This window comes from Telluria sp. ZB4P34 (genome assembly GCF_059686055.1).
This window is the reverse complement of the sequence record NZ_JCASIF010000003.1, coordinates 171,960-286,175: the sequence shown is the minus strand read 5'-3', so window position 1 is coordinate 286,175 and position 114,216 is coordinate 171,960. Positions and strand designations below refer to the sequence as shown.

The 114,216-nt window shown below is 65.6% G+C and carries 97 protein-coding genes, 4 tRNA genes and 1 riboswitch (1 of these 102 cut by a window edge); of the genes, 35 read left to right on the top strand and 66 right to left on the bottom strand.

Annotation, left to right across the window (positions count from 1 at the left end; translation table 11 throughout):
* The first annotated feature begins 267 nt into the window (after positions 1-267).
* From AC56KL_RS08195 to AC56KL_RS08185, 3 genes are all read left to right on the top strand, one after another.
* Positions 268-936, top strand: coding sequence for an energy transducer TonB (locus tag AC56KL_RS08195; RefSeq protein WP_497179662.1), 669 nt, complete (start codon positions 268-270; stop codon positions 934-936).
* Between the two features lie 120 nt (positions 937-1,056).
* Positions 1,057-3,366 carry a M28 family peptidase gene (locus tag AC56KL_RS08190; RefSeq protein ID WP_497179661.1) on the top strand — a complete coding sequence of 770 codons (2,310 nt, stop codon included), beginning with the start codon at positions 1,057-1,059 and terminating at the stop codon, positions 3,364-3,366.
* 69 nt (positions 3,367-3,435) lie between these two features.
* Positions 3,436-5,079: a M28 family peptidase gene (locus tag AC56KL_RS08185; RefSeq protein WP_497179808.1), complete on the top strand. Its 1,644-nt coding sequence runs from the start codon at positions 3,436-3,438 to the stop codon at positions 5,077-5,079.
* Between the two features lie 88 nt (positions 5,080-5,167).
* Here the strand turns inward: AC56KL_RS08185 and AC56KL_RS08180 are convergent, their stop codons facing one another.
* From AC56KL_RS08180 to AC56KL_RS08155, 6 genes are all read right to left on the bottom strand, one after another.
* Entirely contained in the window at positions 5,168-5,653 is a 486-nt protein-coding gene (locus AC56KL_RS08180) for a hypothetical protein (RefSeq protein ID WP_497179660.1), read from the bottom strand.
* Between the two features lie 55 nt (positions 5,654-5,708).
* Positions 5,709-6,230 carry a superoxide dismutase [Cu-Zn] SodC gene (gene sodC, locus AC56KL_RS08175; protein WP_497179659.1) on the bottom strand — a complete coding sequence of 174 codons (522 nt, stop codon included), beginning with the start codon at positions 6,228-6,230 and terminating at the stop codon, positions 5,709-5,711.
* Complete coding sequence (locus tag AC56KL_RS08170; RefSeq protein ID WP_497179658.1) at positions 6,227-7,033, bottom strand: LamG-like jellyroll fold domain-containing protein; 807 nt, start codon at positions 7,031-7,033, stop codon at positions 6,227-6,229. Before AC56KL_RS08170 ends, sodC begins: the two co-directional genes overlap by 4 nt.
* 183 nt (positions 7,034-7,216) lie before the next feature.
* On the bottom strand, positions 7,217-7,912 hold the full coding sequence (locus AC56KL_RS08165; RefSeq protein WP_497179657.1) for a LamG-like jellyroll fold domain-containing protein: 696 nt from the start codon (positions 7,910-7,912) through the stop codon (positions 7,217-7,219).
* A gap of 207 nt (positions 7,913-8,119) precedes the next feature.
* Positions 8,120-9,109, bottom strand: a complete 990-nt coding sequence (locus AC56KL_RS08160; RefSeq protein WP_497179656.1) for a helix-turn-helix transcriptional regulator — start codon at positions 9,107-9,109, stop codon at positions 8,120-8,122.
* A gap of 66 nt (positions 9,110-9,175) precedes the next feature.
* Positions 9,176-11,935, bottom strand: a complete 2,760-nt coding sequence (locus AC56KL_RS08155) for an ATP-binding protein (protein ID WP_497179655.1) — start codon at positions 11,933-11,935, stop codon at positions 9,176-9,178.
* A 225-nt stretch (positions 11,936-12,160) separates the two neighbouring features.
* On the opposite strand from AC56KL_RS08155, the gene AC56KL_RS08150 reads away from it, so the two are divergent.
* Positions 12,161-12,631 (top strand): penicillin-insensitive murein endopeptidase, encoded by a 471-nt coding sequence (locus tag AC56KL_RS08150; protein WP_497179654.1) that lies wholly within the window; start codon positions 12,161-12,163, stop codon positions 12,629-12,631.
* A 421-nt stretch (positions 12,632-13,052) separates the two neighbouring features.
* Here the strand turns inward: AC56KL_RS08150 and AC56KL_RS08145 are convergent, their stop codons facing one another.
* The 17 genes from AC56KL_RS08145 to AC56KL_RS08065 all read right to left on the bottom strand — a co-directional run bounded on the left by AC56KL_RS08145 (position 13,053) and on the right by AC56KL_RS08065 (position 36,362).
* Complete coding sequence (locus AC56KL_RS08145) at positions 13,053-16,001, bottom strand: outer membrane beta-barrel protein (protein WP_497179653.1); 2,949 nt, start codon at positions 15,999-16,001, stop codon at positions 13,053-13,055.
* 1,867 nt (positions 16,002-17,868) lie between these two features.
* Positions 17,869-22,116 carry a DNA-directed RNA polymerase subunit beta' gene (gene rpoC / locus AC56KL_RS08140; protein ID WP_497179652.1) on the bottom strand — a complete coding sequence of 1,416 codons (4,248 nt, stop codon included), beginning with the start codon at positions 22,114-22,116 and terminating at the stop codon, positions 17,869-17,871.
* Between the two features lie 224 nt (positions 22,117-22,340).
* Positions 22,341-26,450, bottom strand: coding sequence for a DNA-directed RNA polymerase subunit beta (gene rpoB / locus AC56KL_RS08135; protein ID WP_497179651.1), 4,110 nt, complete (start codon positions 26,448-26,450; stop codon positions 22,341-22,343).
* Positions 26,451-26,745: 295 nt separating this feature from the next.
* Positions 26,746-27,120 carry a 50S ribosomal protein L7/L12 gene (rplL, locus tag AC56KL_RS08130; protein WP_497179650.1) on the bottom strand — a complete coding sequence of 125 codons (375 nt, stop codon included), beginning with the start codon at positions 27,118-27,120 and terminating at the stop codon, positions 26,746-26,748.
* 63 nt (positions 27,121-27,183) lie between these two features.
* Positions 27,184-27,714, bottom strand: a complete 531-nt coding sequence (rplJ, locus tag AC56KL_RS08125; protein WP_497179649.1) for a 50S ribosomal protein L10 — start codon at positions 27,712-27,714, stop codon at positions 27,184-27,186.
* 272 nt (positions 27,715-27,986) lie between these two features.
* Complete coding sequence (rplA, locus tag AC56KL_RS08120) at positions 27,987-28,682, bottom strand: 50S ribosomal protein L1 (protein WP_497179648.1); 696 nt, start codon at positions 28,680-28,682, stop codon at positions 27,987-27,989.
* A complete protein-coding gene (rplK, locus tag AC56KL_RS08115; protein WP_020653552.1) occupies positions 28,682-29,113 on the bottom strand; it encodes a 50S ribosomal protein L11 in 432 nt (143 codons plus the stop codon). Before rplK ends, rplA begins: the two co-directional genes overlap by 1 nt.
* Before the next feature lie 109 nt (positions 29,114-29,222).
* Positions 29,223-29,837 (bottom strand): transcription termination/antitermination protein NusG, encoded by a 615-nt coding sequence (gene nusG / locus AC56KL_RS08110; protein ID WP_227803310.1) that lies wholly within the window; start codon positions 29,835-29,837, stop codon positions 29,223-29,225.
* Complete coding sequence (gene secE, locus AC56KL_RS08105) at positions 29,837-30,226, bottom strand: preprotein translocase subunit SecE (RefSeq protein WP_497179647.1); 390 nt, start codon at positions 30,224-30,226, stop codon at positions 29,837-29,839. Before secE ends, nusG begins: the two co-directional genes overlap by 1 nt.
* A gap of 36 nt (positions 30,227-30,262) precedes the next feature.
* Positions 30,263-30,338 (bottom strand) — tRNA-Trp (locus AC56KL_RS08100).
* 100 nt (positions 30,339-30,438) lie between these two features.
* Positions 30,439-31,629 (bottom strand): elongation factor Tu, encoded by a 1,191-nt coding sequence (tuf, locus tag AC56KL_RS08095; RefSeq protein WP_497179646.1) that lies wholly within the window; start codon positions 31,627-31,629, stop codon positions 30,439-30,441.
* A gap of 85 nt (positions 31,630-31,714) precedes the next feature.
* Positions 31,715-31,789 (bottom strand) — tRNA-Thr (locus AC56KL_RS08090).
* A 35-nt stretch (positions 31,790-31,824) separates the two neighbouring features.
* A tRNA-Gly gene (locus AC56KL_RS08085) sits at positions 31,825-31,898 on the bottom strand.
* A gap of 41 nt (positions 31,899-31,939) precedes the next feature.
* Positions 31,940-32,024 (bottom strand) — tRNA-Tyr (locus tag AC56KL_RS08080).
* Positions 32,025-32,290: 266 nt separating this feature from the next.
* A complete protein-coding gene (locus tag AC56KL_RS08075) occupies positions 32,291-33,967 on the bottom strand; it encodes a response regulator (protein ID WP_497179645.1) in 1,677 nt (558 codons plus the stop codon).
* Between the two features lie 148 nt (positions 33,968-34,115).
* The gene (locus AC56KL_RS08070; protein ID WP_497179644.1) at positions 34,116-35,117 is read right to left on the bottom strand and encodes a J domain-containing protein; all 1,002 of its coding nucleotides are present in this window, start codon (positions 35,115-35,117) and stop codon (positions 34,116-34,118) included.
* A gap of 96 nt (positions 35,118-35,213) precedes the next feature.
* A complete protein-coding gene (locus tag AC56KL_RS08065; RefSeq protein ID WP_497179643.1) occupies positions 35,214-36,362 on the bottom strand; it encodes a class I SAM-dependent methyltransferase in 1,149 nt (382 codons plus the stop codon).
* A 128-nt stretch (positions 36,363-36,490) separates the two neighbouring features.
* Here AC56KL_RS08065 and AC56KL_RS08060 point away from each other — a divergent pair, with 128 nt between their 5' ends.
* The 6 genes from AC56KL_RS08060 (at position 36,491) to AC56KL_RS08035 (ending at position 41,502) form a co-directional block, all read left to right on the top strand.
* Entirely contained in the window at positions 36,491-37,297 is an 807-nt protein-coding gene (locus tag AC56KL_RS08060; RefSeq protein WP_497179642.1) for an SDR family oxidoreductase, read from the top strand.
* 8 nt (positions 37,298-37,305) lie between these two features.
* Positions 37,306-37,704: a dihydroneopterin aldolase gene (locus tag AC56KL_RS08055; protein ID WP_497179641.1), complete on the top strand. Its 399-nt coding sequence runs from the start codon at positions 37,306-37,308 to the stop codon at positions 37,702-37,704.
* Positions 37,701-38,624, top strand: coding sequence for a tRNA 2-thiocytidine(32) synthetase TtcA (gene ttcA / locus AC56KL_RS08050; RefSeq protein ID WP_497179640.1), 924 nt, complete (start codon positions 37,701-37,703; stop codon positions 38,622-38,624). Before AC56KL_RS08055 ends, ttcA begins: the two co-directional genes overlap by 4 nt.
* A 77-nt stretch (positions 38,625-38,701) precedes the next feature.
* A complete protein-coding gene (locus AC56KL_RS08045) occupies positions 38,702-39,211 on the top strand; it encodes a phosphoglycerate mutase family protein (protein ID WP_497179639.1) in 510 nt (169 codons plus the stop codon).
* Between the two features lie 129 nt (positions 39,212-39,340).
* Positions 39,341-40,546 (top strand): helix-turn-helix transcriptional regulator, encoded by a 1,206-nt coding sequence (locus AC56KL_RS08040; protein WP_497179638.1) that lies wholly within the window; start codon positions 39,341-39,343, stop codon positions 40,544-40,546.
* The gene (locus AC56KL_RS08035) at positions 40,543-41,502 is read left to right on the top strand and encodes a GlcNAc-transferase family protein (protein WP_497179637.1); all 960 of its coding nucleotides are present in this window, start codon (positions 40,543-40,545) and stop codon (positions 41,500-41,502) included. Before AC56KL_RS08040 ends, AC56KL_RS08035 begins: the two co-directional genes overlap by 4 nt.
* A gap of 210 nt (positions 41,503-41,712) precedes the next feature.
* On the opposite strand, the gene AC56KL_RS08030 is transcribed toward AC56KL_RS08035, so the two are convergent.
* The 3 genes from AC56KL_RS08030 to AC56KL_RS08020 all read right to left on the bottom strand — a co-directional run bounded on the left by AC56KL_RS08030 (position 41,713) and on the right by AC56KL_RS08020 (position 48,909).
* Positions 41,713-43,509: a M14 family metallopeptidase gene (locus tag AC56KL_RS08030; protein ID WP_497179636.1), complete on the bottom strand. Its 1,797-nt coding sequence runs from the start codon at positions 43,507-43,509 to the stop codon at positions 41,713-41,715.
* A gap of 108 nt (positions 43,510-43,617) precedes the next feature.
* Positions 43,618-45,207: a S41 family peptidase gene (locus tag AC56KL_RS08025; protein WP_497179635.1), complete on the bottom strand. Its 1,590-nt coding sequence runs from the start codon at positions 45,205-45,207 to the stop codon at positions 43,618-43,620.
* 147 nt (positions 45,208-45,354) lie between these two features.
* Positions 45,355-48,909, bottom strand: a complete 3,555-nt coding sequence (locus AC56KL_RS08020) for an indolepyruvate ferredoxin oxidoreductase family protein (protein ID WP_497179634.1) — start codon at positions 48,907-48,909, stop codon at positions 45,355-45,357.
* Between the two features lie 208 nt (positions 48,910-49,117).
* On the opposite strand from AC56KL_RS08020, the gene AC56KL_RS08015 reads away from it, so the two are divergent.
* Positions 49,118-49,633 (top strand): Lrp/AsnC family transcriptional regulator, encoded by a 516-nt coding sequence (locus AC56KL_RS08015; protein WP_258826547.1) that lies wholly within the window; start codon positions 49,118-49,120, stop codon positions 49,631-49,633.
* Between the two features lie 100 nt (positions 49,634-49,733).
* Here AC56KL_RS08015 and AC56KL_RS08010 read toward each other — a convergent pair whose 3' ends face one another.
* From AC56KL_RS08010 to AC56KL_RS07990, 5 genes are all read right to left on the bottom strand, one after another.
* Positions 49,734-50,405 (bottom strand): GNAT family N-acetyltransferase, encoded by a 672-nt coding sequence (locus AC56KL_RS08010; protein WP_497179633.1) that lies wholly within the window; start codon positions 50,403-50,405, stop codon positions 49,734-49,736.
* Positions 50,406-50,455: 50 nt separating this feature from the next.
* The gene (locus tag AC56KL_RS08005) at positions 50,456-52,003 is read right to left on the bottom strand and encodes a DAHL domain-containing protein (RefSeq protein WP_497179632.1); all 1,548 of its coding nucleotides are present in this window, start codon (positions 52,001-52,003) and stop codon (positions 50,456-50,458) included.
* Positions 52,004-52,206: 203 nt separating this feature from the next.
* Positions 52,207-53,439: a multifunctional CCA addition/repair protein gene (locus AC56KL_RS08000; RefSeq protein ID WP_497179631.1), complete on the bottom strand. Its 1,233-nt coding sequence runs from the start codon at positions 53,437-53,439 to the stop codon at positions 52,207-52,209.
* A gap of 2 nt (positions 53,440-53,441) precedes the next feature.
* Positions 53,442-54,161: a glutathione S-transferase family protein gene (locus tag AC56KL_RS07995; RefSeq protein WP_497179630.1), complete on the bottom strand. Its 720-nt coding sequence runs from the start codon at positions 54,159-54,161 to the stop codon at positions 53,442-53,444.
* A 135-nt stretch (positions 54,162-54,296) separates the two neighbouring features.
* Positions 54,297-56,267, bottom strand: a complete 1,971-nt coding sequence (locus AC56KL_RS07990) for a lytic transglycosylase domain-containing protein (RefSeq protein WP_497179629.1) — start codon at positions 56,265-56,267, stop codon at positions 54,297-54,299.
* 98 nt (positions 56,268-56,365) lie between these two features.
* Between AC56KL_RS07990 and AC56KL_RS07985 the strand changes: the two genes are divergently transcribed.
* Complete coding sequence (locus tag AC56KL_RS07985) at positions 56,366-56,974, top strand: 5-formyltetrahydrofolate cyclo-ligase (RefSeq protein WP_497179628.1); 609 nt, start codon at positions 56,366-56,368, stop codon at positions 56,972-56,974.
* A 202-nt stretch (positions 56,975-57,176) separates the two neighbouring features.
* Here AC56KL_RS07985 and metF read toward each other — a convergent pair whose 3' ends face one another.
* The 4 genes from metF to metK all read right to left on the bottom strand — a co-directional run bounded on the left by metF (position 57,177) and on the right by metK (position 61,250).
* Complete coding sequence (metF, locus tag AC56KL_RS07980; protein WP_497179627.1) at positions 57,177-58,007, bottom strand: methylenetetrahydrofolate reductase [NAD(P)H]; 831 nt, start codon at positions 58,005-58,007, stop codon at positions 57,177-57,179.
* Entirely contained in the window at positions 57,994-58,350 is a 357-nt protein-coding gene (locus AC56KL_RS07975) for a phage holin family protein (protein WP_497179626.1), read from the bottom strand. The genes metF and AC56KL_RS07975 overlap by 14 nt, the downstream gene beginning before the upstream one ends.
* Before the next feature lie 109 nt (positions 58,351-58,459).
* Positions 58,460-59,884, bottom strand: coding sequence for an adenosylhomocysteinase (ahcY, locus tag AC56KL_RS07970; RefSeq protein ID WP_497179625.1), 1,425 nt, complete (start codon positions 59,882-59,884; stop codon positions 58,460-58,462).
* A 28-nt stretch (positions 59,885-59,912) separates the two neighbouring features.
* Positions 59,913-59,985: riboswitch (S-adenosyl-L-homocysteine riboswitch) on the bottom strand.
* A 98-nt stretch (positions 59,986-60,083) separates the two neighbouring features.
* The gene (gene metK, locus AC56KL_RS07965) at positions 60,084-61,250 is read right to left on the bottom strand and encodes a methionine adenosyltransferase (RefSeq protein ID WP_497179624.1); all 1,167 of its coding nucleotides are present in this window, start codon (positions 61,248-61,250) and stop codon (positions 60,084-60,086) included.
* 187 nt (positions 61,251-61,437) lie between these two features.
* On the opposite strand from metK, the gene AC56KL_RS07960 reads away from it, so the two are divergent.
* From AC56KL_RS07960 to AC56KL_RS07940, 5 genes are read left to right on the top strand one after another with little or no spacing between them, the layout of a single operon-like run.
* A complete protein-coding gene (locus tag AC56KL_RS07960; protein WP_497179623.1) occupies positions 61,438-62,289 on the top strand; it encodes a lysophospholipid acyltransferase family protein in 852 nt (283 codons plus the stop codon).
* Positions 62,286-63,149, top strand: a complete 864-nt coding sequence (locus AC56KL_RS07955) for an LpxL/LpxP family acyltransferase (protein WP_497179622.1) — start codon at positions 62,286-62,288, stop codon at positions 63,147-63,149. The genes AC56KL_RS07960 and AC56KL_RS07955 overlap by 4 nt, the downstream gene beginning before the upstream one ends.
* A gap of 60 nt (positions 63,150-63,209) precedes the next feature.
* The gene (dapF, locus tag AC56KL_RS07950) at positions 63,210-64,073 is read left to right on the top strand and encodes a diaminopimelate epimerase (RefSeq protein WP_497179621.1); all 864 of its coding nucleotides are present in this window, start codon (positions 63,210-63,212) and stop codon (positions 64,071-64,073) included.
* A gap of 28 nt (positions 64,074-64,101) precedes the next feature.
* A complete protein-coding gene (locus AC56KL_RS07945) occupies positions 64,102-64,629 on the top strand; it encodes a hypothetical protein (RefSeq protein WP_497179620.1) in 528 nt (175 codons plus the stop codon).
* The gene (locus AC56KL_RS07940; RefSeq protein ID WP_497179619.1) at positions 64,630-65,247 is read left to right on the top strand and encodes a nucleotidyltransferase family protein; all 618 of its coding nucleotides are present in this window, start codon (positions 64,630-64,632) and stop codon (positions 65,245-65,247) included. It abuts the gene before it with no gap.
* A 220-nt stretch (positions 65,248-65,467) separates the two neighbouring features.
* Here AC56KL_RS07940 and AC56KL_RS07935 read toward each other — a convergent pair whose 3' ends face one another.
* Entirely contained in the window at positions 65,468-67,105 is a 1,638-nt protein-coding gene (locus AC56KL_RS07935) for a tetratricopeptide repeat protein (RefSeq protein WP_497179618.1), read from the bottom strand.
* 421 nt (positions 67,106-67,526) lie between these two features.
* Here AC56KL_RS07935 and AC56KL_RS07930 point away from each other — a divergent pair, with 421 nt between their 5' ends.
* From AC56KL_RS07930 to dksA, 6 genes are all read left to right on the top strand, one after another.
* Entirely contained in the window at positions 67,527-68,579 is a 1,053-nt protein-coding gene (locus tag AC56KL_RS07930; RefSeq protein ID WP_497179617.1) for a porin, read from the top strand.
* Positions 68,580-68,809: 230 nt separating this feature from the next.
* Entirely contained in the window at positions 68,810-70,090 is a 1,281-nt protein-coding gene (locus AC56KL_RS07925; RefSeq protein WP_497179616.1) for a porin, read from the top strand.
* Positions 70,091-70,211: 121 nt separating this feature from the next.
* Positions 70,212-70,877, top strand: a complete 666-nt coding sequence (locus AC56KL_RS07920; protein ID WP_497179615.1) for a DUF484 family protein — start codon at positions 70,212-70,214, stop codon at positions 70,875-70,877.
* Positions 70,878-70,881: 4 nt separating this feature from the next.
* Positions 70,882-71,832 (top strand): tyrosine recombinase XerC, encoded by a 951-nt coding sequence (gene xerC, locus AC56KL_RS07915; RefSeq protein WP_497179614.1) that lies wholly within the window; start codon positions 70,882-70,884, stop codon positions 71,830-71,832.
* Between the two features lie 242 nt (positions 71,833-72,074).
* Positions 72,075-73,169: a CobW family GTP-binding protein gene (locus AC56KL_RS07910; protein WP_497179613.1), complete on the top strand. Its 1,095-nt coding sequence runs from the start codon at positions 72,075-72,077 to the stop codon at positions 73,167-73,169.
* A 244-nt stretch (positions 73,170-73,413) separates the two neighbouring features.
* A complete protein-coding gene (gene dksA, locus AC56KL_RS07905) occupies positions 73,414-73,866 on the top strand; it encodes an RNA polymerase-binding protein DksA (RefSeq protein WP_497179612.1) in 453 nt (150 codons plus the stop codon).
* A gap of 86 nt (positions 73,867-73,952) precedes the next feature.
* On the opposite strand, the gene AC56KL_RS07900 is transcribed toward dksA, so the two are convergent.
* The 3 genes from AC56KL_RS07900 to AC56KL_RS07890 form a co-directional block, all read right to left on the bottom strand.
* On the bottom strand, positions 73,953-76,961 hold the full coding sequence (locus tag AC56KL_RS07900) for a Calx-beta domain-containing protein (protein WP_497179611.1): 3,009 nt from the start codon (positions 76,959-76,961) through the stop codon (positions 73,953-73,955).
* 47 nt (positions 76,962-77,008) lie between these two features.
* Positions 77,009-77,305 (bottom strand): hypothetical protein, encoded by a 297-nt coding sequence (locus AC56KL_RS07895; protein ID WP_497179610.1) that lies wholly within the window; start codon positions 77,303-77,305, stop codon positions 77,009-77,011.
* A gap of 121 nt (positions 77,306-77,426) precedes the next feature.
* Positions 77,427-78,419: a helix-turn-helix transcriptional regulator gene (locus tag AC56KL_RS07890; RefSeq protein WP_497179609.1), complete on the bottom strand. Its 993-nt coding sequence runs from the start codon at positions 78,417-78,419 to the stop codon at positions 77,427-77,429.
* Positions 78,420-78,660: 241 nt separating this feature from the next.
* On the opposite strand from AC56KL_RS07890, the gene AC56KL_RS07885 reads away from it, so the two are divergent.
* The 7 genes from AC56KL_RS07885 to AC56KL_RS07855 all read left to right on the top strand — a co-directional run bounded on the left by AC56KL_RS07885 (position 78,661) and on the right by AC56KL_RS07855 (position 85,166).
* Complete coding sequence (locus AC56KL_RS07885) at positions 78,661-80,007, top strand: STAS domain-containing protein (RefSeq protein ID WP_497179608.1); 1,347 nt, start codon at positions 78,661-78,663, stop codon at positions 80,005-80,007.
* A gap of 109 nt (positions 80,008-80,116) precedes the next feature.
* Entirely contained in the window at positions 80,117-80,653 is a 537-nt protein-coding gene (hslV, locus tag AC56KL_RS07880; protein ID WP_497179607.1) for an ATP-dependent protease subunit HslV, read from the top strand.
* Between the two features lie 14 nt (positions 80,654-80,667).
* Complete coding sequence (gene hslU / locus AC56KL_RS07875) at positions 80,668-82,002, top strand: ATP-dependent protease ATPase subunit HslU (RefSeq protein WP_497179807.1); 1,335 nt, start codon at positions 80,668-80,670, stop codon at positions 82,000-82,002.
* A 22-nt stretch (positions 82,003-82,024) separates the two neighbouring features.
* Positions 82,025-82,225 (top strand): hypothetical protein, encoded by a 201-nt coding sequence (locus AC56KL_RS07870; protein ID WP_497179606.1) that lies wholly within the window; start codon positions 82,025-82,027, stop codon positions 82,223-82,225.
* Positions 82,226-82,522: 297 nt separating this feature from the next.
* Positions 82,523-83,257 (top strand): helix-turn-helix domain-containing protein, encoded by a 735-nt coding sequence (locus tag AC56KL_RS07865; RefSeq protein ID WP_497179605.1) that lies wholly within the window; start codon positions 82,523-82,525, stop codon positions 83,255-83,257.
* Between the two features lie 66 nt (positions 83,258-83,323).
* Complete coding sequence (locus AC56KL_RS07860) at positions 83,324-84,103, top strand: hypothetical protein (RefSeq protein WP_497179604.1); 780 nt, start codon at positions 83,324-83,326, stop codon at positions 84,101-84,103.
* A 94-nt stretch (positions 84,104-84,197) separates the two neighbouring features.
* Complete coding sequence (locus tag AC56KL_RS07855; RefSeq protein WP_497179603.1) at positions 84,198-85,166, top strand: IS1595 family transposase; 969 nt, start codon at positions 84,198-84,200, stop codon at positions 85,164-85,166.
* Between the two features lie 68 nt (positions 85,167-85,234).
* On the opposite strand, the gene AC56KL_RS07850 is transcribed toward AC56KL_RS07855, so the two are convergent.
* The 25 genes from AC56KL_RS07850 to gpmA form a co-directional block, all read right to left on the bottom strand.
* Complete coding sequence (locus AC56KL_RS07850) at positions 85,235-86,167, bottom strand: IS3 family transposase (protein WP_497179602.1); 933 nt, start codon at positions 86,165-86,167, stop codon at positions 85,235-85,237.
* Positions 86,168-86,247: 80 nt separating this feature from the next.
* Positions 86,248-87,684: a PA domain-containing protein gene (locus AC56KL_RS07845; protein WP_497179601.1), complete on the bottom strand. Its 1,437-nt coding sequence runs from the start codon at positions 87,682-87,684 to the stop codon at positions 86,248-86,250.
* Positions 87,671-88,093 (bottom strand): post-PEP-CTERM-1 domain-containing protein, encoded by a 423-nt coding sequence (locus tag AC56KL_RS07840; protein WP_497179600.1) that lies wholly within the window; start codon positions 88,091-88,093, stop codon positions 87,671-87,673. Before AC56KL_RS07840 ends, AC56KL_RS07845 begins: the two co-directional genes overlap by 14 nt.
* Before the next feature lie 237 nt (positions 88,094-88,330).
* Positions 88,331-88,900, bottom strand: a complete 570-nt coding sequence (locus AC56KL_RS07835; RefSeq protein ID WP_497179599.1) for a TMEM175 family protein — start codon at positions 88,898-88,900, stop codon at positions 88,331-88,333.
* Positions 88,897-89,577 carry a YoaK family protein gene (locus tag AC56KL_RS07830; protein WP_497179598.1) on the bottom strand — a complete coding sequence of 227 codons (681 nt, stop codon included), beginning with the start codon at positions 89,575-89,577 and terminating at the stop codon, positions 88,897-88,899. The genes AC56KL_RS07835 and AC56KL_RS07830 overlap by 4 nt, the downstream gene beginning before the upstream one ends.
* 13 nt (positions 89,578-89,590) lie before the next feature.
* Positions 89,591-91,471 carry an amidohydrolase gene (locus AC56KL_RS07825; RefSeq protein ID WP_497179597.1) on the bottom strand — a complete coding sequence of 627 codons (1,881 nt, stop codon included), beginning with the start codon at positions 91,469-91,471 and terminating at the stop codon, positions 89,591-89,593.
* A gap of 63 nt (positions 91,472-91,534) precedes the next feature.
* Positions 91,535-92,227 carry a hydrolase gene (locus AC56KL_RS07820; RefSeq protein WP_497179596.1) on the bottom strand — a complete coding sequence of 231 codons (693 nt, stop codon included), beginning with the start codon at positions 92,225-92,227 and terminating at the stop codon, positions 91,535-91,537.
* Positions 92,228-92,506: 279 nt separating this feature from the next.
* Positions 92,507-92,785 carry a diguanylate cyclase domain-containing protein gene (locus AC56KL_RS07815; RefSeq protein ID WP_497179806.1) on the bottom strand — a complete coding sequence of 93 codons (279 nt, stop codon included), beginning with the start codon at positions 92,783-92,785 and terminating at the stop codon, positions 92,507-92,509.
* Positions 92,786-92,880: 95 nt separating this feature from the next.
* Positions 92,881-94,167, bottom strand: a complete 1,287-nt coding sequence (locus AC56KL_RS07810) for a Xaa-Pro dipeptidase (protein WP_497179595.1) — start codon at positions 94,165-94,167, stop codon at positions 92,881-92,883.
* Between the two features lie 145 nt (positions 94,168-94,312).
* Positions 94,313-95,017 (bottom strand): hypothetical protein, encoded by a 705-nt coding sequence (locus AC56KL_RS07805; protein ID WP_497179594.1) that lies wholly within the window; start codon positions 95,015-95,017, stop codon positions 94,313-94,315.
* Positions 95,018-95,036: 19 nt separating this feature from the next.
* A complete protein-coding gene (gspF, locus tag AC56KL_RS07800) occupies positions 95,037-96,260 on the bottom strand; it encodes a type II secretion system inner membrane protein GspF (RefSeq protein WP_497179593.1) in 1,224 nt (407 codons plus the stop codon).
* Between the two features lie 16 nt (positions 96,261-96,276).
* The gene (gene gspE, locus AC56KL_RS07795; RefSeq protein ID WP_497179592.1) at positions 96,277-97,698 is read right to left on the bottom strand and encodes a type II secretion system ATPase GspE; all 1,422 of its coding nucleotides are present in this window, start codon (positions 97,696-97,698) and stop codon (positions 96,277-96,279) included.
* A gap of 7 nt (positions 97,699-97,705) precedes the next feature.
* On the bottom strand, positions 97,706-100,054 hold the full coding sequence (gene gspD, locus AC56KL_RS07790) for a type II secretion system secretin GspD (RefSeq protein ID WP_497179591.1): 2,349 nt from the start codon (positions 100,052-100,054) through the stop codon (positions 97,706-97,708).
* Positions 100,054-100,827: a type II secretion system protein N gene (gene gspN / locus AC56KL_RS07785; RefSeq protein WP_497179590.1), complete on the bottom strand. Its 774-nt coding sequence runs from the start codon at positions 100,825-100,827 to the stop codon at positions 100,054-100,056. Before gspN ends, gspD begins: the two co-directional genes overlap by 1 nt.
* Positions 100,824-101,357, bottom strand: a complete 534-nt coding sequence (locus AC56KL_RS07780; RefSeq protein WP_497179589.1) for a type II secretion system protein M — start codon at positions 101,355-101,357, stop codon at positions 100,824-100,826. The genes gspN and AC56KL_RS07780 overlap by 4 nt, the downstream gene beginning before the upstream one ends.
* Positions 101,354-102,598, bottom strand: a complete 1,245-nt coding sequence (gspL, locus tag AC56KL_RS07775; protein WP_497179588.1) for a type II secretion system protein GspL — start codon at positions 102,596-102,598, stop codon at positions 101,354-101,356. Before gspL ends, AC56KL_RS07780 begins: the two co-directional genes overlap by 4 nt.
* Positions 102,599-102,614: 16 nt before the next feature.
* Positions 102,615-103,649: a type II secretion system minor pseudopilin GspK gene (gene gspK / locus AC56KL_RS07770; RefSeq protein ID WP_497179587.1), complete on the bottom strand. Its 1,035-nt coding sequence runs from the start codon at positions 103,647-103,649 to the stop codon at positions 102,615-102,617.
* Positions 103,649-104,293, bottom strand: coding sequence for a PulJ/GspJ family protein (locus tag AC56KL_RS07765; protein WP_497179586.1), 645 nt, complete (start codon positions 104,291-104,293; stop codon positions 103,649-103,651). The genes gspK and AC56KL_RS07765 overlap by 1 nt, the downstream gene beginning before the upstream one ends.
* On the bottom strand, positions 104,290-104,688 hold the full coding sequence (gene gspI, locus AC56KL_RS07760; protein ID WP_497179585.1) for a type II secretion system minor pseudopilin GspI: 399 nt from the start codon (positions 104,686-104,688) through the stop codon (positions 104,290-104,292). Before gspI ends, AC56KL_RS07765 begins: the two co-directional genes overlap by 4 nt.
* Complete coding sequence (locus AC56KL_RS07755) at positions 104,685-105,161, bottom strand: GspH/FimT family pseudopilin (RefSeq protein ID WP_497179805.1); 477 nt, start codon at positions 105,159-105,161, stop codon at positions 104,685-104,687. The genes gspI and AC56KL_RS07755 overlap by 4 nt, the downstream gene beginning before the upstream one ends.
* Before the next feature lie 8 nt (positions 105,162-105,169).
* Positions 105,170-105,613: a type II secretion system major pseudopilin GspG gene (gene gspG / locus AC56KL_RS07750; protein ID WP_497179584.1), complete on the bottom strand. Its 444-nt coding sequence runs from the start codon at positions 105,611-105,613 to the stop codon at positions 105,170-105,172.
* 133 nt (positions 105,614-105,746) lie between these two features.
* Positions 105,747-106,511, bottom strand: a complete 765-nt coding sequence (locus AC56KL_RS07745; protein WP_497179583.1) for a HesA/MoeB/ThiF family protein — start codon at positions 106,509-106,511, stop codon at positions 105,747-105,749.
* A 176-nt stretch (positions 106,512-106,687) separates the two neighbouring features.
* A complete protein-coding gene (locus tag AC56KL_RS07740; RefSeq protein ID WP_497179582.1) occupies positions 106,688-108,163 on the bottom strand; it encodes a S41 family peptidase in 1,476 nt (491 codons plus the stop codon).
* A 17-nt stretch (positions 108,164-108,180) separates the two neighbouring features.
* The gene (locus tag AC56KL_RS07735; RefSeq protein ID WP_497179804.1) at positions 108,181-109,605 is read right to left on the bottom strand and encodes a murein hydrolase activator EnvC family protein; all 1,425 of its coding nucleotides are present in this window, start codon (positions 109,603-109,605) and stop codon (positions 108,181-108,183) included.
* 10 nt (positions 109,606-109,615) lie between these two features.
* Complete coding sequence (gene gpmA / locus AC56KL_RS07730; RefSeq protein ID WP_497179581.1) at positions 109,616-110,362, bottom strand: 2,3-diphosphoglycerate-dependent phosphoglycerate mutase; 747 nt, start codon at positions 110,360-110,362, stop codon at positions 109,616-109,618.
* A gap of 93 nt (positions 110,363-110,455) precedes the next feature.
* Between gpmA and AC56KL_RS07725 the strand changes: the two genes are divergently transcribed.
* From AC56KL_RS07725 to AC56KL_RS07705, 5 genes are all read left to right on the top strand, one after another.
* Entirely contained in the window at positions 110,456-110,857 is a 402-nt protein-coding gene (locus AC56KL_RS07725; RefSeq protein ID WP_497179580.1) for a rhodanese-like domain-containing protein, read from the top strand.
* 30 nt (positions 110,858-110,887) lie between these two features.
* A complete protein-coding gene (grxC, locus tag AC56KL_RS07720; protein ID WP_497179579.1) occupies positions 110,888-111,151 on the top strand; it encodes a glutaredoxin 3 in 264 nt (87 codons plus the stop codon).
* Positions 111,152-111,296: 145 nt separating this feature from the next.
* On the top strand, positions 111,297-111,755 hold the full coding sequence (gene secB / locus AC56KL_RS07715; RefSeq protein ID WP_369091439.1) for a protein-export chaperone SecB: 459 nt from the start codon (positions 111,297-111,299) through the stop codon (positions 111,753-111,755).
* Between the two features lie 73 nt (positions 111,756-111,828).
* The gene (locus AC56KL_RS07710) at positions 111,829-112,269 is read left to right on the top strand and encodes an SH3 domain-containing protein (RefSeq protein ID WP_497179578.1); all 441 of its coding nucleotides are present in this window, start codon (positions 111,829-111,831) and stop codon (positions 112,267-112,269) included.
* A gap of 28 nt (positions 112,270-112,297) precedes the next feature.
* Positions 112,298-113,329: an NAD(P)H-dependent glycerol-3-phosphate dehydrogenase gene (locus AC56KL_RS07705; RefSeq protein WP_497179577.1), complete on the top strand. Its 1,032-nt coding sequence runs from the start codon at positions 112,298-112,300 to the stop codon at positions 113,327-113,329.
* Between the two features lie 177 nt (positions 113,330-113,506).
* Here the strand turns inward: AC56KL_RS07705 and AC56KL_RS07700 are convergent, their stop codons facing one another.
* Together AC56KL_RS07700 and AC56KL_RS07695 are read right to left on the bottom strand one after the other, a co-directional pair.
* Complete coding sequence (locus AC56KL_RS07700; protein WP_497179576.1) at positions 113,507-113,881, bottom strand: cupin domain-containing protein; 375 nt, start codon at positions 113,879-113,881, stop codon at positions 113,507-113,509.
* Between the two features lie 9 nt (positions 113,882-113,890).
* Positions 113,891-114,216 carry the 3' portion of a DUF2461 domain-containing protein gene (locus AC56KL_RS07695; RefSeq protein ID WP_497179575.1) on the bottom strand. The gene runs 385 nt beyond the window's last position, so the window shows 326 of its 711 coding nt (coding positions 386-711); its start codon lies beyond the right edge, outside the window; it ends in the stop codon at positions 113,891-113,893.

Below are 114,216 nucleotides of genomic sequence, written 5' to 3'. Positions count from 1 at the left end.
ATCCGTGGCAGGAAGCTGTGCCAAGCGACGGAAAGAATGCGGGTAGCACGAGGATTATTTCATACAACGCGTTGCGACGCGAGTACCCGTCGATTTCCCCCTTCTGCCCGTCCAGGACGGACAAAGGGAAACAAAATTGCTACGAAAGCGCTTTACAGATTGCTAGGCTCTAGCATATATTCATTCCATCAACTGTCGGATGCATATCTTTCTTGAAGCAAAAAGTTCTGCGATCGGATCGCCGGACATCAATAAAAGGAGATCGCCATGCACTTCACGCAACTCAACGATGGGACCGGCGGCAAGGCCGGGAAGTTCGCCCTCGTCACCGGCCTGCACGTGCTGGCCGCGCTGGGCCTGGTCAACGTGATGAACGCCCGGAGCATCTCCCTGCCCAAGCTGCTGGAAGACGCCACGGTATGGATCCAGCCGACGCTCCCGCCGCCACCGCCGCCGCCCCAACCTCCCCAGCCGCTGACCCGGACCGCGCCGCCGCGCATCGCGGTGCCGCTGCCGGAAATCGAACCGCCGCCGACGCCGCCGCAGGAACAGGTGCAGGCCACCACCGAGCCGGCGCCGGTCGAGGACCAGGCGCTTCCGGTCGCCAGCAAAGCGCCGCCCGCCCAGCCGGCCAGGGCGGGCAGCAACCCGGGCCAACTGCGCAGCGCCGTGCTGGCGAACGCCGACGGCTGCGCCACCCCGCCCTACCCGGCCAGCGCGGCGCGCAACGGCGACAGCGGCACCGTGACCCTGGCGCTGATGGTCGGCGCCGACGGCCGCGTAAAGGATGCGCGGGTGCAGAGCTCCAGCGGCCACCGTGAACTGGACCGCGCCGCGGTGAACGCCCTCAGCCTGTGCCAGTTCAGGCCCGCCATGAACAACGGCGTCGCCGAAGCCGGATGGGCGCAGATCGCCTACGTCTGGACGCTCGAATAAGTCCTTGCTTTCCCTTTTCGCCCGCTGTCACCGCGGGCTTTTTTTTTCGCACAGCCGACCGCAGAGCCGCCGCCGACACCGCAGCACCCCACAACAAGACCAACGAGGAGGAGAAATACGATGTTTACCGCTGAACGATCGGCTGCGCCGCCGCGCGCACCTGGCCTGGCCGCGCTGGCGGCCGGCCTGCTTGCCCTGGCCGCGCTGGCGGCGCTGGCCTGGAGCGCCACCCGGCCCGCCGCTGCGCCGCCGCAGGCCCCGCCCCCCGCCCTGGAACGCATGATGCGGCACCTGGACGTACTGGCCGCGGCGCCGCGCCCGATCGCGACCGGCGCCAACGCCGGGGCGCGCGACTACATCATGGAGCAGCTGCGCGGCATGGGCCTGGAGCCCGCCATCCAGAAGGCCACCGTGCAGAAATCCACCGTCCGTTACTGGGGCGGCATCCACACGACGCTCGGCGTGGTCCACAACATCGTCGTGCGCCTGCCCGGCAGCGCGCCGGACCGCCTGCAGCGCCCGGCCCTGCTGCTGGCCTCCCACCTCGACAGCGGCAAGACCAGCCTGGGCGCGGCGCGTGGGGCGGCGCAGGTGGCGGCCATGCTCGAGACGGCGCGGGCGCTGCGCGCGGGGGCGCGGCCCCGGAACGACATCGTGCTGCTGTTCGCCGACGGCGAGCAGGTCGGCGCACTCGGCACGAAAGGCTTCGCCGAGCAGCACCCGCTGGCTCGGCAGGTCGGGCTCACGCTGAAGTTCGACGGCGCCGGCAGTGCCGGGCCGCTGACCCTGCTCGACGCCGCGGGCGCGGACGGCGCCGTGCTGCGCGGCTGGTTCCGGGCCGCGCCCGGCATCGCGGGATCCTCGCTCGGCGCCCGCCTGTACAAACTGCTGCCGGACATGCCGCGCCTCGGCCCGCTGGCGGCCATCGACGCGCCCATCCTGTTGTTCGCCAATACCGGCCGGCCCTTCGACGCCGAAGGCACGCTCGACAGCGTGGAACGGCTCGACCCGGCCATGCTCGCGCACCTCGGTGAGAGCATGCTGCGCCTGGCCCGCCACTTCGGTGACGCGGCGCTGTCGCGCGGCGTCCACCAGCCGCACGCCTGGTTTTCGCTGCCGCTGATCGGCGGCGTCCAGCATCCGGCGCTCCTGTCCTGGGGCCTGGCGGCGCTGGCCGGCCTGCTCCTGGTACGCGCCTACCGCGCCGCCCTGGACGGGGACGGAGCCGGTGCCACGGTCGCGCCCCTGGTGCAGGGCTTCTTCGGCGTGGCGCTGGTGCTGCTGGCGACGCGCATGCTGCTGTGGGAGCGGCGCGAGGAGCTGGCCGCGTTGACCCGGGCGCAGGACGCCGGAGGGGCGCTGGTGTTCGCCTTTGCCGGCGGCTGCCTGTTCATCGGCGCGCTCTACCTGCTGCGCCGGCTGACCGGAGCGACGGCCGTGTTCCTGGGGGCGATGTCGTGGCTGGCGATTGCCCTGCTGCTGGTCCTCCTGACGGCGCCGGACGCGGCCTGGCTGCTGGCCTGGCCGCTGGCGGCGGCGCTGGGGGCCCATGCGGAGCTGCCGCCGGCGCGCAAGGGGCCGCTGCGCCTGCTGGTGCTGGCGGCCGGCCTGGCGCCGGCCCTGCTGCTGTTCGTGCCGGCGCTGCGCGCTACCTGGACCGCGTTCGCGCCGCATGGGTCCTACCTGCCGGCGCTGGCGATGACGGTCATGCTGCTGTGCTTCTCCAGCCTGCTCCTGCTGCTGCCGGCCTCGCGCGTGCTGGGAAGTGCGCTTGGGTTGGCGCTGGCCGCCAGCCTGGCGCTGCCGGGCCGGGCTTCCGATCCCCGTCCCCCGGCGCCGGAGAGCGCAGCGCTCGCACCCAACCGCCTGGTCTATTTCAAGGACATGAACAGCTGGCGCGCCTACTGGCTGCACCCGGGCGAGCCGCTGGACGCCTGGTCGAAGGGGCTGTTCCCAGGCCTCGAGCGTCCGGCCATCCATGCCGACGTGTTCGGCTGGCACAGCCCGCGCCAGTGGTATGCGATCGCGCCGGTCGATGACCGCATCGCCTTTCCGGAAGCCTTCCTGCTCAGGAACCCGGCGCTGGCCAGGCCCTCGCTCGCGCCGCCCCTGCGGCAGGTGGAATTCACGCTGCGCTCGAGGAACCGCGCGCCGCACATCGAGATGTGGGCGGCCGGCACCAAGCCCTGGCGCTCGACCCTCAACGGGCGCGTGCTGAGCACGAAGGAAAGCGGGTGGTCGCTGTCGCTGTACGGCATGGAGGACGAACTGCTGCGCTTCACGATCGACGCGCCGGCCGACGACGTGCTGGCGGTGGTGGTCGAGGAGCGCATGCCCGGCCTGCCGGAACACCTGCTGCCGCCCGGGGCGCCGCAGCGGATGCCGGGAACAGGGATGACGGTCTCGGCGGACGTATTGCGGTTTTACTGAGCGCTTGGCATACAATGCTTGACGCACACCGTGCGCTACCCGATCAAACCATTCAAGCAGCAGGAAACCATGCACAAGATCGTCTCCTCCGTTGTCCTCACCGCCCTGGCGGCAAGCCTGGCGCTGGCCTATCCGGCCCATGCCGCCGATGCGACCCAGGCGGCGCAAGCCGCCACCGTCAAGGAAGCGCCGCTGCGCGCCCACCTCGCCTTCCTGTCGTCCGACGTCGTCGAAGGCCGCGGCACCGGCCAGCGCGGCGGCGAACTGACCGTCACCTACCTCGAAACCCAGGCGGCCGCGGTCGGCCTGCAGCCGGCCAACAACGGCAGCTTCCGCCAGCCGGTCAAGATCGCCGGCGTGCGCTCGCTGCCGGCCAGGAGCGACATCGGCATCCATGCCGGCGGCAAGAAGCTGCCGCTGCAGTTCGGCGCCGACTGGGTCTGGGGTCCGGGCGACGCGAAGGCCGACCATACGCTCGATGCCGAGCTGGTCTTCGTCGGCTACGGCATCCAGGCCGCGGAAGAAGGCTGGGACGATTTCAAGGGCCAGGACGTCAAGGGCAAGGTGCTGGTGATGATGGTGAACGATCCGAAGCCGACCGCCGCCGAGCCGCGGCGCTTCAACGGCGACGGCCTCACCTACTACGGCCGCTGGACCTACAAGCTGGAAGAAGCGGCGCGCCAGGGCGCGGCCGGCGTCCTGCTGATCCACACCGACGCCTCGGCCTCCTACGGCTGGAGCGTGGTGCAGAACAGCTGGGCCAATGCGGAACGCTTCCAGCTGGCCGAGGGCAAGCTGGGCACCGGCCTGCAGGGCTGGATGACCGACGCCACCGCGCGCAAGCTGTTCGCCGCCGCCGGCCAGGACCTCGACAAGCTGCGCGCCGCGGCCGAGCAGAAGGGTTTCACTCCTGTCGCACTGAAAGCCCGCGTCAAGGGCCAGGCACGCGCCGAAGTGCGTACGCTGAACGAGTTCAACGTGGCCGGCGTGGTGCCGGGAACCGATCCGAAGCTCAAGGACGAAGTGGTGATCTACAGCGCCCACTGGGACCACATGGGCAAGCAGGGTGACAAGGGCGATACGATCTTCAACGGCGCCGTCGACAACGCTTCCGGCATCGCCGCCCTGCTGGCGATGGCCCAGGAAGCCGTGCGCAACCCGGCCAAGCGCAGCCAGATGTTCCTGTGGGTGGCGGCCGAAGAACAGGGCCTGCTGGGCAGCGCCGCCTACGCCGCCAAGCCGCTGTGGCCGATCGAAAAGACGGTGGCCAACCTGAACCTGGACAGCCTGAACTTCGTCGGCCTGGTCAAGGACGTGAGCACCCCGGGCAGCGAGCGCACCGACCTGGGCGCGATGGCCGCGGCCACCGCCCAGAAGATGGGCCTGTCGATCGCGCCGGCCAGGCCCGATCTGGCCGGCGGCTACTTCCGCAGCGACCACTTCAGCTTCGCCAAGGCCGGAGTGCCGGCCTTCTCGGTGGGCGCCGGCCAGAGCTGGGTAAAGGATGTCGAAGCGAGTGCGGCCAAGCAGAAGTCCTACCGCGAGCGCTATCACCAGGCCAGCGACGAGTACGACCCGAGCTGGGACCTGTCGGGCATGGTGCAGCAGGCACAGTTCACGCTGAACCTGGGCCGCATGGTGGCGGATGCGCCGCAGGCGCCGGCATGGAAAGCGGGAGATCCGTTCGGGAAGGCGCGTACGGCCGCCAACTAAGCCGCCGCTTCGATAGCATGGGCGGCGCTGCCGTCCACGCGTTCACGCACGCCTGCGCAAGTATGATGCGCAGGCGTTTTTCATTGTCTCAATCGAGCCAGCACAGTGCCGGCCAAGGAAAGATCTGCTTCCTCACCCAGTTGTCGAACCAGTTGCCCTGGCGCCGGGTCAAGCCCAGCAAGGCAAAGCCGGCGCCCAGCAGGCCCAGCGACAATGGTTCGGGCCGCGGCGCGTTTGCAGGCATGGCCGTCAGCTGCGCCCGTGCCTGGGCAAGCCCGGCCGGAACGGCAGACGCTTCCCTGGGGCCCGCGCTGTCTCGATCGTGGGAAAAATAGGCCAGCAGGCTACCCAGGAGCCCGGCGCCGGCCGACTCCCGGATATCCACCATCAGCTCGCCGTTCTGGTAGTCGATGGCGCCGCTGGTGTCGGCAAGCGCGCCTTCGGCCGGCGTGGCTGCCGGCATGACGACCGCAGCTTGCGGGATGGTCGCGTAGGCCGGGCTGCCCGGCAGGGCAGCGGCCGTATCGAAGGCCAGCAGCAGCACCGCTCCTGCCATCAGGGATTGAAATTTCATTTCTTTTTACCGCCTCTTTTGAAATTTTATTTCACCCCTGATCCATCAGGGATGGCTATTGAATGATGCCGCAGGCCATGCGGCCTCCCCCGCCGCCCAGCGGGGCCGGGTGGTCGGCGTGGTTGTCGCCGCCCACGTGGACCATGAGGGCCTTGCCTTTGACGTCCGCCAGCTTCAGGCGCGGCGCCAGCACCGGATTGGTGGCGGCGCCCTTGTCGCCCACGCTCAGGGCCGGCAGGTCGCCCAGGTGGCCGTCGCCCCAGGGCAGGCCGTGCTTGCCGGTCTTGGCCGGGTCGAGGTGGCCGCCGGCCGCGCCCGCAGGCACCGTCTTGCCGTCCTTCTGGTTCGGCGCGCAGCTGCCGTTCTCGTGCACGTGGAAGCCGTGCAGGCCGGCGCTCAAGCCGCTCAGGGCCGGGGTGAACACGAGTCCATGGCGGGTTTCGCTGATGGTCACGGTGCCGATGTCGGCGCCCTCTCCCTTGTCGGTCGCCATTTTCATGGTGACCTTCACGTCGGCGGCATTGGCCAGGGCGCAGCTTGCGCCCAGTACGGCAGCGCACATCCATCGAATCTTCATGACAAGCTCCTTCGTTTCCGGTTGAGATAATAAAAAACCATGCAAGTGTATTCCATCCCCTTGGAGGGGGGAGGTTCTGCAGAACCGCGCGGGATCGCCGCCTGTACCGCGTTGCGCGCCCTGGGGCGGCGCGACCAGCCGAGCAGCGCCAGGCCGGCGCCGAGCAGGCCGAGCGGGGCCGGCTCCGGCACCTTGGCCGCGTGCAGCGCCAGCACGTCGTCCCTGCTCAGCGCATTGTCGTAGAGGTGGATGAAGTCGACCGAGCCGGTCGCCCATTCGCCGGCGCCGTCGTCCCTGAAGAAGCTGAGCATCCGGTCGCCGGCCAGGCTGGTCTGGCCTGTGCTGTCCTGGAAGCTGAACATCGCATTTCCGTTCTGGTAGAAGGTCACCAGGGAGCCAGCGTCGCGGGTGACGGTCAGGCGGATGTCCTGCTTCGTCCTGAACCTGTCTCCGCTCAGGCAGCTGCCCTGGTAGAAGCAGAAGCGGTCGGTCGAGACGTACAGGCCGTGGTCCGACGGCGTGTACTGGAAATTCAGCAGGCGCTGGTAGTTGGCCTGGTCGCCGTCGAGCCTGAACACCATGTCGATCGTGTACACCGGACCCAGTGCATACTGCAGTTGCAGGCCCCTGTTTTCGGTGAAATCGTAGCCGTTCGCCCCCGGGGTACCCATGAAGGCTTTCAGGTCCGGCCCGCCATTCGCATCGGCCAGGCTTCCGTTGAGTTCGTACTGGTGGATCAGCCCGGCCTGGCTGCTGACGCTCACGGCAAGCAGTCCCGCAGCGATCAGGGAATGCAGTTTCATATCACGCTCGTCTTCATCTTGATCAGGACGATATGATAAAAAATGAAACACCTGCATTCCACCCCCTGGAATGGGGGATGTTAGGAAGCTACTGCGCGCGATCGGCCGTCCGTCGGCTTTGAACATGACCCGGTCATGCCGGGCCATGCGTATCCGTGCTCGCGCCTTACCGCTCTGCGGTGATCATGCCGCGCTGCGCGACTTGCGACGGCGCGTCCAGCCGACCAGCGCAAGTCCTGCGCCGATCAGTCCCATCGAGCCCGGTTCCGGCACGTCGACGGTGCCGCCGTTCAGCACGGTGACTTCGGCCTGGCTCAGCGCGTGGTTGTAGATGTGAATGAAGTCCACGACACCGGTTGGGGCGTCGCCGCCGTCGTCACGGAAAAAATAGGCGGCGCTGCCATCGAACCGTGCGGAGTTGGAAGTGTCTGCCACGTCCAGCACCAGCTGCCCGTCCTGGTAGATCTTGAACTGCTGCTGTGCATCGCGCGTGATCGTTACATGGGTGAACAGTCCGAGATCGAGATCGCCTCCCGGGCTGTTGATGGGGTACAGCACAAATTTATCGTTGACGGCGTACAGCCCGTTATCGCTTGCGCCCATCTTGAAGTCGAGGATACGGTTGTAGCCAGTCAGCTTGTCCAGGCGAAACATCATGTCGATCGAATAAATTCCGCCCAGCGCACTATCCAGACGCAAGCCCTTGTTGGCGGTGAAGGAATAGTCGTTGGCGCCGAGGACGCCCTGAAGCGCCACAATATCCTTGCCGCCCTTTGCGTCAGCCAACGATCCGTTCAACTCATACTGATGAATCAGTGCGGCGTTGCTGTTAGCTGCAAGGAACAGGAGTGTTGCTGCTGCCAGTGTGTGCAATTTCATTTATTTGGTCCTTCCCAAATTGTTTAATCCCGCCAGGCAGGAGGCCGATAACGGCACCAGCCGACAATCTTCTCGATACATGTCAGGGGCTGGCGCGACGCACTTTAACGCTTCAGGAAATTGTAAAAAAAATAACACTACGATTCCACCCCCTTGGATGGGGGAGGTTTCGCAAGATGTGGCAAAAAAGGATCGGCGCGCCTGGCGTTACATGCGCGAGTTCGCGGGACGCAGGATGGCCAGCAGGCCGGCTTCCGAGGTGCAGCCGAATTTTTCGTAGACGGCCTTGACGCAGTCGCGCAGCACGGCGTCGCTCACGTCCATGCGCGACCTGGCCGCATCGCGGCCGCCGCCCACGCCCATCCAGAACGCCACTTCCATCTGCTGCGGCGACAGCTCGACGCTGCCCAGGGCGCGCCAGATCCGCAGCGGCATCGGCACCACGAACTTCAGGAAGATACCCACCGTGCGGCTGTGGATGGCGTCGCAGGAGCCGGCGCTCATCCACTGCGCGCGGGCTTCCAGCACGCCGCCGGCCAGTTCGAGCGTTCCCGCCGGCAGGCGCCAGGGATAGCGCTCGCCGTGCACCACCGACTCCACCAGGCGTAGGCAGAACGGCGGCAGCGTGCGGCGGTCGAACTCCTGCTGCTCCTGCGAGGCCAGCTGGTCGAGCAGCGCCCCGGCCGAATCGCTCAGGAACAGGATGTCGCCGCCGGTGGTGGCCAGCAGCATGGCCTCGTCCTCGACCACCCCGGGATGGCCGTTGCAAGGGTCGGCGACGTTGCGCAATGCATGGTCGAAGTAGTTGGCGACGCGTCCCAGGTCTTCCTCGTCGTCCGCGTCGAAGGGCAGGCCGTCGTCGCGCAGCAGGGTCAGGGCGCCGAGCGGGCTTGCGGCCGGACCGAGGCGGGCTTCGAGCACATGCACCGCGCGCGTGCGCGCTTCGCCAGGCGCCACGCCGAAGTGCACGGAATCGCCATAGAAGTAGCCGTTCGGCGGCGGCAGCACGCCCAGCACGTTCGCTTCGTGCATGTCTTCCGGCGTTTGCTGGGCGAGCAGGAACAACTGGGACGCGCTGCTGGGAATCAGCTCGCGCACCAGTTCCAGTGCATCGGGAATGAGGGTCATCAGGTGCAGGCCGCCGGAACACAGGATTCGCAGGCGCGCCCATTGGCGACTGTTCTTTTTACGGGACACGGGCGTGATACGGATTGTCTTGGATTTAACAATATTGCTGACTTACGGCAACAAAGTCAAACACAATCAACTGACGCCGGCAATATCCGGCTGCTGCGCCACACCTTTCGGCGTCGCTGCAACGGGCTGGCACTGCGGCAGCCGCGCCAGGAGGTCGGCCAGCGCCCGGAATTCCACCGGCTTCACCAGGTGGTGGTCGAAGCCGGCCTGCTTCGACAGGTCGCGGTCGCGCGCCTGGCCGTAGCCGGTAAGCGCGATGAAGCTGGCGTCCGGATGGTCGCGCCGAAGGCGGCGCGCCAGCTCGTAGCCGGTCATGTCGGGCAGGCCGATGTCGAGGATGAAGGCGTGCGTGTCCGCGATCTCGCTGGCGGCGAGCGTGCGCATGGCGCCGTCGAACACGTGCACGGTATGCCCCTGCTCGCGCAGCAGCACGGCCAGCGACTGGGCCGCATCGACGTTGTCGTCGACGATGGTGAGGGTGCACGGCGCCACCGGGCTGGCGCGCATGTCGGCACGCAGCGGCGCCGGCGCCGCTGCGCCTTCGGCCAGCGGCAGCAGCACCGACACCGACGAGCCCAGGTTCGGCCCGTCGCTGTGCGCCTCCACCTGGCCGCCGTGCATCTGCACGATGGTCTTGACCAGCGCCAGGCCGATGCCCAGCCCGCCCTGCGAGCGGTCGGGCGTGCGTTCGGCCTGGGTGAACAGGTCGAACACGTGCGGCAGCAGCTTGGCGTCCATGCCGGCGCCGTTGTCGATCACGGTCAGGCGCGCCTGCTCGGGGCCGGACTCCAGCCGCAGCAGGATGCGTCCGCCCGCCGGCGTGTACTTGGCCGCGTTGTTCAGCAGGTTGACCAGCACCTGCACCAGGCGCGTGCGGTCGCCCGCCACCACCACCGGGCGCGTCGGCGCCTCCACGTTCAGCATATGGTTCTTGGCCTCGATGTGCGGGCGCGCCTGCTCGACGGCGGAGCGCACCACGGCGTTCAGCTCGAGGATCTCGGTGTCGAGCTTGACCAGGCCGCGCGTGACGCGCGAGACGTCCAGCAGGTCGTCCACCAGCTCGGTCATGTGGCGCACCTGGCGCGAGATGATGTTGCTGGCCTTGAGGCGCAGGTTCTCGTCCACCGTGGGCATGCGCAGCAGCTGGGCCGCGTTGGTGATCGGCGCCAGCGGATTGCGCAGCTCGTGCGCCAGCATGGCGAGGAATTCGTCCTTCATCTTGCTGTGGCGCTCGGCCTCGGCGCGTGCCGCCCGTTCGCTGGCCAGGATGCCTTCGCGTTCCCTGGCGGAGCGCTGCGCCAGCTCGTACAGGCGCGCGTTGTCGATCGCCACCGCGGCCTGGGCCACGAAACCGGCGATGAGCTGCTCGGTGCGCTCGTCGAACACCTTCGGCTGCGAATGGCCGAAGAACAGCCCGCCCAGCACCTCGCCCGAGCGCGAGCAGACCGAGGCGGCGAGATAGCTGCGCACCGGCAGGTGCCCTTTCGGCATGCCGTGGTGCGGGCCCATGTTGCCGTAGCGCGGGTCCTTGGTGATGTCGTCGCTGCGGATCGGCGCGCCGCCCTCGAAGGTGGGGCTGAAGATGGCCGTGGGACGCGGATGGCCGAGCTTCTCGAAAGCGTCGCGCGGCGCGCCGCTGAGCGTGTAGAGCAGGTAGGCGTCGCCGTTGGCGTCCTTGCCGTTGTAGAAGAAGGCGCCGAATTCGGCGCCCGTCAGCTCGGTGGCGGCGTCGGTGACCGACTGCAGCAGCGTGTCGATGTCGAGCGTGGAGGCCAGTGCGCCGCCGGCGCGGTTGAGCAGCCCGAGGATGCGCGTCTCGGCCCGCAGCGCCTCCTCGGCGCGGATGCGGCGCAGCGCCTCCCAGGTGCGGCGCGCCAGGTCTTCGGCCAGGGTGCGCTCATCGATGGTCCAGCGGTAGGGATGGTCCTTGTACAGGAAGCCGGCGCCGTGCAGGCGGTCGCCATCCTTGAGCGGAATGACCACCACCGAATGGATGCCGAGCATGAGGCAGGGCTTGGCGACGGCCGCGCATTCCGGGTCGGTGGACACGTCGTCGATGCAGATGGTGGCGCCGGCGTGCAGGGCGTCGAGCTGGCCGGGCGACAGCATGTCGATCGGCAGCGTGCCCTGGGCGCCGCCGGTCTCGAGGCCATCCTTCCACTCTTCCTTGACGGTGAAGGTGCGTTGCTGCTCGTCCAGCTCGACGTAGGCGACGTTCGAATTGGTGAAGTACTCGCTGGTGAGGCGGATGGTGGCCTTGAGCATGGGCCCGAATGCGGTCTCGCGGCGCAGGGTATCGGCCAGCTTGACCTGGTAGTCGCGGCGGCGTTCGCCCATCACGGCCTTGGTGATGTCGGCGAAGGTGACCAGCACGCCCTCGACCTTGCCGCTGTCGCCGTAGATCGGGCTGTACGAATAGCTGAAATAGCAGGTCTCGTAGTAGCCGTAGCGGTTGATCGCAAGCGGCAGCCCCTCGGAGCCGAGCGCCTCGCCCTGGCGCACCTGCGCCCACATCGGGCCGATGGTCGGCCAGATCTCGGACCAGGTCACGCGCGCATCGTTGCCCAGCGCCCTGTCATGCTTGTCGCCCAGGATGGGGACGTAGGCGTCGTTGAAGAACTGGACATAGTCCTCGCCCCAGGCGAGGTAGGCTGGCAGGCGCAGATCGAGCACCGTGCGGACCGCGCTTTTCAGGCCATGCGGCCAGCCGGCGACCGGCCCGACGGTGGTCGTCTCCCAGGGAAAGGCGCGCATCTTGCGCTCCATCTCCGTCATGGGGATGGCGGCGCTCGCAGTGTCCGGGGTCGCGTCAAATGGCCAAGGCATGTTGCTCGGTGGGCAAAAGTGTGAAAAATTCTATAACTCAGCAGTGCATCATAGCAGTCATTTTGCGGGATGGGCGTACGGATGGGTTAACTGGGCAACACAAGGCCCAGCATGCGGGCAGGCCATGTCATGCCAGTAGAGCTTGTCCGAGGTCAGCACTGCGTACTTGAATCTGCCGAACAATCTTGCTTCATGTGCTCGAGGAGCGCTTGATGGGAGCTTGCGATGGCAGAGGTAGCGATTCAGGACAGGCGCGGTTTCTTCATTTTGCCGCAACGGTTCGAAGGGGGCGGATACTACGTCTATGGAACACCCGAGAGAGGGCGGGGGCAGTACGCACATCCAAAGATGATCACACTGATCCAGGCGGTGGCATGTGAATGGTGCCACATCGACAAGCGCAAGTTCGGAGTCGGGAGCATCAGTCTGGCAAATGGACTGCCGTTCGCACCTCACAAATCACACAGGAACGGGCTGCAAGTCGATGTTCGCGCTATTCGGAGGGACGGGCGGGAAGTACCTTGCAGTCGGCTCGATGCAGGGTATGACCAGGCAGCGACAGCCAAGCTCATCCAACTGTTCATGCGGCATCCCTTCGTCGACCGTATCATGTTCAACGACCTGTCGATCACGGGCGTGAAGGCGTTGAAGCGGCACGACGACCGCTTTCACGTAGGGCTTCGCCAAGGGATCTGACATGCGAACACTCCTATGCTTGGTGCTCACGCTATGTGTTGTTTCGCAAGCAAACGCCGTCGATAGCGACCCTGGTCCATACAAGCATGCAACTGCACGCTACCGCATGTATGGCGGAAGCCTTGGCGACCCTACGGCTCCCAAAGCCAGTGACAGAAAAGTCGCGTTTTCCATTGGAGGTGCGGCTGCCAAAGCCCTGTTTGACGCGATCGCACCGGACAAGTACGACGAGTGCACTGCTGGAAGCGGCGACCGGGTACGGCACCGTGATGATGAGAACCTCAGCTGCATGCGAACCAGGGATGGCGAATATAGCTGCAGCTTCGGTTTCGATCTGCAGACCGGGAAAAGTATTGGCGGGAGTATCTGCTGAAAAAAAAACCGGCCCCTTGCGGGGCCGGTTTCATTCACGACGCGTCGATCAGAACGAGTAGCGTGCGCCGACGTACAGGCGGCGTGGCTCGACGAAGGCGTTCGACTCGCCGAACTTGTACACGCCGTTACCAGCCAGCAGCGCCATTGCCGAGGTACCCGACTGCTTGTCCAGCAGGTTGAAGACGTCGAGGAAGAACTCGACCTTCTGGCTGCGCGGCAGCTTGTAGGTGTACTTCAGGCGGACGTCCAGGGTGTAGTACGACGGACCGGTCTCGGCACCGATGACGCCCGGCTTGATCCAGGTGTCGAGGGTGTTGTTGACCACGTAGGCAGGGTCTGCCATTTCCGGCAGGTAGCGACCCTGGATCAGCTGTGCACGGGTGTACAGCAGGCCGCTGTTCCAGTTGAGCACACCGCTCAGCTCCAGGCCGTTGTTGAAGTAGTAGGTGCCGTAGCCCTTGAACTGGTGCTTGATGTTGCCAGGCTGTGGGCCGTAGGCGTTCGGTGCACGCGGATCCAGCGCCAGCCAGTCACCCTGGAAGTCGGCGTTACTATCCGAGTTGGTATTGCCCTTGGCTTCGTTCCAGGTGTACGACGCGGCTGCCTGCCAGTTGTCGCGCTTGGCCTTGGTCAGGCTGATCTCGACGCCCTGGTAGTCGCGCTTGCCGCCAGCCAGCGTGCCCAGCACGTAGTTGGCGTTCGGCGCGCCACTGAAGCCGAAGTACGAGTACGGCAGGTACAGGAAGGTGCCCGGCGCAGCACTGCCTTCGGTGGTGGAGACGTTGGTCGGATCCGAGTACAGGTGCAGGTCGTAGTCTTCCAGGATGTCGCGGGTCCAGCGCTTGGTGTACGACATCGACAGGGTGTAGTCGCGGCCCAGGTTGGTGGCGTAACCCAGCATGAACTCGTCGGTGAACGGGGTCTTGGTCGACGGTGCGAAGATCGCGTCCGGCTGCTTCTCGCCGCCACGGGTACGGAAGGTGATCCAGCGGTCGCCCACGAAGATCTGCTCTTCCTGCACCGGACCGGTCAGGTTACCCGCGAAGTCCGACATGTTGGTGCGGATCGGGTCGTAGTAGCGGCCCAGGAAGCCCCAGAACTTGCTGCGGCCTTCGCCGGTCGGGTCATATACGACGCTCAGGCGCGGCGCGAACTTCCAGTCGAACTTGGCCGACTGGTTGCCCTTCGAATCCTTGTGCACCCACTCTTCGCCGCGGATACCGCCGGTGATGGTCAGCTTGTCCTTGGTCCAGGTGTCCTGGAAGAAGAAAGCCTTGCCGGTGGCTTCCACGCTGTACGGCGCGGCGATGGTCTCGACGGCGCGGTACTGGTTGACCTGGCCGCCCGGGTTGCCGGCGGTGCTGTTGAAGCGCAGCGCACGGAATTCCGGATCCGAGATGGTGCCGTCGCGGTTGGTGTCCAGCAGGTTGTAGAAGTAGGCACGGTCCGCGGCAGGAGCAGCGTTCATTGCGGTGAGGACGCGCGGGATATCGCCGGCGGCGAAGTTCTTGCTGCCGGTCCAGCCGGTGCCGACGAACTCGGTCACGCTCACGCCAGCGTTGGCGGCGGCGATCGAGGTGTAGCGAGCGCGCTCGCTGCCAGTGCCGGTGTACTGCGCATCTTCGTAGTACTCGTTCTTCGAGACCAGGAAGCCCGACTTGAAGGTGTGGGTACCGGCGTTGGCGGTTTCCCAGAAGTACTCGGCGTTGATACCGATTTCGTCGCGGTTACGTTCCGAGATCGTGTCTCCGCCGGCGCCGCCCAGGGCACGCTGTTCCAGCGTCGCGCCCGGGTTGTTGCGGAAGGCAACGTTGTTCAGGGTCGAACGGTTGGCCGCGAAATCCGACACTTCGCCGATGTGACGGAAAGCATACGCGTTCAGGCGCAGGTTTTCCATGTCGCGGGTGTACTGGACGTTGTAGTTGTTACCGCCCTGATTGCGACGGGTGTCGCGGTTGTTCAGGGTGGTGGCGGTGGTGGTGCCGGTGGTTTCGGTCGGGTCGTTGAAGAACGAGGCCACCAGGCGGTCATTCTCGGTCGCCTGCCAGGTCAGCTTCAGGAAGCCCAGGCGGTCGTCGCGGTTGACGGTACGCATTGCGGCGCCGGTGCCGGCGTTGACCACGTCGGTCTCGCGGGCCTTTTTCTGGTACGAACCGAAGAACCACAGCTTATCCTTGATGATCGGACCGCCCAGGGTGACGGCCGCATCGTAGGTGGAGAAGCCGGACGAGGTGTTGTGCTTGTTGTCGGCGACCAGGTTGTCGTTCTGGAAGTAGTAGTTGACCGAGCCGTGGTATTCGTTACCACCCGACTTGGTGATGACCTTCGAGACCAGGCCCGAACCGCCCGCGAATTCGGCAGGGATACCGCCGGTGAGGATCTGCTGTTCCTGGATGATCTCGGAGTTGATGTTCGAGCCGAAGGTACCGGTGCTCGGGTCGGTCACGTCCACGCCGTCCAGGATGTAGACGTTGTCCGAGGAGGAGCCGGTGGCGCCACCGACGTCCGAATAGTTCACGCCCGACTTCGACGACGGGTTGCCGCCGGCCGAAGGCTTGACGCCCGGGACCAGCTGCAGGTAGCTCTGGTAGCTACGACCGGTCGGCAGCGATTCCACCACGCCCAGGTTCAGGACGGTGCCGACGGTTGCCGAGGTGGTGTCCACGCGCACCAGGCGCGAACCGGTCACGACCACCTGCTGTGCGCTGGTGCCGGTATCGCCGAGCGTGTAGCTCAGGGTCGGGTTCTGGTTGGAGACGACTGCGACGTTGGTATCGGTGTACGGCGCCATGCCAGGTGCAATGACTTCCACCTTGTAGTCAGTTGCCGGGTCGAGGCCGGCGATACGGACGGTACCGTCCGCTTCGGTGACAGCGGTCTTGGTGACCAGGCTGCTCGGCGAGCTCACGCGCACCGTTGCGCCAGCCACTGGCTTGCCCTGGGCGGTAATCGCGATACGCAGGCCGCCGGTTTCAGCAGCAAGGGCAGCGCCCATGAAGCACATGCCAATCGCCACCGAAATTGCGGACCGGCGTAACACCGACGCCGTCGACTTTTGTTTTACTGTATGAAACATAAATCTCCCAATCAAAATCTAGAATTTTTTTTAAAAATCAGAGCAAAGCAACACCAAGACAGCTACAACGAATACATCAGTACAGGGAATAACCAAGTGATCAAGACAGTGTTCTAAGCTCGCCCTTCCTTGCAGACGAAAATTCACCCAACCTCAGCTTCCGGCAACTATTCTGTCAGGAAAACTTGAATCTATAAGAACATTCCAAACCGCATTGTGTCAATGTTAAGGAACGGGTGAGTAGCATGTGTGCAACACCCCCTGCGTGGGGTGAAAGCGTCTTGGCCGCTCCTCGTGCAGCCTGATGGTGCATGTGCGAGTGCAGCATTTTAGAGGGCGATGCGAAGCGCTCCCTCGGCCGTCGAGCAGAAGCCAGGTTGGCCGTCCACCCGGTTCGCACCATTTGAGGGCGCGCCCTGCCCTTCTCTGGATGAAGAAAAATCGAATTTTTTAGAGGAAGATTTTTTCTTGGAGGCTCTGAACAAGGAAGGGCACAACCCGGGCGCGCTCCTGACTCCATGCCATACGCATTGGCAACCTATGCAGATTGGGTTGACCGTCCGTCTTGCTGCAGTCGCAAGATCCATGTTGCCCAGCCTTCACTTGCTTTAGGAATTCTTGTCGAGCTTGGCCATGTTAAATAAAAATGTCGAATATGAGACCTTTGGGGTATTTCTTTCCTCACAACGCCCGCTCTCCAAGCGAATTTGAGTGAGCTTCTACTGCGGGGTAAGAGTACGCTGGCTGATCCGCGCGTCTTCATCACGGTTGGTACGCCATGCACCCGGCGTCGCAGACGGCACGGCATGCACGGTGGTGGCGCTCTATGCTCGTGGCGGGCAGACCTGTCTCCGTACCTGCCCATGGTTATTGGTGGGGGCGGAGACGAGCCTAAGGCCTGGTCTCCTCGAGTGCGACATCGGGGCAGCCAGCGTCGCTGTCTACCCAGCCTGCATATGGCGCTGTGCAGCAAATCTGGCGCACGATGGACCGGGTGCTGCGCCGTTGGCGGCAATAGCGAGCCCTGCCCATAAGGATACTGGCGACCTTGCTGAAACATTCGGTCGTCGAGGCTTTTACCCTGGCAGGGTAAATTGAGGCCGTCCGGTGTCGTTTCACCTTATCCGGCAACGAGACAATCTAGAATGTTCCTGCGCGCATGCCACGTCCGGCATTCGGCGCCATGACGCACGCGTCGTGGCCATCACGGCTGCTTTGTCAGCGACAAGGAATCCAGGTGAACCGTTCTATTCTGCTCATTGCCCTGCTAGGCCTCGTGTCGGCTCCCCCGGTCCGTGCCGAAGAATCTTCTGTCTGCACGTCGATGTGCGCTTCCGAACAGGGGCAGTGCACGAACCGGGCGCACAAGCTGACTGCGTTCGACAAATCGCCTTCTGTGACGGAAACGAATCCGTTTGCGCGGACCGCCGCACAAAGCGGCCCGAAATGGTCGGAGTCGGCACGCGCGACCGAGCGTGTTGCTACGCGGGAGCGCTACCGTGAACGCGTCGATGCGTGTGAAGCGACTTACCTGCGTTGTACCCGTGCGTGTGCGCCAGCGGCCGCCGTTGTCGAACAGGCGTCGCGCGCTCAATGAACTGGCAGTTCGTCTTCCCGGCGGTATGTGGCATGCGCAACGACAAAGGCTCCTCCGATTATTCCAGCACCAGGTAGAAAATCCCTTTCCAAGATGCTTTCCTCATCCTATTTGACGCTGCGCGACACCAGCTAAAAAAACGGCACCCCTCAGGGTGCCGTTCTCACATCACGCGCTCAGCTCAGGCGATCACTCGCCCTCACCATGATGCTGCTCAACCGAAGCTGCAGCCTGCTGCTGGTCTTCCATCGCCTGCAGCTCGGCAGCCATGTTGGCCTTCTCCTGCTGCAGCAGTGCCTGGCGCTCTTCCGCCTCCCACACTTCCTTCTCTTTCTTGGCGCGGTGGAATGCCAGGCCGGTACCGCCAGGGATCAGGCGGCCGACGATGACGTTTTCCTTCAGGCCGCGCAGACCGTCGCGCTTGCCCATGATCGCCGCTTCGGTGAGGACGCGGGTGGTTTCCTGGAACGATGCGGCCGAGATGAACGAATCGGTCGACAGCGATGCCTTGGTAATACCCAGCAGCACGTTTTCGTAGGTGGCCGGCAGTTTGCCTGCGGCGTTGATACGATCGTTCTCTTCCAGCAGCTCCGAACGCTCCACCTGCTCGCCGACGATGTAGTCGGTGTCGCCGGCTTCGACGATCACGACACGGCGCAGCATCTGGCGAACGATCACCTCGATGTGCTTGTCGTTGATCTTCACGCCCTGCAGGCGGTACACGTCCTGCACTTCGTCCACGATGTAGCGGGCCAGCGCTTCGATACCCAGCAGGCGCAGGATGTCCTGCGGATCGGCCGGACCGTCGACGATCATCTCGCCCTTGTTCACCACCTGGCCGTCGTGCACCAGCACTTGCTTGTCCTTGGTAATCAGGAACTCGTGCTTGTTGCCGTCCATGTCGGTGATTTCCAGGCGCTGCTTGCCCTTGGTCTCTTTACCGAACGCGACGGTACCGGTGACTTCCGCCAGCATGCCCGCGTCTTTCGGCGAACGTGCTTCGAACAGTTCGGCCACGCGCGGCAGACCACCGGTAATGTCACGGGTCTTCTGCGATTCAGTCGGGATACGTGCCAGCACTTCACCCACCGAGACTTGCTGACCATCCTTGACCATGATCAGCGCGCCGACCTGGAAGCCGATCGCCACGGCGTGTTCGGTGCCGGCGATCTTCACTTCCTGGCCTTCTTCGTTCAGCAGCTTGACCTGCGGACGCAGGACCTTGCCCGAACCGCGGCGCTTCGGATCGATCGCCACCAGGGTCGACAGGCCGGTCACGTCGTCCACCTGGCGAGCGACGGTGACGCCCTCTTCCACGTTTTCGAAGCGGATCGTACCGGCGTACTCGGTAATGATCGGACGGGTCAGCGGATCCCAGGTCGACAGCGCGGTGCCGGCCTTCACGACCTGGCCGTCCTTGACGATCAGGGTCGCGCCGTACGGCACCTTGTGGCGCTCGCGCTCACGGCCGTGGTCGTCGGTGATCAGGACTTCGCCCGAACGCGAGATGACGATCTGCGCGCCCTTGCCGTTGGTGACGTAACGCATCGTGGCGGTGAAGCGCACGGTGCCGTTCGACTTGGCTTCGACCGACGATGCCACTGCTGCACGCGATGCCGCACCACCGATGTGGAAGGTACGCATGGTCAGCTGGGTACCCGGCTCACCGATCGACTGTGCCGCCACGACGCCGACTGCTTCGCCGGCGTTGACCAGCATGCCGCGGCCGAGGTCGCGGCCGTAGCACTTGGCGCACAGGCCGTAGCGGGTGTCGCAGTTCAGCGGGGTGCGGACCTTCACCTCGTCGATACCGAGGCGTTCGATCTCTTCCACCATGTCTTCGTCCAGCAGGGTGCCGGCTTCGAACACGGTTTCCTGGGTTTCCGGGTTGACGACATCGTTGCCGGTCACGCGGCCGAGAATACGGTCACGCAGGGCTTCGATGACTTCACCACCTTCGACCATCGCCTTCATGTGCGTGCCGTTGTTGGTGCCGCAATCGTCCTCGATCACCACCAGGTCCTGGGTCACGTCGACCAGGCGGCGGGTCAGGTAACCCGAGTTCGCGGTCTTCAGTGCCGTATCCGCCAGACCCTTACGGGCGCCGTGGGTCGAGATGAAGTACTGCAGAACGTTCAGGCCTTCGCGGAAGTTCGCGGTAATCGGCGTTTCGATGATCGAACCGTCCGGCTTGGCCATCAGGCCTCGCATACCGGCCAGCTGGCGAATCTGCGCTGCCGAACCACGGGCGCCCGAGTCGGCCATCATGTAGATCGCGTTGAACGATTCCTGGGTGCCTTCGGTGCCGTCACGCCTGGTGACCGGCTCCACTTTCAGCTGGTCCATCATCGCCTTGCCGACTTCGTCCGAGGTCTTGCCCCAGATGTCGACGACCTTGTTGTAACGCTCGCCGGCGGTGACCAGACCCGAGGCGTACTGCTGCTCGATCTGCTTCACTTCCGCTTCGGCGGTCGCGATCATGCCCTTCTTGACGTCCGGGATCAGCATATCGTCGACGGCGATCGAGATGCCGGCGCGGGTCGCCAGGCGGAAGCCCGACTGCATCAGCTTGTCCGCGAAGACGACGGTCGCACGCAGGCCGCACTTGCGGAACGACGTGTTGATCAGCTTCGAGATTTCCTTCTTCTTCAGGGCGCGGTTCAGCACCGAGAACGGCAGGCCTTTCGGCAGGATCTCGGACAGGATGGCGCGGCCGACCGTGGTCTCGTAGCGGGTCACGGTACGGTCGAATTCGCCCTCAAGGTTCTTCGGGTACTCGGTGATACGCACGGTGATGCGGGTCGCCAGTTCGACTTCCTTGTTGTCGTACGCGCGGATCACTTCCGACACGTCCGGGAACATCATGCCTTCGCCCTTGGCGTTGATCGCCTCGCGGGTCGCGTAGTACAGGCCCAGCACGATATCCTGCGACGGCACGATCGACGGTTCGCCGTTCGACGGGAACAGGATGTTGTTCGAGGCCAGCATCAGGGTGCGGGCTTCCATCTGCGCTTCGATCGACAGCGGCACGTGGACTGCCATCTGGTCACCGTCGAAGTCGGCGTTGAACGCCGCGCAGACCAGCGGGTGCAGCTGGATCGCCTTGCCTTCGATCAGGACCGGCTCGAACGCCTGGATACCGAGACGGTGCAGGGTCGGCGCACGGTTCAGCATGACCGGGTGCTCTTTGATGACCTCTTCCAGGATGTCCCAGACCACCGGTTCCTGGATTTCGACCAGCTTCTTCGCCGCCTTGATGGTGGTCGCGAGACCCATCAGTTCCAGCTTGTTGAAGATGAAGGGCTTGAACAGTTCCAGGGCCATCAGCTTCGGCAGGCCGCACTGGTGCAGTTTCAGCTGCGGACCGACCACGATGACCGAACGGCCCGAGTAGTCGACACGCTTGCCCAGCAGGTTCTGACGGAAACGGCCGCCCTTACCCTTGATCATTTCAGCCAGCGACTTCAGCGGACGCTTGTTGGCGCCGGTCATCGCTTTGCCGCGACGGCCGTTGTCCAGCAGCGAGTCCACTGCTTCCTGCAGCATGCGCTTCTCGTTACGCGTAATGATTTCCGGCGCGCGCAGTTCCATCAGGCGCTTCAAACGGTTATTACGGTTGATGACGCGGCGGTACAGGTCGTTCAGGTCGGAGGTCGCGAAGCGGCCGCCGTCCAGCGGGACGAGCGGACGCAGCTCCGGCGGCAGGACCGGGAGCACTTCCATGATCATCCACTCGGGCTTGATGCCCGAGCGCTGGAACGCCTCGAGCACTTTCAGGCGCTTGGCGTATTTCTTGATCTTGGCTTCGGATTTCGATTCCTTCAGCTCCACGCGCAGGGCTTCGGCATCGCGGTGGATGTCGATCGAGCGCAGCAGTTCACGGATGCCTTCGGCGCCCATGAATGCGGTGAAGTCGTCGCCGTACTCTTCGTACTTGGCGGCGTAGTCGTCTTCCGACATGATCTGGCACTTCTTCAGCGGGGTCATGCCAGGATCGGTCACGACGTATGCTTCGAAGTACAGCACGCGTTCGATATCGCGCAGGGTCATGTCCAGGACCATGCCCAGGCGCGACGGCAGCGACTTCAGGAACCAGATGTGCGCGGTCGGCGAGGCCAGCTCGATGTGGCCCATGCGCTCACGGCGCACCTTGGCCAGCGTGACTTCGACGCCGCACTTCTCGCAGATGACGCCGCGGTGTTTCAGGCGCTTGTACTTGCCGCACAGGCATTCGTAGTCCTTGATCGGGCCAAAGATCTTGGCGCAGAACAGGCCGTCGCGCTCAGGCTTGAAGGTGCGGTAGTTGATGGTTTCCGGCTTCTTGACTTCGCCGAACGACCACGAACGGATTTTTTCAGGCGAGGCGAGGCCGATCTTGATGGCGTCGAAACTCTCGTTTTGCTGAACTTGCTTGAATAGATCGAGCAGTGCTTTCATGTATCACTCCAGGTGATTGAATTCTTTACTGAGTACTACTACCGCCGCTTCTCACCGATTTTCGCCGGCGCTTGCTGAGCCGCGTGTCGTAGAAGGCGTCATCCCGGCGCAGGCCGGGATCCAAGTTTGCCGGTGAAATCACCGGGCTTAGGCCCCGGCCTGCGCCGGGGCAACGACTCGAAGGTCGCGGACCAGCCCGAAGGCTGGCGGCCATGCAGGCCTGCTTAGTTGCGCTCGAGATCGATATCGATACCCAGCGAACGGATTTCCTTGACCAGCACGTTGAACGATTCCGGCATGCCGGCATCGATTACGTGATCGCCCTTGACCAGGTTCTCGTAAACCTTGGTACGGCCGTTCACGTCGTCCGACTTCACAGTCAGCATTTCCTGCAGCACGTAGGACGCGCCGTAGGCTTCCAGTGCCCACACCTCCATCTCACCGAAGCGCTGGCCGCCGAACTGGGCTTTACCGCCCAGCGGCTGCTGCGTCACCAGCGAGTACGGGCCGGTCGAACGGGCGTGCATCTTGTCGTCGACCAGGTGATGCAACTTCAGCATGTGCATGAAGCCGACGGTGACCTTGCGCTCGAATGCTTCGCCGGTGCGGCCGTCGTACATCGTGACCTGGTTCTTCGACGGGGTCATGCCGAGGTTGGCGGCGATGTCGTCCGGGAAAGCCAGGTCCAGCATGCGGCGGATGTCGTCTTCGTGGGCGCCGTCGAACACCGGGGTCGCGAACGGCACGCCGTTCTTGAGGTTGCTCGCCAGGCTCAGGATTTCGTCATCGCTGAAGCTGTCCAGGTCTTCCTTGCGGCCGGTGTCGTTGTAGATCTTGTCCAGGAAGCTGCGCAGGTCCTGCGCCTTCGCCTGCGCCGCCAGCATTTCGCCGATGCGCCAGCCCAGGCCCTTGGCCGCCCAACCGAGGTGGGTTTCCAGGATTTGGCCGACGTTCATACGCGACGGAACGCCCAGCGGGTTCAGCACGACGTCCGCAGGACGGCCATCGGCCATGAACGGCATGTCTTCCACCGGCACGATACGCGAGACCACACCCTTGTTACCGTGGCGGCCCGCCATCTTGTCGCCCGACTGCAGGCGGCGCTTGACGGCCAGGTAGACCTTGACCATCTTCTGCACGCCAGGCTGCAGCTCGTCGCCTTGCGTCAGCTTCTTGCGCTTCTCTTCGAAGGCCAGGTCGAACTGGTGACGCTTCTCGTTGATCGATTCCTTGATCGCTTCCAGCGCGTTCGCGGTGTCGTCGTCGGCCGGACGGATGTCGAACCAGTGGAACTTGTCCAGGTCCGCCAGGTAGTCGGCCGTGATCGCAGCGCCCTTCGCCAGCTTCTTCGGACCGCCGTTGACCACTTTACCGATCAGCATGCGCTCCAGACGCTGGAAAGCGTCGCCTTCCACGATACGCATCTGGTCGTTCAGGTCCAGGCGGTAGCGCTTCAGCTCGTCGTCAATGATCTGCTGGGCGCGCTTGTCGCGCTGGATGCCTTCGCGGGTGAACACCTGTACGTCGATGACGGTGCCGACCATGCCGGACGGCACGCGCAGCGAGGTGTCCTTCACGTCCGAGGCCTTTTCGCCGAAGATCGCGCGCAGCAGCTTCTCTTCCGGGGTCAGCTGGGTCTCGCCCTTCGGGGTGACCTTACCGACCAGCACGTCGCCGGCTTGCACTTCGGCGCCGATGTACACGATGCCCGATTCGTCCAGGCGCGCCAGCTGGTTCTCGGCCAGGTTCGAGATGTCGCGGGTGATTTCTTCCGCGCCCAGCTTGGTGTCACGTGCGACGACCGACAGTTCCTCGATGTGGATCGAGGTGTAGCGGTCGTCCTTGACCACGTTTTCCGAGATCAGGATCGAGTCTTCGAAGTTCAGGCCGTTCCACGGCATGAAGGCCACCAGCATGTTCTGGCCCAGTGCCAGTTCGCCCAGGTCGGTCGATGCGCCGTCGGCGATCACGTCGCCACGGGCGACGCGGTCGCCAACCTGCACGATCGGACGCTGGTTGATGTTGGTGTTCTGGTTCGAACGGGTGTACTTGATCAGGTTGTAGATGTCCACGCCGACTTCGCCGGCTTGCGCCTCGTCGTCGTTCACGCGGATCACCACACGGCCTGCGTCGATGTAGTCGACGACGCCGCCGCGCAGGGCCTGAACGGTGGTGCCCGAGTCGACCGCCACGGTGCGCTCGATGCCGGTGCCGACAACGGCTTTCTCCGGACGCAGGCAAGGCACGGCCTGGCGCTGCATGTTGGCGCCCATCAGTGCACGGTTCGCGTCATCGTGTTCGAGGAACGGAATCAGCGACGCCGCCACCGACACGATCTGGCCCGGGGCCACGTCCATGTACTGGATGCGTTCCGGCGAGACCAGGATCGTTTCGCCTGCTTCACGCGCCGACACCAGCTCGTCGACCAGCTGGCCCTGTTCATTGATCGCGGCGTTTGCCTGCGCAATGATGTAGCGGCCTTCTTCGATCGCCGACAGGTATTCGATCTTGTCGGTCACCTTCGAACCTTCGACCTTGCGGTACGGGGTTTCCAGGAAGCCGTATTCGTTCAGGCGGGCGTACAGTGCCAGCGAGTTGATCAGGCCGATGTTCGGGCCTTCAGGCGTTTCGATCGGGCACACGCGGCCGTAGTGGGTCGGGTGCACGTCGCGCACTTCGAAGCCTGCACGTTCGCGGGTCAGGCCGCCCGGGCCAAGGGCCGAGACGCGGCGCTTGTGGGTGACTTCCGACAGCGGGTTGGTCTGGTCCATGAACTGCGACAGCTGCGACGAGCCAAAGAATTCGCGGATCGCGGCCGAGATCGGCTTGCTGTTGATCAGGTCGTGCGGCATCAGGTTGTCCGCTTCGGCCTGGCCGAGGCGTTCCTTGACGGCGCGCTCGACGCGCACCAGGCCGGCGCGGAACTGGTTCTCAGCCAGTTCGCCGACGCAACGCACGCGGCGGTTGCCCAGGTGATCGATGTCGTCGACTTCGCCGCGGCCATTGCGCAGCTCGACCAGGATCTTGATCACGGCCAGGATGTCTTCGTTCGACAGGGTCATGTCGCCCACGAGTTCGTCGCGGCCGATACGGCGGTTGAACTTCATGCGGCCGACAGCCGACAGGTCGTAGCGTTCCGGGCTGTAGAACAGGCCGTTGAACAGGGCTTCCACCGATTCTTCGGTCGGCGGTTCGCCAGGACGCATCATGCGGTAGATCGCCACGCGTGCGGCGGTCTGGTCGGCGGTGTCGTCGGTGCGCAGGGTTTGCGAGATGTAGCCGCCCTGGTCCAGGTCGTTGGTGTACAGCGTCTGGATGTCGGTCACGCTGGCGTCGCGCAGCTTGCCCAGCAGTTCTTCGGTCAGCTCGTCGTTGGCCACGGCGATGACTTCGCCGGTGTCCTGGTCGACGATGTTCTTGGCCAGCACGCGGCCCAGCAGGTAGTCTTCCGGCACCGAGATCGACTTGATGCCGGCGCTCTCGATGTCACGGACGTGCTTGGCGTTGATGCGCTTGTCCTTCTGCACCAGGGTCTTGCCGCTCTTCGGATCGACGATGTCGAAGCGCGCGACTTCGCCGCGCAGGCGTTCGGACACGAACTCCAGCTCGCCGCCTTCCTGGCGGAGGGTGAAATTGTCGAAGACGAAGAAGTTCGCCAGGATCTGCTCCGGCGTCATGCCGATGGCCTTCAGCAGGATCGTGACCGGCATCTTGCGGCGGCGGTCGACGCGGAAGAACAGGATGTCCTTCGGGTCGAATTCAAAGTCGAGCCACGAACCGCGGTAAGGAATGATACGGGCCGAGAACAGCAGCTTGCCCGACGAGTGGGTCTTGCCGCGGTCGTGTTCGAAGAACACGCCCGGCGAGCGATGCAGCTGCGAGACGATGACGCGCTCGGTACCGTTGATGACGAACGAACCGTTCGTGGTCATCAGCGGCAGTTCGCCCATGTACACTTCCTGCTCTTTCATTTCCTTCACGACCGGCTTGGTCGGCGATTCCTTGTCCAGGATCACCAGACGCACCTTGGCGCGCAGCGGCGACGCGAAGGTCAGGCCGCGCTGCTGGCACTCTTTCACGTCGAACGCAGGGTCGCCCAGCACATAGGACAGGAACTCGAGGCGCGCAAAACCATTGTGCGACACGATCGGGAAGATGGAGCTGAAGGCGGACTGCAGGCCTTCGTTCTTGCGGACGGACGGAGTGGCGTCGGCCTGCAAGAAGTTCTCGTAGGATTCGAGCTGGGTAGCCAGAAGATAAGGAACGTTGTGAACGTTGGCGCGCTTCGCGAACGACTTGCGAATGCGCTTCTTCTCAGTAAATGAGTAGTGCATGGACACTCCGTGAGTGACAGAAAGGATGAGAATTCAGGAATTGCCAGTGGTGGTCACACCACACGCAAGGCCTGAAGCCTCTGCTTTCCCGCCAGATGAAAAGGACAAGCGTACTGCTGTGTTACGATATTTCTGAAGCCGGTACTGCGGGTAATGCTTGTTGCCTGCCAGCCCTTGCCACAAACGTTTGACGCAGGGACGACAAAAGAGCCAAAGCCGCATCCCCTCCCTTTCGGCAGGTTTGCAAGCTTTGACTCCCGCGCCGGGCGCTTCGAGAGCGCCCATTGCACATGTATTACTTCAGCTCGGCCTTGGCGCCAGCTTCTTCCAGCTTCTTCTTGGCGGCTTCAGCGTCAGCTTTCGGCAGGGCTTCTTTCACGGTCTTCGGTGCGCCGTCGACGACGTCTTTGGCTTCCTTCAGACCCAGGCCGGTGATTTCGCGGACGGCCTTGATGACGCCGACCTTGTTCGCGCCGACTTCGGTCAGCACGACATTGAATTCGGTCTGCTCTTCAGCCGCCGGAGCTGCTGCGCCGCCGCCAGCTGCCGGTGCTGCCATTGCAGCTGCCGACACGCCGAACTTCTCTTCGAATGCCTTGACCAGTTCGTTCAGGTCCATGACGGACATTTCGCTCACTGCGTTCAGGATATCGTCTTTGCTAATTGCCATTTGAAACTCCAAATATGTTGTGTGTGTAGTTCAGGTTGGTACTTGAGAAAAAAGGCGCGGCTATTAAGCTGCGGCGGTTTCTTCGGCTGCTGGAGCAGCTTCCGAACCTTCGCCTTTTTTCGCTGCCAGGGCAGCCAGACCACGTGCAAAGCCCGAGACCGGAGCCAGCATGACGCCCAACAGCTGCGAGATGAGGACTTCACGGGACGGGATGCTTGCCAACGCGGTAACGCCAGCTTTATCAAGCTGCTTACCTGCGTAGTTACCGGCTTTCACGACCAGCTTGTCGTTGGTTTTGGCGAAGTCATTGATGACTTTCGCTGCTGCAACGGCATCGTCCGAGATCGAATAGATCAGCGGACCGGTCATGGAATCAGCCAGCGGGGCAAACTGCGTGCCTTCGACAGAGCGACGAGCCAGCGTATTCTTCAGAACACGCAGGTACACGCCCTGGGCACGTGCGGATGCACGGAGCTTGGTCAAGTGAGCAACCTGGATGCCACGGTACTCAGCCACGACGATCGTTTGCGCAGTTGCTACTTTCGCGCTCACTTCTTCGACGACGACCTTTTTGTCATTCAGATTAAGACCCACGGTCAATCTCCTTAAATGATGCAGGCAACAGCGCCTGCATCGGTTCGAACACGGCGTCCGAAGTTAAGAAGCCAATCTGACGCGGATACACTCACGCAGCGTGGACTACAAAACTTGTTCGGGTACACCATCTGCGTTGGGTGGTCTATTAACCTCAGGCTCAACTTCTGCCTTCGGCCCAACGGTCTTTGACTGCCTGCCGGAGCGGTGTTCTGCCCGACAGCCCAAAGATGCGCCCCGCGATGTTCCGCGAGGACTTGATGCTTTAAAACTTAAGCGGCGATCGAAGCGTGGTCGACGCGGACGCCGGCGCCCATGGTCGACGACAAGGCGACCTTGCGCAGGTACACGCCCTTCGAGGTTGCCGGCTTGGCCTTGTTCAGGGCTTCGATCAGCGCGACCAGGTTGGTCTTCAGCTGTTCGTCCGAGAACGACTTGCGGCCGATGGTTGCGTGGACGATACCAGCCTTGTCGGTACGGTACTGGACCTGACCGGCCTTGGCGTTCTTGACGGCGTTCGCGACGTCCGGGGTCACGGTGCCGACCTTCGGGTTCGGCATCAGGCCGCGCGGGCCCAGGATCTGGCCCAGGGTACCGACGATACGCATGGTGTCCGGCGAAGCGATCACGATGTCGAACGGCATGTTGCCGGCTTTAACCATCTCAGCCAGGTCTTCCATACCAACGATGTCGGCGCCGGCTGCCTTGGCAGCTTCAGCCTTGTCGCCCGATGCGAAGACAGCGACGCGCACGGTCTTGCCGGTGCCTGCTGGCAGGACGACCGAACCGCGGACGACCTGGTCCGACTTCTTCGGGTCCACGCCCAGTTGCACGGCGACGTCGATCGACTCGTTGAACTTGGCGGTGGCGAATTCCTTGACGATCGACACAGCGTTGTCGAACGCGTAGACCTTGTTACGGTCCACTTTTGCTTTCATTTCTTTGACGCGCTTGGACAGCTTAGCCATTACACACCCTCCACCGTGATGCCCATCGAACGTGCCGAGCCAGCGATGATACGCACTGCGGCGTCCATGTCGGCGGCGGTCAGGTCCGGCTGCTTGGTTTTTGCGATTTCTTCAGCCTGCGCACGGGTCAGCGTGCCAACCTTGTCGGTATGTGGCTTCGGCGAACCCTTGGTGATGCCGGCGGCTTTCTTGATCAGGTAGGTTGCCGGCGGGGTCTTCATCACGAAGGTGAAGGACTTGTCGGCGAACGCGGTGATCACGACAGGGATCGGCATGCCCGGCTCGAAACCCTGGGTCTGGGCGTTGAACGCCTTGCAGAATTCCATGATGTTCAGGCCGCGCTGGCCCAGTGCCGGGCCGATCGGTGGGGAGGGGTTTGCCTTACCGGCTGCGACTTGCAGCTTGATAAAGCCAATAATCTTCTTTGCCATGTCTGGCTCCTAAGTTGGCATTGAGTAGTAGCGCCCCACCGCGACTACTCTTCGGCGGGGCTCCTCTGTCCGGATTCCGCCTACTGCTGCGACGCTCCGATTAAGCGCTTTAGACTTTCTCTACCTGCCCGAACTCCAGTTCCACCGGAGTTGCGCGGCCGAAGATGGTGACAGACACCCGCACCTTCGATTTTTCGTAGTTGACTTCCTCGACGTTGCCGTTGAAGTCGGTGAACGGACCTTCCTTGATGCGCACCTGCTCGCCCACTTCGTACAGCACCTTGGGACGCGGCTTCTCGACGCCTTCCTGGACCTGCTGCATGATCTTGTCGATCTCGCGCGCCGGGATCGGCGTCGGCTTGTTCGACTTGCCGCCGATGAAGCCGGTGACTTTCGAGGTGTTCTTCACAAGGTGCCAGGTCTCGTCGGTCATTTCCATCTCAACCAGGACATAGCCCGGGAAGAAACGACGCTCGGAAACTGCCTTGGTGCCGTTACGCATTTCGACGACTTCCTCGGTGGGAACCAGGATCTGGCCGAACTGCTGCTGCATGCCCGCGCGCTCGATGCGCTCGGTGAGCGCGCGCATCACGCTCTTTTCCATACCGGAGTAGACATGGACGACGTACCAGCGCTTGTTGTTCACCGGGACACTCACCGGAGCCGCACCAGCGTCTTGCGCCGGGTCTTGGCCCGGCGCATTGTCTTGCACGTTTTCGCTCATCAGTTTTTCCATCCCAGGACCAGGTCGTACAATACGAATTCCAACACCTTATCCGTGCCCCACAGGAAAATCGCCGTGACGACCACGAAGGCAAACACGATGCCGGTGATCTGGGTGGCTTCCCTGCGGGTCGGCCAAACAACTTTCTTGGTCTCGCGCACCGACTCCTTGGCGAAGCTCAGGAAATCGCGGCCGGTGGCGGAAGTCCACAAAAGCAGGACAGCAAAAACTAAACCAGCCACGAGGGCGCCGGCGGCGACCAAGGCTGGTTTGTTTTGGCCGGTCAGGTAGAAGAACCCGACCACACCTGCAATCACAGCAACCACCGCCAGGGCGACCTTGAACTTGTCATTCGAGGTGCTGACAGTTTGCACGGATTGATTAGACATCTTCTTTACTTTCGGTGCCTACGCACCAGAATTCGGTGGCAGGGGCGGAGGGAATCGAACCCGCGACCTTCGGTTTTGGAGACCGACGCTCTGCCAATTGAGCTACACCCCTACGAAAACTTCTCGCTGAATCCAGCATTATACATGGCACACGCGTACCAGACAATGCTGTTCGAGGGAAGCGTTGTTCCGCTTCCCTCTCGCATCACCTATCAGGCGATGATCTTGGCAACCACGCCGGCGCCGACGGTACGGCCACCTTCGCGGATTGCGAAGCGCAGGCCTTCTTCCATCGCGATCGGAGCGATCAGCTTGACGGTGATCGACACGTTGTCGCCTGGCATGACCATTTCTTTGTCGGCCGGCAGCTCGATCGAACCGGTCACGTCAGTCGTACGGAAGTAGAACTGCGGACGGTAGTTGTTGAAGAACGGGGTGTGACGGCCGCCTTCGTCTTTCGACAGGACGTAGATCTCACCGGTGAAGTGGTTGTGCGGCTTGATCGAGCCCGGCTTGGCCAGAACCTGGCCACGCTGGACGTCTTCACGCTTGGTGCCGCGCAGCAGCAGGCCGACGTTGTCGCCAGCTTGACCCTGGTCCAGCAGCTTGCGGAACATTTCCACGCCGGTGCAGGTGGTCTTGACGGTGTCGATGATGCCGACGATTTCGATTTCTTCGCCGACCTTGATCACGCCGCGCTCGACACGACCGGTCACCACGGTACCGCGGCCCGAGATCGAGAACACGTCTTCCACCGGCATCAGGAAGGCGCCGTCGACGGCACGTTCCGGGGTCGGGATGTAGGTGTCCAGCGCGTCGGCCAGGGCCATGATCGCGTCTTCGCCCATTTCGCCAGCCTGGCCTTCCAGCGCCATACGTGCCGAACCCTTGATGATTGGCAGGTCGTCGCCTGGGAACTCGTACTTCGACAGGAGCTCACGGACTTCCATTTCGACCAGTTCCAGCAGCTCTGCGTCGTCGACCAGGTCGCACTTGTTCAGGAACACGATGATGTACGGAACGCCAACCTGACGCGCCAGCAGGATGTGCTCGCGGGTCTGCGGCATCGGGCCGTCAGCGGCCGAGCACACCAGGATCGCGCCGTCCATCTGCGCGGCACCGGTAATCATGTTCTTGATGTAGTCGGCGTGGCCTGGGCAGTCGACGTGCGCGTAGTGACGGTTCGCGGTTTCGTATTCGACGTGCGCGGTGTTGATGGTGATGCCGCGTGCTTTTTCTTCCGGAGCCGCGTCGATCTGGTCGTAGGCCTTGGCTTCGCCGCCGAACTTCTTCGACAGGACGGTTGCGATGGCTGCCGTCAGGGTGGTTTTACCGTGGTCAACGTGACCGATGGTGCCGACGTTGACGTGCGGCTTGGTCCGTTCGAATTTACCTTTTGCCATTTGAGACTCCTAAGATCTAACGATTTTTTTGAGAATTACCAGGCACGACTGACGGACAAGCGCTACGGACTGCCGTACAAAATTCTGGTGCCCTTGACGTGGATTGAACACGTGGCCTCTCCCTTACCAAGGGAGTGCTCTACCACTGAGCTACAAGGGCTTATTTGTGCAGTGTTGAAACACACCGCGAATCACTGGAGCGGGTGAAGGGAATCGAACCCTCGTCGTAAGCTTGGAAGGCTTCTGCTCTACCATTGAGCTACACCCGCGAGGTACAACTTCTTTCAATTCACTTCACGACTCTTCTTTTTGGTGGTGGGGGCTGGATTCGAACCAGCGTACTCAGAGAGGGCAGATTTACAGTCTGCTGCCTTTAACCACTCGGCCACCCCACCGCGAAGAACCGCAGAGTATGAAGCAAGCTCAACGTACTGTCAACCAGGTTTCCACGGACTTTGTCCGCTTCGCATAGCAGCGTTGCTTCGGGGCGTGATTGTAACGGGCGGGATGCAAAACCACAAGGGTGATTTCGCGGGAATTGCAGGGAATCGCGAAATGGGGGCTGCAGGGTGGTCGGCTCTGCCGACCGCGCGTTCAATCCACGATCGCGCTGTGGCGACGCGCGATGTAGCTGGACGCGCGGTCGGCGAAGCCGACCACCCTACACGCTATCGGCCGTTTTCCCGACCACAGCCCTGGCAGGCGCCGTTTTCGCCGGGCGCCCCTGCGCGTTGCGCTCGTATTTCTTGAGAATCTGATGATGCAGCGCCGCCAGTGCGGCCAGCTTCGGATTGCCCGGGTCCAGCTTGCGCACATTGGCGATCAGGCCGACCGCCTGCAGGCCGAGCTTGTCGTCCCATCCGTCGTGCTCGAGGCAGCGCAGGGTCGCCAGCGCGGCATTGAAGGCCACCGCCGGGTTGTTCGGCAGCTTGGCGGCCGCTTCCAGCATCATGCCGACCGCCCCCTTGTAGTCGCCGCTGCGGGCGCGGGCGGCGCCATCGGCCACCAAGTCGACCACATGCTGGCGGCTCTCCTGCGCGAGCGTGCGCCCCAGGTCGGGGAAGCCCGCCTTTTCCAGCACGCCCACCGCGCGCGCCATGCCGGCGTCGTTCTGCACGTTGCGCATGACCTCACGCACGATCTCGGCGCCGTCCGCCTCCATGTCGTTCGCCAGGCAAGTACGGGCGAGCTCGAGCTTGATGTCGGGCGACAGCGGCGCATCCTTGCTGGCGGCGAGCGCGGCGGCGAGCGACTCGTTCAGCCGGGTCTCGTTACCGGTATGTTCGTGCAGCAGGCTCGAGGCGATGGCGCTGCACAGCACAGTGTTCGGGCGCCCACCCATCGAGCGGTCGAGGTCGCGGATCACCGAGGCCGCCGCCACCGGGTCGCCCTTCCTGACCAGGGTACGCACCAGCTTGACGTGGTCCTCGGGGTCGCGGAACTCGGAATACTTGGCCTTGGCCACCACCTGCCGCAGCGCCTTCTCGGCGGCCTCGGTGTCGCCCGCCTCGAAGGCGGTCTCGCCCAGCGTGCGCAGGCGGCGCACCGCATGCGGCGACACCGCCACCGCCTCGCCCAGGACCGATTGCGACCTGGCCAGGTCGCCCACGGCCGCATGGGTGCGCGCCAGCCAGTCGTAGGCGTCGACGAAGTTGCGATTGCTGTCGACCAGGTCTTGCAGCATCGCCTTGGCCCCGTCGTACTCCTTGCGCAGGAACAGGGTCTTGGCCAGGCCCAGGCGGGCCCAGGCAATCGCCTTGACTTCGACCAGCTTGCGGTAGATCGGCTCGGCCTGGTCGGCTTCGCCCAGGAACAGGTGCAGCTCGGCGCGCAGGCGCAGGAAGTCGACCGCGTAGCGCGGATGCAGGCGCTCGCCCTCGATGCAGGCCTCGACCGCTTCGCGCTGGTCGCCCGCCTCCATCAGTGCATAGACCGGCATGAAGGCGCTGCGCCGGTCGAGCGCGCGCCCGATACGGTCGAGCAGGCGGTCGGCAGTGAAGGGCTTGAGGATGTAGTCGGTCGGCGCGAGCTCGGCGGCGCTCACCACCTTGCTGTGGTTACCCTCGGCGGTGACCATGAAGAACATGGTCGACAGTGGCATCAGCTTGTGGTGGCGCACGTCCTCGAGCAGCTGCTGGCCGTCCTGGCCGCCCTCGAGATCGTATTCGCACAGGACCATGTCGAAGCTGCGCAGCCCCAGGTGCTTGATCGCCAGGTTGGACGAACTGGCGTGTTCGATGCGCGTCAGGCCGCACATGTTGAGCATGCTGTGGATGTTGGCCCGCATGCCCGCATGGGGCTCGATGATCAGGGCGGTGAGGCCTTCCAGTTCGTTCATGGGGTTCTTGTTAAGCCTGCGTTGGGCATGGTGCGGCCGCTGCATGGGCAGGCCGCATCATCCCAGTATATTACGGCTGAGGAACAAAATAGTTAAATCGGGTGAAGACGCAGCGCAAACGGGATCGTTGCGTTGTAAATACGGCAGCTCAGGGAGCGAACGCGGCTGCCTGGCGCAGCGGCACCCGGCGACCGTTCACGCATTCGCTCTTGCTCTCGCCGACGACGATGTTCTGGTAGCGCACTTCGTATTTGCCGGCGCTCAGCTTGTCGATCAGGAAGGAAGCGCGTGGCTGCACGTAGGCATGGCGCACGTTCGAGCGGCGATCCAGGTCGTAGAGCTTGACGAAGATCGGCGAGGCATTCGCGCTGTTGTCGATCGACACCTGCATCTCGTCGCCGCTGTTGCCGACCGGGTAGCCCGGCAGATAGCCGGACTCGGCCGGCCAAGGGTCGCCGCTGGGAGCGGTGAGGGTTTGCAGGTCGGTGCCGCAGTCCGGCGCGCGGGCCGGCACCACCAGCTGGGTCACGGCGAGCGCCTTGATCTCGGGCGGCGGCTCTTTGCCTTCGCTGCCAAAGCGGCGCGCCCAGCCCTCGGTGCTGGCGTCGGTACCGAGCTCGTCGGGACGGTCGGCGGGCGCCTGGGACGTCGCCTGAGCTGGCGCCGCAGACGGTGCATGATCGGCCTTGCCCACCCAGGCCAGCGCCGCCGGCAACCTGGCGCGCATGGGCTCCGCCAGGAACACGGCGGCCGCCGCGCCGGCCACGAAGCAGGTCGCCAGGCCCAGCCACCAGCGCGGATCGCGCATCAGGCGCGGGCGTGGGCGCGTGGGCGTATCGGGGACGCGCGGCTCCCAGGCATCGGGGCGCGGCGGGCGTCCCGGCGTCTCTTCGGCGCCGGTGCTTTCCAGCCACTCCACCTCCCACTCCTCCGACGCGATCCACTCGTCGTGCTCCTTGCGGCGTACCGGATCGGACAGGGTGTTGTAGGCGGTGTTGACGATCGCCATGATGCGGGCGGCCTTTTCGTCGCCCGGGTTCTTGTCGGGATGGTATTTCTGGCTGAGTGCCTTGTACGCCGCACGAATGACTTCCGCCGGCGCGCCGCGCGCGACCTTCAGGTTGTCATAGTGGGTGTGGATCTTGGCCATGGTATCGAAAGTGCGCGCTTTTCCGTCAGGGGTCCTGCGGACGCCGGTTGTACAGCTTAGCCGGATTTGTGTCCAGAGCGCAAGATGTCAAAAATTCTACAGGCGGTGCGTCCGGTCGGCCCGCACGATAGCAATGGGCAAGTCGACGTCCTGCCCCAGCACCAGCACCTTGAACAGCTCGCCCATCTCGGACGGTGACACCAGTTTCTGGACAGCCTTCGACTGCGGCAGGTAGCGCGCCACATCCTCCGGGCTGGTCTCGAGCAGCAGCTCGCCGATCCCGCAACCCAGCAGGAAGGAGGCCTGGTTCATGTAGGCCAGCACCGGCAGGCCGGCTTCCTGCGCGGCCAGCGCCATCGCGGTGAAGTCCACGTGGGCGGTGATGTCCTGCAGGCCCGGCAGGTAGAACGGGTCCGGGTGGGCGTGGTGGCGGTAGTGGCACATCAGGGTGCCGCCCGTGCGCTGGTCGAGGTAGTACTCGCGCGCCGGGAAGCCGTAGTCGAACAGGAAGGCAGCGCCGCGTCCGCCCTGCATCATGGCGGCGAGCGAAGCCATGAAGCCCGCGGCCACCGGATGGATTTCGGTGACGTAGCCGTCGGAGAAATGTTCCGCGTCCGGGATCTGGCGCGCAAGGTGGAGCGCAAGCTCGTGCGGCAGTTCCTCCTGTACGAATGCGAAGGCGCCGTTCTCCACCGTGACCATCTGGCGCTGCCAGCGGCCGTCGCGGCGGATCACCAGCTCGACCGGCATCGCGTCGAGCACCTCGTTGGCCAGCACCACGCCGCTGAAGGATGCCGGCATGCCGTCCAGCCAGCGCACCTGCGGCAAGTCTTGCAGGGCTTCCTGCTGGCGGACGCGCAGCTCGCCGGACAGTTCGATGATGGTGTACGAGCGCACCTCGACGCCGATCTGCCCCAGGGCCGCGAGCACGTCGCGCGCCAGCTTGCCGGTGCCGGCCCCGAATTCGATGATGTCGGGCGCGCTTTGGGCGATAATAGCGGCTGCCGCGCGCGCCAGGGCCGCTCCGAACAGGGGCGCGATCTCGGGCGCGGTCGTGAAGTCGCCGCTCGCGCCGAGCTTCGATGCGCCGCCGCTGTAGTAGCCGAGCCGCGGCGCATACAGCGCCAGTTCCATGAACCGTGAAAATGCCATCGCTCCGCCGAGCTGTTCGATCTCGGCGGCAATCAGGCGTTGCAGGGAGTGGGACGCGGCGAGGGCGTCGGGAGTGGGTGCGGGCAGGGACATGCCGGCATTGTAGCGAAACGGTGCATGAGCGGCATCACCCGCTTGGCGGCGCATCATCGGCAGCACTTGGCAGCACCAGACAGCACTACCCATTTGGCCAACCCAGCACAGTTTTCAGCACCATAGCGATGACGGATCCTGCCCCTGCTTCCTTGAGAGTCGCCCTCGTGACCGGCGCCGGCCGGCGCCTCGGGCGCGCGATCGCGCTCGGCCTGGCCACCGCCGGCTGGGACCTCGCCGTGCACTACCGCCATTCCGAACGCGAGGCGCTCGAGACGGCCGAGGCCATCCGCGCCCTCGGCCGGCGCGCCGCGCTGTTCCAATGCGACCTGCTCGTGGAAGACGCGGTGCGCGCCCTGCCCGGACGGGTGGCGGCGGAACTGGGCGCGATCGGCTGCGTGGTCAACAACGCATCGTTGTTTGAATACGACAGTGCGACGGATTTTTCGCCGGCCCTGCTCGGCGCCCACATGGGCGCCAACCTGACCGCACCGCTGCTGCTGGCGCAGGCCCTGCACGCCGCCACGCCGGCAGGCAGCCAATCGGTCGTGGTCAACCTGCTGGACCAGAAACTGTACAATCTCAACCCGGATTTTCTGTCGTACACGCTGTCGAAAGCGGCGCTGCATGCGGCCACCACGATGCTGGCCCAGGCGCTGGCGCCAAGGGTGCGCGTGGTCGGCGTGGCGCCCGGCATCACGATGGTGTCGGGCGAGCAGACCGAGGAAGGTTTCCAGCAGGCGCACCAGATGACGCCGCTGGGCCGTTCCTCGACCCCGCAAGACATCGCCGACGCGGTCGTGTATGCCGCCGGTGCGCGCGCCCTGACCGGCACCACCCTGCTTGTCGACGGCGGCCAGCACCTGGCGCCGCTGGCGCGCGACGTGATGTTCCTGACAGAACCCAAGCGCATTCATCAATCAGTTCATCCATAAGGCTTTCCATGTTATCCGCCCTGATCCACCCGAGCTTGCGCAATTGCCGCCGGCTGTTCCTGCGCAATTACGAAGTGATGATCAACATCGGCGTCCACGACTTCGAGAAGCGGGCGGAACAGCGTGTCCTGATCAACGTCGACCTGTACATCCCGCTCGAGCAGTCCACGCCGAAGGCCGACCAGCTGTCGGAAGTGGTCGACTACGACTTCATGCGCGAGACCATCGCCAGGCGCATCTCGAAGGGCCACATCCACCTGCAGGAAACCCTGTGCGACGACGTGGTCAAGGCGATGCTGACCCACCCGCGCGTGCGCGCCGCGCGCGTGTCGACCATGAAGCCGGACGTCTACCCGGATTGCGAGGGCGTGGGCGTGGAAGTGTTCCAGATGAAGGAAGAAGCATGAGCGAAGCGGATCTCGACCAACTGAATGCGGACGCGGACGCGAAAAAGCGCGAGAAGATCGCGTACGAGAACAACAAGCTGCACAAGCGCCTGTGCCGCCTGGTGGGCCAGGCGATCGGCGACTTCAACATGATCGAGGACGGCGACAAGCTGATGGTCTGCCTGTCGGGCGGCAAGGACAGCTATGCCCTGCTGGACATCCTGATGACCCTGCGCGAGCGCGCGCCCATCCATTTCGACATCGTCGCCGTCAACCTCGACCAGAAACAGCCGAACTTCCCAGCCGAGATCCTGCCGGCCTACCTCGAGAAGCTGGGCGTGCCCTATCACATCGAGAACCAGGACACCTACAGCATCGTCAAGCGCCTGGTCCCGGAAGGCAAGACCACCTGTTCACTGTGCTCGCGCCTGCGGCGCGGCATCCTGTACCGCGTGGCGGACGAGCTCGGCTGCAACAAGATCGCCCTCGGCCACCACCGCGACGACATCCTTGAGACCTTCTTCCTGAACATGTTCTTCGGCGGGAAGCTGAAGGGCATGCCGGCCAAGCTGGTCTCGGACGACGGCAAGCACATGGTGATCCGCCCGCTGGCCTACGTGAAGGAAGCCGACACCGAGCGCTACGCGGAGGTGAAGGGATTCCCGATCATCCCGTGCGACCTGTGCGGCTCGCAGGAAAACCTGCAGCGCAAGCAGATCAAGGCGATGCTGCGCGACTGGGAAAAGAAGCACCCGGGCCGCGTCGAGAACGTGTTTTCCTCGCTGAGCACCGTGGTGCCCTCGCACCTGCAGGACCGCGACCTGTTCGGTTTCGTCGACCTGAAGACCGACGGCGTGCCGAATCCGCTGGGTGACATCGCGTTCGACGAGGAGCCGTGCTCGACGCCGGCGGCGAACACGATTTCGCTCACGCAGCTGTAAGCGAATGCGGCAGCGTTAACAGAAAGGCAGGGACATGCTACCCTGCCTTTTTTTCGTCCCTAGCATACGAGGATCCCATGAGCCTGCCCGCCCGCCTGTTCCGCTGCCTGTCGCTGTCCCTGGCCCTGCTTGCACCCGCCGCTGCGCTGGCCGAGCCGAGCGCCATCTACCTGGTGCGCCATGGCGAGAAGGCGACCGTGGGGCAGGACCCCGAGCTGACGCCGCAGGGCCAGGCGCGCGCCCAGGCGATCGCCGCCATCCTGTCCCGCACCGGCATCACGGGCGTGTTCAGCACGCCGACCCAGCGCACGCGCCAGACCGCCCAGCCGCTGGCCCAGCGCGTCGGCCTCGAGGTGCAGCTGTACGACCCGCGCGCGCCCAAGGCGCTGGTGGAGAAGGTCAAGGCGCTGTCGGGCCCGGTGCTGGTGGTGGGTCACTCGAACACCCTGACCGAGCTGGTGCGCCTGTTCGGCGGCGCGCCCGGCGCCGACATCCAGGATGACGAATACGACCGCCTGTACCAGCTGACCCCGGCCGCCGGCGGCGCCGTGCGCACGGTCTTGCTGGCCTCGCCCACGGCGCCCTGAGCGCCGGCTTGCCACGCCGGTCAAGCGTGTCGCCGCGTTGAGCCATTGTCGCGCTGACGTGGCAACCAGCAGTTCCAATGCTACCCTGCATCAGTTACGATGCATAAAAGATATTGAACGGAGTAGAACTTGGATCTGTCGCAGGCGCGCTTCGACCACGCCGTCAACCTCATCTACGACACGCTGGACAACCGGGCCGCCTGGCGCAGCGTGCTCGAATGCCTGCACGGCGCCATCGGCGGGCGCGCCATCCACCTGCTCGCTTTCGACGCCAGGCACGGCGCCCTGTCGTACAGCGAGGGGGCCGACATGGCGCCGCAGATCGACCTCGAATACATCCAGAAGTACCAGTTCATCGACCCGCGTATCGGCCTGATGCGCACCCAGTGGGACGCCGAGTGGCTGCACTGCCACGAGCATTTCGACGAGGCTTTCGTCGCCAGTCATCCCTTCTACCAGGAATTCCTGATCCCGCACGGCGCACGCTACCTGAGCGCCTGCAAGCTGGTCGAGAACGGCGATGCGACCGTGCTGCTGGCCTGCCTGCGCCGCCCGGACGAAGGTCCGATGCCGGCGGACGCGCTGGCCTTCCTCGACCGCCTGCGTCCGCATCTGCAGCGCGCCGTGCGCATGGGGCAGGCCCAGTTCGTGTATTCGGCCCAGGCCCTGGTCGGCCATGCGCTGGTCGACAGGCTGCGCCAGCCGGTGATGCTGCTGACCACGAACGGCGACCTGGTGCTGGCCAACGAGGCGGCGCGCGGCCTGCTCGGCGCGACCAGCCTGGTGCAGCTGGACGGCCAGCGCCTGCTGCTGCCGCGGGCCTACCGCCGCAGCTTCTTCGAACAATGCGCGGAGCTGGAACACCAGGTGCGCGCCGGCGTGGCCGGCGGCGAAGCCGCGGACAAGGCCTTCCGCTCGCTGCACATGACGGGCGAGCCCGGCGCCGCGCAGGATGTCCTATACGGCTTCTTTACCATGCTGGCGCCGGAGCGCACCATGAGCAGCTTCGGCCTGCGCCCGCTGGTGATGCTGTTCTTCTACCACCCGACCTCGGCCCAGGTGATCGATTCGGCCCTGCTCGCCGCCGCCTTCGGCCTGTCGCATGCGGAATGCCGCGTGGCCTCGCTGCTGGCGGACGGCATGCCGCTCAAGAGCATCGCCGACACGCTCGGGGTGCAGTACGACACCGTGCGCAAGCAGCTGATGTCGATCTACCAGAAGACCTCGACCAACCGCCAGCCGGAACTGGTGCGACTCCTGATGAACCTGCCGGCATCGGCCGTACAGCGCGCGCTCAAGGCCCACGGGAGTCCTTTCCAGGGAATCGGCGCGTGAACCAGGCGGCGCCGGCCATCTTCCTCAGCGTCGCGTCCTACCTCGACCCGATGCTGTTTTTCACCCTGAACGACGCGGTGGCCAAGGCCAGGCGCCCCGAACTGCTGTCGCTGGGCGTGGTCGACCAGCACCAGGACGACCAGCGCGGCGCGATCGCCGCCCTGCCCTTCGCGCGCCAGGTGCGCTACGTGCACCTGCACCCGCAGGACACCCTGGGCGTGAGCTGGGCCCGCAGCACCGCCTTCTCGCTGTACGACGGCGAAGCCTTTCTGTTGCAGGTCGACTCGCACACGCTGTTCGAGCCGGGCTGGGACGAGCAGCTGCGCAAGCTGCATGCGGCCTTGTGCGAGCGCTCGGCCAAGCCGATCGTCAGCACCTATCCCTACCGCTTCGACATGGTCGACGGCGCGCCGCGCTACACCCCAGGCGATGGCCGCACCGCGTTGGTGCTGCGTCCGCATCCCGAGAAGCCCCTGACACCAGGCGACGCCGTGCTGCGCTTCATGGCGCGCCACCTGTTCACGAGCGAACCGGTGGCGGGCTGCCACGTCTCGGCCGGCTTCCTGTTCGCGGCCGGCAGCTTTGTCGAGGAAGTGCCCTACGACCCCTACCTGTACTTCCACGGCGAGGAACAGAGCCTGGCGGTGCGCGCCTTTACCCGCGGCTGGGACATCTTCCACCCGCTCACCACGCCGGTCTACCACCTGTACAAGCGCGAAGGCAGCGTCTACGACACCCACCACTGGCACGGCGAGCTCGATGCGCGCCGCGCCTTTTCCTCCAGCCACCTGCTGGAGCGCGCCAGGCTGCGCCTGAACCGGCTCCTGATGGGCGACGGCCTGCCCGGCGCCTATGGCCTCGGCAGCGTGCGCAGCATGGCGCAATTCGCGCAGCTGAGCGGCATCGACTACGCCCGCCAGACCATCAGCGATCCCTTCGACGGCCAGCTCTGCTAGGGTCTATCTGACGCATGCCTGGCATGGCACCGTGATTTTGCGTAGGGTGGTCGGCTCTGCCGACCGCGCGTTCAGCGCTGGCATGCGATACGCCTGCGCGCAGTCCGGCCGGACGCGCGGTCGGCGAAGCCGACCACCCTACGACCATTGCGAGCGTTTCGTCTTGCTGACTGTGTATTGAGGCAGATAGACCCTGGGCGTGGCGCGTCCTCAGGGCGCGACGTCCGTGCGCAGCACCGGGTACAGCTGGTAGCGCTCGTCCCACGAGGCGTGGCGCTGGTAGAAGAAGTCCAGGCGCGCATGCGGGTTCTTCGCGAAGGCCGGATCGCTGTCGATGCGGCGCTTGAACTCCGCCGCCAGCGCCGGATCGGCCGCCAGCTGCTCGCGCGCCACGTCCTCGGCCACGTACTCTTCCATGTACTCCTTGCGCTCGTAGGCATTGTTGAACAAGCCCCAGGCCAGCAGCGAGTCCGGCGCCTGCGGCTCCAGCATCGCCACCACCAGGCGCGCCTTCGGCTGGTTCACCGGCACGAACAGGGATCCCGGCAGGACGGCGCGCGGCTCGGCTTTCCAGCTTCCCTGCACCGTCAGGCGCTGGTGCGATTCGAAGGAGGTAGCGCCGAAGCTGGCCTTGGTGGCGCGGAAGGTCTCCACCGCGGCCTTGGGCAGCGCTTTGTCCAGCCTTCGGAAGGCGATGCCGTGCAGGGACAGCTTGGCCGCCACCATGTCGGCATGGGCGGCCGGCACGATGTAGCCCGCGCGCGGCGCCGTCACCTGCAGCTCCGGCACCACTTCCTCGCGCAGCGGCACGCGCCACACCTGCGGCTTGCTTTCGTCGTAGCGGGTCATCAGCATGCCGGAGATGTCCGACTGGGTGCGGGTGTATTCGTAGCCCTGGAAGTCGACCATCTGCGTCTTGTCGGTGGTGCGGTAGGTCAGGGCCACCGGGGTACCGGCCAGGCGGGTGGCGCGGGCATCCGCGGCCTGGGCCGCCGCCTGCCAGGCCTTGCCGTTGCGGGCGACCTGCTCGAGGACCGAGATCACGGTGTTGTGGGTGACGCGCACACGGGTCGGGTAATCCTTCCACGAGTGGGTCTCGACCAGCACCGCCATGCGGTTACGCAGCGGGAAGTAGCCGGTCGAGAAGCGCGGGTCCGAGACGCTGTCGACGAAACCCGATTGCGGATCGTCGGTCTTGGCGAAGGACATGTAGTAGGACTGCGGCATCGAGCCCTGCCTGGCGATGTCGGCGATCACGCTGGAACGCAGGGCCAGGCCGGCCTTGCGGAATTCCGGGTCGGCCGAATACACCGGCTCGACCTGGATCGAGACGTCGTGCTGGAACTTGGCGCCGTCGGTCACGTGCAGGTCGACGTAGGTCAGCGGGTCCCAGGCGTTCACCAGTTTGAGCATGGCCTGCATCTCGGGCGCGTCGGCCTTCACGTAGTCGCGGTTGAGATTGAAGTTCTGGGCCGTGGTGCGCCAGCCCATCTCGACCGGGCCGCGCTGGTTCGGGCGGTTGTACTTGCCGAAGCGCTCGTGGCCGTCGACGTTGAACACCGGGACGAACAGCAGCACCTGCTTGTCCAGGGCGCCCTTGGCCAGCTTGCCGTCGAGGGTTTCGCGCAGCGCCAGGAAGCCGGCGTCCTTGCCGTCGATCTCGCCGGCGTGGATGCCGCCCTGGATCAGGGTCACCGGCAGGCCCTGCTTCTTCGCGAGCTGTGGGGTGAACGCGCCGGTATTCGACACGACCAGCGCCAGCATCGGACGGTTCTCCGGCGTGCGGCCGAATTCGATGCACTTCACCTGCTTCGGATATGCCTTCTGGAAGTCGCCGCACAGCTTGACGACTTCATCGTAGCGGCCGGTGGCCTGGAAGCCCGAGCGCTCGGCGATGGTGCTCAGGGCGGTGGTGGGCTTGGCGGCGTGCTGAGAAGCGGGCTGAGAAGCGGAATGGGCGAGCGGAACGGCAGCCAGCATGGCCAGCAGCAGGGCGGAACGGATCATCGGAACTCCAGCAATCGACGGGTGGCAAAGCCGAGGATTATAGACCTGTTTCCATAATGAAAAGAGCCCGGCAGCATGCGCTGGCCGGGCCCGTTCGGATACAGCCGCTTATTGACGCGGCCTGGTATAGATCGAGATTTCCTTCACCGGCGAACGCACGATCTCCATCGGTACCTGGCGCGCGCGCAGGGCAGGCGGGCAGCTGCCGGTCTCACGGTAGCTCAGGGCTGCGGCGAGCAGGGCCTCGCTGCGGTCGCCCAGCGGACGCGACAGGTCGTCGGCCACCTGGCAGGTCGCCGCCAGGCCATCGGCGAAGTCGCCGAATCCCTTGTTGTTCACGCCCGCGAAATCGATCGAGAAATACGTGGTGCCGCAGTTCGCCACCGGCGTGAAGCCATAGGGCTTGCCGCAGGTCTGGCTGCCGATCACATCGACCTGGATATCGGCGCCGCGCAGGCCGTTGATCACCGCTTCGCTGGCCGAGCAGGTGCCCGGGGTGGTCAGCACCGTGACCCGCTTCAGGCCCAGGGTGGGCAAGGGCGTACCCGAACGCACCGGGTTTGGCGAACTGAAGCCGTACGCGGTGCTCAGGAACGGGATGCCCGGCTCCGGCGGGATCTTGTCGTTGAACTGCAGGCGCTGGAACACCTTGCCCGCCGTCTGGGTGGGGCCGGCGACCATGTACGACAGCTCGGCGGCAATGTACAGCAGGCCACCGCCGTTGTAGCGCATGTCGAGCACCAGGTCGCTCACGCCGGCGCTCTGGAAAGTCGTGAAGGCGTCCACCAGTTCCTTCTCCGACACAGAATTGTGGGTCTCGAAGCTCAGGTAGCCCACCTTGCCGGTCGGGGTGTCGAGCACCTGCACGTGCTTGACCGGATCGATGCTGACTTCGGCGCCGCTCATCGTCACGTCATAGGTAGCGCCGCCGCTGCGCTGCAGGGTGAACTGGTGCGGCGTGCCGGCCGTGTCGGGAAACAGGCCGGCATTGATCTTCGCGACCGACGCCGCGTCGGATGCGTTGACGAAATCCACGCCGTCGATCCGCATCAGCATGTCGCCGCGGCGCAGGCCGGCGGCGGCCGCAGGCGAGCCCGGCTCGACCAGGGTCACCAGCCAGGTGCGCGGTGCGGTCGAGCTGTTGCGCTTCCAGGTGACCCCGTAGCCCAGGTCGATGCCCGACTGCTGCATCTTTTCCCACTCCTCGGTGGCATAGGTGAAGTGGTACCTGTCCTTCGGCTGGCCGGACGGCGTCAGGGCCGGCGTCTTGAGTACGTTGAAATAGTCGATCGGATTGCTGAAGTCCGCCATCTTGTACGTGTTCGGCACTTCCTTGTACCAGAGATAGGTCTCGTTGATATAGGAGCGCAGGAATTTCAGTTCGTCGAGCAGGGTGCCCTGCCGGTCCGGGAACGGGCGGCCATTGAAGTCGACGCCGGTGCGCGGCGCGCGGCACATATTCTGGTAGGTGGTCGAACTTGCCAGCAGGTTCGGATTGAGGTCTTCCGGCGTCGCGGTGCCGACCGGCGGGGTCGGCGGGGCCGGCTGGACAGGCGTCGGCGGCTGCTGGGAAACCTGGGAGCTGGTCCCGGGCGAACCGCCTCCACCGCCACACCCGGCGAGGATGGCTGCAGCCAGCAGCGAAGTAACGAGGAAAGAGGAGGTCGACGAACGACCATGTGCATATGGCGGTTTCATGCGTTCGATTATAGACGCGGCGATTGGCGCAGAGTGCAACCAACTGTAACAGTGGAAGCTGACGAACAACAAGAAATGCTATAGGGCATTTCAAAATGACAAGGCCGGGTTTCCCCGGCCTTGTTCAACATGCAATCAGCTTGACGTTCAGGCTGCGCGTGGCGCCGCTGCCGGCGCCCCGTGGAAGGACGCGACCAGGGTCGCTTCCTTCTGCTTGGCCGCCTTCAGGTGGCGTTCCTTCACGTGGCCGTAGCCGCGGATGTCTTCCGGGATGCTGGCGATCGCCACCGCCTGGGCCAGATTGTCGGGCGACAGCTTCGGCAGCAGCGCTTCCACGGTCCGGCGGTATTCGCCGATCAAGGCACGCTCGGTGCGGCGCTCGGCGGTGTAGCCGAACACGTCGAATGGGGTGCCGCGCAGGCGTTTCAGTTTTGCCAGCACGCCGAAGGCGCCCATCATCCACCCGCCGTACTCCTTCTTCAGCGCGCGGCCTTCCTTGTCGTGCTTGGCCAGCAGCGGCGGCGCCAGGTGGAACTTGAGCTTGATGTCGCCTTCGAACATGTTCGCGATCTTGGCCTTGAAGGCAGGATCGGTATGCAGGCGGGCGACTTCGTACTCGTCCTTGTAGGCCATCAGCTTGTAGAAGTAGCGCGCTACGGCTTCGGCCAGGCGCGAACCCTTGCCGAGTTTCGCTTCTTCGGCGCGCACCTGGTCGACGAATGCCTTGTACCTGGCCGCATACGCCGCGTCCTGGTAGGCGGTGAGCAGCGCCACGCGGCGCTTGATCACGTCGTCGAGGCTCTCGCTGCGCTTGAACTCGATCACCTGGGCCGGGGTGCTCAGCTTCGTCACCGAGGCCAGGTCGTGCGCGGCCGTGCGGCCCCAGGCGAAGGCGGCCTTGTTGAAAGCGACCGACACGCCGTTCAGTTCGATCGCCTTGAGCAGCGAGGCTTCCTGCAGCGGCACACGGCCCTTCTGGAAAGCATAGCCGAGCATGAACATATTGGTGGCGATCGCGTCGCCCATCAGGGCGGTGGCGATCTTGCCGGCATCGACGAAGTCGACATTGTCCGCGCCGCAGGCCTGCAGGATGGCGCCGCGCGAGCCTTCGGCCGGGAACTGCCAGTCCGGGTTCTTCACGAAGGCCGCGGTGGTGGCGCCGGTGGAATTCACGGCGGCCCAGGTGCGGCCCTCGCCCATGCGGCTCAGCGCATCGCGGGCAGCGGTGACGATCTGGTCGCAGCCGATCACGAGGTCGGCGCTGCCGGTGCCCACGCGGGTCGAGTGCAGGTCGGCCTGGTGCTCGGCAAGGCGCACATGCGACATCACCGGACCACCCTTCTGGGCCAGGCCCGACTGGTCGAGCACGAGCGCGCCCTTGCCTTCCACGTGGGCCGCCACCGCCAGGATCTGGCCGACGGTGACGACACCGGTGCCGCCGACGCCGGCGATCAGGATGCCGAAGGGTTCCGCGACCGACGGGATGTTCGGCATCGGCAGGCCAGGCGGGGTGGCGTCGGCCGTTGCCGCTTTCCTTGGCTTCTTCAGGCCGCCGCCTTCGACGGTGACGAAGCTCGGGCAGAAGCCGGACACGCACGAGAAATCCTTGTTGCACGAGGACTGGTTGATCTGGCGCTTGCGGCCCAATTCGGTTTCCAGCGGCTCGACCGACAGGCAGTTCGACTGCACCGAGCAGTCGCCGCAGCCTTCGCACACGGCTTCGTTGATGACGGCGCGCTTGGCCGGGTCGGGGAACTCGCCTTTCTTGCGGCGGCGACGCTTCTCGGAGGCGCAGGTCTGGTCGTAGATCACGGCAGACACGCCCGGCATGTCGCGCAGTTCCTTCTGCACGTCCATCAGTTCGGAGCGGTGGCGCACGGTGACGCCTTCGGCCCAGGCATAGTCGTCCGGGTATTTTTCCGGCTCGTCGGTGACCACGATGATCGGGCGCACGCCTTCGGCGGCGATCTGGCGCGTGATCATGCCTGGATCGAGCGGACCGTCGACGTTCTGGCCGCCGGTCATCGCGACCGCGTCGTTGTACAGGATCTTGTAGGTGATGTTGACCTTCGCGGCCACGGCCGCGCGGATCGCCAGGATGCCCGAGTGGAAGTAGGTGCCGTCGCCCAGGTTCACGAACACGTGCTTCTCGTCGGTGAACGGCGACTGGCCGATCCAGGTCGTGCCCTCGGCGCCCATGTGGGTGAAGGTCGAGGTCTCGCGGTCCATCCACAGCACCATGTAGTGGCAGCCGATGCCGGCCATGGCGCGCGAGCCTTCCGGCACTTTCGTGGAACTGTTGTGCGGGCAGCCGGAGCAGAAGTAGGGAATGCGGTCGGTTTCCGGATTCGCCTTGGCCGGAATTGACTTCAGCACCAGCTCCTTGTTTTCCAGGTAGGCGATGCGTTCCTTCACGCGCTGCTCGACCGGGTGGCCGGCGCAGTAGTGCGAGATGCGCGAGGCGATGGCGCGGGCGATCTGGGCCGGGTTCAGCTCGTAGGTGGCCGGCAGCAGCCAGTCGCCGTGGCCCATGCGGTCCTTGTTGCTCCATTCGCCGGTGTCGTCGAACTTGCCGACCACGCGCGGACGCTCGCCGTCCGGCAGGTTGTACAGGGCTTCCTTGAGCGCGTATTCCATCACCTGGCGCTTCTCTTCGACCACCAGGATCTCGTCCAGGCCGCGCGCGAACTCGTGCACGCCTTCGGACTCGAGCGGCCAGGTCATGCCGACCTTGTACAGGCGCAGGCCGATGTCGGCCGCCGCTTGCTCGTCGATGCCGAGGTCGGCCAGGGCCTGGCGGGTGTCGACATAGCTCTTGCCGGCGGTGATGATCCCGATCTTCGGCTTCTTGCTGTCCCAGATGATGCGGTTGAGCTTGTTGGCGCGCGCATAGGCCAGCGCGGCATACCACTTGAAGTTGCTCATGCGGACTTCCTGGTCCAGCACGGCGTCCGGCCAGCGAATGTTCAGGCCGCCAGGGGGCAGTTCGAAGTCGGTTGGCAGCGCAATCTGCACGCGGTCCGGGTCCAGGTCGACCACGGCGCCCGACTCGATGATGTCGGTGACGCACTTCATCGACACCCACAGGCCGGTGTAGCGGCTCATCGCCCAGGCGTGCAGGCCGAAATCCAGGTATTCCTGCACCGACGAAGGGTACAGGACCGGGATGCCGCAGTGGGTCAGGATGTGGTCGGACTGGTGCGCGGTGGACGAGGACTTGGCTGCATGGTCGTCGCCGGCCAGCACCAGCACGCCACCGTGCTGCGAGGACCCCGCATTATTGCCGTGCTTGAAAACGTCGCCGCAGCGGTCCACGCCCGGGCCCTTGCCGTACCACATGGCAAAGACGCCGTCGTACTTGGCGTCCTTGTACAGGTTGGTTTGCTGGGTACCCCAGACGGCGGTGGCCGCCAGGTCTTCGTTCATGCCCGGGTGAAACTTGACGTGGTGGGCGTCGAGGTGCTTCTTCGCCTTCATCGCGGTCTGGTCGACGGCAGTGACGGGCGAGCCGCGGTAGCCGGTGATGTAGCCGGCGGTATTCAGGCCAGCCTTCAGGTCGCGCTCGCGCTGGAGCATCGGCAGGCGCACCAGGGCCTGGGTCCCGGTCATGAACGCACGGCCGCGCTCGAGCGTCCACTTGTCGTCGAGGGTGATGTCGTGCTGGGGCAGCGCCAGATTGGCGCGCTCGAGGGGTGCGTTCATGCGGTGTCTCCAATAAATCGCCAGGGATTGCAGGACGCGCAAGGGCTCTTGAAGGCCATCTGGGACGCGCACGGCTGGGCTGGGCCCGCCTACTCCCGCAAGCCGCACAGTATAGTCCTGCCCATCCAGCATTAAATTCCAAACAATTCCCCCTGCCGGACAGTTTGCGCAATAAAATTGCCGTGTTCGCGAATCCACCGAGGAAAACATGTCAAAAATCGAGCTCGACAAGACCGACCGCAAGATCCTGGCAGTGCTGCAAACCGACGGCCGGCTGTCGAACCAGGACGTGGCCGAGCGCGTCAACCTGTCCCCCTCCCCTTGCCTGCGCCGCATCAAGCGGCTGGAAGAAGCGGGCGTGATCCGCCAGTACGTGGCCCTGGTGGACCCGGACAAGATCGGGCTGGGACTGCTGGCCTACGTGAACGTGCGGCTGGAAAAACACAGCGAAGTGGCGGGCGGCGCCCGCGGCGCACCCAGCCTGCCGGCGACCTCCCCGCGCAACGATTTTGCGGTGTCGGTGGGAACCTGGCCGGAGGTGGTGGCCTGCTATGCGATGACGGGCGAGATGGACTTCCTGCTGCGCGTGCATGTGGAAGACATGGACCATTTCTCGCGCTTCATGATGGGGACGCTGCTCAAGCATCCGGCGGTGCTGGATGTGAAGTCGAGTTTTGCGTTGCAGAGGATCAAGGAGACGACGGCCTTGCCCGTCGCCGGGTAGGGTGGTCGGCTCTGCCGACAGCGCGTTCAACGAAAATTGCACGCCATGGAGCAGGCCATTTCCGCATGATTTGAACGCGCGGTCGGCGAAGCCGACCACCCTACTTCCTGGGCGTCAGCCACTTCACCGCCGCCCTGGCATTCGCCTTGACGTTGTAGTCAATCATGGCCCACTGCTCCTCGATCGCCTCCGCCATCACGCTCGCCGGACTCGGTGGCGGCAGCTGGAGGTAGGCGTCGGCCTCGCCGTATTCGCGCTTGATCTCCATGCCGGCTTTCTTGGCAATGTGCATCATGGTCTGGTTCGAGGTCAGGCACTGCATGTACAGGGTGTCCACGTCGGCATTGCGGCAGTGGATCGCCGCGCGCTGGAACAGGCGCGAGCCGACGCCCTGGCCGCGCGCCGACTTCGACACCGATACCCCGAACTCCGCCACCCGCTCCTTGGCGGTCGGCTTGCCATGGTCGGCCTTGGCGAAGGCCAGGTGCCCCACGCCGACCAGCTGGAACACGCGGTTCACCACGCCGAACACGATGTCGTACCGGAAGTCGATGGTGCCCACGTACTTCGTGATGGCCTCGTCCGAGACGATGCTGCCGAAGCGCAGCAGGCGGTCACTGTCGTCGAGCGCCAGGAAGTGGCGCAGGATGCGGCGGCGGTCGCGCTCGCCCAGTTCCTTGACGAGCACGGTCGGACGGCCGGGCCGGCGACGCAGGGCAGCCAGGCGGCCGCCGACACCCCTCAACCAGCGGGTCAGGGAATTGTCCAGCATGGGATCAGCCTCTTGTGCAGTGCAACATAACGCGATTGTAGCGGATTCTCCTAGGGCGTGTCGTCGGTGGCGGGAGGGATCCACTGCGCGGCCGGACTGACCACGAACACGCCCTTGCCCGCCTGCTTGGCTTCGTACATCGCCTTGTCGGCCTCGGCCAGCAATGCGGCCGAGCCGCGCGCCGCGCCCGCGTGTCCGCGTGCGCTCGAGATGCCGATGCTGGCCGAGATCGAGACCGGGTTGCCGTCCGCCTCAGTCACCGAGCGGATCTGGTCGAGCGCGAGCTGGGCCACCCGCAGCGCGCCTTCGCGCGAGGCCACATCTTCGAGCATGATCACGAATTCGTCGCCGCCCAGGCGCGCCAGCGCATCCTCGGCGCGCAGTTTTTCCTGCACCCGGCGCGCCACCAGCTGCAGCACCAGGTCGCCGGTGGCGTGGCCGTAGGTGTCGTTCACGGCCTTGAAGCCGTCGAGGTCGATGAACATGATGACCACCACCGAGTTGCGCCGGTTGGCGCGCGCCAGCGCCCGTTCCAGCAGCCGGGTCAACTGGCGGTAGTTGATCAGGCCCGTCAGGCTGTCGTGCTGGGCCAGGCGCTCGAGCTGCTTCGACTGCGCTTCGAGTTCGCCGGTGCGCTCGGCCACCCGGCGCTCGAGGTTCTCGTTGGCGGCCTGCAGGCGCTGGTTGACGACGCCGATGATGCGGTAGCTGCGCCGCAGCCGCAGGCCGAAATAGGCCAGCAGGACCAGCAGCAGGGCCGAATAGGCGAACAGGTAGCCGCGGTAGCGCTCACGCACCGCCAGCGCGGCGTCGAAGGAGCGGTCGAACGCGCGCCCGAGGCGGTCGAGCGCCGCACCGGTGCCGGTGGCGGCGATCTGCGCTTCCAGCCGGTTTTCCAGCGGCCGCTTGCCGAGGATCACGCGCGAAGACCGGATCAGGGCGTCCATCTTCTCGACCACGGCTGGCGAAAAGGCGATTTCCTGGGCCGCGATGTCGCCCAGGGTTTCCTCGATGCGCGCGGCCAGCGGCGGGCTGGGTGCGACGTTGTAGCGCAGGATGTCGGTCAGCAGCGTATTCAGCGAGGCGTCCAGGCGCACCACCAGGCGCGCCGGCGCCAGCGCGCCCTCGATGCCGCCCAGCTCGGTCTTGAGGTCGGCCACGGCCGGCGGCAGGTAGTTCAGCGCCTCGCGCAGCGGCGGATTCTGGCGGCCGAACTGGATCGCCAGCAGTTCCTTGCGCTGCATGGCGTCGCTCAGCTGCACATGGGCGGTGCGCACCGGCGGGCTGTCGGCCTCGGAAACGGCCTCGCCGAGGCGGTTGACGAGCTCGCGCATGCGCGGCAATTGGGTGGTCAGCGGGGCGCCGGCCGGCGCGCGGCCGATGTGGGCGCGCAGGATGTTGGCATCCCATTCGGCGTCGAGCTTTTCCAGCTCGCGCAGGTTGAGCAACACGTCGTTGCGGATTTCCGGGTCGGCCGCTTCGGACCGGATGTACAGGAAAGCAAGCAGCAGGGCCAGCACCAGCACCAGCACGCCGGCCAGTTGCAGGCGGCGGCGCGGGGTCCAGCTTGCTACGCGCTGCGCCAGCATGGCAACCATCTTTCCTCCGTGACTTCACGTGTTCACATACGTTATCGGAGGAGCATAGCAAAACCGTGCGGATCAGCCGTGCACCGTAGGGGTGATCCAGTCCAGTGGACTGGATCACGCTTCGCCGACCGCGCGTTCAACCAGCGGCAAGATCATCGCGCGTGTTATTACATGCGCTAGCTATCACCGCGCGGTCGGCAGAGCCGACCACCCTACGGCACCCTTAAGGCCGCCTTCACCGCGGATACGCGCGCCGCGTGCACCGCCTCGGGAATCCGCTCGCGCCTGTCGGCGAAGCGCGCCGCGATCTCGCCGGCGTCGACGGCGCGCGCCGCCGCCAGGCCGCGCAGCAGGTAGGGCCGCTGCGGATAGTCCTGGAAGCGCATCGGGTGCTCCTCGTGCCCGCGCCCGCGCGAATCGCACTCGGAGGCCAGCAGCATGTGGGCGAAGCGCTCCGGCTTGCGGAAGGCGTCGCAGCGTTCGAACAAGCTGACAATGGTGTTCGGCCGCAGGTCCAGCGCGCGGCTCACGTTACCGTGCTCGCGCGTCGTCATCAGGGCCAGGTCGCGGCATTCGTTGGGCACCTTGAGGCGCTTGCACACCGCGGTGACCAGCTGCATACCGGTGAATTCGTGGCCGTGGTGGGCCGGCCAGGTCTCGCTCGGGGAGACGCCCTTGCCCAGGTCGTGCACCAGCGCCGCGAAGCGGATCTCGAGCGCATGGCCTTGTGAAGCCGCGTAGTCGATCACCAGCATGATGTGCACGCCGGTGTCGACTTCCGGGTGGTGCAGCGGCGGCTGCGGCACGCCCCACAACACATCGAGTTCCGGCAGGATGCGCGCCAGGGCCCCGCAGTCGCGCAGCACCGCGAACATGCGCGAAGGACGTTCTTCCATCAGCCCGCGCGACAGCTCCTGCCACACGCGCTCCGGCACCAGGGCGTCGACCTCGCCGGCGTCGACCATGTACTTCATGAGCGCCAGGGTGGTCTCGTGCACGCGGAAGTCGGGGAAACGCGCGGCGAAGCGCGCCAGGCGCAGGATGCGCACCGGGTCCTCGGCGAAGGCTGCGGAGACGTGCCGGAAGATGCGGCCCTCCAGGTCGGCCTGGCCGTGATAGGGGTCGACGATGCTGCCGTCCTCGGCGCGCGCCATGGCGTTGATGGTGAGGTCGCGCCGCACCAGGTCGTCCTCGAGGGTGACGTCGGGCGAGGTGTGGAATACGAAGCCGTGGTAACCCGGCGCGGTCTTGCGCTCGGTGCGGGCCAGCGCGTATTCCTCGTGCGTGTCGGGATGCAGGAAGACCGGGAAATCCTTGCCGACCGGGCGGAAGCCGCGCGCCACCATCTCCTCGGGCGTGGCGCCCACCACCACGTGGTCGCGGTCGGTGACGGGCCGGCCAAGCAGCTCGTCGCGTACGGCGCCGCCGACCACGTAGCTGCGCATGGTCATTCCTCGGGCAGTTCCAGGTCGTGCTGCGGGGTCGGATCGTTTTCGCGCATCGCTTCGTCGACCCAGCGCGCCACCGCCGGATGCGCCAGCACGCGCTCGCAATAAGCCTGCAGCGCCGGGGCCAGCGCCACGCCGTAGGTCTTGAAGCGGCACACCACCGGGGCGTAGAAGGCGTCGGCGATCGAGAAGTCGCCGAACAGGAAGCCGTGGTGGCCGAAGCGCGACAGGCAGTCTTCCCAGATCTCGCAGATGCGGCCGATGTCGGCCTGGGCGCCCGGCGTACGGCCACGGCCCGGCAGCCGGGCCTGGATGTTCATCGACATCGCGCTGCGTAGTTCGGCGAAGCCGGAGTGCATTTCGGCCACGATCGAGCGCGCCAGCGCGCGTGCGGCGACGTCCTGCGGCCACATGTGCTTGTCCGGAAACTGCTCGGCCAGGTATTCGGCGATGGCCAGGCTGTCCCAGATCGTCATCTCGCCGGCCAGCAGCACCGGCACCCGGCCCGCGTGCGAATAGCGTGCGATGTTGGCGGAGGTGTCAGGCTTGTCGAGCAGCACGCGGACTTCGGTAAACGGGATCCCGAAGGCCACGGCCGCCACCCACGGCCGCATCGACCACGACGATACGTTCTTGTTGCCGATGACGAGGGTCAAGCCCGGCTGGCGGGCCTGCTCGAGGGTGGAAGACAGGGTCGGGTCGAGTTCGATGGTCTGCATGGGGATCCTGTGGCAAAGCGGTCGTCGAAATGAGGTGAGCCGTGTGCGGCATGGTCGGCGTCAGCTTGATTCCCCGCGCATCCGCTGTCAAGACTTACATTGACAAATCGGCCATGCTGCCGGTCCGGGCAGCCCTCAAGGCAGGATCGACGCCCGCTCGCGCGGCTGCACGGGACGCAGGCGCGTCCGGATCGATTGCGGCTTGTTCTCGAAGACGGCGGCGTAATTGGTGGCATTGGCCATCACGTTGCGCACGTAGCCGCGCGTCTCCGAGAACGGGATGCTCTCGACGAACACGGCGCCTTCCATCGGCTGCGCCAACCGGCCGCGCCAGGCGCGCGCGCGCGACGGGCCGGCGTTGTAGGCGGCCGTCGCCAAAATCTCGTCGCCGTCAAAATTCTCCAGCACCATGTTCATGTAGTTGGCGCCGAGTGTGATGTTGGTCCGCAAATCGTTCAGCATGCCGTGCACGAAGTTGTTCATCCCGATCTTGGCCGCCACCCACTTGCCGGTGGCCGGCATCACCTGCATCAGGCCGGAGGCGCCGACGCCGGAGCGCGCATCGGTGATGAAGCGCGACTCCTGGCGGATCAGGCCGTACACCCAGGCCTTGTCGAGGCCCAGGCTCTGCGCGGTCGGTTGCAGGACTTCCAGGTGCGGCGCCGGGAAGCGCTGTGTGTAGTCGAGCTCGCTACGGGTGCGCAAGGAGGTCTCGACGGTGCGGTCGAGCAGGTCGTTGCGGCGCGCGAGTTCGCCGGCGGCCAGCAGCTGGCGGTCAGACATCCCGCGCAGCCCCCAGGTCCATTCGCGGTTGCCGTCCGCGCGCAGGCGCAAGGCGTAGAACTTCAGGGCGCGCTGCAGGCTCGGGTTGGCGCTCACCGAGGCCAGTTCGTCGGCGCTGATCGGCGCGGCCGGCGGCGGCGCCACCACCTGGCGGCCGAGATCGTCCAGCGCCAGCTGGCCATAGAAATTGTGCTGGCTGGCGATGCGCTCGAAGCCCGCGTGCGCTTCCACCATGCGTCCCTCGTGCTTGTCGGCGCGCGCCATCCAGTACACCCAGGCGCTGTCGGCGCGCAGCTGCGGCGGCATGGCATCGATGGTGGCGCGCACGGTCTTCCAGTCGCCGTAGCGCAGGGCGATGCGGGTTTTCCACTGCGCCTGTTCACTGGTGAGCCCGATGCCGTTGGTGCGCTGCCAATAGGTGGCGGCATCGGGCGACAGGGCGATCGAGGCGGCATGCGCGATGCTGGCCCAGCCGACGGCCCGTTCTTCCGCGCTCAGCTGTGGACTATTCTTTTCCAGCGCGACCGTGGCCAACTTGAGGCTGGTGCGCGCCATGCGCCCCACCGCTACCAGGTAGATGGCGCGCTCGGCGCGGCTCTTGCCGATGCCGCGCGCCATGGCTACCGCAGGCGTGTCCACCGCCTGGGCGGCGCGCGTATCCGACGCGCCGAGCAATGCGGCGGCGCGACGGGCCGGACCGGTGGCGTCGGCTTCGCCGGCGAGGCGCAGCTGCCACAGCAGGTCGTCTTCGCTGAACTGGCGGCTTTGCGCCAGCTGGGCGATGAGGGCGGAGCAGGCCTCGCCGTAGAAGTCGGGATTGAGCAGCGCCCCGCGGGCTTCCTGCGCGACCGCTTCTCCGCGGCTGGCGCGCGCCAGCAGGACATAGCAGCGCAGTTGCAGGTTGCTGCCGGCCAGCTGGCCGACTTCGCGCTCGAACGTGGCCCAGTCGCGCCGGCGGCCCAGTTCGAGCAGCCATTCGCTGCGCATCAGCTCCGCGGCGGCACTGCCTTCGTGACGGCGCAGCGCTTCGCGGATCTCGTCGGCCGTGGCGTCGCGGGCAATTCTGGGTTTCAGACGATAATAGTCGACATAGGATGCCAGCGGATAATTCGGCGGCAGGCGCGAGGCCAGCGCATTGGTGCGCGCCGCGTCGTTCTGGCGCGCCGCTTCGCGCAGCAGCATGAAGGTATCGTCGTCAGCGCGGCTGTCGACGGCGGGTGCGCCCGGCACGGCCGGGGCGCCGGCCGGCACCGCCGGGACGGACTGGGGTGCTTCAGGCGCTCCGGGTGCTTCCCCGGCACGGACGCTCGTGGAAGACAGCACCCACGCTGCACATGCAAGAACAAAGGCGATCGGCATGGCGCCGGTTGTCAATCTCGATTGAAACATCCACAACTCTCACTGTACGCTGCATTGAAACCATGACCGGCGAATCAAGAATACCATGTGCCCCAGGGCTACTGCCAGACGCAGGCGCACGCGCCGCGCTCGAGAAACCACAGTTGCGCCGCGCGCTGAAAGAACGGCGCCGCGCCATCGATCCGGCTACCCGGCGCGCCTGGGACGAGCGCATCGGCGCCCGGGTGCTCGCGTGGTGGGGCCAGGACCCGACCCAGGGGGCAAGCCTGGGCGTGTATTGGCCGCTCGCAGGCGAACCGGACTTGGGTCCAGCCTACGCGGAATTGGCCGAGGCAGGCGTACGGCTGGCCTTGCCTGTCGTGCTGGCGCGCGACACGGCGCTTGGATGGGCCGAATGGGTGCCGGGCGAGCCGACCGTGGCCGACAGCCTGGGCGTGGCGGTGCCGGCCGATCTGCGGATGGTGGACAGGCCGGATGCGCTGCTGGTGCCCTGCCTGGGCTTCGATGATCGGGGCTACCGGCTGGGGTATGGAGGCGGGTTTTATGACAGGACGCTGGCCCCGGCGCCGCGTCCGCGGACGCTGGGCATCGCGTATGCGTGCCAGCAGGCGCAGTTCGAGATCGGGGAATATGACATTCCGCTCGATGGAATTATCACGGAAGTCGGATAAAACCGGTTTAGTTGAATCGTAGGGTCGGCGGCTAAACCCGTGCGGATGAGCAGCCTTCACGTTGATGCCGCCCGCGCGTTCCACCAGCCGATGAGCAGACGCACGGGCAGCACTACCGGTGGTTGAACGCGCGGCCGGCAGACACGCCGGCGTGTCGCATGTTGACGGGTGGAGCCGCCCACCCTACACGGAGCGAGATCGCCTACTTCACCAGCCTTTGCCAGATCGCCGTGGTCGCCGCCGCCTGGTTCATGCTGTAGAAGTGCAGCCCCGGCGCGCCGCCCGCCAGCAGGCGTTCGCACAGGCTCGTCACCACATCCAGGCCGAAGGCCTTGATCGAGGCCGAATCGTCGCCGAAGCTGAGCAGCCTGTTGCGCACCCAGCGCGGGATCTCGGCGCCGCACATGTCCGAAAACCGCATCAGCTGCGTGTAGTTGGTGATCGGCATGATGCCCGCCACCACCGGCACGTCCACCCCCAGCTTGCGCGCATTGTCGACGAAGTCGAAATAGGCGTCCGCATTGTAGAAATACTGGGTGATCGCGGCATTCGCCCCGGCCTGGATCTTGCGCGCGAAGGCCTGCAGGTCATCCTGCGGGGACCTGGCCTGCGGGTGCATTTCCGGATAAGCCGCCACTTCGATGTGGAACCAGTCGCCCGTTTCCTTACGGATGAACTCGACCAGCTCGTTGGCGTAGCGGAATTCCCCGCCGCCGCCATAGCCGCTCGGCAGGTCGCCGCGCAGCGCCACCAGGCGGCGGATGCCATTGTCCTGGAACTGCTGCAGGATCGCGCGCAGCGAGTCGCGGGTGCCGCCGACGCAGGACAGGTGCGGCGCCGCCTCATGGCCCGCAGCCTTGATCTCGAGCACGGTCTGCAAGGTGCCCTGCTGGGTGGTGCCGCCGGCGCCGAAGGTCACCGAGAAATACTTGGGCTGCAATTCAGCCAGTTTCTGGCGCACGACACGCAGCTTCTCCGCACCTTCATCGGTCTTCGGCGGGAAGAACTCGATACTGAAATTAGGAGTTTCCATCTTTGTCTTTGAGGAGCAAGGTAGCGAGTGCCCACGAAATGATGCTGTACAGGATGGCCGCCAGGAAGGCCGCGCCGAACCCCTGCACGTCGAAACCATCGATCCAGCGCGACACCAGCCAGAACAGGAAGGCGTTGATGACGAGGATGAACAGGCCCAGCGAGACCACCGTCACCGGCAGGGTGAGAAGCACCAGGATCGGGCGGATCAGGGTATTGACCAGCCCCAGCACGAGCGCAGCGATCAGCGCGGTCGTGAAATTGGTGACGACGACGGAGGACAGCAGGTACGGCAGGGCCATCAGGGCCACGGCATTGATCAGCCAGGTGATAAGCAGGCGCATCGCATCGACTTTCGTGGGTACGCGGTACTTTCACGCGTGAAAGTACCGGCTGTTGAAAAAACGGGCGCGGGGTTGAATCAACGCCGCGCCCGCATTTAGCTACCGGATATCAATAACGGTAGTGGTCCGGCTTGTACGGACCTTCCTGCTTCACCGAGATATAGGCGGCCTGCTCTTCGGTCAGCGTGGTCAGCTGGGCGTTGAGCTTCTTGAGCTGCAGGCGGGCAACCTTTTCGTCCAGGTGCTTCGGCAGGGTGTACACGCCGACCGGGTACTTGTCGGTATTGGCGAACAGTTCGATCTGGGCGATGGTCTGGTTCGCGAACGAGGAGCTCATCACGTAGGACGGGTGGCCGGTACCGCAGCCGAGGTTCACCAGGCGGCCTTCGGCCAGCAGGATGATGCGCTTGCCGTCCGGGAAGATCACGTGGTCGACTTGCGGCTTGATGTTGTCCCACTCGTACTTCTTGAGCGCCGCGACTTCGATCTCGTTGTCGAAGTGCCCGATGTTGCAGACGATGGCCTGGTCCTTCATCTTGAGCATGTGCTGCTCGGTGATGACATGGTAGTTGCCGGTACAGGTGACGAAAATGTCGCCGTGTTCGGCGGCGTAGTCCATGGTCACGACGCGGTAGCCTTCCATCGCGGCCTGCAGGGCGCAGATCGGATCGATCTCGGTGACCCACACTTGCGCCGACAGCGCGCGCATGGCCTGGGCCGAGCCCTTGCCCACGTCGCCGTAGCCGGCGATCACGGCGATCTTGCCGGCGATCATGACGTCGGTCGCGCGCTTGATGCCGTCCACCAGCGATTCGCGGCAACCGTACAGGTTGTCGAACTTCGACTTGGTGACCGAGTCGTTGACATTGATCGCCGGGAAGGCCAGCTTGCCTTCCTGGTGCATCTGGTACAGGCGATGCACGCCGGTGGTGGTTTCCTCGGTCACGCCAAGAATGCACGGCAGGCGCTTCGAGTACCATGAGGGATCACGCGCCAGGCGGCCCTTGATCGAGTTGAACAGGCAGATTTCTTCTTCCGAACCCGGCTTGTCCAGCACCGAGATGTCCTTCTCCGCGCGCACGCCCAGGTGCAGCAGCAGGGTGGCGTCGCCGCCGTCGTCCAGGATCATGTTGGCGTGGGTCGCAGCCGATCCATCGCCCGGCCATTCGAAGATGCGGTGGGTGTATTCCCAGTACTCGTCCAGGGTCTCGCCCTTGACGGCGAACACCGGGGTGCCGACCGAGGCGATGGCGGCGGCGGCGTGGTCCTGGGTCGAGTAGATGTTGCACGATGCCCAGCGCACTTGCGCGCCGAGGGCTTCCAGGGTGCGGATCAGGACCGCGGTCTGGATGGTCATGTGCAGCGAACCGGCAATGCGCGCGCCCTTGAGCGGCTGGGCGCTAGCGTATTCCTCGCGGATCGCCATCAGGCCCGGCATTTCGGTTTCTGCAATGCGGATTTCCTTCTCGCCCCAGCTTGCCAGGGAGATGTCTGCGACGTGGAAATCGTTGAGGTCTTTGAGTACGGCGTTCATCACGCCCTCCTTTCAATGGTTGAAAAAAGTAACGTGAGCGCAGTGTTGATGATCCGAGCCTGGCGAAGAGGAATCTCTTCGTCGCAACGCTCCTCGGAATCGGCAAGTTTACCACGAGTGGCGGCGCATTGGGCGGCCACTGTTGTTCACCTGCCCCGCCCGCATCCATGAGGCGGGGGCGGGGGCGGGGACGGCAGGCTCAGGACAGGCCGGCTTCGGCGCGCAGCAGCGCCGCCTTGTCGGTACGCTCCCAGGTGAACTCCGGCTCTTCGCGGCCGAAGTGGCCGTAGGCCGCGGTCTTGGCGTAGATCGGGCGCAGCAGGTCGAGCATCTGCACGATGCCTTTCGGGCGCAGGTCGAAGTGTTCCATCACCAGCTGGGCGATCTTCTCGTCGGAGATGACGCCGGTGCCTTCGGTGTACACGGTGATGTTGATCGGGCGGGCCACGCCGATGGCGTAGCTGACCTGCACCTGGCACTGGCGCGCCAGGCCGGCGGCCACGATGTTCTTGGCCACGTAGCGCGCGGCGTAGGCTGCCGAACGGTCGACCTTGGACGGATCCTTGCCCGAGAACGCGCCGCCGCCGTGCGGGGCTGCGCCGCCGTAGGTGTCGACGATGATCTTGCGGCCGGTCAGGCCGCAGTCGCCCTGCGGGCCGCCGATGACGAAGCGGCCGGTCGGGTTGACCAGGAACTTGGTGCCTTCCAGCCATTCGCGCGGCAGGACCGGCTTGATGATCTCTTCGATGACCGCTTCTTCGATCTGCGAGTGCGAGATTTCCGGTGCGTGCTGGGTGGACAGCACGACGGTGTCGACCGCCACCGGGCGGCCGTCGACGTAGCGCAGGGTGACCTGCGACTTGGCGTCCGGGCGCAGCCACGGCAGGCGGCCGTCCTTGCGCAGCTGCGACTGGCGTTCGACCAGGCGGTGCGAATAATAAATGGCGGCCGGCATCAGCTCCGGGGTCTCGTCGCAGGCATAGCCGAACATCAGGCCCTGGTCGCCGGCGCCCTGGTCGAGGTCCAGGCCCGCGCCTTCGTCCACGCCCTGGGCGATGTCCGGCGACTGCTTGTCGTAGCAGACCATCACGGCGCAGCCCTTGTAGTCGATGCCGAAGTCGGTGTTGTCGTAGCCGATGCGCTTGATGGTGTTGCGCGCCACCTGGATGTAGTCGACGTTGGCGTGGGTGGTGATTTCACCCGCCAGCACCACGAGGCCCGTGTTGCACAGGGTTTCGGCAGCGACGCGTGCGCGCGGGTCCTGTTCCAGGATGGCGTCGAGGATGCTGTCGGAAATTTGGTCGGCAACCTTGTCGGGATGGCCTTCGGAAACGGATTCGGACGTGAAGAGATAGTCGTTGGACATGGTGGCTCCATTACTGCTGTGTTTTATACGTGCCGCAGCAACGGATGCCTGCGACGCTTTAGCGACATTTATATTCCGCTTCGCAAGTTGTCTGTTAACTCGGCGGATCCTGCATAAAGTGGTATTTTACGCTTCCTTCGAGAATTTTGCTCTACGGGGCAACGCTCTTTCAACCCTGGTCAATCGCATGTTAGTTTCTTTATTCCGTGCACTATCGGTATTTCCGTTGCCGTTACTGCATGCCCTTGGCGCGGCCCTCGGCTGGCTCGTGTATATCGTTTCCGGCTCCTACCGCCGGCGCCTGCGCGCCAACCTGGCGCAGGCGGGTTATGAAGGGCAGCTGAACGCCGCCGTCGCGGAAGCCGGCAAGGCCATCATCGAGCTGGCCTTCGTCTGGTGCGCCGACCCGAAACGCGTGGCGCGCCATGCCAGCGTGGAGAACTGGGACCTGGTGCAGCAGCGCCTCGACGCCGGTCGCGGCATCGTGTTCCTGACCCCGCACCTGGGCTGCTTCGAGATGACGGCCCAGCAGATCGCCCTGCAGACGGCGCTCACCGTCATGTACCGCCCGCCGAAGAAAAGCGCCCTCAAACCGCTGGTCGAAGGCGCCCGCGCGCGCCACAACCTCAAGCTCGCGCCCGCCACCCTCAGCGGCGTGCGCATCCTGGCCAAGACCCTCAAGGGCGGCGAACCGATCGGCCTGCTGCCCGACCAGGTGCCCCAGGAAGGCGAAGGCGTGTGGGCGCCGTGGTTCGGCCGCAGCGCCTACACCATGACCCTGCCCGCAAAACTGGCGCAGCTGGGCAGGGCCGACATCCTGCTGGTCTATGCCGAGCGCCTGGCGCGCGGGCGCGGCTACGTGGTCCGCTTCGTGCCCTTCGAGGGCAGCCTGGAAGGCAGCGCCGCGGACCAGGCGGCGGCCATCAACCGCGCCATGGAGCAGCTGATCGCGCGCTGCCCGGCGCAGTACTTCTGGAGCTACAACCGCTACAAGCAGCCGGATGGCGTGGCCGGCCCGGAAAGCGGGGCGGCGGCATGAGGCTCCTGCTCGGACTCCTGTGGCTGCTGCACTTCCTGCCGCTGCCGATCCTGGGGCGCCTGGGCGAAGCGGTCGGCAGCCTGATGTTCCGCATCATGGGCAAGCGCCGCCGCATCACCCTGACCAACCTGCGCCTGTGCATGCCCGAGCTGCCGGACAGCGAGCGCCATGCGATCGCGAAGCAGCATTTCCGCGCCTACGCGCGCAGCATTTTCGAGCGCTCGATCCTGTGGTGGGCGCCGGAAGCGCGCGTGCGCAGCTATATGCATGTCGAGCCGGCGGTGCCGCAGGCCGAGATGGAAGCCGGTCCGACCATCCTGCTGTGCCCGCACTTCGTCTGCCTGGACGTGGCCGGCGTCGCTTCGCGCGTGATCCCGATATGCAGCATGTACGTGCCGCAAAAGAACGCGGCTTTCGACAGGCTGCTGCGCCACGGCCGCGAGCGCTACGGTCCGGTGCGCCTGGTGACGCGCAAGGAAGGCATCAAGCCGATCCTGCGCGCGCTGCGCGACGGCCTGCCCTACTTCATGCTGCCCGACATGGATTTCGGCGAGAAGGATGCCGAGTTCGTGCCCTTCTTCGGCATCCCGGCCGCGACGCTGACCGCCCTGGGCCGCATCGCCGCGACCACCGGCGCCAAGGTGATCCCGGTGGTCGCTACCTATTTGCCGAACTACCGGGGCTGGCGTGTGCGTTTCTACCCGGCGTGGGAGAATTACCCGGGCGAGGACATGGTCGAGGCCACCCGCCGCATGAACGCCTTCATCGAAGAGCGCGTGCGCGAAGCGCCGGCGGAATACTTCTGGACCCATAAGCGCTTCAAGACCCGCCCGCCGGGTGAGCCCTCCTTCTATGATTGATTAAGTTGCGCTTATCCATTCGAGATTTGATTAAGCAAAACTGAAACTAGCCGCCAAAGAATGAAACTGAAATTCACCAAGATGCACGGCGCGGGCAATGACTTCATCGTCATCGACGCCATCCACCAGGACGTGAACCTGAGCACGGCGCAATGGCGCCGGCTGGCCGACCGCCGCTTCGGCATCGGCGCCGACCAGATCCTGGTGGTCGAGCGGCCGTCCAGCGCCGGCGTCGACTTCCGCTACCGCATCTTCAACAGCGACGGCGGCGAGGTCGAGCAGTGCGGCAACGGCGCACGCGCCTTCGCCCGCTTCGTCAGCGACAAGGGTTTATCCGATGAGCGCAGCATCCGCGTCGAAACCATGAAAGGCATCATCGCACCGCGTCTCGAAGACGATGGCAGCGTGACGGTGGACATGAGCGCGCCGCGCCTGGATCCGGACGAGGTGCCCTTCGGCAGCGCCGGCCTGGATGGCCGGACCGAAGGGGAAGACACGACCTGGCCCCTGCCGGTGGGCGGCAAGACCGTGTTCGTGTCGGTGGTCTCGATGGGCAACCCGCATGCGGTGCAGGTCGTCGACGACGTCGACACCGCGCCGGTCGACACCATGGGGCCGGCGATCGAGACCCACGCGCGCTTCCCGAACAAGGTGAATGCCGGCTTCATGCAGGTGCTGGACCGCCACCACATCCGCCTGCGCGTGTTCGAACGCGGCGCCGGCGAGACCCTGGCCTGCGGCACCGGCGCCTGCGCCGCCGTGGTGGCCGGCATCCGGCGCGGCCTGCTCGATTCGCCGGTGCGCGTAGCGGCCCGTGGCGGCGAGCTCAGCATTGCGTGGGCGGGCGTGGGTGAACCGGTCTACCTCAGCGGACCGGCGGTGACGGTGTTCGAAGGCGAAGTCGACGTCGACACCGACGTCTGAATCCAGGACAATCGATGGGAGACATGCCATGCGACGCCTGACTGTTTTCTCCAGCATGTTGTTGGGCTTGCTTTGCATGCCAGTGGCGGCGCAAGCCGATGGCGCCAAGACATTTCAGCAGTTGCAAAAGCTGGTCGGCAAATGGGAAGGCGCATCGCCCGGTGGCCAGCCGGTGCGGGTCGAGTACCGTTCCATTTCGGCCGGCACGGCATTGTTGGAAATCTGGCAACCGGGTACAGCGCGCGAAACCATGACCGTGTACCACCTCGACGGCGACACGCTGCTTGCCGATCACTTCTGTGCCCAGGGCAACGTGCCCAGGCTGGCGATGACGTCCGCCAGCGCCGACGGACGCGTGCGCTTCCGTTTCCGCGACGGCGCCAATCTGCGCGTCGCCGGCAAATCGCATCAGCACCTGATGTCCCTCCACCTGCTCGGCCCGGACAAGCTGGCCCTCGACGGGACGTATGCGCCGAATGGTGCAACCGAGGCCGAGCTTGCATCGGCCGCGCCCGACCCGACCCTGCTCCTCTCGCGCACGCCGGCAAGCCGCTGAATGAGCGGCGGCGTGACGGAACGGCTTGCCCGGCTCCAGTCCCTGGTCGCGACCGACGCACGGCGCATGCGGGTCCTCGCCGTAGTCCGGGAGCTCGGCCTGCCGGATTGCTGGGTAGCTGCCGGTTTCGTGCGCAGCCTGGTCTGGGACCATGCGCATGCCCGGGCCGAATCGCCGCTGCCCGCGGATATCGATGTGATCTGGTTCGATCCGGCACGGCGCGCAGCGGAGCAGGACGCGGCGCTGGAACAGGCACTGAGGGCACGCGACGCCACACTCGGCTGGTCGGTGAAGAACCAGGCGCGGATGCACCGGCGCAACGGTGACAGGCCGTACCGGTCGGCGACGGATGCGATGCGGCATTGGCCGGAAACCGCGACCGCCGTGGGCCTCCGGCTGGATGCCCACGGACATCTCGCGATCGCGGCTCCCTACGGCCTGGACGACCTGTTCGAGCTGGTCGTGCGTCCGACCCCAGGTTTCCAGGACCTGAAAGCTGCTGCTTACCTCGAACGGCTACATGCCAAACGATGGCAGGCCCGCTGGCCGCGCCTGAGGCTGCTGGCGCCGGATGGTGATGCTTCCCGGGCGCCGCCCGGCAGCGGACCCGCCGCCTGAAAGGGCAGCTTCGACGTCGTCGACCTGGGCTACCAAGTCGACCATGGCCGCCTCCTTCCATCAGGTTCATCCTTTGCGCACTGGTATGCCAGGCATTCAGGCACTTGCCATCGAATCGATCCGCAGCTCGGAAAGCATACGCACGACCAGTTCGGCATCGGACTGCTGATCGCCTTGCGGAGCACAGGCTTCCCCCAGCGGAGCGCCTTGGACCCGACGATCATGCCGCCAGTCCGATCTCGGCTGTCCCCTCGCCCTCTTCCTCGCCTCTGGCAGGCGCACCCAGCAAAGTGCGCAGCCGGTACAGGCGCTGGCGGTAGTTCCCTTCCGGCCCCGACGGGCCGCAATCGATCCCTTCGAACAGGCGAGCGATGCGGTCGAGCGCATGGCGTTCCTGCGCCGTTTCGACCAGTACCAGGCGGCGCTTGCTGCGCCCGTAGCTGGCGCGGATGTCGATCACCAGGCAGTGGCCATGGTCGGCGGCGGGCACGTCGAGCAGTAGTGCCTCGGCCCGCGACAGCCCGAACAGCGCCGCCAGTTCGATCCGCGCGTGCAGCAGCGGATGCGCATGCAGCAGCTCCTCGCGGCCGGCCAGCAGGCTGCCGGTTTCCACATAGGGCGGCGTGGACAGGCGCGGCGCGATCTTGCGCAGCAGCGCCGCCGCTTCGGCACTGCCCTGGGTGGCCGCCTTCTGCAGCCAGTAAGCCGCCGCCACGTCCTTGCTTTCGCTCTCGCGGCGCGCGCGCCAGGCGTTGTGGCCGCATTCGAGCTGGGCGTCGCGATAGCCCATCTCGGCCGCACGCTCGAGGTAGCGCTGGGCATCGGCAACGTTGCGCTGCGAGAACTCGGGCTTCACGTAGATGCGCGACAGCGCGTACCAGGCCTGGGCCAGGCCCTGCTCGCCGGCCAGCGTCAGCCAGCGGACCGCCTTCTTGAAGTTGGCGGCCCCGCCGCCGCTGGCGATGCGGTGGCCGTCGATGTCCATGCGCGCGCAGCGCAGGCCCATGGCCAGCTGGGCATGGCGGTCGTGCTCGGCCGCGGCCAGCTCCCAGAAGCACCAGGGCTCGTCCGGCGCCGGTACGGCGCCTTGCGGCTCCGCGTCGCGCCCGTCGGCAAGCCGTCCTTCGTCCAGCAGGCGCGCTACGCGCGACAGCAGCGTGATGTCGCCCGGCGCCAGCCGGTGCACCCCGTCCTGGCCGGCCGCGGCGCGCACCATGACGCGCGCCAGCGGCAGCGCGCGCGCCAGGTAGTCGTCCCGGTGTCCGGCTTCCCAGGCCTGCTCGAGCACGGCAGCCTGGGCCTCGGCCACGCCGCTGTCGGCCCCGCGCCGCGGCCACGGATGAGACAAAACCGGGGACATAACCGGGGCCGAGACCGGGACGGCGGCCGGCGCCACGGCCGCCGCCGCGCCCGCCGTGTGCATGGGTGCGGCATCGCGCCGGCGTGCCAGCAGCCACTGGGCATCGGGAAAGCCGGCGCGGGCGGCGTCTTCGAGCGCCCGCAGGGCTTTGGCTGCGACCGGCTCCGCGGCCGGGGCGGCGCCAGGACCGTCGCCCAATACCAGTTGGGCGAACACGAGACCGGCACGGACGCTGCCGTCGTCGTAGGCCCGCTCGTACCAGGGCGCGAGCGTTGCTGCGCTGGCCCGCGCGAGCGCCAGCGGAATATGGTTACCTGTTAGTTGCCACGCCTGCCGGCACTCCTGGCGCGCGGCGCGTTCGAGCCAGTGCAGTGCGGTGGGCAAGCTCTGTGGCAGGCCGGCGCTGCCGAACAGGTAGAGCTTGCCCAGTTCGAGCTGGGCAGCGGCCTGCCCGGCGCGGGCATGTCGGATGATCGCCAGTTCTTCGCGGTTAGCCATGCTTGCTTGTCATGGTGTGGAAAGGCCGGTGCGACTGCGCTAGAGAAGGGGCCAAGCTTGATTTACAAATTTACAATAACTTTCTTCACCGCCGCCGTACACTGCTTGGTGTGACGCAGAGTCTACGGCCTGGCCATCCCCGTTTCGGAGCAATCTCCGGCTTTCTTGAGGCGGCGCAAACCGGTCGCTAAGGCGAACCCGTCCGTATTCGGGAGAAATTTGTTACATGGGATTGACACGCGTTTCAAAAAAACAACAGCACGATTGGATTTATTGGCTTTCCACCAAGTGCGCCCGTCATAATTGACAAAACCAACAATCTTGACGAGTCAAGCATTGAAGGTGCAGTTATCCGGACATTCAGCTGAAGCCTCAATGCCGGGGATACTGAGATTTACATAGAGCAAAAGGAACACGAATAATGAAGCACTCCCTCCTGTCCGTCGCACTGCTTGGCGCACTCGCTGCCGGCACCGTGCACGCACAAACCTCGGTCCAGATCTACGGCACCATCGATGCCGGCATCGTCAAGCGCAGCGGCCAGAGCCTCAACATCGGCAAGCGCGCTTCGAACACCCTGGGTTTCAAAGGGACTGAAGAACTGGGCAACGGCCTCAAGGCCCTGTTCCAGCTGGAAGCACGTTACGAGCCGGACACCGGCACTCCCGAAATCGGCGGCAACGGCGCCCAGCGTCCGATCTTCCAGGGCCAGACCCGCGTCGGCCTGCAGGGCGACTTCGGCATGGTGCGCATCGGCCGCGGCCTGACCCCATACTTCGAAACCGTGGGCGCCTTCGAGCCCTTCCACGCATCGCCGAGCCCGGCCGGCTTCTGGACCGACCTGGCCGTCGCCGGCTACAACGCACAGCCGCTGGACGTGGCTGGCTACTCGAACAACCGCTTCTCGAACGGCGTCTGGTACAACTCGCCGGTCACCAGCGGCTTCCAGGTGAACGCAGCGGTCGCCACCAAGGAAGGCGGCAGCGGCCCGGCAGTCATCGGCCGCGGCACCGCAGCCGCTCCGCAATACCCGGCGGGCGCGGAAGCATCGACCAATCCGTTCTCGATCACCGGCACCTACAACAACGGCCCGGCAGCCTTCATGGCTGGCTACGAGCGCAACGCCATCGAGTCGAAGGTCTGGTCGATCGGCGCGTCCATTGCCGCCACGCCGGAACTGAAGCTGATGGGCCTGTACTCGAAGCAGGACCAGGAACACAACCGCTTCGCCAATGCCAATACCAAGGCATGGGTGCTGGGCGCCAACTACACCATGGGCCCGGGCAAATTCCTGGCAGGTTATGGTCAGAAAGACACCGATGGCCTGCAGAAGGTCAAGCAGCTGTCACTCGGCTATGAATACAGTCTGTCGAAGCGTACCTACCTGTACGTGGACGCATCGCGCAAGAAAGGCCTGACCACCCTCCCGTCGACGGTCAACCACTACGATGTGGGCGTGAATCACTCGTTCTAAACCCGTATTCCGGCTGAGCATGCGGGCGTCTAGCCCGCCGTTCGCCGCCGGGGCGGACATGGGCAACCATGCCCGCCCTTGTCGTTTCAATTCGATAAATGTAGTTTTTAAGCAACGCCAGCCAAGGCGCCTGCCCAACGTGCGTCCAGAATCTGTACAGGGCACTGAAGCAATGGCATATTGGCACGTCGCGTAAAAAAACGCTCGTTCGCAAATTACTTGGAGACGCAATGAAGAAAAGTATCCTGGCCGCGCTGCTCGGCACCTGTTTCGCAACCTCGGCCTTCGCGCAGACCAGCGTGCAAATCTACGGCATCGCCGACGCCGGTGTGATGTGGCAGAAAGGCGGCCCGACCAAGATCTTCAGCGGCGGCGCCGACGGCTCGCGCATCGGTTTCAAGGGCACCGAAGATCTGGGCAATGGCTACAAGGCCATCTTTAACCTGGAAGCCCGCGTCGAACTCGACACCGGCACCCAGCAGCCGACCCTGATGAACGACAATCCCGGCCTCTACCTGCTCAAGGGCATGGACGCCATCCCGGCAGCAATCCGCGGACGCCTGCAGAGCCTGATCCAGCCGCCGGGCGGCCCGGCCGTCAACCAGGAGCGCGCACTGTTCGACCGCACCGCGATGGTCGGCCTGATCACCCCGGTGGGCGCCGTCCTGCTCGGCCGCATGTACACCCCGGGCTATGAAGTCTTCAACATGGCCGACACCTTCGAGTCGGGCACGGCCGGCACCTGGGGCCACATCACCGGCGGCACCGCCGGCTTCACCGCACTGGGCGCGGACATTCGCTCGCAGGAAGCCATCCAGTACCGCATCGCCCTGCCGAACGGCATCGGCGCATCGCTGATGTACGGTCCGAAAGGTTCGGGCTACCTGGGCCGCTACAACAAGTTCCGCGCTGCCGCCGTCACCTACAAGGCCAACGGCTACGACGTGGGCCTGGGCTACAACCACGGCTACGACCAGCAGAACCGTCCGAGCCTGCGCACCCTGACCGTGGGCGGCTCCTACACCCTGAACGACACCTGGAAACTGTTCGCCGGCTTCCACAGCCAGCGCAACCAGAACTCGGCCCTGCTGGCCGACTACATCGGCGGCTGGGACACCGGCGTGACTCCGGTGCTGGCCCAGCAAGGCGTGCCGGCGGCAAACCAGGCTTTCCTGCGCAACGTGTTCGTGACCAACATCACCCGCAACACCCAGCAGGATGCACGCAGCTGGCAAGCCGGCGCCCACTTCAAGCTGGGCAGCGGCCGCATCATGGCGTCGTACGCGCACCAGGATGACCGCCTGGCGTCGAACAGCGATGCCGACCTGTACGCAATCGGCTACGACCACTTCCTGTCGAAGCGCACCGACCTGTACACCGTCGCCGCCATCATCCGCAACCAGAACGACGGCCAGTACGCACCGGGCACCGCCGGCAATCCGGGCGGCTTCACCAAGCGTCCGGGCGAAGACGGCCGCGCGCTGCAAGTCGGCATCCGTCACCGCTTCTAAGCACTGCCCTTCCAGAAGAAGGCAGCAACAGAGACGCCCTGCGGGGCGTCTTTTTTTATACCTCGTCGACATCTGGCCGTCAGGTAAAATGGCGGACGAACTTTTTCACTCCGCACACTTCATGACCACCGAACCGTTCGACGCCAACGCCGTCGCCCAATACCTCATCGACCATCCGCAATTCTTCGAGGAGCACGCCGGCCTGTTGGGCCAGGTGAAGCTGTCGAGCCCGCTGACCGGGCGCGCCGTGTCGCTGCAGGAACGCCAGATGGAGGTGATGCGCGACAAATACCGCATCCTCGAACTGCGGCTGGCCGAGCTGACCCGCCGCGCCGAGGAAAACCACGCGATCGCCAACCGCTTCCACGCCTGGAACCAGGCCCTGCTGGCCTCCGCGGGCGGCGCCGCGATCGCGCGCGACCTGGTCGACGCGCTGCGCACCGAATTCATGGTGCCGCAGGTGACGCTGCGCCTGTGGAACCTGGCGCCGGAATTCGCCGATGCCTGGTTCGCCAGCGGCGTGTCGAGCGACGCCAGGCTGTTCGCCGAGAGCCTGCGCGCGCCCTACTGCGGCCTGAACAACGACTTCGAGGCGGTGCACTGGCTCGACGATCCGGCAGCGGTGCGCTCGACCGTCCTGATGCCGCTGAGCCTGGACGGCAAGGCCTTCGGCCTGCTGGTGCTGGGCGCGCCGAACGACGACCGCTTCACCGCGACCATGGCGACCGACTTCCTGGCCCACATCGCCGCCACCGCCAGCACCGCGCTGGCCTCGCTGCGGGCCTGAAGCCATGGACGCGGCGCCCCGGGACCTGGCCGCACGCTACCTGGGCGAGCTGGCCACCCAGCGCCAGCTGTCGCCGCACACGGTCGCGGCCTATCGCCGCGACTTGCAGGAACTTGCCCAACTGGCCGGCCATGACAACTGGCCGGCGCTGACCCACCACGACATCCGCCGCTTCGCGGCGAAACTGCACGCCGGCGGCCAGTCGGCGCGCTCGATCGCGCGCAAGCTGTCCGGCTGGCGCGGCTTCTACGACTGGCTCTCCAGCCAGGTGGCCTTGCCTGCCAACCCGGCCGAGGGCGTGCGCGCCCCGCGCCGCCCCAAGACCCTGCCCAAGGCCCTGTCGGTCGACGACGCGGTGCAGCTGATGGAGGCGCACGCCCACGGCCACCCGGAACCGGCCGAGCTGTGCGACCGCGCCATGTTCGAACTGCTGTATTCGAGTGGCCTGCGGGTGTCGGAACTCGCCGGCCTCGACATGGTCTATACCGAGGGCGGCAATGGCGCATTGGGCAAACCTGCTTCCGCTTCGCTCGGCTGGCTCGACCTGCAGGCCGGCGAGGTGGTCGTCACCGGCAAGGGCCGGCGCATGCGGCGCGTGCCTGTCGGCGGACCGGCGCGCACGGCGCTCTCGGCCTGGCTGGCCGTGCGTTCCGCCGCGCGCGACGGCAGCGCCGCATTGTTCCTGTCGGCCCGCGGCCTGCGCATCACGCCGCGCGTCGTGCAGAACCGCCTGAAGGCGCATGCGCTGCGCGCAGGCACGCCGGTGCACGTCCACCCGCACGTCTTGCGCCATTCCTTCGCCTCGCACGTGCTGCAGTCGTCAGGCGACTTGCGCGCGGTGCAGGAGCTGCTCGGGCACGCCAGCATCACCTCGACCCAGATTTACACGGCGCTCGATTTCCAGCACCTGGCCGCCGTGTACGACAAGGCGCATCCGCGTGCGAAGGCGAAGTAATACCATAAAAAAGAGCGTCCAACAGAGCTGCCAGGGCAAGGCGCATTGTCGCAGTGGCGGACCACGAAGACAGTACGCCAGTACGGCGAGACGAATGCAACGCAGCCATGGCGGCTCTGTTCGACGCGACCTGAGCATTGTCAAGACGCTGCACGGTTGATCCTTGGTGATGTTGCAAAAAATCCGGCATAATCGCCCGATTCTCCCGCCTTGGCGCGGACCCACGCGACAACGAAGCGAACATGGAACCTATCCCAAGCACGATCCTCACCGGCTTCCTCGGCGCAGGTAAAACCACCCTCCTCAACCGCATCCTGCATGAGGAGCATGGCCTGCGCATCGCGGTCATCGAAAACGAATTCGGCCAGGAAAACATCGACAACGAGATCCTGGTGCGCGATACCGGCGAGCAGATCGTCGAGATGAACAACGGCTGCATCTGCTGCACCGTGCGCGGCGACCTGATCGTGGCGCTCACCAACCTGGCGCAGAAGCGCGCCGCCGGCGAAATCGCCTTCGATCGCGTGGTCATCGAGACCACCGGCCTGGCCAATCCGGGCCCGGTGGCGCAAACCTTCTTCGTGGACGAAGAAGTGGGCGCTAACTACATGCTCGATGCCGTGGTCACCGTGGTCGACGCGCGTCATGCCATGGACCAGCTGGACCGCCATGAGGAGGCCCAGCGCCAGGTCGGCTTCGCCGACAAGATCCTGCTGTCCAAGACGGACCTGGTCGATGGCGCCGCCGTGGAGGCGCTCAAGGCCAGGTTGCACCGGATCAACCCGCGCGCCCCGATCTCGCTGAGCGACTTCGGCCGCGCGCCGATCGCGGACGTGCTCGACCTGCGCGGCTTCAACCTGAACGACAAGCTGGAGCTGGACCCGGACTTCCTGCGCACCGAGGCAGGCCACGACCATGATCATGGTCATGATCACGACCACGATCACGGGCATGGCGACCACTGCGGCCACGAGCATGCCCATGGCGAAACCTGCAATCACCACGACCACGGGCACGATCACCATCGCAGCCACCACACCGACGACATCGCCGCCTTCGTGTTCCGGAGCGAGCGCGCTTTCGATCCGGAGCGCCTCGACCAGTTCCTGGGCAGCATGGTGCAGGTCTTCGGTCCGCAAATGCTGCGCTACAAGGGCGTGCTGTCGATGGCCGGGGCCGACCGCAAGGTCGTGTTCCAGGGCGTGCATCAAATCATGGGCAGCGACCTGGGCGCAAAGTGGGGCGAGACGGAAATCCGTGGCAGCAAAATGGTCTTTATTGGTAAAAATTTACCAAAAGACGTATTTATCCGCGGACTCGAACAGTGTTTGGTATAAACTACATCAGTTTTGCGGGCGTGCCCTAGCCCGCCGACGGCCTGCCCCGACAGTTGGCAGACCGGGCGCCAGCGGCGCCAAGCATCCGGGCATCGTCCACCCCGCCAGCTGGCATGTCGGGCCTGGACAGGCAGTGAAGGACGGCGGTCGCCGTCCGGGCAGCGGCTCTCGCGCACACCTGTTGCAAGGGTGTTAATGCCGAGTTTGCTGCTAAAATGAAAACCTCTGTCGTATCGAAGGCATCATGACTAAAACAACGAAACCGAATACCGCCGCGCAGCTCGAAGAACGCCTTCTGACGGAAGAAGAAATTCGGGCGATGGGCGACGACGACTACATGAATCCGGCACAACTGGCGTTTTTCCGTCATCGCCTGCAGGAGCTCGAGAAGGAACTGCTGAAGAATGCCGGCGAGACCACCGAACACCTGCGCGAAACCGTGCTGGTGCCGGACCCGGCCGACCGCGCCACGATCGAAGAAGAACATGCGCTGGAACTGCGCACCCGTGACCGCGAACGCAAGCTGCTCAAGAAGGTCCAGCAATCGCTGCAGGCCATCGACAACGGCGAGTACGGCTACTGCGACGAAACCGGCGAACCGATCGGCGTGCCGCGCCTCATCGCCCGCCCGACCGCGACCCTGTCCCTGGAAGCCCAGCAGCGCCGCGAGCTGAAGCAGAAGCTGTACGGCGACTGAGGCTTCACCCCACAGACAAAAAGGCATGCACCGCGAGGTGCATGCCTTTTTGCTTTAGAACCGCCTGCCGGCGGCCGTAGGGTGGATCAACCGTAGGGCGTGTAGGCGAAGCCGTTGCCGATCACCTCGAGCAAGGCGGCCTGGTTCTCGGCGCTCTCGCTGATCAGGCTGAGCACGTCGGCGGCATTCACGGCGCCGCTGTCGAGCGCCTTCGACCAGTAGTCCAGGCCGGCCGCCTCGGCCGGACGATGCAGCACGTTGACGTAGATCTTGCTAACCAGGTCGCGGCTACCCGGGTTGGCGCCATAGGCGGCGATGAATTCGGCCGACTTCATGAAGCCGGCCGCGACGTCGGCCAGCGAGCTGCCCTTGTCCATCGCGTTCATCCAGAAGCCCAGGCCGCCGGCGTCCGGCGTGCGGTTGAAGGCGGCCTGGTAGATGCGGTAGGCCTGGCCGCCGATGCCGTCGATGTCGAGCGCGACGGCGCCATCGGCGAACTGGACGCGCTCCACGCCGGCCAGCAGGTCGGCCGGCTTCGCCCCCGACTTGTCGAGCACGAAGAAGCCTTCCCCGGAACGCACCAGGGTGTAGTTGGCCTTGGCGCCCGCATACTTGACCGTGTCGATGCCGGCGCTGCTGGCTGCCCGCACCATGGTGCTGCTGTCGATGATGGTGCCGACCGCGTTCGTGGCCGGCACAGAGGCGTTGACCGCGCCGTATACCCTGAAGCTTACGGTTTCCGTTCCTTCGACCGCACCGTCGTCTAGGATGGGCACGCGCACGGTCTGGGTGGTCACGCCAGGCGCGAACACCAGGCTGCCGCCGACGTCGACGTAGTCGACGTCCAACCGGGCACTACCGTCACGGGCCTCATAACTGACCGTGACGGGATTCTTGCCGGGTGCATCGAGGCTGATCACGAATTCCATGAAGCCGGCTTTCTCGCTGACCGTCGGGCTGCTGACGCGGATCGCCGGCATGGCCAGGGCCGCCTGCCCATGGGCCCCGATGCCAGCCTGGCCGACACCGTCCGTCACGACGACCTTGGCGGCGCCGGCGCCCGACACTGCTCCCAGCACCAGGCTGAAGCTTTCGGCGGTCTCGGCGGCCGCGTCACGCGGCAGGGCGATCGTGATGTTGCGCACCGTCTCGCCTGGGGCGAAGCTGAGGGTTCCGCTGTCGGCGAGGAAGTCGCTGCCGGCACTGGCCCCGCCGCCGGCGGTGCTCCAGGCCACGTTGACATGCTCGCCCAGCGCCTTGTCCAGCACGACGGCGAAGCTTGCGGTATCGGCCGTGGCGTCGAGCACCAGGTCGCTTACCGACAAGCCGGCACGCTGCGCCGTATCACCCAGGATATCGTTGTCGACAATGGTGGCAATCCCACTCGGATTGGCAATCGTGGCGTTTTCCGCACCGTACAGGCGCATCCTGAAAGTCTCGATTTTCTCGGCGCTGCCATCGTCTACGAGCGCCACCCGCACCATCTGCGTGGTCATGCCGGGCGTGAACACCAGGGTGCCGCCGCCTTCGACGTAGTCCGAATCCAGCCTTGCACTTCCGCTTGCGAGATCGAAGCGGACCGTGACATTTTCCTGTACCGGTTCGCTCAGCGTGACGACGAACTCGACATAACCATCTTTTTCGCCTGCAAACGGATTGCTCACGCGCAGCACCGGCGTGACGACGGAAGCCTGGCCATGGGCGCCAATCGTGGCTTGCCCGACGCCGTCCACGACCTGTACCGACCCGGCGGCATTTCCGGACACTGTGCCCAACACCAGCTTGAACATCTCAGCCTGCTCGGCCGCCGTCCCGCGCGGCAAGGCAATCGAGATTGTCTTGACGGTTTCACCGGGACCGAAGGTCTGCGTCCCGGAACGTGCGAGGAAGTCAGTGTCTTCGCTGGCATTGCCAGCCGCGGTAGACCATGCCACGTTGAAGCTGCCGGCGACGGCCCTGTCCAGTACAAGCGAGAAGGTGGCGATGTCGGCCCCTGCGTCCACCACGACGTCGCGCACCGACAGGCTGGCGGGACGTGCTGCCTCGGCAAGCGTGTCATTGTCGATCACAGTAGCGATGCCGGTCTGGTGCGCGATCACGGCATTCAGCGCGCCGGTCAGGCGGATATAAAAAGACTCGAGCTTTTCCACTGCCGTGTCGTCATTGATGGCCATGCGCACGGTCTGGGTCGTGACGCCAGGCGCGAACACCAGGGTGCCGCCGACGTCGACGGCGTCGCTGCCGCCGTCGCCCACCAAAGCGCTGGCGCTGCGGGCGTCGAAGTACACCGTGACCGCTTCCATCGCCGGCGCGCTGAGGCTGATGACGAAATCGGCATAGCCGTCTTTTTCACCGACGATCATTTGATTGACGCTGACCAAGGGAGTGGCAACCGGCGTCTGGCCGTTGCGGCCGATCGTGGCCTGCCCGCTGCCGTCGCCGACGGCGACTGCCGTCGCTGCATTGCCGCGCACGGCGCCCAGTACCAGGTCGAAGAATTCGGCCTGCTCGGGACCGCCGATGGCCGCCAGCGCGACCGACACCGTTTTTACGGTCTCGCCCGCGGCAAAGTTCAGGGTGCCGTTGGCGGCGACGAAGTCGGCGCCGGCAAGTGCGCTGCCGGATGCGGTGGTCCAGTCCACGCTGAACGTGTCGCGCGTCGCGCGGTCCAGGGCCACGGTAAAGGTGGCCATTGCGGCTCCAGCGTCGACCACCACGTCGCGTACAGACAAGACTGCCGGGTTGGTGGTGTCGGCGCGGGTATCGTTGTCGAAGATGATCGCCGTGGCGTCCGCATTCGCGATGACTGCGTTGCTTGGATTGTAGAGGTGCAACGTAAAGGATTCGGATTTCTCCGCGACCGAATCGTCGTTGATGGCCACGCGGACGGTTTTGGTCGTCACGCCCGGGGCGAATACGAGCTTGCCGAGGAGCTGTTCGGCGTCATAGCCGCTTCCGACGAAGGCGCTGCCCATGCGGGTGTCGAAGCTGACCGTGACTTCTTCAGCCGATGCCGCGCTGAGCTGGACAACGAATTCGATGTAGCCGTCCTGCTCGCCGACGACCACATCCTTGGTGCTGATATAAACAGTCATGTTTTTCCTTGTTGTGTGAATTCAGTGCATGCGGCCGTATGCGGCCATCAGTTGGTCAATTGCCACTTGCCGTCCACCTGAACGAAGGAGAAATTCATCACCATGCCTTTGCCTTCCTTGTCGGTAACGCCGCACTTGAAGGTGAGCTCGCCCTGCTTTTCGCAGCCGGCCTTCTTCGCCTCTTTATTCATGGTCTCGAGGCTACCGAACAGGTTGCGGGTCATGCCGTTGGCGGCCAGGGCATCGAACATTTCGCTCTGGCTGGGCTCGCGTGCGCCGCAGGCGACGAGGGCAGCCGCGAGGGCAGCAAAGGACAGGCGGGACAGGGAGTGCTTGAAGATCATGTCGGTCTCGGTAGTGAGGGCGTGGCAAGGCCGCCCGCGCTGGAACGCGAACGGAATATGTTGCCGACATGCTAATTGTGGCACTGCAGGACATCCATGGAACGAATGTCCTATGCCGGGTTCAGGGACGGGGAGCGAGTGCCGCCGCAAGGGCGGTCTTGTTAGCGACACCGAGCTTGCGGTAGGCCGCGTGCAGCTGGTTGCGCACGGTGGCAGGCGCAATGCCCAGCTCGCGCGCGATCTCTTTGTATTGCAGGCCCTGAGCTGCCAGCAGCGCGGTGCGGTGCTCGGCCGCAGTCAGAGCGCCGCTGTCCTCGTGCCGGAGGTCGATGGCCAGGTGCAGCAGGCCGGACCGTTCCTGCGCCTGCACCCTGATCGCCTTGCCGACGAAGACCTGCTGGGCCGAATGCCTCAGCGCCTCGATCATGGGGCGCGGCAGGAATGGCGGCATCCACTGTTTCCACTCGCGCTGCAGCAGTGCCACTACGGCGGGATCGGTGAAATACAGCTGGCCCTCCCGGCTAGCCAGGGCGGTGGCAGCCTGCGCCCTTGCGCTTACCGGCACGCCTTGCTGCAAGCGGCGGTTGATCTCGCGCGCCTGCAGCAGGTGGGGAATCAGCACGGTCGCGTTGCGCACCTGCTGGCGGGTATAGGCGTGCCGGCGGTGCGCGCGCCACAATCCCAGCGCCGGCAACATCGGCCCGAAGGTCTTGCCGGAGACGAAGGCAAGCGAATGCGCGGTGTCGTACTTGCTGCAGTAGGCCAGCATTTCACTAGGGTAGGTTGCTGCGACGTCGGCGGCAATGCCGCTGCCCCGCTGGCGGAATGCCTGGGCCAGCACGGCGTCCTGACTGATCAGGCTGCCGTCCCTGCCGAGCGACTCGTCGCCGATCGTGCGGATGCGGTCGTAGAAGCGTTCGATCGGAACCGACTGCAGGTATAGGGACCGGATTTCCATCCGCCGCTCAGGCGTCACCGACAGGTCGGCAAGCGCGCATGAATCGAAGGCCACCACCTTCTTCAGCTCGTTCAGCGCGTAATCGATGAATGGCAGCGGCGCCGCATGCTGTCCACTGTCGTAGAGATCGATGAGCAGCTTGTTAAACGTATCCATATCGGGCCCTGAGGGAGTTGCAAATGTACCAAGTGCGGATGATAGGGACGAAACATTTTGTTGTCACCATTTAACAACCTTTTGTCCATACTTCATGCATATGGAATGCCGCAGCCGAGCCGGCGCACGCCAGCTACGCCGAATGCATAAACTATTTCCTATGGGATACACTAGGCGCTGTTCCGGCGACAGCATGGGATGGCGTGCGCGCAGCACGCGCGATCCCGGCTGTGCTACCGTCATGACCAAAGTCCATTCGAGCTTGGGGGCCATGGGGCTGTTCTCCTTCCTGAAGAAAAAAAGCGATGCGCCGGGCGGCGATGGCCCTGCGACGCTGGCCACGCCGGACACGCGCCTGCGTGCCGGCGAGCCCTCGCGCCTCGACGGCGCGCAGCTGCAGGCGCAGTTGCACGAAGAGCGCGAGCGCCAGCGCGCCATCGCGCGCGCCACCGCCGCCAAGATCGACGAGATCGAGCTGGAGATGAGCGCCGCCATCTTCGACGACGAACCGGCCTGGGGCGCCCGCCCCCGCCGCCCGGCCGCGGCGCCGGCAAGCGTTCCGGCGCACGATGCACCTGCCGACGAACTGCCTGCCGCCGCCGCCGTGCCGGCCACCGCCCCGGCCGTCGAGGAAAGCGCCATCCTGTACGCCAACGGCCAGGCCGCAGCCGCCGAAGGCCTGCTGCGCGACAGCCTGGCCGGCTTTGGCCAGCACGAACGCCTGCCATGGTGGATGCTGTTCGACCTGTACCAGGCCACCGGGCAGGAAGCGCGCTTCGAGAGCATCGCGATCGACTACGCCAGCCACTTCGAGACGTCGCCCCCGGCCTGGCAACCCCTGGCGCCGGCCCAGGACACGCCGGTGCTGGCCGGCGTTGCCGCCGTCGAGAGCTTCGGACCGGTACTGGACGGCGGTATCGCACCGCGCCTGCAGCGCCTGCTGGCCGCCGAGGCGCCGCTGGTGCGGGTCGACCTCGGCGCCGTGCGGGCTGCCGATGCCGAGGGCTGCGCCCAGCTGCTCAAGGCGCTGCAGGCCCTGCGCAAGGAGGGACGCGAACTGGTGCTGGCCGGCGCCGACACCCTGCTGGCGACCCTGCGGCCAATGCTGGCGGTGGGCGAGCGTGCATCCGGCGAAGCGCCCTGGCTGCTGCTGCTCGAGCTCCTGCTGCTGTCCAGGCGCGAGAAAGATTTCGAGGAGTCGGCGATGGACTACTGCGTCACCTTCGAGGTCTCGCCGCCCTCCTTCGAAACGCCGCGGCACGTGACCACCGCAGCGCCGGCGCCGAGTGCGGGCGACCGTTTCCTGCTGCCGGCGCTGGCGCTGGGCGACTGCGCCGCGCTGCTGGACGCCATCGACGCCTATGCCGCGGAAGGCGCGCCGCTGGTGCTGGACTGCTCGCGCCTGGCGCGCATGGACTATGCCTGCGCCACCGCCCTGCACGGCCGGCTGAGGCTGCATGCGGAACAGGGACGCCGGATCGAACTGCGCGAGCTGAACCACCTGGTTGCCGCTCTGCTGCGCCTGCTCGGCTATGGACAGGACAGCGCTGACCAGGGCGCCATCCGTCTTTACCCACACCGCTACTGAATTCGCGTTTCGGCAAGTTTTGCTTTTGCGACAGTTTTTAGCCGCGCTCGTCTTGCAATTCATTGCGGCCACCCCATCTGCGGCTTGCTAGACAACCACGAGGCTAAAAATGGAACAATTTCACGGCACCACCATCGTCAGTGTGAGGCGCGGCAACCAGGTTGCGCTGGGCGGCGATGGCCAGGTCACGCTGGGCAACGTCGTCATGAAGGGCTCGGCGCGCAAGGTGCGCAAGCTCTACCAGGACAAGGTCCTGTGCGGATTTGCCGGCGCGACCGCCGATGCCTTTACCCTGCTCGACCGCTTCGAAGCCAAGCTCGAGAAGCACCAGGGCAACCTGCTGCGCGCCTCGGTCGAACTGGCCAAGGACTGGCGCACCGACCGCATGCTGAGCAAGCTCGAAGCCATGCTGCTGGTGGCCGACCGGGAGTCGACCCTGATCATCACCGGCAACGGCGACGTGCTCGAACCGGAAGACGGCCTCGGCGCGATCGGCTCGGGCGGCGTGTATGCCCACTCGGCGGCCAAGGCCCTGTACGAGAACACCGACATGACGCCTGCGGAAGTCGTCAAGAAGTCGCTCACCATCGCGGGCGAGCTGTGCATCTATACCAATCTGAACCACATCATCGAGACCCTGGAATGAACCAGTCCCCCATCATGAACATGACGCCCCCCGAGATCGTCTCGGAACTGGACAAGCACGTGGTCGGCCAGGGCAAGGCCAAGCGCGCGGTCGCGATCGCGCTGCGCAACCGCTGGCGCCGCCAGCAGGTCGCCGAACCGCTGCGCCACGAGATCACGCCGAAGAACATCCTCATGATCGGCCCGACCGGCGTCGGCAAGACCGAGATTGCGCGCCGCCTGGCCAAGCTGGCCGACGCGCCTTTCATCAAGATCGAGGCGACCAAGTTCACCGAGGTTGGCTACGTCGGCCGCGACGTCGACACCATCATCCGCGACCTGATCGATATCGGCGTCAAGCAGACCCGTTTCAGCGAGCAGAAGAAGGTGCGCCAGCGCGCCGAGGACGCGGCCGAAGACCGCATCATCGACATCCTGGTGCCGCCGGCGCGCGACTTCGGTTTCAATGCCGCGAACGCCGATGGCAAGGAAGGCGACGCCACCCGCCAGACCTTCCGCAAGCGCTTGCGCGAAGGCTCGCTGGACGAGCGCGAGATCGAGATCGACGTGGCCGACGCGGCGCCGCAAATGGAAATCATGGCGCCGCCGGGCATGGAAGAAATGACCGAGCAGATCAAGTCGATGTTCGCCGGCGTCGGCAACGCGCGCAAGAAGCCGCGCAAGATGAAGATCAAGGAGGCCATGAAGCTGCTGGTCGACGAGGAAGCCGCCAAGCTCGTCAACGAAGACGAGCTGAAGCAGAAGGCGATCGCCAACGTCGAACAGAACGGCATCGTGTTCCTGGACGAGATCGACAAGATCGCCACCCGCTCCGAACATGGCGGCGCCGACGTCTCGCGCGCCGGCGTGCAGCGCGACCTGCTGCCGCTGGTCGAGGGCACGACGGTCAATACCAAGTACGGCATGATCAAGACCGACCACATCCTGTTCATCGCCTCGGGCGCCTTCCACCTGTCGAAACCGTCCGACCTGATCCCGGAGCTGCAGGGCCGCTTCCCGATCCGCGTCGAACTGGAATCGCTGTCGATCGAGGACTTCAAGAGCATCCTGACCTCGACCGACGCCAGCCTGACCAAGCAGTACGAAGCCCTGCTGGCGACCGAAGGCGTGAAGGTGGACTTCACGGATGAGGGCATCCACCGCCTGGCCGAGATCGCCTTCTCGGTCAACGAGCGCACCGAGAACATCGGCGCGCGCCGCCTGTACACGGTGATGGAAAAGCTGCTCGAGGAAGTGTCGTTCACGGCCGGCGTCGGCAATGAGCAGCTCGTGACCATCGACGCGGCTTACGTCAACGGACGGCTGGACGCGCTGGCGGTCAACGAAGACCTGTCGAGGTACGTCTTGTAATTCGCAACGAGGAGGAAGGGCGATGGCAAACAAGGCATTGGCGACGCGGCAGAAGATGCGGCTGCGGGTGGAGCCGTCCCAGAACGTCGGCAAGCCGCGCAATCCGATCGCGGCGCTGGCCAAGGCGAGGAGCGCCGGCGCCCACGCCAAGCCGCTCTCGAGCGAACGGCAGGAAGCCAAGCGCATGCTGAAGAAGGCCAAGCTGGTCGCGGAAGACGACTGACGCTTCCTTTCTCCTGAATGGATTCCCCCTTGGCGGACCGCGCGAGCGTGTCCGCCTTTTTTGTAGGGTGGCGCGGCTCCACCTTGCACGATGCGTACCAATGCCGTGGATGCCGCCCACGCGTTCACACCGTGGTGCTGCCGCCTGTAACGCTTCTCCCCCGCTGGTTGGACGCGTCGGCGGCGTGGAAGCCTCAGGCATGCAGGTCGCCGGGTATAGCCGCGCCAGCCTACGTATTGCTCAACGCCGCGTTCGCAGGTACATTCAGTCGACATTTCACATCGACACAGGAGCGCAATGAGTTCACCGGAACTGGTACTCGACGTGCTGCGCGCGGAACTGCGCAGCGCCAGCATCACCTACAAGGACCTGGCTGGCCGCATCAATGTGAGCGAGTCCAGCGTCAAGCGCATGTTCGGGCAGAAGGACATGGCCCTGTCGCGCCTGGCGCAGATCTGCCAGGTGACCGGCATCGCCCTCGAAGACGTGTTGCGCCGCGCCGCCGACGCCCGGCCCCAGGCCGACGCCCTCACCCTGCCGCAGGAAACCTCGCTGGTAGCCAACCCGCGTCTGCTCCTGATGGCGATCTGCTGCCTCGGGCACTGGAGCCTGGAGCAGGTGACCGAGACCTATCGCCTCACGGAACCGGAATGCATCAAGCTGCTGGCCGAACTCGACCGCCTCGGCCTGATCGAGCTGAAACCCCTGAACCGCTACAGCCTGCGGGTCTCGAACGCCTTCCGCTGGCTGCCTGACGGCCCGGTGCAGCGCTTCTTCCGCGAGCACGTGGTGGAAGATTATTTCGCGGGCGGTTTCGACCGGCCGGGCGAAGCGCTGATGTGCCTGCCGGCGCGGCTGTCCAGCGCCAGCGCGCAGGAACTGGCGCAGAAGATCGAAGGGCTGGCCGGCGAACTGGCGCGCCTGCACCGCAACGACCGGCGCCTGCCGATCCAGGAGCGCGAGGGCTATACGCTGCTGCTGGGTTTCCGGTCCTGGGAATTCGCGGCGTTCACGGCACTGCGGCGCGCCTGAGCAGGCGGGAACTGCTAAGTTATTGTTAAGTGAATAAGCCTTGGCGATCGTTATACTGGGCGCAACATGCTCAGCCACCGCCCTCTCTCCTTTGCACCAGCCCCGGACCGCCGGCTGGCCGGCATCTTCGCCACCGCCCTGCTGCATGCGGCCCTGATCCTTGGCTGGCAGCTGGCACGCACCCTGCCGCCGGCGCGAGTGGACGGCGTGGAAGACGCGATCCAGTGGATCGACCTGCCGCTGCCGGCGCCCCGCAGCACAGCACCGCCGTCCGTCAAGGCGGAGATTCCGCCGGCGCCCCCGCGTCCTGTACCTGAGCGCAGTGCCCCGGGGCGCCCGGCACGGCAGGGTGCGGCCGGCGCGCCGGTACGCGCTCCTTCCGCCGATGCCGCAACGGCGCCGGCAAGCACGCCATCCGCGCCACTTGATGAGAGTGAGCCAGCCCCTGTCCCCGCTCCGGCCGTGCCCGACGCCAAGGCCATCCGGGAGAACGCCCTGCGCAGCGCCGGCAGCATCGACAGCACGCTGCGCAAGTCCGGACGGCCGCTCATCGTCGCGCCGCCCGACAGCGGCGCGATCCGCATGCGCAGCAGCATGGAACGGGCCCGGGCGCTGGCGGCGCCGCGCCTGTGGGAAGCGCCCAAGGTCGAGGAACTGGTGAACAACACGGGAGACGGCGCACGCCGCACGCGCGTGATCACCGGCCGCGGCACCTATTGCGTGACGGAGCGCTCGCCCGTCACCAACGTCGAGATGATCGAGATGCACGGCAAGATCAGGCTCACCAACTGTCCCACGCCCGAGGAACCGCCCAAGCAGCAGGTGTGGCGTACGGCGCGCGACTGACGAAAAAGGCGCTGTCAACCTTATGTATGGATGAGAGAGGAACTGCTGAGCTAAATCGCTGTCGAACACCGGTCACGACAGACTGGAAACGAACATGCGATCGCCTCAGTTCACGAAGTGGTTTGCCAAACTCCCTGCGCTGAATGTCCCCCAGCGCCTCAAGACGCTCGCGGCCCTGCAACCGGCCGCCGGGCTCGACCAGGTAGTCTCGCTCATCACCGAGATCGGCGCCACAGCGCGCCGCTGTCCAAGTTGCGCCTGTGACCGATACCACCGGTATGGCCAGGCCAACGGCCTGCAGCGTTACCGCTGCCGCGCCTGCGGCCGCACGTTCAACGACCTGAGCGGCACACCGCTGGCACGGCTGCGGCTGCGCGGCAAATGGCTGGATTACCTGGGCGCCATGCTCGAATCGAAGTCGGTGCGGGCAAGCGCCCGCCAGGTCGGGGTGCACCGCAACACCGCCTTTCGCTGGCGCCACCGTTTCCTGCAGCGCCCCAGGGACGACCTGCCGCGGCAACTCAGCGGTATCGTCGAGGCCGATGAAATGTTCTTGCTGGAATCACAGAAGGGCTCGCGCAATCTGGACCGGCCGGCGCGCAAACGCGGCGGCAAGGCGGGCAGGCGAGGCATTTCACGCGAGCTCGACTGCATATTGGTGGCAAGAGACCGTAGCGGACAGACCGTCGACGCTGTAACGGGCCGCGGCGCGCTGACGGCGCCGCAACTGGAGCGTCACCTACTGCCCAGGCTGGATCGGCAAGTGCTCCTGGTAAGCGACGCGCATGCGGCGTACCGCAGCTTCGCCCGTAAGCACGGCATCGCGCACGAGGCCGTCAACTTGCGCGCCGGCGTGCGAGTGCGCCGGGGCGCTGCCGGCGCCATCCACGTGCAGAACGTGAACAGCTACCACCAGCGTTTCCGGCAATGGCTGAGCCGGTTTCGCGGCGTCGCGTCGTGCTACCTGCCCAACTACCTGGGCTGGCGCCGCGCGCTAGACGGCAACCGGGTGAGTACCGTGGAGCAATTGCTGCGCGTAGCGATGCGGGTCATCAATAGATAACGCTGACAGCGCCAAAAAAAACCGCCTGTGCGAATGAACTGACCCCATAAAATTGGACGGTTAGTTTGCTAAGCGGCCAAGGCCTGAGTCCTATACTGAACGGGACTCAGGCCTTTTAGTTTGAGCTTGATGCGGTCGTGATTGTAATAGCGAATGTAGTCAGTCAAGCCATCGCGCAACTCATCGACGGTGGAAAACTGGTTCACGTAGAAGAACTCCGACTTGAGGACTGCGAAGAAACTCTTCATGGCTGCGTTGTCGAAACAGTTACCCTTTCGCGACATGCTCTGCACAAGCTGGCGTTCACGCAACTGACGTTGGTAGGCGGGCATCCTGTATTGCCAGCCCTGGTCGGAGTGCACTAATGGCCTGTCACTTGGTCCGAGCTTGGCCAGTGCTTTCTTGAGCATCGAGTCTACAAGTGCGAATGCGGGACGTTTGCTGGTTTCGAAAGCGACGATCTCGCCGTTGTACAGGTCCAGCATTGGCGAGAGATACAGCTTTTCTCCGGCCACGTGAAATTCGGTCACATCGGTTACCCACATGCGCAACTGCTTCACCTCGGCCAGCAATTGCTCGCGACTGAGTTTGTCATCGTCCTGCGCACTATCTGGTGCTGATGTGGGTTCAGGCGTTGTCACTGTTTTGGGTCGTCCACGTGGGCGTGGGATCAATGCCTCAAGGCCTCCATCCCGGTATGCGCGCTCCCAGATGCCAACCATTGCGTGGTGACGAATGTCGAACCTGGCGGCAGTCTGAATCCTTGAAGCTTGATTTTCCCACATGTGCCGCAGTACCGACAGTTTGAACTCGGCGCTGTAGGTACTGGACTTCTTGCTAAGCCCTGCGCTCCCATGCAGGCGATAGGCCATGACCCATCTCTCCAGCATGGCATGGCTCGAAAGCCCGTGCCGCTTCGCCATTGCATGATAGCCAGCTGATCCGTCCGACAGATACTCTTGAACAACCGCGAGCTTGAACTGCTCGTCGTACTTCGCCATAGAAAAACCCCCAAAAGTTGTGTCCAACTTTTGGGGGTCAGTTCACGAACAGGCGGTTTTTCGTCAAGACCGGCGGGTGGTTACCAGCCGATGTCCTTGAACAGTTCCATCGTCAGGTCGACCGGCGCCGTCACCGAATGGCTCAGGTCGGCACTGATGGACGGTTCCATCAGCTGGTTGCGGGTGGTGGTGGTGTTGTAGTGCGAAACCGACGAGCCCGGCTGATACGGACTCGGCGTGAACATCGTGAGGCGGCCCACCGCATCGGCGCCCGAGAGCTGGGTCTTGGAACGCTCGAACTTGGCCACGGTGCCGTTCACGTCGCCGTTCGGCTTGGTGAGGCTGGCGGCGATCCGGGCGCCATCGGCCTGGGTGACGCGCAAGGCCGGAATCGTGATGGACGGGTCGGCGCCGCCCAGGCCCGCCACTGGTCCCGGTGCGTTGTCGGCCACGATCACGCCGATGGCGCCGGCGTCCTGGGCGTTCTTGACCTTGACCGCGAAACCGCAGGTGCCGCGGCTGACCAGGGCGATCTTGCGGCGCACCGCTTCGGCGTTGGCCGCGTTGAACGGCGTGCAGGCCGAACCCGGGCTGTCCGCCTGCAGGGCGACCTGGGCAATCTGGCCGGTCAGCGGCGAGTTGTCCAGCTTGGGGCCGAAGTCGGCTTCGCCGACGGCATACAGGTCACCGGCCGGCGACGTGGCGCCGACACCGATCACGCGCAGCTGCGCCGTGGCGGTGAGCACCGACGGCGCCGCCGCGGTCACGCGCGGGCCGGTCCAGGACAGGCCGGACGGCTTGAGCGAGGATGCGGCGCGCTCGGCATTGTTCATGTCCACCCACAGCTTGCCGGTCGTGTTGTCGAGCAGGTAGTGGTCCCAGACCGATGGGTATCTGGAGAAAATGGCCCCGGTCTGGCCGTTGGTGAAGGTCTGGAAGCCCAGGCCGTGTCCCATTTCGTGCAGCAGGGTGGCGACGAAGTCGATGTTGTTGCCTTCGTTGGCATCCAGGCCCAGGTAGAACGCGCTGCCTGCCAGGCAGTTCGCCTTGCCGAGTTCGGAATTGAAACGCGCATTGATCTGGCCACCCGGGGCGCTCGAGATCTCGGTGCCGAACAGCTTGTTGGCCAGCGCGTACGAGTACCAGGTGTCGCGCTTCGGCGCGCCGGTGAAGTTGGCGAATACCTGGGTGGCGCCGGCGCTGCCGAGCACGGCGCTATTGGCGGTGCAGGACAGCGGAACGAACTGCGCATTGATGACGATCGGCACCGAGCTGGTCAGGGTCTTGCCCCAGATGTTGGCCGCATGGGTGAACGCGATCAGGCGCTGCTGGCCCAGCGTGGTGCCCGTATTGCCGCCGACCGGCGTGGCCGGGGTCGGGTCATTGAAGCCGACGCCCGGTGCGTTCAGGTTGTTGATCACGATCTGCGCGGCTGCCTGGGCGGTGCCCATGGCGCTGCATGCGAGGGCCAGCCCAGCGGCCGCCAGGGTCAGGCGTGGAAGCTTATTCGACTTCATTCTGATGCTCCTTGGCATGCTTGGACACGGGGGCGGACACGGTGGATTCGGCGGCATGCTTGCCATGCACGCATTCGTGCTCGATCTTGCCGTCCGCAGTGCGGCGTACCACGGTGTGCATCATCGACTCTTCGTCGAGGTGAGCGGCGACGACGCCGTTCTGCTGCAGGCGTGCAACGCCCGCTTCGGGAGCCCCGGAGGCTGCGCGTGCGGCCTTCTGCGCGGCGCGCTCGGCGGCGCGCAGTTCGTTCAGCTGTTTCGCTTCAGCGGCAGTGGCGTTGCGGATCTTGCCGGTGCGCGGGTCCTTGGCGACGGTCTGGCCTTCCTGTCCGGCGGCGAGCGCCGAGCCGGCGAGCGTCAGCGCCGCAACGGCGACGATGCTGCGCAGTGTGAATACGCGTTTTTGCATGTTGTGCTGTCTCTCAGAAAAATGTACTTCGATCGGTCCATCTTTTCTTTCCCCGCCTGTTGGGCTGGGTGAGACAACTATATATTCCACAACAATGTTACAGCTCAGTTTTGTTAAAAATTTTCAATCGTTATTGACACAAAGATGCATATATTATTCGGCTTCCTCTCCCAAACGGCATACTTCCTGCTATGGCTCCCATCGTTGTTTTTCCGCGAAAACCTGTTGTTTGAACAGCTATCGACGCACCGTACAGGCTTCGGGCATCACCCATAACAGGGCCAGCAACACGTGCACCACGGCGCCCAGCGGCGCGTAGACCAGCGACAGCCCGATGGCCAGCGCATACAGCACGATCGACACGCGATTCTTGCGGCTGCCCCATGCATGCACGCGGCTGGCATGCCCCTCCGTATCCAGGCGCCACGACAAGAGCATGAAGGAGATCGAACACAGCAGCAGCACCGCACCGTACAGCGCGACCGGCACAGGCGCCAGCGGGTGTTCGCCGGCCCAGGCCGTGACGTAGGGGATCAGCGACATCCAGAACAGCAGGTGCAGGTTGGCCCACAGGGCGGCGCCGTCGACCTTCGCCACGCGCTCGAGCAGCGCATGGTGGTTGACCCAGTAGATGCCGACGTACACAAAGCTCAGCGCATAGCGCAGCCAGCCCGGCAGCACCTGCGCCAGGTCGGCGGCGGAGGTACCGTGCGGGGGCGCCAGTTCCAGCACCATGATCGTGATGATGATCGCGATCACGCCGTCGCTGAAGGCCTCCAGGCGGTTCTTGCCCATGGTGCGGATCATGACGTTACCGGTTCCGGCAGCGCCAGGTGCAGGCACAGGATCGCCACCGGCACGGCCAGGGCCACGAAGCCGAAGGCGAGGTAGGCGAACGCCGCGGCGGCGCAGCCGAGCGCGAATGCCAGCACCGGCCAGAAGAACTTGGCGCAGCGCGCCCTGGTCGCCGCATCGGCGGCGCCGCGCAGGCGGTCGACGGTGTCGATCACGAGCTGGGTGACGTTCCCCGTCATCATCGAGGTCGGCGCCAGATGGGTGAGCAGGAGTTTGCTGGCCGCGCTGTGCGCGCCCATGGCCGCGGCGCCCAGCAAACCGGCGGCCATCGCCAGCGCAGCGGCGTTGCCGCCAAGCGGCTCGGCCAGCATGCCGCAGGCCATGAAGCCCAGCAGCAGCACCAGTTGCAGCACATAGGACGGCTTGACGGCGGAGCTTGCGCGCCGCTCGCAGCGGGCCACCAGCAGCCGCGCCGCGGCCACGCCAAGGATGAAGGCCGGGAAGGCCAGCAGCTTGAGGAGCGAGGGCGTCTGCGCCGGGTCGGCCAGCGACACCGCGATCAGCACGAAGTTGCCGGTGACGTGGGCGGTGAACAGGCCGAACAGGGCGATGAAGCCGAGGGTGTCGACATAGCCGGCCAGGAAGCCCATGCCAATGCCCTGGAAGCGCTGGAAGCGTGCGGTCGTCATGATCGACTCTGGATCAAAATGCGAAGCAGCTGCAGCCGAAGGCGCCCCAGAAGCCGCCGAAGTCCGATACCGGGACGTTCGACTTGCGGGCCCGGTCATGGGTGTGCGCGTGCACGCCGCAGGGACCGCTGCACTGGTGCGGCAAGGCCATGTGCGACTGCTGGGGCTGTGGAGCAGCCTTGCGCCAGTGCCCCGGCGCCTTCGCGACCGGCGACCACGCCGGCAGCACCGGGATCGGGGCCGGTCCCAGCTCGCTGAACTCGGCGGCGCCGTACACTACCTTGCCGCCGACCACGGTCAGCACCGATTCGATCGCCTTGATGTCTTCCGCCTCCACCGTGAAGAAATCGCTCGACAAGGCGACCAGGTCGGCCAGCATGCCTTCCCGGATCCGGCCCTTGCGGCCCTGCTCGTTCGAAAACCAGGCGCTGCCCGAGGTCCACAGTTCGAGGGCGACGCTGCGGTCGAGCAGGCCCTTGTCGCCGTACAGCGGCAGGCCGCCAACGGTGCGGCCGGTGACCAGCCAGTACAGCGCCGTCCACGGGTTGTAGCTGGCCACGCGGGTGGCGTCGGTGCCGGCGCCGACCGGCACGCCCATCTCGAGCATGCGCTTCACCGGCGGCGTGGCTTTCGCCGCATCGGCGCCGTAGCGGTCCACGAAGTACTCGCCCTGGAAGGCCATGCGGTGCTGGATCGCGATGCCGCCGCCCAGCGCTTTTACCCGCTCGATGTTGGCCGGGCTGATGGTCTCGCAATGGTCGAACATCCAGTGCAGGCCATTGAACGGGATCTCGCGGTCGATCTTCTCGAAGACATCGAGCATGCGGGTGATCGATTCGTCGTAGGTGGCGTGCAGGCGGAACGGCCAGCGCTCCGATACCAGGTGGCGCACGACCTTTTCCAGCTCGTCTTCCATGCCCTCGGCCAGCTCGGGACGCGGCTCCAGGAAGTCCTCGAAGTCGGCCGCCGAGAACACCAGCATCTCGCCGGCGCCGTTGTGGCGGTAGTAGTCGCTGCCTTGCCCCGGCGTCACCATGCCGGTCCAGCGCTGGAAGTCTTCCAGTTCCTTGCCCTTGTTCTGGGTGAACAGGTTGTAGGCGATGCGGATGGTGAGCTGTTCGGCGCGGTCGAGTTCCTCGATGACGCTGTAGTCGTCGGGGTAGTTCTGGAAGCCGCCGCCGGCGTCGATGGCGCTGGTGATGCCGAGGCGGTTCAGTTCGCGCATGAACTGGCGGGTCGAGTTCACCTGCAGGTCGTAGGGCAGCTTTGGGCCCTTGGCCAGGGTGGCGTACAGGATCATCGCGTTGGGGCGGGCGATCAGCATGCCGGTGGGGTTGCCGGCCGCGTCGCGCTGGATCTCGCCGCCGGGCGGATTCGGCGTGTCTTTCGTATAGCCGACGGCGCGCAGCGCGGCGCGATTCAGGAGTGCGCGGTCGTACAGGTGCAGGATGAAGACCGGGGTGTCGGGTGCGGCGGCGTTGATTTCGTCGAGGGTCGGCATGCGCTTCTCGGCGAACTGGAATTCGTTCCAGCCGCCCACCACGCGCACCCACTGCGGGTGCGGGGTGCGCAGGGCCTGTTCCTTCAGCATGCGCAACGCGTCGGCAAGCGAGGGCACGCCTTCCCAGCGCAGCTCGAGGTTGTAGTTCAGGCCACCCCGGATCAGGTGCAGGTGCGAGTCGTTCAGGCCGGGGATCACGGTGCGTCCATTCAGGTCGATGACCTGGCTGCCGGCCTGGCGGTGACGCATCACGTGCTCCTGGTCGCCCACGGCGAGGAAGCGGCCGTCCTGGATGGCGACGGCGCTGGCCTGCGGGTTCTCGCGGTCGAGGGTGGCGAACCTGCCGTTGATGAGGATGAGCGGCGCGGCGCTCCGGGTCGACTGTGCTTGCATGCTCTTGCTCCTGGCTGTGGTGGCGTGGCGGTCCGCCCCGACAGGCGGACCAGCTGTCCTTGTTTAACGAACAGGGGCCGGAACCGGCGCCAGCACCTCGTTGCCGCCCCCGTTGCGGGCCGCGGCCTTGTGCACCATCGTGTAGGCGTAGTCCACGCCCATGCCGTAGGCGCCCGAGTGCTCGGTGACGATCCGGATCACGGCGTCGTAGGTGTCGCGGCGCGCCCAGTCGCGCTGCCACTCCAGCATCACCTGCTGCCAGGTCATCGGCACCACGCCGGCCTGCACCATGCGCTGCATGGCGAAGTCGTGGGCGTCCCTGGTGGTGCCGCCGGAAGCGTCGGCCACCATGTAGATTTCGTATTCGCCTTCGAGCATGGCGCACAGGGCGAAGGTGGTGTTGCAGACCTCGGTCCACAGGCCGGCCACGATCACTTTCTTGCGGCCGTTCGCCGCGAGGGCGTCGCGCACCTTCTGGTCGTCCCAGGAGTTCATCGAGGTGCGCTCGAGGATCGGGTGGTCCGGGAACACATCCAGGATTTCCGGGTAGGTGTTGCCGGAGAACGAATCCGTCTCGACGGTGGTGATGATGGTCGGGATGCCGAAGGCCTTGGCCGCCTTGGCCAGCCCGACCACGTTGTTCTTGAGTAGCTGGCGGTCGATCGACTGCACGCCGAAGGCCATCTGCGGCTGGTGGTCGATGATGATCAGCTGCGAGTTTTCCGGGGTCAGGACTTCCAGTTTTGCGTTGCTCATGATGTGCTCCTCTAGTTAAGTGCGTGGACTGGCGCCGGGTGCAAGGCCGGCTGTAAAAACAATCGAACTCTTCGATGCTTCCGGAGCACTGTTCCTCCGCCTCATCTCATTTCGTGTTCGATGCGATGGAGTGATTATGCGTGGCTATGCTGGATATGAAAAACGGATAATTTGCAGATATACAATCGAAATTTTCGATTATTAAATCGTGACCCAGTCGGGCACTCCGGCTACATGGAGCCGCGCTTGGGATGGGGGGAGCACGCCGGCCGACCGCCGTCAGGGGCCGACGATCCGGTTCTTGCCGCCCTGACTGGCGGCGTACATGCGTGCATCGGCCTCGTGGATGATCGCCTCGATGTCGGCGGGCGCCTTCCCGGCGTCGTGGACGATCAGACCGATGCTTGCGCCGATATGGAGGGTACCGCCGCCGATGGCGAAGGGACGCTGCATTTCATGCAGAATCTTGTTGGCGACGGCGGCTGCGGACCGGGCCGGCGGCTTGCACGCTGCGGGTTGGCGACGAAAACATTCGACATCTGTGTTGCTTGGACCCAGAGTGAATCAGGAGCGCCGCTCGTCATGACGCCGTCGACGCCACCGAAACAGACGCGCTCCGGTTCAAGCTCCGGCTTGCCGTGCTGCAGGCCGCTTCAGGGCGTGCTGCGCTTGACCACCGCGCCGCCCTGGATGACCACGGCCGGCGCTTCCAGCAGCCGCACGTCCACAGTCGGGTCGCCCGGTACCGCCACCATGTCGGCGTGGCGGCCGGCTTCGACGATGCCGACATCGTTCCTGCCGAGCGCTTCGGATGCATTGATGGTGGCCGCCTGGATCGCCTGCAGCGGGCTCATGCCGTACTTGACCATGACCGCGAACTGCTTGCCGTTGCCGCCGTGCGGATGGACGCCGGCGTCGGTGCCGAACACCATCTTCACGCCGGCCGCGTGCGCCTTCCTGAAATTCTGGCGCTGGATCTCGGTCACTTCGCGGTCCTTGCGCAGGTTGTCTTCCAGCACGCCGTTCTTCTTGCCCTCGGCGGCCGTGTAGTCGCCATTGTAGATGTCCATCGACAGCCACGCGCCGTGCTTCCTGGCGAGCGCGATGCCCTCGTCGTCGATCAGGCTGGCGTGCTCGATGGTGGTGACGCCGGCCCGGATCGCGTCCTTGATGCCAGCCGCGCCGTGCGCGTGCGCGGCCACCTTCAGGCCCCACTGGGCCGCTTCCTCCACCGCGGCGCGCAGTTCGGCGTAGTTCATCTGCTGCTGGCCGGGCTCGGTGTTGCGCGAGAACACGCCGCCGGTGGCGCATACCTTGATTACCTGGGCGCCGTACTTGCGCAGCGCGCGCACCGACTTGCGCACCTCGTCCGGGCCGTCGGCGTTGTACGGATTCTTTTCTTCCATCGAGGGCGGGAAATAGGTGCTGTCGCAGTGGCTGCCGGTCGGCCCGAAGGACCAGGCGCCGGGGATGATGCGCGGGCCGCGCACCTTGCCGGCAGCGATCGCCTGGCCGAGGCCGACGTCGTTCCAGTCGGCGGCGCCGACGTTGCGCACCGTGGTGAAGCCCGCATCCAGGGTCTTGCCGGCGTGGACGACGGCCAGCGCCGACCAGAAGCGGTCGTTGTACTCCAGGCCGCTGTAGCCGCCGTAGGTGGGATCGGAATCGAGGTGCACGTGCATGTCGATCAGGCCCGGCACCAGCGTCATGCCCGGCAACGCGATGCGCTCGCCGGTGGCCGGCGTCCCCGTGCCGGACTTGACGCTGACGATGCGGTTGTCGCGCACCAGGATTTCGGGGTGCGCGACCATGCGGCCGGTGCGCACGTCCAGCAGGCGGTCGGCGGTAATGGTGAGCTCGGCCGCCTGGACGCTCGTCCAGCTCAGGGCGGCGACGCAGGACAGGACCATCCGCGACATCAGGGTTCGGGTGCGATTCAAGGGCTTCCTCCGGCATTAAGAATTTGTCAGGTGGCAAGCTTATACCGGGAGTTGCCCTGCGCGTCCAGATGGGCAGTACCGGGGCATGCAGCGCTCGTCCTGAACGCGCAGTGAACAACGCCGCATTGCTGCGGCGTCGTTGGTATTACTGCGTTTGATTCGGCTGTCCCACCGGACTGTTCACCGACCTTGGCGGCGGCATCTGCACCTGGTTCGGCGGTGGAGGCTGCTCCGGGCTCATGGTGGGATCGGGCGGCGGATTGTCCTGGACGGGAATCGCGTTCTCCGGGGTGGTCGGGGTGCCGCCCGGCGGACCGCCCGGCGGCGGCACCGACTGCATGTTCGCGGGCACCGCCACCACGCCCGGTGAGGTCTGCGGCTCGATACCCGGGGCCGGCGCGGCGGCCACCGGCTGCGGTCCCTGCACCGGCGGTGCGATGCCGCCCGCCGAGGTCCCGGTATCGGGCGCCAGGTCGACCCGCTTCATGACGCCGCCTTCCGACAGCATCACGTAGCGCGCGTGCACCTCGGCCACCGTCACGCCGGGCACGATCTCGCGCCCGATCCGCACCGCCTTCGGCGGCGAACCGTCGGCCACCAGGATCACGGCGCTGTTCGGGCCGGCCGAGATGACGCCGGTAAGCTGGTAGTTGGAGATCGCCACCGCGGTCGGCTGGCCGCCGAACAGGGCCGCGATGGCGTCCAGGCTCGGCTCGGCCTGGGCCACGGCCGGCGCCGGCGCCAGCGGGCGCTGCTCGGGCTTGTACAGCTGCAGGAACCAGTAGGCGACAGACGCGACCAGCAGGACCAGCGCGAGCAGGGTGAAAAGGAGAGGCAGACGCTTGTTCATGGTTTCCTTGCTTCTATTCTTAGCGCACCAGCTGGTTGATCTCGATGATCGGCATCAGGACCGCCAGCACGATCAGCAGCACCACCAGGCCCATGGCCAGGATCAGCACCGGCTCCAGCAGGCCGGCGATGGTGAGCGTGCGGCGCTCCAGGTCGGCCTGCTGCGAGTTGGCGGCCCGCTCGAGCATGGCTGGCAGCTCGCCGGTGATCTCGCCGGCCCGGATCATGTGCACCAGCATTGGCGGGAAGTGCTTTTGCGCCGACAGGGCGCGCGCCAGGCTCACCCCTTCGCGCACGCTGGCGGTGGCCTGTTCGACCAGCTCGCGCATCGCCACGTTCGACAGGGTGTCGCGGCTGGTCTCGAGCGCGCGGAGGATGGGCACGCCGGAACCGGTGGTGATCGCCAGCGTGCTGGCGAAGCGCGCCGTGTTCAGGCTGCGCTCGAACTTGCCATACACGGGGGCGCTCAGCAGCCAGGTATGCCAGCGCCGCTTGAGGTCTGGATTGCGCAGCGCGCGCCGCCACATCCAGAATGCGCCGATCAGCAGGATGCCGACGTAGATGCCGTAGGCCCGCACGAAGTTGGAGATGGCCAGCATCATCAGGGTGAGGAAAGGCAGCTTCTGCTTGGTGTTGGCGAACACCGAGACGATCTGCGGCACCACGTAGGTGAGCAGGAAGATCACGATGGCAAAGGCCACCACGGTGACGATCGCCGGATAGGTAAACGCCAGCCGCACCTTCTGCACCAGGGCGTTGCGGCGCTCGATGTAGTCGGCCAGGCGCGACAGCACGCGCGAGAGCTGGCCGATCTGCTCGCCCGAGGACACCAGCGCGCGGTAGATTTCGGCGAAGTCGCGCGGATGGCGCGACAGCGCGGTGGAGAAGGCCGAACCGCCGATGACTTCCGAGCGGATCGAGGCGATCAGGTCGCGCACATAGGGACGCTCGGCCTGTTCCAGCAGGGCCGTGAAGGCCTGTTCCAGCGGCAGGCCGGCTTCCAGCAGGCTGGCCAGCTGGCGCGTGAACAGGGCCAGCTCGACCTGCGACAGGCGTTCGCCGAAGCCGCCGCGGGAACGCGCCGCGCCGGACGCGTCCACCTGGGCCGCGATCTGCTCGACGTTCAGCGGCGTCAGGCCCTGGGTGCGCAGGTCGGCGCGCGCGGCGCGCGGGCTGTCGGCGTTGACCACGCCTTTTTTCGTGGCGCCGCCGGCGTCGACGGCCTCGTAACGGAAAGCTGGCATTAGATAACGTCCACCCTTAGTCCTTGGTCACGCGCACCAGCTCGGCGCGCGTGGTAGTGCCGTCAAGGAGCCAGCGCTCGCCATCCTCGCGCATCATCTTCATGCCGGTCTTCTGGGCCGCCACGCGGATCTCGGCTTCGGAGGCCTGGTTGTGGATCTGGGCCCGGATTTCTTCGGTGGTCTCGAGCAGCTCGTAGACGCCGACCCGGCCGTGGTAGCCGGTGTGGCCGCAGCGCTCGCAGCCCACCGCGTGCCAGCCGGCGCCGTCATTGGTCTTGCACTGCGGGCACAGCTTGCGCACCAGGCGCTGCGCCATCACGCCCAGCAGGGACGAGGACAGCAGGAACGGTTCGATGCCCATGTCCAGCAAACGCGTCACGGCCGAGGCCGCATCGTTGGTGTGCAGGGTGGCCAGCACCAGGTGGCCGGTGAGCGAAGCCTGCACCGCGATCTGCGCGGTTTCCAGGTCGCGGATCTCGCCGATCATGATCACGTCCGGGTCCTGGCGCAGGATCGCACGCAGGGCCTTGGCGAAGCTCATGTCGATGCGCGCATTGACCTGGGTCTGGCCGACGCCGTGGAGGTCGTACTCGATCGGGTCTTCCACCGTCATGATGTTGGTGGTGGACGCGTTCAGGCGCGACAGCGCCGCATACAGCGTGGTCGTCTTGCCGGAACCGGTCGGGCCCGTCACCAGCACGATGCCGTGCGGCTGGTTGATCAGGCGGTCGAACTGCGGCAGCATGTCCGGGCTCATGCCCAGGTGGCTCAGGTCGAGCCGGCCCGCTTCCTTGTCGAGCAGACGCAGCACGGCGCGCTCGCCGTGCCCGGTCGGCAGGGTCGAGACGCGCACGTCGACCGGCTTGCCGCCGATGCGCAAGGTGATGCGGCCGTCCTGCGGCAGGCGCTTCTCGGCAATGTCGAGCTGCGACATGATCTTGATACGCGAGATCAGGGAGGCGTGAATCGCCTTCTTCGGGCGCACGATGTCGCGCAGCGCGCCGTCGACGCGGAAGCGCACCACCGAAGTCTGTTCGAAAGGTTCGATGTGGATGTCGGAGGCGCCTTCGCGCAGCGATTGGGTGAGCAGCGCATTGATCATGCGGATGACGGGTGCGTCGTCCGACGATTCCAGCAGGTCTTCGATGGCCGGCACGTCCTGGAGCAGCCTGGTGAGGTCGAGGTCGGCATCGAACTCGTCCACCACCTGTGAAGCGTCGCCGCCGCCGCCGGCATAGGCCTTGGCGATGGCGTCGTCGAGCTCGCCGCGATCGAGGCGGCGCAGGGTGATGCGGCCGAAGCGGCGCGACACTTCCGCGATCGCGCTCGGCGCCGTGGCGCTGGAGACCAGCACCTCGACGGCCTGGCCCGGTTCGTCTCCGCCGCGCGCCAGCACGCCGTGGTCACGGGCGAAGGCGTAAGGCAACAAATTGTTCATGGTCAGCTTATTTCTGGTTCGATGGCGTCACCGGACGGAACTGGGAAGCCGGGCGGTTCTGCTGTCCCTGCTGTCCTTGCCGCACGGGCTGGCCGGCGGCCGCGCCCGGCGCACTGCCGGCGGCCGGGGCGGCCTGAACCGGTGCGGTCGCCATGGTGCCACCGACGGGCGGCTGGCCACCCGTCAGCGGCGGCAGTTGCGGCGCGCCGAGGTTGCGGATCAGGACCGAATCGTCCTGGCCGGCCTGGCCCGAGGCGCCGGCAGCGCGCATGTATTCGTAGCGGTCCATGGCCAGCGAGTGCGAGGCTTCCTTGCTGCGCACCACGACCGGACGCAGGAACACCATCAGGTTGGTCTTGACCCGGGTGCGGCTGCGGTACTTGAACAGGTTGCCCAGCACCGGAATGTCGCCCAGGCCACGTACTTTCTCTTCCCCATCGCCCTCGGTGTCCTCGATCAGGCCGCCGAGCACGATGATCTGGCCGTCGTCGGCCAGCACATTGCTTTCGATCGCGCGCTGGTTGGTCGTCAGGCCCTGCGGCGCATTGCGGGTGGCCGGGTCGACGCTGGAATTCTCGTGCAGGATCGACATCTTGATCGTACCCCCTTCCGAAATCTGGGGTCGCACCTTGAGCAGCAGGCCGACGTCGCGGCGGTCGACGGTCTGGAACGGGTTGCCGCCGCCGGTCGCGGCGGTGGTCGTGTACGAGCCGGTGATGATCGGCACGTTCTGGCCGACCTTGATCGTCGCCAGCTCGTTGTCCAGCGTGATCATGTTCGGTGTCGACAGGATGTTGGCATTGCCATCGTTTTCAAGGGCGCGCGCCACGGCGCCCAGGCCCAGCTCGCCGCCCACCTGGCGGAACAGGCCGAAGGTCAGGCCGCCCGGGATGTTCGGCACCGAGGTGCCGGACAGGCCGCTGCGCGCGGCCCCGGCCAGGTTGACGATGTTGCTGCCCTGTGCCCCGCCGGTGAAGGACTGGACGCCGCCGACCCGGTACTTGCTGTCGTCGTCGCCCGAGGCGCCGATCCATTGCACGCCGAATTCAGAGGCTCTGTTGGAAGTCACTTCCACCACCAGCGCCTCGATGTAAACCTGGGCGCGGCGTACGTCGAGCTGGTCGATGACGCTGCGCAGGTTGCGGTAGACCGCGTCCGGTGCGGTAATGATCAGGCTGTTGGTCGAGGCGTCGGCCTGGATGAAGCCCGAGCCCTGGCCGCCGCCGGCGCCGCCCGCGGTGAGCTGGCTCTGCTGGCCATAGGTGCCCCCGGTGCCCGCCGTGGCGAGGCTGCCCTGCTGGCCCTGCTGGCTGCCGAGTCCGCCCTGGCCGCCGCTGCCACCCATACCGGCGCTGCCGCCCTGGATCGACCCGCCCGCGGTGCCCTGCTGCTGCACCGGCACCGCGGAGGCGTCTTGCGACACCACGGCGCGCAGGGTTTGCGCCACGCGGCTGGCGTCGGCGTTCTTCAGGTAGACAACGTGGATATTGCCCTGGGTCGAGGTCTGCTGGTCGAGGCGTGCGATCAGCGACTTGGCCAGGTTGGCGCGCGCCTGCGACGGCGCGCGCACGATGACGGAATTGGTGCGCGGGTCGGCCAGCACGCTGACGCGGCCCGAGTCGCCGCCCGCAGCCGGCTCCATCAGCCGGCTGACGAGGGCGGCGATGTCGCTGGCGATCGCGTTGCGGATCGGGATCACGTCGAGGTCGGCCGCCACCGGCGTGTCGAGCGCGGCGATGATCTTGGCCAGGCGGCGCAGGTTGTCGGCGTAGTCGGTGATGACCAGGGTATTGTTGCCCGGGTTCGCCATGATCGAATTGTTCGGCGAAATCAGGGGACGCAGCACGGCGGTGAGGTTGGCCGCCGATTCGTAGGCGAGATAGAACACCTGGGTGGCGATCTGGTCGCCGGTGGCGCGGCTGGCGCGCACGCCGCCGACCTGGGTCGGCGAGGACTGGGCCTTGGCTTCCGCTTCCGGCACCACCTTGGCGTAACCGTCGCCGCTGGTCACCACCGCGTAGCCCTGCAGGCGCAGGGTCGAGGTGAGCAGGCCGAAGGCCTGGGTCTTGGTGAGCGATTTTTCCGACACCAGCGTGATCGTGCCCTTCACGCGCGGGTCGATGATGAAGGTCATGCCGGTGTAGTGGCCGACTGCCTTGATCACCGATTCGATGTCGGCATTGACGAAGCTCAGCGCCGCGGCGTTCGCACTTTCCTGGGCGTGAACTGGCGCCGGCAGGAATGTTCCCGCAGTCGTTGCAGCGAAGCAGCACAGCATGGCGCCGGCCGCGAGGCGGCGCAGCGCCGGCAGGCGCAGGCGTGGTTGGACGGTGGTGGTACGGAGTTGGTTGGTCATTATCTGAACTCGAGTGCGATTATGTTTTTGCCGTTCACCATGCGGCGCTGGCCCAGCAGGTTGAGCATATTGCCCAGCGTCTGTTCGTATCCTTCGGCAGCCGATGCCTGGCCGGAAAAGCGCAGCCGGCCATTTTGCAGCATACCCGAGCCCGACAGCACGAGCGCACCGCGTACGGTGCGCAGGTTCAGGTCGGCCTGGTTGCCGCGCCAGTCGAAGGCCATTTCATAGCTGCCCAGCGGCCGGATGGGCGCCATGCGCGAGCCCATGTCGCTCATGCTTAATACTGTCCTGCCTTGCACGGCCACCGTATTGGGCAAACGCAGCAGGTCGAGCGTGTTCCAGACCAGCCGGATGCTGCCGGTGGGCGCCAGCGTGTTGAGGGGCGCGCCGAGCCCGGCCAGGCCTTCGGCCGGCAGCAGCAGTTCGCCGCTGCTGACCTGCCACTGCGACCAGCTGCCATCGATGCGCACCGGGCGCGCGAGTGCTTGCGGGTTTTCCACTTCCATGTGAACCTGGCCAAACAACACCAGCGGAGACAGGCGCCATGCGAAGCGTCCCGGCAGCAGCGGCGTCACGGCCCCGCCCTCGCCCGGGGCTCCGCCGACAAAGGCTGAGCCGTTCCACAGCGTACCTTGCGCATCCCCGAGAGTCAAACGGCCGCCGGTCTGCTGTTCGACCATCGGCCCCAGCCAGGAAGCGGGCAGGAAGGCCAATACCGTGACGAGCACGGCCAGCGCGGCCACGGCCACCCACAGCAGCAGGCGCTTCATTGGACAGCCGGCGCGCTGGCCTGGCGCAAGGTGAGCGTGGCGTCGACCTGGCCCAGCGCAGCGAGGGCGGTAAAGGTCGCATCCTGCACCTGCACGCGGTTCTCGCGGCGCTGGGCGTCGAGCCAGGCCACCAGGTTGGCAAAGGACACGTTATTGAACTGGAGCTTGGCGTATTCACCCGTCAGGGTAACCGAGCCGGCCTTCAGGCCGCGCTGCGCCATGCTGGCGTTCAGGGCCTCGCCCGTCATCGGCGGCACGGTAGGAGCCGGGCTGGCGGCCAGCGCCTGGGCCTCGGCCGCCAGGGTCTGCATCTGGGCGGCCTGCTGGCGCAGTTCGGGCAGCGAGCGGCGCAGGCTGTCGCGTCCTTCGATGGCCGGCGCCAGCAGCAGGGCATAGACCAGCGAGACCAGCACCACGATCCCACCCACCGTGAGGAACTTGCGCTCCTGGTCGGTGCGCGACAGCCACCAGGCCTGGGCCCGCTCGCGGAGGGCGCCGGCGCGGGCGCGGATGTTCGTTGCTGCGTTCATGGTGCTGCTCCCGGAGTTGCCGGCCCGGCGGCTGACTGGGTGAGGCCGGTACTGCGGATCACCCAGGTGGCGGGGCCGCTTTCTTCGAGGCTCATGTTGCGCGCTTCGAGGATGGCGCGCAGCTGGACCGTGGTGGGGGGATCGATGGTCTCCGGCTTCAGACGCACGGTCAGCGCGCGTTCCCGGAACTCCATCGACGCCAGCCCGGGCGGGCGTCCGAGACCGCGCACCGCTTCGCCGAACATGCCGGCGATCCAGCCGAACTCGTCCTGGCTGACCTGGCCGCTGGCGGCCTTGGCGCGCGCGATGTTCTGGCGCATCTGCGCAACCGGATCGATGACCGGCTGGTTCGGGTAGGCGCTGCGGAAGGTCTGCGACATGCCCATGCGCACAGCGTCGGCTTCGCGCTTCAGGCGCAACCATTCGATGTTGATGCCGATGATGTTGACCACGATCGCGGCGAGGGCGAGGCGCAGCGGCCAGCGCCAGCGGCTCCAGTCGCGCTGGGCGACGCCGGCCGTGCCGAGGCCGGGGACCAGGTCCACCGTGCTGCTCTTCGCGCCGGCGATCCAGTGCTCCCAGGCGTCGCTTTCCAGCGCGATGCCGGGACCGGCTTCCGCCAGCAGCACCTGGTATTCGCCGCGCTGCTCGGGCGGCACGTACAGGGTCAGCGGCGCGTCGCCCGCCAGCGCCCGCGCCGTCTGCAGCGTGAGGGTCGGGTTGCCGTCGAGGGCCAGGCCCAGGCCCTCGTACTGGCCCTGGCGCAGCAGCAGTTCATTGTTGCCGATGGCGGCGCTGGCGCTGCCCGGCTGCAGGGGCAGGCACAGCTGCGCGGGCACGGCGGACACGGTCCGCGCGCCCATGCCGAGCAGGGCTTTCACCAGCGGCTCGAGCCAGTCCCGCTGGACGACAGCGACCGGACGGCGCCCGTCGTTCGATGCCGGGCCGGCCACCAGCACGCAGTCGAGCGGGTCGCCCAGAATATATTCTTCTACAAGGGCCGGCAGGGCCGCGCGCAAACGCGCGCCGGTGACGGGCGGAGCCGCGACCTGCAGCATGGTGACGTCGGCGCCGGCCAGTACCACGACCACGCGCCGGCTGGCGGCGACCACGTCGCCCAGGTTGCGCAGCAGGCCTTCGCCCTGCTGTGCGATGCTTCCGCCATCGGGCACCACCGCGAAGCGGCACAAGGCGCCCTCGCCTTCCGCGCGAGCCGGGTGCCGAATATAAAGAGTAGTCAAACTGTCTCGCTTTCTTCTAGTTCTGGCGGGTCCAGATTACTTGTGTGCCGCCGCCGACCGTGAGCACGGGTTGCCGCTCGATCAGCGACTCCGCGTTCAAGGCCGCACGGTCGAGCCGGATGCGGCTCTGTACGATAAACCAGCTGCTCTTGATGTCCCAGGTGCCGTTCTCCGGGACGTTGGCTTCGGCCGCGAAATTGGCCGTCTCGCGCCAGGCCGCCGTCTTGCGGCGCGCCACCAGGCTGTTGGCCTGGGACAGCGACATCTGCGGCGCCAGTGCCGCCAGCAGTTCCGGCGGCACGGTGTTCACGTTCAGTTTCGTTGCTTCGCCCCGCAGCGGCAGCACGATCAGGAACGGCCGCAGCTTCGCCAGGATCTCCGGCGTGATTCCCTGCACCGCCAGCAAGTCGTCCACCTGCATCACCGCGACCGGTACGCCGTTCGCCGGCGGCACCGGCGTCATGGTCGATGGCGGCGTTCCGCCGTCTCCGCCCCCTCCACCTCCTCCCGTCGGATTCGGATTGTTCGGATCCACCGGCGCCGCTACCTGCTGCCCCTGCGCCACGAAATTCGCCACTCGGTCGGCGAGCCGCGCATCGAGGCGCAGGTTGTCGAGCAGGCGCGAGAAAATCTTGAGCTGTTCCTCGTCCTTCTGGCGATTCTTCGCCAGGTTGGCCAGATTGTAACGCGAGGTGGCGTCGACGATGTTGCCGGACAAGGTTGCGTTGTAGGTTTCGCCCTCGACCCGTTCGCGTTCGATGTACTGGTCGAGGCGGGTTTCGGCCAGCGGCGTGGCCCAGACCTGGTCGAGCGAGGTGTATTGCGAGGTATAGGCGTCCTGGCGCAGCACCAGGCTGGCCCAGTCGAGGGCGCCGCGCAGGATCCACTTGGTCTGCAGGTGCAGGCGCTGGTTTTCCATCGAGCGCACTTGCACCTGCTGCTGCCAGAACAGGCTGGCGACGATCGAGATTGCGAGCGTGGTCAGGAGCAGGGCCGTGACGACGGCGACGCCGCGCTGGCGCGCAAGGCGCAGGTAGGGAGAGGCGCGCATCAGGTGCCTCCCAGCAAAAAGAACTTGACCATCGGGGCAGGTTGGTCCTGGGCGGCCAGGCCGACCTGCAAGCCATTGGGGTCGTCAGGCGCGCTGCCGTCGGTGCTGGCGACGGGTTCCGTTCGCCATTGGCTGGACTGGTAGGCGAGGATCGTCATGCCGGTCAGGCCGCCCGCCAGCGCCACCGGCGGCGATGCGGCCGAGGGCGCGTCGCCGGCGGCGGCCTGCCACAAGACCTCGAGCTGGGCCAGGTCGCGCGTGCCGGGCGATTCGCGCCGCACCAGGGTGCCGTTGTCGATGCGGTAGGACACCACGACCAGCTGCGAGGGTTCGTTTTCGTTGTACACCTTGCGGACCAGCGTGAAGCCGCCCTCGGTCCATTGCAGGTTGGGACGGCGGCCGATGATCTCGCGCCCGGCCAGGTGCTCGCAGTCGCTCTGCATCTGGGCGAAGGCCAGCTGCATGCCGCGCGTGACTTCCATCTGCTCCGTGAGCGCGATGCGGGCGCGCACGATGCCGTCCAGCCCGCGCCAGCCGAGCACGGCCAGGATGGCCAGGATGCTGATCGCCACCAGCAGTTCAACGAGAGTGAAGCCACGGCCCAGGGTGAAGCTGCGGCGGCGCTTGTGGATGCCTGGATTCATGGTTGTGTCCGCGAGGGCCTCAACACCAGCTGAACCAGTTTGACGATGCGGCGCTCGGGACGTTCGGCGTCGTACACCGACACTTCGATCCGGCGCAATTGCGGGTTCGGGCTGGTGAGTACCTGCTCTTCGCACACCAGGGCCAGCTCGCCTTGCGGGCAGGGAAAATCGCGCTTGCCAACTTCGGGAAATTCGCGCCCCAGGCGGATCTGCACCAGGCGGTTCTCGGCCGACCAGGTGGCCATCATGGAGGCGCGCAGGCCGTCGCTGTTGGCCGTGAGGCTGCCCACCGCGCGGAGGCCGGCGCCCAGCGCGGTGCCGACGATGACGAGCGCCACCAGCACTTCGAGCAGGGTGAATCCGGCGGCGGCAGGATAACGAGCGCGCATGTTCATTCGACGTTGAAATGGCCGACGCCGTCGGCGCGGATCGCGACCGCGTTGCCGCCGGTGGCCAGGGTGAGCACGAAAGGCTTGTCGACCGGCTCGCGGCCGAAGGTGATGCGCACGGTGCCCGGGTCGCTGCTCATGCTCGGCTCCAGCGCCAGCTGGATCGGGGCGCTGCGAAAAGTGCGCTCCCTCAGCAGGTCGTCGCGGGTGACCGGTTCCCAGCCGGTGTCGTTGCGCACCACGAATCGGTAGCGCTCGCCGTTGGCCTCGAAGGCCACCTGGCGGTTGCGCACGATGGCTTCGTCACGCGCCAGCTGCAGCAGCAGCGCGATGCGCTGGGCTTCCTGCTGCAGGTCCTGGCGCGGCGAGGGGATGGCGTTGAGCGATGCGAGGCCCAGCGTGATGCCGATGATGACCATCACGACCAGCAGCTCCACCAGGGTGAAGCCCTTGCTGCGCTGGGCGGCCGCGGCCCGCATCGGCAAGCTTATTCCCAGGAACCGACGTCGGCATCCTCGCCGGTGCCGCCGGGCTGGCCATCGGCGCCCAGCGAGAACACGTCCACTTCGCCGTGGATGCCGGGCGACAGGTATTGGTAAGCGTTGCCCCACGGATCCTTCGGCAGCTTCTCGATGTAGCCGCCGGCCTTCCAGCCATTGGCGGCCGGGCCCGAAGTCGGCTTGGTGATCAGTGCCGGCAGGCCCTGCTCGGTGCTCGGATAGCGCTGGTTGTCGAGCTTGTACAGCTTGAGCGCCTGCATCATGGTGGCGATGTCGACCTTGGCGGCGGTGACGCGCGACTCGCCGGTACGGCCCAGCAGTTTCGGCACGACCAGGGCGCCGAGGATGCCGATGATGACCACGACAACCATGATCTCGACCAGAGTAAAACCGCGTGCGCGGCGCTGCTTGCGTTGCGAATCAATGTGCATGGATGCTCTTTGTAAGGTCGGTTGAAGGCTGACAGTATAAGGCTACACGCAGACAGGGGCTACCACGTGCACCGGAGAAATTGTAAGTACCCCGGCGATTTAATGTTGTCTTAAAGCGGTCTTGTTTTTGTACCTATTTCTCGTGACAACAGCGTGTCATGCAGACCTGGCAAGACGGATTGCGCGCCACCTTGACGGCGCTCCAGTCCATGGCGCGGCCGTCGAGCAGCAGCAGGCGCCCGGCCAGCGGCTCGCCGATGCCGGCCACCAGCTTCATGGCCTCTGCTGCCTGCATGGCGCCGACCACCCCGACCAGGGGAGCGAACACACCCATGGTGCTGCAGGCCACGTCTTCGAAATTGCTGTCTGGAGGAAACAGGCAGGCATAGCACGGGGCTTCGGCAGCGCGCGTGTCGAACACGGAGAGCTGGCCGTCGAAGCGGATCACGGCGCCCGAGACCAGCGGCTTGCCTTCCTCGACACAGGCCTGGTTGACGGCATGGCGGGTGGCGAAGTTGTCGCTGCAATCGAGTACGACCGTGGCCTCGCGCACCAGTTCCCGCAGGCGCGCGCCGCCGGCCCGTTCGCGCAAGGCCCGCACCTCGACGTCGGGATTGATGGCGAGCATGGCGGCGCGGCCGGACTCGACCTTCGGCTGGCCGACCCGGGCCGTGGTGTGCATGACCTGGCGCTGCAGGTTGGTGAGGTCGACCTCGTCGTCGTCGACCAGGGTGATGCGGCCGATGCCGCCGGAGGCCAGGTACAGGGCTGCGGGAGAGCCGAGGCCGCCGGCGCCGATGATGAGGGCGTGCGCGTCGAGCAGGCGCTGCTGGCCGTCGATGCCGATCTCGTCGAGCAGGATGTGGCGGGAGTAGCGCAGGAGTTGGTTGTCGTTCATCGGAGCGACGAGATTCAAGCGGGGGACGTAGGGTGGTCGGCTATGCCGACCGCGCGTTCAAACATGGTCTGAAAAGACGTTTCGTCCATGCTCGCGCTGGTTGAACGCGCGGTCGTTCGCATTTCAGGCCACCGGCCTGAAATGCCCCGACCACCCTACGCCTGCGCTTATGTAGTTCACTTCTTCGCCGGCGCCTTGAGCTCCGGCGGCTTGGTCTCCGTCCCCGGCAAGGCCTTCGGCGCCGCCGGCTTCAATGCCTCCGGCTCCGACCTGGCCAGCTGCACCGGCTGCCCCTTGAAGTGATTGAGTGCCTGCATCAGCTGGAAATCGTCCTTGCTGCCGTAGTCGAGCGGCTTGCGGTCTTTCAGCTGGGCGATGGCGCGCTGCTGGGCTTCGAGCGCCTCCTTCTGGTTTTTCGCGGCGGCGCTTTTCTCTCCTTCACCGGCCAGGTGGCGCTCCAGGTCGGCCTCGCGCACGCGCAGCACGGCCAGGGCGTCGCCTTCGGCTGTCTCGTCCACCCACATGTCGGGCACGATGCCGGTGGCCTGGATCGGGCGGCCCTTCGGCGTGTAGTAGCGCGCCGTGGTGAGCTTGACCGCGGTGTCGGGCGACAGCTGGCGCAGGGTCTGCACCGAGCCTTTGCCGAAGGTCTGGCTGCCCATGATGATGGCGCGCTTGTAGTCCTGCAGGGCGCCGGCCACGATCTCGGACGCCGACGCGGAACCGCCGTTCACCAGCACCACCATGGGCACGGTCTTGATGCCCGCCGGCAGGCCGGCCAGCGGGTCGGCGCCGCGCTGGGAATAGAATTCGCGGCGGCCGTAGAACTGCTGGTTCGAGTCCGGCAACTGGCCCTTGGTCGAGACGATCAGTTGTTCCGGCTGGGGCAGGAAGGCCGCCGACACGCCGATCGCACCCGGCAGCAGGCCGCCCGGATCGTTGCGCAGGTCCAGCACCAGGCCCTTGATCTGCGGATTCTCGGCGTATAAAGCCTTGGCCTTCTTGGCCAGCTCGTCGACGGTGTTTTCCTGGAACTGGCTCACGCGCAGCCAGGCATAGCCCGGCTCGACCATCCTGGCCTTCACGCTCGCCACCACGATTTCCTGGCGCTGGATCGGCAGCACCCATGGCCGGTCTTCGCCGCGGCGCGCAATGGTGAGGGTGACCTTGCTGCCGGCCTTGCCGCGCATGCGCTTGATCGCTTCGTCGAGCGACATATTGCGTACCGGGACGTTATCGATGCGGGTGATCAGGTCGCCGGACTTGATGCCGGCCTTGTGCGCCGGCGTGTCCTCGATCGGAGCGACGATCTTGACGTAGCCGTCTTCGCTGGCCACCTCGACGCCGACGCCGACGAACTTGCCCTGCACCGCTTCCTTCATTTCGCGGAAGGCTTTCTGGTCCAGGTAGGTCGAGTGCGGGTCGAGCGAGGCGACCATGCCGCCGATCGCTTCGGACAGCAGCTTCTTGTCTTCCACCGGTTCGACGTAGTCGGTCTTGATGAGGCCGTAGACGTCGGCCAGCTGGCGCAGTTCGTCGAGCGGGAGCGGCGCGCCGGTTTCTTTCTGCGCATGGGCCGAGAACTGGAAGGAGGCGGCCACGCCGGCCACCATGCCCAGTCCGATCAGTCCGATATTCTTTGCCTTGCCCATCGCTTGTTCACTTTCTCTTAGAATTTGACCCAGCCTGCCGGATCGAAAGGCTGGCCGCGATGCCTGAGCTCAAAGTATAGCCCCGATTCCTCGTTGCCGCCGGTGTTGCCCGCGCTCGCGACCACGTCCCCCGCCTTCACCATGTCGCCTGCGCGCTTGAGCAGGGCCGAATTGCTCCCATAAATCGACAGGTACTCGCCGCCGTGGTCGATGATGATCACGTTGCCCCAGCCGCGCAGCCAGTCGGCGTGCACGATCCGGCCTGGGCCGGCGGCACGCACTTCAGCGCCTTCCGGCGCCTTGATGAACATGCCCTTCCAGCTCGGACCCTGGCCGCGGCGGGTGCCATAGCGGGCAGCCACGCTGCCGTTCACCGGCACCGTCAGGCGGCCCTTCAGGCTGGCGAAAGCGCCTGCCGGCGCCGGCGGGGCCAACGCGACTTCCGGCGGCGGTGGCGCGCTCGGCCTGGTATCAAGCGGTTTCGGCTGTTCAGCCACCTTGGGCGGCTCCGGCTCCGGCCGACTTGGCTCACTGCGCGGCTTGCCGCTCTGGCGCGCGATGCGCTCGCGCTCGGCTTGCTCGGCGGCGGCCTTCGCGCGCGCCAGGGCGCGCGCCTTTTCTTCCGCCGCGGCCTTGGCCCTGGCGGCGGCCAAAGCGGCCTGGCGGCGCTGCTCGGCTTCGGCCTGCTCGCGGATCAGGCGCGACAGGCGGTCGACCAGGCCCGACATGCGCTGCTCGTCGCGCTGCAGGCGGTCGACCTGCTTGCGCTGGTCGGCCAGCCGGGTCGACAGGTTCTGCAGCAGCGCGGTGCGCTTGGCCTTTTCCTTTTCCAGCAATGCCTTTTGCTGTTGCTGCTCGCCTGCGATCTCCTGCAGTTCCTGCTGGGCGTTCTCGACCTTGTCGCGGTTGGCCTCGACCTCGGCCAGGTTGGTGCGCAGCGAGGTCAGGAGCTTCGCCTGGGCCTGCGACACATAGGCCATCATCTGCAGGTCGCGGTTGATGCGGTTCGGATTGTCGCCGGACAGCAGCAGCTTGATCCGGTCTTCGTTGCCGGCCACGTAATGTTCGCGCAGCAGTTGCGACAATTGTTTCTTTTGATTAACAATTGTCTGCTGCAGCCGCTCGCCTTCCGTCGACAGCGTGTACAGGCGGGTGCTGGTGGCGTCCTGCTCCTCGGCCAGGTCGCGCAGGGCGCGGTTGGCGTCGGAAATGGCGGCCTCCGACTCCGCCAGCTCGTCGGCGGCGTCGTCACGGGCGTCTTCGGTGCGGGCGATGTCGCGCTTGATCGCCTCCAGCTTTTGCTGGATGCCGGCGCGCTGCTTTTCCGCCGTCGCCTTCTGGCGGCTGCGGTCGGTCTGGCGTTGGGCGAGGGCGGAGTCGGACAGCGCGACAGCCAGCAGCGCGCAGATCAGCGCGCTGCCGGCGGACTTCGTGAATGGCAAACGCAAGAGCTTACTTCGCCTTCCCTTGGTTGGCCACGGCCGCCATGGCGGCGGCGATCGCCGCCTGGTCGCCCAGGTAGTAGCTCTTGATCGGCTTCAGGTCGGCATCCAGTTCGTACACCAGCGGCTGGCCGTTCGGGATGTTCAGGCCGACGATGTCGCTGTCGCTGATGTTGTCCAGCATCTTGATAATGGCGCGCAGGCTGTTGCCGTGGGCGGAGATCAGGATGTTCTTGCCGGCGCGGATGGCCGGCGCGATTTCTTCGTCCCAGGCCGGCATCACGCGGGCCACGGTGTCCTTCAGGCATTCGGTCAGCGGGATCTGGTTCTTGTCCAGGCCGGCGTAGCGCGGGTCATTGAAGGAGGTACGCGGGTCGTCCGCTTCCAGGCTGGGCGGCGGGGTGTCGTAGCTGCGGCGCCAGACCAGCACCTGCTCGTCGCCGAATTTCGCGGCGGTCTCGCCCTTGTCCAGGCCCTGCAGGGCGCCGTAGTGGCGCTCGTTCAGGCGCCAGTCGTTCTTGACCGGCAGGTACATCATGTCCATCTCGTCCAGCGCCAGCCACAGGGTGCGGATCGCCCGCTTGAGCACCGAGGTATAGGCCACGTCGAAGGTGAAGCCAGCTTCCTTGAGCACGCGGCCGGCGGTCTTCGCCTCGTTGATGCCTTTCTCGGTCAGGTCGACGTCGGTCCAGCCGGTGAAGCGGTTTTCCAGGTTCCAGGTGGATTCGCCGTGGCGCATGAATACGATTTTGTACATAAGCTCTTCTTTAGGTTTGAAAAACTGCGATTGAAATCCGGTCCAGCATCTTATTTTATAATGCCCCGATTCAGTTCAACCAACGGAACCCTTGTGAATTTCATTCTCGATAATATCTTTGTCGTAGCGATCGCCGTGATGTCGGGCGGCGCCCTGCTCTGGCCGGCCCTTGGCCCGCGCGGCAAGCGCGCCACCCCGCTGCAGGCCACGCAGATGATCAACCGCGGCAAGACCCTCGTACTGGACGTGAGGACGGCCGAGGAATTTGCTGCAAGCCACCTGCGCGACGCGAAAAACATTCCGCTGGCAGACTTGGGCAAGCGGATCGCCGAGCTGGACAAGTCGAAGAACCGCACGGTCATCCTCGTGTGCCAGACCGGCGCACGGGCCGACAAGGCGGTGCGCCAGTTGCAGGCAGCCGGCTTCGAGGACGCCCACGCGCTCGAAGGCGGCCAGGCGGCCTGGATCGCCGCCGGCCTGCCGGTGACCAAGTAAACGAAGCAAGCCATTCAGGAAGGAAGCACCATGACCGCACACGTCGTTCTCTACCACACCGCCAGCTGCCCCTATTGCGTGCGCGCCGAGCGCCTGCTCGAAGCCAAGGGCGTGACCGACATCGAACGCATCCGCGTCGACCTCGACCCGGAACAGCGCCAGATCATGATGCAGCGCACCGGCCGCCGCACCGTACCGCAAATCTACGTGGGCGAGACCCACGTGGGCGGCTTCGACGACCTGTATGCACTCGACCAGGCCGGGCGCCTCGATCCGCTGCTCAAGAACGCCTGATTTCGCGTTTCGCCTGATTTGACGGGCTTTGAATCCCGCGGCGCTGGGGGTATTGTTCCCAAATTGATTTTGATACAATTGCCGTCGCGTTTGACCAAAGTACCGGGACGGCGCGTCCGTCCATCCTTAATTTAGAAAGCGTTCCATGTCTGACGAAAATCTGCAACCAGTCTTCCAAATCCAACGCGTCTACCTGAAAGACATGTCGCTGGAGCAACCGAATTCCCCGGCCATCTTCCTCGAGCAGGAAGCCCCGACCATCGAAGTGTCGCTGGACGTCGGCGCTGAAAGCATTGCCGAAGGCATCTATGAGTCGACCGTGACCATCACCGTCACCGCCAAGCTGAAAGACAAGGTTGCCTTCCTGGTCGAAGGCAAGCAGGCAGGCATCTTCGAAGCCCGCAACATCCCGGCCGAGCAAATGGATCCGCTGCTGGGCATCGGCTGCCCGAACATCGTCTACCCGTACCTGCGCGCCAACATCGCTGACGTGATCAGCCGCGCCGGCTTCCCGCCGGTGCACCTGGCCGAGATCAACTTCGAAGCCTTCTACCAGCAGCGCCAGCAGGCAATGGCCCAGGCTGCTGCAGCTCCGGCACAGTAATACTATTATTCACGGGCATCGCATGCGGTGCCCGTGCCTCCGGCGTCCCGGTTCTCCCCTACTTCGGCCCGCCATGCTCCCATCCCGTCTCCTTGCGTGTGTGCTCCTGCTGGCAGCACCGGCTGCGTTCGCCTTCAGCTTCAAGAGCGTCGGCGCCGCATCGGTGATCCTGTACGACACGCCCACCAGCAAGGGCAGGAAGATGTACGTGGCGCCCCAGGGCATGCCGCTGCAGGTGGTGGCCAGCTATGGCGACTGGGTCAAGGTGCGCGACGCCAACGGCGAGCTGGCCTGGACCGAAGCCAAGGGCTTGAGCGCGCGCCGCAACCTGGTGGTGCACACGGCCGGCGCCAAGGTCTTCGCCGGTCCCGACGAAGGGTCCCCCGTCTTGATGACGGCCGACAAGGGCGTCGTGCTGGAACTGGTCGACCCGGGCGCCATCACCTGGATCCGGGTGCGCCACCGCGACGGCATCGACGGCTACGTCCGCTCGAACGACGTGTGGGGCCTGTGATGCCGCGCCCGATGTTTTCACGCTAAGCATGCCAGCACAAAGAACACCATCGAAGATCACCATCCTGGGCGCCGGCGCCTGGGGTACAGCCATGGCCATCGCCCTGGCCGCCCGCCATGACGTGCTGCTGTGGGGCCGCAACCCCGACCAGATGGCCGAGATGCAGGCGGCGCGCGAGAACCTGCACTACCTGCGCGGCTATCCGCTGCCGCCGGCGCTGACGCTCAGCGCCGACTTCGAGCAAGCCGTGGCGCACGTCGCCGACGCGCGCGAGGACGAAGCGCCGCTCCTGATCCTGGCCTGCCCGGTGGCCGGCCTGCGTCCGCTGCTCGGGCAGCTCAAGGGCCGGGCGATTCCCAACGTGGTCTGGCTGTGCAAGGGCTTCGAGGCCGGCACCGGCCTGCTGCCGCACCAGGTGAAGACCGAGGTGCTGGGCGATGTCGTGCCGGGCGCGGCCCTGTCCGGTCCCTCCTTTGCCCAGGAAGTGGCGCGCGCCCTGCCCTGCGCGCTCACCGTGGCCTCGAACGCGGAACCGCTGCGCGAGCGCGTGGTGGCGGCGGCGCACGGCAACAACCTGCGTGTCTACTCCTGCGACGACCTGATCGGCGTGGAAGTGGGCGGCGCCGTCAAGAACGTGATGGCGATCGCTACCGGCGCGGCCGACGGCCTGGGCCTGGGGCTGAACGCCCGCGCGGCCTTGATCACCCGCGGACTGGCCGAGATCACCCGCCTGGGCGTGCACCTGGGCGCGCAGGCCAGCACCTTCATGGGCCTGGCCGGCATGGGCGACCTGATCCTCACCTGCACCGGCGACCTGTCGCGCAACCGCCGCGTGGGCCTGGCGCTGGCGCAGGGCAAGCAGCTGGACGCCATCGTGACCGAACTGGGTCACGTGGCGGAAGGCGTGCCGTGCGCGAAGTCGGTGCGCGCGCTGGCGCGCCGCCTGGGGGTGGACATGCCGATCACCGAGGCGGTGGCGGCGGTGCTGTTCGACGGGGTGTCGGCGACGGAGATGGTGCAGCAGTTGCTGGCCAGGGATCCGAGGGATGAGTTGGCTTGAGGGTTTCCCTTAGGGGCTGTTCACGTAAAATTGGGTACTGGCCTTCGCCGGTACGACAGTCTTCAGGACTGTGACATAACGCAGCCGGAGTCCGGCCAGCAAAACCACCGTCGTCCCGGCGCAGGCCGGGACCCAAGTTTGCAGCAAACCGCCCAAGGCACTAGAGCGCAGCGAACCTCAATTGCCCGACCCGCGCGGATCGTTCGTCGGCCCGCCCGTGCGCACCGGTCCCAGCAAAATGGTCATCAAGGCCACCGCATCCTTGTTGGCGCGAATCGCATGCGGCTCCCCGCCCGCCAGGTACACCATCTCGTTCGGCCGCAGGATCGTGGTGCGCCCGTGCGCATCGAAGGCGATTTCGCCTTCCAGGCACACGAGGGTCATCTCGCCTTCCACCCGGTGCGCGGGCATCGGTTTTTCCTTCGGCAGCACCAGCCGGATCAGTTCCATGTGGTCGGTCTTGACCAGCGCAATCGACGTGAAATGGGCGATGTCGTCGTCGCCGCGCTGCAAGGCGATGCGTTCGCCCGAAACTGCATGTTGCAAGGCCATGTCGCCCTCCTATTCGGTTGGTTCCTCTTGTTCGCGCGCTTCCTGCAGCTCGGGTACACTCCGCAGCCAGGTGACCAGCGCGAACGCGTCCTTCATGCCGCTCGCCAGCTGCGGCACCAGCAATTCCGGGGCATTCAGCAGCAATGGCACCTCGATCCAGACGAAATAGCTTTTCAGCTTCAGGTATTCCACCAGCGGGTGGTTCGGATCGACGCCCTTCGGCGGCCGTTGCAGGACGTCTTCGAACTGCAGGTCGCCATAGGTCGCGCGGAGATGCTTATTCTTCAACATTTTGCTGAAGCCTGTCGCATCGTTGACCACGTGTTCGCGGATCG

Excerpts from the sequence above, each read along its gene's own strand:
- AC56KL_RS08195 (WP_497179662.1), top strand. The coding sequence starts at position 268 with ATGCACTTCACGCAACTCAACGATGGGACCGGCGGCAAGGCCGGGAAG.
- AC56KL_RS08190 (WP_497179661.1), top strand. The coding sequence starts at position 1,057 with ATGTTTACCGCTGAACGATCGGCTGCGCCGCCGCGCGCACCTGGCCTG.
- AC56KL_RS08185 (WP_497179808.1), top strand. The coding sequence starts at position 3,436 with ATGCACAAGATCGTCTCCTCCGTTGTCCTCACCGCCCTGGCGGCAAGC.
- AC56KL_RS08180 (WP_497179660.1), bottom strand. The coding sequence starts at position 5,653 with ATGAAATTTCAATCCCTGATGGCAGGAGCGGTGCTGCTGCTGGCCTTC.
- sodC (WP_497179659.1), bottom strand. The coding sequence starts at position 6,230 with ATGAAGATTCGATGGATGTGCGCTGCCGTACTGGGCGCAAGCTGCGCC.
- AC56KL_RS08170 (WP_497179658.1), bottom strand. The coding sequence starts at position 7,033 with ATGAAACTGCATTCCCTGATCGCTGCGGGACTGCTTGCCGTGAGCGTC.
- AC56KL_RS08165 (WP_497179657.1), bottom strand. The coding sequence starts at position 7,912 with ATGAAATTGCACACACTGGCAGCAGCAACACTCCTGTTCCTTGCAGCT.
- AC56KL_RS08155 (WP_497179655.1), bottom strand. The coding sequence starts at position 11,935 with ATGCCTTGGCCATTTGACGCGACCCCGGACACTGCGAGCGCCGCCATC.
- AC56KL_RS08150 (WP_497179654.1), top strand. The coding sequence starts at position 12,161 with ATGGCAGAGGTAGCGATTCAGGACAGGCGCGGTTTCTTCATTTTGCCG.
- AC56KL_RS08145 (WP_497179653.1), bottom strand. The coding sequence starts at position 16,001 with ATGGGCGCTGCCCTTGCTGCTGAAACCGGCGGCCTGCGTATCGCGATT.
- rpoC (WP_497179652.1), bottom strand. The coding sequence starts at position 22,116 with ATGAAAGCACTGCTCGATCTATTCAAGCAAGTTCAGCAAAACGAGAGT.
- rpoB (WP_497179651.1), bottom strand. The coding sequence starts at position 26,450 with ATGCACTACTCATTTACTGAGAAGAAGCGCATTCGCAAGTCGTTCGCG.
- rplL (WP_497179650.1), bottom strand. The coding sequence starts at position 27,120 with ATGGCAATTAGCAAAGACGATATCCTGAACGCAGTGAGCGAAATGTCC.
- rplA (WP_497179648.1), bottom strand. The coding sequence starts at position 28,682 with ATGGCTAAGCTGTCCAAGCGCGTCAAAGAAATGAAAGCAAAAGTGGAC.
- rplK (WP_020653552.1), bottom strand. The coding sequence starts at position 29,113 with ATGGCAAAGAAGATTATTGGCTTTATCAAGCTGCAAGTCGCAGCCGGT.
- nusG (WP_227803310.1), bottom strand. The coding sequence starts at position 29,837 with ATGAGCGAAAACGTGCAAGACAATGCGCCGGGCCAAGACCCGGCGCAA.
- secE (WP_497179647.1), bottom strand. The coding sequence starts at position 30,226 with ATGTCTAATCAATCCGTGCAAACTGTCAGCACCTCGAATGACAAGTTC.
- tuf (WP_497179646.1), bottom strand. The coding sequence starts at position 31,629 with ATGGCAAAAGGTAAATTCGAACGGACCAAGCCGCACGTCAACGTCGGC.
- AC56KL_RS08075 (WP_497179645.1), bottom strand. The coding sequence starts at position 33,967 with ATGAACGAACTGGAAGGCCTCACCGCCCTGATCATCGAGCCCCATGCG.
- AC56KL_RS08070 (WP_497179644.1), bottom strand. The coding sequence starts at position 35,117 with ATGGCCAAGATCCACACCCACTATGACAACCTGAAGGTCGCGCGCGGC.
- AC56KL_RS08065 (WP_497179643.1), bottom strand. The coding sequence starts at position 36,362 with ATGTCCCTGCCCGCACCCACTCCCGACGCCCTCGCCGCGTCCCACTCC.
- AC56KL_RS08060 (WP_497179642.1), top strand. The coding sequence starts at position 36,491 with ATGACGGATCCTGCCCCTGCTTCCTTGAGAGTCGCCCTCGTGACCGGC.
- AC56KL_RS08055 (WP_497179641.1), top strand. The coding sequence starts at position 37,306 with ATGTTATCCGCCCTGATCCACCCGAGCTTGCGCAATTGCCGCCGGCTG.
- ttcA (WP_497179640.1), top strand. The coding sequence starts at position 37,701 with ATGAGCGAAGCGGATCTCGACCAACTGAATGCGGACGCGGACGCGAAA.
- AC56KL_RS08045 (WP_497179639.1), top strand. The coding sequence starts at position 38,702 with ATGAGCCTGCCCGCCCGCCTGTTCCGCTGCCTGTCGCTGTCCCTGGCC.
- AC56KL_RS08030 (WP_497179636.1), bottom strand. The coding sequence starts at position 43,509 with ATGATCCGTTCCGCCCTGCTGCTGGCCATGCTGGCTGCCGTTCCGCTC.
- AC56KL_RS08025 (WP_497179635.1), bottom strand. The coding sequence starts at position 45,207 with ATGAAACCGCCATATGCACATGGTCGTTCGTCGACCTCCTCTTTCCTC.
- AC56KL_RS08020 (WP_497179634.1), bottom strand. The coding sequence starts at position 48,909 with ATGAACGCACCCCTCGAGCGCGCCAATCTGGCGCTGCCCCAGCACGAC.
- AC56KL_RS08015 (WP_258826547.1), top strand. The coding sequence starts at position 49,118 with ATGTCAAAAATCGAGCTCGACAAGACCGACCGCAAGATCCTGGCAGTG.
- AC56KL_RS08010 (WP_497179633.1), bottom strand. The coding sequence starts at position 50,405 with ATGCTGGACAATTCCCTGACCCGCTGGTTGAGGGGTGTCGGCGGCCGC.
- AC56KL_RS08005 (WP_497179632.1), bottom strand. The coding sequence starts at position 52,003 with ATGGTTGCCATGCTGGCGCAGCGCGTAGCAAGCTGGACCCCGCGCCGC.
- AC56KL_RS08000 (WP_497179631.1), bottom strand. The coding sequence starts at position 53,439 with ATGCGCAGCTACGTGGTCGGCGGCGCCGTACGCGACGAGCTGCTTGGC.
- AC56KL_RS07995 (WP_497179630.1), bottom strand. The coding sequence starts at position 54,161 with ATGCAGACCATCGAACTCGACCCGACCCTGTCTTCCACCCTCGAGCAG.
- AC56KL_RS07985 (WP_497179628.1), top strand. The coding sequence starts at position 56,366 with ATGACCGGCGAATCAAGAATACCATGTGCCCCAGGGCTACTGCCAGAC.
- metF (WP_497179627.1), bottom strand. The coding sequence starts at position 58,007 with ATGGAAACTCCTAATTTCAGTATCGAGTTCTTCCCGCCGAAGACCGAT.
- AC56KL_RS07975 (WP_497179626.1), bottom strand. The coding sequence starts at position 58,350 with ATGCGCCTGCTTATCACCTGGCTGATCAATGCCGTGGCCCTGATGGCC.
- ahcY (WP_497179625.1), bottom strand. The coding sequence starts at position 59,884 with ATGAACGCCGTACTCAAAGACCTCAACGATTTCCACGTCGCAGACATC.
- metK (WP_497179624.1), bottom strand. The coding sequence starts at position 61,250 with ATGTCCAACGACTATCTCTTCACGTCCGAATCCGTTTCCGAAGGCCAT.
- AC56KL_RS07960 (WP_497179623.1), top strand. The coding sequence starts at position 61,438 with ATGTTAGTTTCTTTATTCCGTGCACTATCGGTATTTCCGTTGCCGTTA.
- AC56KL_RS07955 (WP_497179622.1), top strand. The coding sequence starts at position 62,286 with ATGAGGCTCCTGCTCGGACTCCTGTGGCTGCTGCACTTCCTGCCGCTG.
- dapF (WP_497179621.1), top strand. The coding sequence starts at position 63,210 with ATGAAACTGAAATTCACCAAGATGCACGGCGCGGGCAATGACTTCATC.
- AC56KL_RS07945 (WP_497179620.1), top strand. The coding sequence starts at position 64,102 with ATGCGACGCCTGACTGTTTTCTCCAGCATGTTGTTGGGCTTGCTTTGC.
- AC56KL_RS07940 (WP_497179619.1), top strand. The coding sequence starts at position 64,630 with ATGAGCGGCGGCGTGACGGAACGGCTTGCCCGGCTCCAGTCCCTGGTC.
- AC56KL_RS07935 (WP_497179618.1), bottom strand. The coding sequence starts at position 67,105 with ATGGCTAACCGCGAAGAACTGGCGATCATCCGACATGCCCGCGCCGGG.
- AC56KL_RS07930 (WP_497179617.1), top strand. The coding sequence starts at position 67,527 with ATGAAGCACTCCCTCCTGTCCGTCGCACTGCTTGGCGCACTCGCTGCC.
- AC56KL_RS07925 (WP_497179616.1), top strand. The coding sequence starts at position 68,810 with ATGAAGAAAAGTATCCTGGCCGCGCTGCTCGGCACCTGTTTCGCAACC.
- AC56KL_RS07920 (WP_497179615.1), top strand. The coding sequence starts at position 70,212 with ATGACCACCGAACCGTTCGACGCCAACGCCGTCGCCCAATACCTCATC.
- xerC (WP_497179614.1), top strand. The coding sequence starts at position 70,882 with ATGGACGCGGCGCCCCGGGACCTGGCCGCACGCTACCTGGGCGAGCTG.
- AC56KL_RS07910 (WP_497179613.1), top strand. The coding sequence starts at position 72,075 with ATGGAACCTATCCCAAGCACGATCCTCACCGGCTTCCTCGGCGCAGGT.
- dksA (WP_497179612.1), top strand. The coding sequence starts at position 73,414 with ATGACTAAAACAACGAAACCGAATACCGCCGCGCAGCTCGAAGAACGC.
- AC56KL_RS07900 (WP_497179611.1), bottom strand. The coding sequence starts at position 76,961 with ATGACTGTTTATATCAGCACCAAGGATGTGGTCGTCGGCGAGCAGGAC.
- AC56KL_RS07895 (WP_497179610.1), bottom strand. The coding sequence starts at position 77,305 with ATGATCTTCAAGCACTCCCTGTCCCGCCTGTCCTTTGCTGCCCTCGCG.
- AC56KL_RS07890 (WP_497179609.1), bottom strand. The coding sequence starts at position 78,419 with ATGGATACGTTTAACAAGCTGCTCATCGATCTCTACGACAGTGGACAG.
- AC56KL_RS07885 (WP_497179608.1), top strand. The coding sequence starts at position 78,661 with ATGACCAAAGTCCATTCGAGCTTGGGGGCCATGGGGCTGTTCTCCTTC.
- hslV (WP_497179607.1), top strand. The coding sequence starts at position 80,117 with ATGGAACAATTTCACGGCACCACCATCGTCAGTGTGAGGCGCGGCAAC.
- hslU (WP_497179807.1), top strand. The coding sequence starts at position 80,668 with ATGAACATGACGCCCCCCGAGATCGTCTCGGAACTGGACAAGCACGTG.
- AC56KL_RS07870 (WP_497179606.1), top strand. The coding sequence starts at position 82,025 with ATGGCAAACAAGGCATTGGCGACGCGGCAGAAGATGCGGCTGCGGGTG.
- AC56KL_RS07865 (WP_497179605.1), top strand. The coding sequence starts at position 82,523 with ATGAGTTCACCGGAACTGGTACTCGACGTGCTGCGCGCGGAACTGCGC.
- AC56KL_RS07860 (WP_497179604.1), top strand. The coding sequence starts at position 83,324 with ATGCTCAGCCACCGCCCTCTCTCCTTTGCACCAGCCCCGGACCGCCGG.
- AC56KL_RS07855 (WP_497179603.1), top strand. The coding sequence starts at position 84,198 with ATGCGATCGCCTCAGTTCACGAAGTGGTTTGCCAAACTCCCTGCGCTG.
- AC56KL_RS07850 (WP_497179602.1), bottom strand. The coding sequence starts at position 86,167 with ATGGCGAAGTACGACGAGCAGTTCAAGCTCGCGGTTGTTCAAGAGTAT.
- AC56KL_RS07845 (WP_497179601.1), bottom strand. The coding sequence starts at position 87,684 with ATGAAGTCGAATAAGCTTCCACGCCTGACCCTGGCGGCCGCTGGGCTG.
- AC56KL_RS07840 (WP_497179600.1), bottom strand. The coding sequence starts at position 88,093 with ATGCAAAAACGCGTATTCACACTGCGCAGCATCGTCGCCGTTGCGGCG.
- AC56KL_RS07835 (WP_497179599.1), bottom strand. The coding sequence starts at position 88,900 with ATGATCCGCACCATGGGCAAGAACCGCCTGGAGGCCTTCAGCGACGGC.
- AC56KL_RS07830 (WP_497179598.1), bottom strand. The coding sequence starts at position 89,577 with ATGACGACCGCACGCTTCCAGCGCTTCCAGGGCATTGGCATGGGCTTC.
- AC56KL_RS07825 (WP_497179597.1), bottom strand. The coding sequence starts at position 91,471 with ATGCAAGCACAGTCGACCCGGAGCGCCGCGCCGCTCATCCTCATCAAC.
- AC56KL_RS07820 (WP_497179596.1), bottom strand. The coding sequence starts at position 92,227 with ATGAGCAACGCAAAACTGGAAGTCCTGACCCCGGAAAACTCGCAGCTG.
- AC56KL_RS07805 (WP_497179594.1), bottom strand. The coding sequence starts at position 95,017 with ATGAACAAGCGTCTGCCTCTCCTTTTCACCCTGCTCGCGCTGGTCCTG.
- gspF (WP_497179593.1), bottom strand. The coding sequence starts at position 96,260 with ATGCCAGCTTTCCGTTACGAGGCCGTCGACGCCGGCGGCGCCACGAAA.
- gspE (WP_497179592.1), bottom strand. The coding sequence starts at position 97,698 with ATGAACAATTTGTTGCCTTACGCCTTCGCCCGTGACCACGGCGTGCTG.
- gspD (WP_497179591.1), bottom strand. The coding sequence starts at position 100,054 with ATGACCAACCAACTCCGTACCACCACCGTCCAACCACGCCTGCGCCTG.
- gspN (WP_497179590.1), bottom strand. The coding sequence starts at position 100,827 with ATGAAGCGCCTGCTGCTGTGGGTGGCCGTGGCCGCGCTGGCCGTGCTC.
- AC56KL_RS07780 (WP_497179589.1), bottom strand. The coding sequence starts at position 101,357 with ATGAACGCAGCAACGAACATCCGCGCCCGCGCCGGCGCCCTCCGCGAG.
- gspK (WP_497179587.1), bottom strand. The coding sequence starts at position 103,649 with ATGCGCGCCTCTCCCTACCTGCGCCTTGCGCGCCAGCGCGGCGTCGCC.
- AC56KL_RS07765 (WP_497179586.1), bottom strand. The coding sequence starts at position 104,293 with ATGAATCCAGGCATCCACAAGCGCCGCCGCAGCTTCACCCTGGGCCGT.
- gspI (WP_497179585.1), bottom strand. The coding sequence starts at position 104,688 with ATGAACATGCGCGCTCGTTATCCTGCCGCCGCCGGATTCACCCTGCTC.
- AC56KL_RS07755 (WP_497179805.1), bottom strand. The coding sequence starts at position 105,161 with ATGCGGGCCGCGGCCGCCCAGCGCAGCAAGGGCTTCACCCTGGTGGAG.
- gspG (WP_497179584.1), bottom strand. The coding sequence starts at position 105,613 with ATGCACATTGATTCGCAACGCAAGCAGCGCCGCGCACGCGGTTTTACT.
- AC56KL_RS07745 (WP_497179583.1), bottom strand. The coding sequence starts at position 106,511 with ATGAACGACAACCAACTCCTGCGCTACTCCCGCCACATCCTGCTCGAC.
- AC56KL_RS07740 (WP_497179582.1), bottom strand. The coding sequence starts at position 108,163 with ATGGGCAAGGCAAAGAATATCGGACTGATCGGACTGGGCATGGTGGCC.
- gpmA (WP_497179581.1), bottom strand. The coding sequence starts at position 110,362 with ATGTACAAAATCGTATTCATGCGCCACGGCGAATCCACCTGGAACCTG.
- grxC (WP_497179579.1), top strand. The coding sequence starts at position 110,888 with ATGACCGCACACGTCGTTCTCTACCACACCGCCAGCTGCCCCTATTGC.
- secB (WP_369091439.1), top strand. The coding sequence starts at position 111,297 with ATGTCTGACGAAAATCTGCAACCAGTCTTCCAAATCCAACGCGTCTAC.
- AC56KL_RS07710 (WP_497179578.1), top strand. The coding sequence starts at position 111,829 with ATGCTCCCATCCCGTCTCCTTGCGTGTGTGCTCCTGCTGGCAGCACCG.
- AC56KL_RS07705 (WP_497179577.1), top strand. The coding sequence starts at position 112,298 with ATGCCAGCACAAAGAACACCATCGAAGATCACCATCCTGGGCGCCGGC.
- AC56KL_RS07700 (WP_497179576.1), bottom strand. The coding sequence starts at position 113,881 with ATGGCCTTGCAACATGCAGTTTCGGGCGAACGCATCGCCTTGCAGCGC.